At 70.0% G+C, this 114,370-nt stretch carries 101 protein-coding genes, 1 other RNA gene and 8 pseudogenes (1 of these 110 cut by a window edge); 60 read left to right on the plus strand and 50 right to left on the minus strand.

Annotated features, from left to right (window positions below):
* Positions 1-827 (minus strand): aldo/keto reductase (locus tag AC5JOC_RS09975; RefSeq protein WP_494246372.1); only part of this gene is annotated, 827 nt, incomplete at its 3' end.
* 86 nt (positions 828-913) lie between these two features.
* Between AC5JOC_RS09975 and AC5JOC_RS09980 the strand changes: the two genes are divergently transcribed.
* Positions 914-1,789: a helix-turn-helix transcriptional regulator gene (locus tag AC5JOC_RS09980; protein WP_494246373.1), complete on the plus strand. Its 876-nt coding sequence runs from the start codon at positions 914-916 to the stop codon at positions 1,787-1,789.
* 52 nt (positions 1,790-1,841) lie between these two features.
* Here the strand turns inward: AC5JOC_RS09980 and AC5JOC_RS09985 are convergent, their stop codons facing one another.
* On the minus strand, positions 1,842-2,075 hold the full coding sequence (locus AC5JOC_RS09985) for a hypothetical protein (protein ID WP_494246374.1): 234 nt from the start codon (positions 2,073-2,075) through the stop codon (positions 1,842-1,844).
* Between the two features lie 34 nt (positions 2,076-2,109).
* Positions 2,110-3,582 (minus strand): PHP domain-containing protein, encoded by a 1,473-nt coding sequence (locus AC5JOC_RS09990; RefSeq protein WP_494246375.1) that lies wholly within the window; start codon positions 3,580-3,582, stop codon positions 2,110-2,112.
* A gap of 178 nt (positions 3,583-3,760) precedes the next feature.
* Between AC5JOC_RS09990 and AC5JOC_RS09995 the strand changes: the two genes are divergently transcribed.
* Positions 3,761-4,492 carry a hypothetical protein gene (locus AC5JOC_RS09995; RefSeq protein ID WP_494246376.1) on the plus strand — a complete coding sequence of 244 codons (732 nt, stop codon included), beginning with the start codon at positions 3,761-3,763 and terminating at the stop codon, positions 4,490-4,492.
* Positions 4,493-4,528: 36 nt separating this feature from the next.
* Here the strand turns inward: AC5JOC_RS09995 and AC5JOC_RS10000 are convergent, their stop codons facing one another.
* The 5 genes from AC5JOC_RS10000 to AC5JOC_RS10020 form a co-directional block, all read right to left on the minus strand.
* Positions 4,529-6,430: an ABC transporter ATP-binding protein gene (locus AC5JOC_RS10000; protein WP_494246377.1), complete on the minus strand. Its 1,902-nt coding sequence runs from the start codon at positions 6,428-6,430 to the stop codon at positions 4,529-4,531.
* Positions 6,431-6,559: 129 nt separating this feature from the next.
* Complete coding sequence (locus AC5JOC_RS10005; RefSeq protein WP_079705792.1) at positions 6,560-6,784, minus strand: hypothetical protein; 225 nt, start codon at positions 6,782-6,784, stop codon at positions 6,560-6,562.
* 109 nt (positions 6,785-6,893) lie between these two features.
* Positions 6,894-7,946: a FecCD family ABC transporter permease gene (locus tag AC5JOC_RS10010; RefSeq protein WP_426736821.1), complete on the minus strand. Its 1,053-nt coding sequence runs from the start codon at positions 7,944-7,946 to the stop codon at positions 6,894-6,896.
* On the minus strand, positions 7,943-8,950 hold the full coding sequence (locus AC5JOC_RS10015; protein ID WP_494246378.1) for an iron chelate uptake ABC transporter family permease subunit: 1,008 nt from the start codon (positions 8,948-8,950) through the stop codon (positions 7,943-7,945). Before AC5JOC_RS10015 ends, AC5JOC_RS10010 begins: the two co-directional genes overlap by 4 nt.
* Positions 8,951-8,957: 7 nt before the next feature.
* The gene (locus tag AC5JOC_RS10020) at positions 8,958-10,025 is read right to left on the minus strand and encodes an ABC transporter substrate-binding protein (RefSeq protein ID WP_274499838.1); all 1,068 of its coding nucleotides are present in this window, start codon (positions 10,023-10,025) and stop codon (positions 8,958-8,960) included.
* 111 nt (positions 10,026-10,136) lie between these two features.
* On the opposite strand from AC5JOC_RS10020, the gene AC5JOC_RS10025 reads away from it, so the two are divergent.
* Together AC5JOC_RS10025 and AC5JOC_RS10030 are read left to right on the plus strand one after the other, a co-directional pair.
* On the plus strand, positions 10,137-10,955 hold the full coding sequence (locus tag AC5JOC_RS10025) for a helix-turn-helix domain-containing protein (protein ID WP_494246379.1): 819 nt from the start codon (positions 10,137-10,139) through the stop codon (positions 10,953-10,955).
* 92 nt (positions 10,956-11,047) lie between these two features.
* Positions 11,048-11,374: a hypothetical protein gene (locus AC5JOC_RS10030; protein ID WP_124769234.1), complete on the plus strand. Its 327-nt coding sequence runs from the start codon at positions 11,048-11,050 to the stop codon at positions 11,372-11,374.
* Between the two features lie 94 nt (positions 11,375-11,468).
* On the opposite strand, the gene AC5JOC_RS10035 is transcribed toward AC5JOC_RS10030, so the two are convergent.
* Together AC5JOC_RS10035 and AC5JOC_RS10040 are read right to left on the minus strand one after the other, a co-directional pair.
* On the minus strand, positions 11,469-13,544 hold the full coding sequence (locus AC5JOC_RS10035) for a bifunctional copper resistance protein CopD/cytochrome c oxidase assembly protein (RefSeq protein WP_494246380.1): 2,076 nt from the start codon (positions 13,542-13,544) through the stop codon (positions 11,469-11,471).
* Positions 13,545-13,789: 245 nt separating this feature from the next.
* Positions 13,790-14,407 carry a hypothetical protein gene (locus AC5JOC_RS10040; RefSeq protein ID WP_124769236.1) on the minus strand — a complete coding sequence of 206 codons (618 nt, stop codon included), beginning with the start codon at positions 14,405-14,407 and terminating at the stop codon, positions 13,790-13,792.
* A 193-nt stretch (positions 14,408-14,600) separates the two neighbouring features.
* On the opposite strand from AC5JOC_RS10040, the gene AC5JOC_RS10045 reads away from it, so the two are divergent.
* From AC5JOC_RS10045 to AC5JOC_RS10075, 7 genes and pseudogenes are all read left to right on the plus strand, one after another.
* Positions 14,601-14,951 carry a WcbI family polysaccharide biosynthesis putative acetyltransferase gene (locus AC5JOC_RS10045; protein ID WP_494246381.1) on the plus strand — a complete coding sequence of 117 codons (351 nt, stop codon included), beginning with the start codon at positions 14,601-14,603 and terminating at the stop codon, positions 14,949-14,951.
* An 11-nt stretch (positions 14,952-14,962) separates the two neighbouring features.
* Positions 14,963-15,721, plus strand: a pseudogene (locus tag AC5JOC_RS10050) (WcbI family polysaccharide biosynthesis putative acetyltransferase); the annotation flags it as partial.
* Positions 15,722-15,818: 97 nt separating this feature from the next.
* Complete coding sequence (locus AC5JOC_RS10055; RefSeq protein WP_494246382.1) at positions 15,819-16,496, plus strand: glycosyltransferase family 2 protein; 678 nt, start codon at positions 15,819-15,821, stop codon at positions 16,494-16,496.
* 82 nt (positions 16,497-16,578) lie between these two features.
* Positions 16,579-16,842 (plus strand): hypothetical protein, encoded by a 264-nt coding sequence (locus tag AC5JOC_RS10060; RefSeq protein WP_494246383.1) that lies wholly within the window; start codon positions 16,579-16,581, stop codon positions 16,840-16,842.
* 136 nt (positions 16,843-16,978) lie between these two features.
* Positions 16,979-17,878 carry an SDR family oxidoreductase gene (locus AC5JOC_RS10065; protein ID WP_079706295.1) on the plus strand — a complete coding sequence of 300 codons (900 nt, stop codon included), beginning with the start codon at positions 16,979-16,981 and terminating at the stop codon, positions 17,876-17,878.
* Entirely contained in the window at positions 17,875-19,275 is a 1,401-nt protein-coding gene (locus tag AC5JOC_RS10070; protein ID WP_494246384.1) for an alpha/beta hydrolase, read from the plus strand. Before AC5JOC_RS10065 ends, AC5JOC_RS10070 begins: the two co-directional genes overlap by 4 nt.
* Complete coding sequence (locus AC5JOC_RS10075) at positions 19,272-20,819, plus strand: GMC family oxidoreductase (protein WP_494246385.1); 1,548 nt, start codon at positions 19,272-19,274, stop codon at positions 20,817-20,819. Before AC5JOC_RS10070 ends, AC5JOC_RS10075 begins: the two co-directional genes overlap by 4 nt.
* 40 nt (positions 20,820-20,859) lie before the next feature.
* On the opposite strand, the gene AC5JOC_RS10080 is transcribed toward AC5JOC_RS10075, so the two are convergent.
* Positions 20,860-21,294 (minus strand): hypothetical protein, encoded by a 435-nt coding sequence (locus AC5JOC_RS10080; RefSeq protein WP_124769241.1) that lies wholly within the window; start codon positions 21,292-21,294, stop codon positions 20,860-20,862.
* Here AC5JOC_RS10080 and AC5JOC_RS10085 point away from each other — a divergent pair.
* The gene (locus AC5JOC_RS10085; protein ID WP_494246386.1) at positions 21,293-21,673 is read left to right on the plus strand and encodes an alpha/beta fold hydrolase; all 381 of its coding nucleotides are present in this window, start codon (positions 21,293-21,295) and stop codon (positions 21,671-21,673) included. The genes AC5JOC_RS10080 and AC5JOC_RS10085 overlap by 2 nt on opposite strands.
* Positions 21,674-21,753: 80 nt before the next feature.
* Here the strand turns inward: AC5JOC_RS10085 and AC5JOC_RS10090 are convergent, their stop codons facing one another.
* Positions 21,754-22,638, minus strand: a complete 885-nt coding sequence (locus tag AC5JOC_RS10090) for an SDR family NAD(P)-dependent oxidoreductase (RefSeq protein ID WP_494246387.1) — start codon at positions 22,636-22,638, stop codon at positions 21,754-21,756.
* A gap of 137 nt (positions 22,639-22,775) precedes the next feature.
* Between AC5JOC_RS10090 and AC5JOC_RS10095 the strand changes: the two genes are divergently transcribed.
* Positions 22,776-23,318, plus strand: a complete 543-nt coding sequence (locus AC5JOC_RS10095) for a TetR/AcrR family transcriptional regulator (RefSeq protein ID WP_494246388.1) — start codon at positions 22,776-22,778, stop codon at positions 23,316-23,318.
* Between the two features lie 600 nt (positions 23,319-23,918).
* Complete coding sequence (locus tag AC5JOC_RS10100) at positions 23,919-24,143, plus strand: hypothetical protein (RefSeq protein ID WP_494246389.1); 225 nt, start codon at positions 23,919-23,921, stop codon at positions 24,141-24,143.
* Positions 24,144-24,209: 66 nt separating this feature from the next.
* Here AC5JOC_RS10100 and AC5JOC_RS10105 read toward each other — a convergent pair whose 3' ends face one another.
* The 3 genes and pseudogenes from AC5JOC_RS10105 to AC5JOC_RS10115 all read right to left on the minus strand — a co-directional run.
* Complete coding sequence (locus AC5JOC_RS10105) at positions 24,210-25,154, minus strand: GNAT family N-acetyltransferase (RefSeq protein ID WP_494246390.1); 945 nt, start codon at positions 25,152-25,154, stop codon at positions 24,210-24,212.
* A 104-nt stretch (positions 25,155-25,258) separates the two neighbouring features.
* On the minus strand, positions 25,259-25,588 hold the full coding sequence (locus tag AC5JOC_RS10110) for a LysR substrate-binding domain-containing protein (protein WP_494246391.1): 330 nt from the start codon (positions 25,586-25,588) through the stop codon (positions 25,259-25,261).
* 85 nt (positions 25,589-25,673) lie between these two features.
* Positions 25,674-26,165, minus strand: a pseudogene (locus AC5JOC_RS10115) (LysR family transcriptional regulator); the annotation flags it as partial.
* A gap of 149 nt (positions 26,166-26,314) precedes the next feature.
* On the opposite strand from AC5JOC_RS10115, the gene AC5JOC_RS10120 reads away from it, so the two are divergent.
* The 6 genes and pseudogenes from AC5JOC_RS10120 (at position 26,315) to AC5JOC_RS10145 (ending at position 31,949) form a co-directional block, all read left to right on the plus strand.
* Complete coding sequence (locus tag AC5JOC_RS10120; protein WP_494246392.1) at positions 26,315-27,469, plus strand: tyramine oxidase subunit B; 1,155 nt, start codon at positions 26,315-26,317, stop codon at positions 27,467-27,469.
* Positions 27,470-27,562: 93 nt separating this feature from the next.
* Complete coding sequence (locus tag AC5JOC_RS10125; protein ID WP_124769246.1) at positions 27,563-28,822, plus strand: ammonium transporter; 1,260 nt, start codon at positions 27,563-27,565, stop codon at positions 28,820-28,822.
* Positions 28,819-29,037: pseudogene (locus AC5JOC_RS10130) on the plus strand (FAD-dependent oxidoreductase); the annotation flags it as partial. The gene AC5JOC_RS10125 and the pseudogene AC5JOC_RS10130, both read left to right, overlap by 4 nt.
* Before the next feature lie 49 nt (positions 29,038-29,086).
* Positions 29,087-29,974, plus strand: coding sequence for an FAD-dependent oxidoreductase (locus AC5JOC_RS10135; protein WP_494246393.1), 888 nt, complete (start codon positions 29,087-29,089; stop codon positions 29,972-29,974).
* A complete protein-coding gene (locus AC5JOC_RS10140; RefSeq protein WP_494246394.1) occupies positions 29,971-31,203 on the plus strand; it encodes an allantoate amidohydrolase in 1,233 nt (410 codons plus the stop codon). The genes AC5JOC_RS10135 and AC5JOC_RS10140 overlap by 4 nt, the downstream gene beginning before the upstream one ends.
* A gap of 32 nt (positions 31,204-31,235) precedes the next feature.
* Positions 31,236-31,949 carry an HAD family hydrolase gene (locus tag AC5JOC_RS10145; protein ID WP_494246395.1) on the plus strand — a complete coding sequence of 238 codons (714 nt, stop codon included), beginning with the start codon at positions 31,236-31,238 and terminating at the stop codon, positions 31,947-31,949.
* A gap of 78 nt (positions 31,950-32,027) precedes the next feature.
* On the opposite strand, the gene AC5JOC_RS10150 is transcribed toward AC5JOC_RS10145, so the two are convergent.
* From AC5JOC_RS10150 to AC5JOC_RS10160, 3 genes are all read right to left on the minus strand, one after another.
* Positions 32,028-32,516, minus strand: coding sequence for a DUF4396 domain-containing protein (locus AC5JOC_RS10150; RefSeq protein ID WP_494246396.1), 489 nt, complete (start codon positions 32,514-32,516; stop codon positions 32,028-32,030).
* Between the two features lie 93 nt (positions 32,517-32,609).
* Positions 32,610-33,506, minus strand: a complete 897-nt coding sequence (locus AC5JOC_RS10155; RefSeq protein WP_494246397.1) for an esterase/lipase family protein — start codon at positions 33,504-33,506, stop codon at positions 32,610-32,612.
* 26 nt (positions 33,507-33,532) lie between these two features.
* Positions 33,533-34,738, minus strand: coding sequence for an ROK family protein (locus AC5JOC_RS10160; protein WP_426736799.1), 1,206 nt, complete (start codon positions 34,736-34,738; stop codon positions 33,533-33,535).
* A 225-nt stretch (positions 34,739-34,963) separates the two neighbouring features.
* Here AC5JOC_RS10160 and AC5JOC_RS10165 point away from each other — a divergent pair, with 225 nt between their 5' ends.
* The 4 genes and pseudogenes from AC5JOC_RS10165 to AC5JOC_RS10180 all read left to right on the plus strand — a co-directional run bounded on the left by AC5JOC_RS10165 (position 34,964) and on the right by AC5JOC_RS10180 (position 39,832).
* Entirely contained in the window at positions 34,964-36,262 is a 1,299-nt protein-coding gene (locus AC5JOC_RS10165; RefSeq protein WP_192018012.1) for an extracellular solute-binding protein, read from the plus strand.
* Positions 36,259-37,170, plus strand: a complete 912-nt coding sequence (locus AC5JOC_RS10170) for a carbohydrate ABC transporter permease (RefSeq protein WP_079002413.1) — start codon at positions 36,259-36,261, stop codon at positions 37,168-37,170. Before AC5JOC_RS10165 ends, AC5JOC_RS10170 begins: the two co-directional genes overlap by 4 nt.
* Positions 37,170-38,063 carry a carbohydrate ABC transporter permease gene (locus AC5JOC_RS10175; RefSeq protein WP_085510777.1) on the plus strand — a complete coding sequence of 298 codons (894 nt, stop codon included), beginning with the start codon at positions 37,170-37,172 and terminating at the stop codon, positions 38,061-38,063. Before AC5JOC_RS10170 ends, AC5JOC_RS10175 begins: the two co-directional genes overlap by 1 nt.
* A gap of 67 nt (positions 38,064-38,130) precedes the next feature.
* A pseudogene (locus tag AC5JOC_RS10180) lies at positions 38,131-39,832 on the plus strand (glycoside hydrolase family 13 protein).
* A gap of 31 nt (positions 39,833-39,863) precedes the next feature.
* Here AC5JOC_RS10180 and AC5JOC_RS10185 read toward each other — a convergent pair.
* The 8 genes from AC5JOC_RS10185 to AC5JOC_RS10220 all read right to left on the minus strand — a co-directional run bounded on the left by AC5JOC_RS10185 (position 39,864) and on the right by AC5JOC_RS10220 (position 49,597).
* Positions 39,864-42,563 carry a siderophore-interacting protein gene (locus AC5JOC_RS10185; RefSeq protein ID WP_494246398.1) on the minus strand — a complete coding sequence of 900 codons (2,700 nt, stop codon included), beginning with the start codon at positions 42,561-42,563 and terminating at the stop codon, positions 39,864-39,866.
* A complete protein-coding gene (locus tag AC5JOC_RS10190; protein WP_494246399.1) occupies positions 42,556-44,208 on the minus strand; it encodes an ABC transporter transmembrane domain-containing protein in 1,653 nt (550 codons plus the stop codon). The genes AC5JOC_RS10185 and AC5JOC_RS10190 overlap by 8 nt, the downstream gene beginning before the upstream one ends.
* Complete coding sequence (locus tag AC5JOC_RS10195) at positions 44,205-44,993, minus strand: ABC transporter ATP-binding protein (RefSeq protein WP_085510797.1); 789 nt, start codon at positions 44,991-44,993, stop codon at positions 44,205-44,207. Before AC5JOC_RS10195 ends, AC5JOC_RS10190 begins: the two co-directional genes overlap by 4 nt.
* Before the next feature lie 11 nt (positions 44,994-45,004).
* Positions 45,005-46,051 carry a FecCD family ABC transporter permease gene (locus AC5JOC_RS10200; protein WP_494246400.1) on the minus strand — a complete coding sequence of 349 codons (1,047 nt, stop codon included), beginning with the start codon at positions 46,049-46,051 and terminating at the stop codon, positions 45,005-45,007.
* On the minus strand, positions 46,048-47,085 hold the full coding sequence (locus AC5JOC_RS10205; protein ID WP_494246484.1) for a FecCD family ABC transporter permease: 1,038 nt from the start codon (positions 47,083-47,085) through the stop codon (positions 46,048-46,050). The genes AC5JOC_RS10200 and AC5JOC_RS10205 overlap by 4 nt, the downstream gene beginning before the upstream one ends.
* 68 nt (positions 47,086-47,153) lie before the next feature.
* A complete protein-coding gene (locus tag AC5JOC_RS10210) occupies positions 47,154-48,215 on the minus strand; it encodes an ABC transporter substrate-binding protein (RefSeq protein WP_086473372.1) in 1,062 nt (353 codons plus the stop codon).
* A gap of 162 nt (positions 48,216-48,377) precedes the next feature.
* Entirely contained in the window at positions 48,378-49,220 is an 843-nt protein-coding gene (locus AC5JOC_RS10215; protein ID WP_159878645.1) for a helix-turn-helix transcriptional regulator, read from the minus strand.
* Positions 49,217-49,597: a hypothetical protein gene (locus AC5JOC_RS10220; RefSeq protein WP_494246401.1), complete on the minus strand. Its 381-nt coding sequence runs from the start codon at positions 49,595-49,597 to the stop codon at positions 49,217-49,219. The genes AC5JOC_RS10215 and AC5JOC_RS10220 overlap by 4 nt, the downstream gene beginning before the upstream one ends.
* A gap of 143 nt (positions 49,598-49,740) precedes the next feature.
* On the opposite strand from AC5JOC_RS10220, the gene AC5JOC_RS10225 reads away from it, so the two are divergent.
* Together AC5JOC_RS10225 and trxA are read left to right on the plus strand one after the other, a co-directional pair.
* A complete protein-coding gene (locus AC5JOC_RS10225) occupies positions 49,741-50,571 on the plus strand; it encodes a DUF2510 domain-containing protein (protein ID WP_494246402.1) in 831 nt (276 codons plus the stop codon).
* A gap of 159 nt (positions 50,572-50,730) precedes the next feature.
* Positions 50,731-51,108, plus strand: coding sequence for a thioredoxin (gene trxA / locus AC5JOC_RS10230; protein ID WP_056006082.1), 378 nt, complete (start codon positions 50,731-50,733; stop codon positions 51,106-51,108).
* Between the two features lie 20 nt (positions 51,109-51,128).
* Here the strand turns inward: trxA and AC5JOC_RS10235 are convergent, their stop codons facing one another.
* The 7 genes and pseudogenes from AC5JOC_RS10235 to AC5JOC_RS10265 all read right to left on the minus strand — a co-directional run bounded on the left by AC5JOC_RS10235 (position 51,129) and on the right by AC5JOC_RS10265 (position 59,650).
* The gene (locus tag AC5JOC_RS10235) at positions 51,129-52,760 is read right to left on the minus strand and encodes a glycosyl hydrolase family 95 catalytic domain-containing protein (protein ID WP_494246403.1); all 1,632 of its coding nucleotides are present in this window, start codon (positions 52,758-52,760) and stop codon (positions 51,129-51,131) included.
* A complete protein-coding gene (locus tag AC5JOC_RS10240) occupies positions 52,714-53,301 on the minus strand; it encodes a glycoside hydrolase N-terminal domain-containing protein (protein ID WP_494246485.1) in 588 nt (195 codons plus the stop codon). The genes AC5JOC_RS10235 and AC5JOC_RS10240 overlap by 47 nt, the downstream gene beginning before the upstream one ends.
* 55 nt (positions 53,302-53,356) lie before the next feature.
* Positions 53,357-53,521: pseudogene (locus AC5JOC_RS10245) on the minus strand (glycoside hydrolase N-terminal domain-containing protein); the annotation flags it as partial.
* Positions 53,521-54,819, minus strand: coding sequence for a glycoside hydrolase family 27 protein (locus AC5JOC_RS10250; protein ID WP_236555439.1), 1,299 nt, complete (start codon positions 54,817-54,819; stop codon positions 53,521-53,523). The pseudogene AC5JOC_RS10245 and the gene AC5JOC_RS10250, both read right to left, overlap by 1 nt.
* Positions 54,816-56,351: an alpha-N-arabinofuranosidase gene (locus AC5JOC_RS10255; protein WP_124769270.1), complete on the minus strand. Its 1,536-nt coding sequence runs from the start codon at positions 56,349-56,351 to the stop codon at positions 54,816-54,818. Before AC5JOC_RS10255 ends, AC5JOC_RS10250 begins: the two co-directional genes overlap by 4 nt.
* Positions 56,352-56,388: 37 nt before the next feature.
* Positions 56,389-58,599, minus strand: a complete 2,211-nt coding sequence (locus tag AC5JOC_RS10260; RefSeq protein WP_494246404.1) for an alpha-galactosidase — start codon at positions 58,597-58,599, stop codon at positions 56,389-56,391.
* Positions 58,600-58,651: 52 nt separating this feature from the next.
* Positions 58,652-59,650: a LacI family DNA-binding transcriptional regulator gene (locus tag AC5JOC_RS10265; protein ID WP_192004965.1), complete on the minus strand. Its 999-nt coding sequence runs from the start codon at positions 59,648-59,650 to the stop codon at positions 58,652-58,654.
* Positions 59,651-59,908: 258 nt separating this feature from the next.
* Here AC5JOC_RS10265 and AC5JOC_RS10270 point away from each other — a divergent pair, with 258 nt between their 5' ends.
* The 8 genes from AC5JOC_RS10270 (at position 59,909) to AC5JOC_RS10305 (ending at position 69,511) form a co-directional block, all read left to right on the plus strand.
* Positions 59,909-61,168, plus strand: coding sequence for an ABC transporter substrate-binding protein (locus tag AC5JOC_RS10270; RefSeq protein ID WP_159453329.1), 1,260 nt, complete (start codon positions 59,909-59,911; stop codon positions 61,166-61,168).
* An 82-nt stretch (positions 61,169-61,250) separates the two neighbouring features.
* A complete protein-coding gene (locus AC5JOC_RS10275) occupies positions 61,251-62,210 on the plus strand; it encodes a carbohydrate ABC transporter permease (RefSeq protein WP_079705845.1) in 960 nt (319 codons plus the stop codon).
* Positions 62,210-63,103: a carbohydrate ABC transporter permease gene (locus AC5JOC_RS10280; protein ID WP_079002436.1), complete on the plus strand. Its 894-nt coding sequence runs from the start codon at positions 62,210-62,212 to the stop codon at positions 63,101-63,103. Before AC5JOC_RS10275 ends, AC5JOC_RS10280 begins: the two co-directional genes overlap by 1 nt.
* The gene (locus AC5JOC_RS10285; RefSeq protein ID WP_494246405.1) at positions 63,100-65,460 is read left to right on the plus strand and encodes a beta-glucosidase family protein; all 2,361 of its coding nucleotides are present in this window, start codon (positions 63,100-63,102) and stop codon (positions 65,458-65,460) included. The genes AC5JOC_RS10280 and AC5JOC_RS10285 overlap by 4 nt, the downstream gene beginning before the upstream one ends.
* 2 nt (positions 65,461-65,462) lie before the next feature.
* Positions 65,463-67,715, plus strand: a complete 2,253-nt coding sequence (locus AC5JOC_RS10290; RefSeq protein WP_494246406.1) for a beta-L-arabinofuranosidase domain-containing protein — start codon at positions 65,463-65,465, stop codon at positions 67,713-67,715.
* A 49-nt stretch (positions 67,716-67,764) separates the two neighbouring features.
* Positions 67,765-68,775 (plus strand): LacI family DNA-binding transcriptional regulator, encoded by a 1,011-nt coding sequence (locus tag AC5JOC_RS10295; protein WP_192017997.1) that lies wholly within the window; start codon positions 67,765-67,767, stop codon positions 68,773-68,775.
* Between the two features lie 30 nt (positions 68,776-68,805).
* Positions 68,806-69,057, plus strand: a complete 252-nt coding sequence (locus tag AC5JOC_RS10300) for a cyclodeaminase/cyclohydrolase family protein (protein ID WP_494246407.1) — start codon at positions 68,806-68,808, stop codon at positions 69,055-69,057.
* A gap of 13 nt (positions 69,058-69,070) precedes the next feature.
* Positions 69,071-69,511 carry a cyclodeaminase/cyclohydrolase family protein gene (locus AC5JOC_RS10305; protein WP_494246486.1) on the plus strand — a complete coding sequence of 147 codons (441 nt, stop codon included), beginning with the start codon at positions 69,071-69,073 and terminating at the stop codon, positions 69,509-69,511.
* Positions 69,512-69,518: 7 nt separating this feature from the next.
* Here the strand turns inward: AC5JOC_RS10305 and AC5JOC_RS10310 are convergent, their stop codons facing one another.
* Positions 69,519-70,526: a diacylglycerol/lipid kinase family protein gene (locus tag AC5JOC_RS10310; protein ID WP_494246408.1), complete on the minus strand. Its 1,008-nt coding sequence runs from the start codon at positions 70,524-70,526 to the stop codon at positions 69,519-69,521.
* A 79-nt stretch (positions 70,527-70,605) separates the two neighbouring features.
* Between AC5JOC_RS10310 and arfB the strand changes: the two genes are divergently transcribed.
* Both arfB and AC5JOC_RS10320 read left to right on the plus strand, forming a co-directional pair.
* Complete coding sequence (gene arfB / locus AC5JOC_RS10315) at positions 70,606-71,028, plus strand: alternative ribosome rescue aminoacyl-tRNA hydrolase ArfB (protein WP_086473357.1); 423 nt, start codon at positions 70,606-70,608, stop codon at positions 71,026-71,028.
* A 111-nt stretch (positions 71,029-71,139) separates the two neighbouring features.
* Positions 71,140-72,126: an NAD-dependent epimerase/dehydratase family protein gene (locus AC5JOC_RS10320; protein WP_494246409.1), complete on the plus strand. Its 987-nt coding sequence runs from the start codon at positions 71,140-71,142 to the stop codon at positions 72,124-72,126.
* A 12-nt stretch (positions 72,127-72,138) separates the two neighbouring features.
* Here the strand turns inward: AC5JOC_RS10320 and AC5JOC_RS10325 are convergent, their stop codons facing one another.
* Both AC5JOC_RS10325 and AC5JOC_RS10330 read right to left on the minus strand, forming a co-directional pair.
* A complete protein-coding gene (locus AC5JOC_RS10325) occupies positions 72,139-73,470 on the minus strand; it encodes an LLM class flavin-dependent oxidoreductase (protein ID WP_494246410.1) in 1,332 nt (443 codons plus the stop codon).
* Positions 73,467-74,822: an O-acetylhomoserine aminocarboxypropyltransferase/cysteine synthase family protein gene (locus AC5JOC_RS10330; RefSeq protein ID WP_494246411.1), complete on the minus strand. Its 1,356-nt coding sequence runs from the start codon at positions 74,820-74,822 to the stop codon at positions 73,467-73,469. Before AC5JOC_RS10330 ends, AC5JOC_RS10325 begins: the two co-directional genes overlap by 4 nt.
* A 470-nt stretch (positions 74,823-75,292) precedes the next feature.
* Here AC5JOC_RS10330 and AC5JOC_RS10335 point away from each other — a divergent pair, with 470 nt between their 5' ends.
* From AC5JOC_RS10335 to AC5JOC_RS10355, 5 genes and pseudogenes are all read left to right on the plus strand, one after another.
* Complete coding sequence (locus tag AC5JOC_RS10335; RefSeq protein ID WP_494246412.1) at positions 75,293-75,694, plus strand: ThuA domain-containing protein; 402 nt, start codon at positions 75,293-75,295, stop codon at positions 75,692-75,694.
* 178 nt (positions 75,695-75,872) lie between these two features.
* Complete coding sequence (locus AC5JOC_RS10340; RefSeq protein WP_079705855.1) at positions 75,873-76,223, plus strand: hypothetical protein; 351 nt, start codon at positions 75,873-75,875, stop codon at positions 76,221-76,223.
* 50 nt (positions 76,224-76,273) lie between these two features.
* A complete protein-coding gene (locus tag AC5JOC_RS10345; RefSeq protein WP_494246413.1) occupies positions 76,274-77,317 on the plus strand; it encodes an LLM class flavin-dependent oxidoreductase in 1,044 nt (347 codons plus the stop codon).
* A 45-nt stretch (positions 77,318-77,362) separates the two neighbouring features.
* Positions 77,363-77,740, plus strand: a pseudogene (locus AC5JOC_RS10350) (SGNH/GDSL hydrolase family protein); the annotation flags it as partial.
* Positions 77,741-77,879: 139 nt separating this feature from the next.
* On the plus strand, positions 77,880-78,140 hold the full coding sequence (locus AC5JOC_RS10355) for a hypothetical protein (protein WP_494246491.1): 261 nt from the start codon (positions 77,880-77,882) through the stop codon (positions 78,138-78,140).
* A gap of 25 nt (positions 78,141-78,165) precedes the next feature.
* Here the strand turns inward: AC5JOC_RS10355 and AC5JOC_RS10360 are convergent, their stop codons facing one another.
* Complete coding sequence (locus tag AC5JOC_RS10360) at positions 78,166-79,737, minus strand: molybdopterin-dependent oxidoreductase (protein ID WP_494246414.1); 1,572 nt, start codon at positions 79,735-79,737, stop codon at positions 78,166-78,168.
* A 90-nt stretch (positions 79,738-79,827) separates the two neighbouring features.
* On the minus strand, positions 79,828-80,472 hold the full coding sequence (locus AC5JOC_RS10365; RefSeq protein WP_494246415.1) for an FMN-dependent NADH-azoreductase: 645 nt from the start codon (positions 80,470-80,472) through the stop codon (positions 79,828-79,830).
* Positions 80,473-80,523: 51 nt separating this feature from the next.
* On the opposite strand from AC5JOC_RS10365, the pseudogene AC5JOC_RS10370 reads away from it, so the two are divergent.
* The 3 genes and pseudogenes from AC5JOC_RS10370 to AC5JOC_RS10380 all read left to right on the plus strand — a co-directional run bounded on the left by AC5JOC_RS10370 (position 80,524) and on the right by AC5JOC_RS10380 (position 83,154).
* A pseudogene (locus tag AC5JOC_RS10370) lies at positions 80,524-81,844 on the plus strand (kynureninase).
* 10 nt (positions 81,845-81,854) lie between these two features.
* Positions 81,855-82,781: an aldose 1-epimerase family protein gene (locus AC5JOC_RS10375; RefSeq protein WP_494246416.1), complete on the plus strand. Its 927-nt coding sequence runs from the start codon at positions 81,855-81,857 to the stop codon at positions 82,779-82,781.
* 133 nt (positions 82,782-82,914) lie between these two features.
* Positions 82,915-83,154, plus strand: a complete 240-nt coding sequence (locus tag AC5JOC_RS10380) for a hypothetical protein (RefSeq protein ID WP_124769288.1) — start codon at positions 82,915-82,917, stop codon at positions 83,152-83,154.
* 14 nt (positions 83,155-83,168) lie between these two features.
* Here the strand turns inward: AC5JOC_RS10380 and AC5JOC_RS10385 are convergent, their stop codons facing one another.
* The 3 genes from AC5JOC_RS10385 to AC5JOC_RS10395 all read right to left on the minus strand — a co-directional run bounded on the left by AC5JOC_RS10385 (position 83,169) and on the right by AC5JOC_RS10395 (position 84,796).
* A complete protein-coding gene (locus tag AC5JOC_RS10385) occupies positions 83,169-83,333 on the minus strand; it encodes a hypothetical protein (protein WP_165766994.1) in 165 nt (54 codons plus the stop codon).
* Positions 83,334-83,413: 80 nt separating this feature from the next.
* Positions 83,414-83,833, minus strand: coding sequence for an organic hydroperoxide resistance protein (locus AC5JOC_RS10390; RefSeq protein WP_064293757.1), 420 nt, complete (start codon positions 83,831-83,833; stop codon positions 83,414-83,416).
* Between the two features lie 63 nt (positions 83,834-83,896).
* A complete protein-coding gene (locus AC5JOC_RS10395) occupies positions 83,897-84,796 on the minus strand; it encodes a LysR family transcriptional regulator ArgP (RefSeq protein ID WP_494246417.1) in 900 nt (299 codons plus the stop codon).
* 68 nt (positions 84,797-84,864) lie between these two features.
* Here AC5JOC_RS10395 and AC5JOC_RS10400 point away from each other — a divergent pair, with 68 nt between their 5' ends.
* From AC5JOC_RS10400 to rnpB, 4 genes are all read left to right on the plus strand, one after another.
* Positions 84,865-85,482, plus strand: coding sequence for a LysE/ArgO family amino acid transporter (locus tag AC5JOC_RS10400; RefSeq protein ID WP_079705864.1), 618 nt, complete (start codon positions 84,865-84,867; stop codon positions 85,480-85,482).
* A gap of 36 nt (positions 85,483-85,518) precedes the next feature.
* Complete coding sequence (locus AC5JOC_RS10405; protein ID WP_124769292.1) at positions 85,519-86,334, plus strand: Nif3-like dinuclear metal center hexameric protein; 816 nt, start codon at positions 85,519-85,521, stop codon at positions 86,332-86,334.
* Between the two features lie 44 nt (positions 86,335-86,378).
* On the plus strand, positions 86,379-87,116 hold the full coding sequence (locus AC5JOC_RS10410) for a zinc ribbon domain-containing protein (RefSeq protein WP_064293761.1): 738 nt from the start codon (positions 86,379-86,381) through the stop codon (positions 87,114-87,116).
* Positions 87,117-87,187: 71 nt separating this feature from the next.
* Positions 87,188-87,554: RNase P RNA component class A (gene rnpB, locus AC5JOC_RS10415), an RNA gene on the plus strand.
* A 67-nt stretch (positions 87,555-87,621) separates the two neighbouring features.
* On the opposite strand, the gene ppgK is transcribed toward rnpB, so the two are convergent.
* Both ppgK and map read right to left on the minus strand, forming a co-directional pair.
* Complete coding sequence (gene ppgK / locus AC5JOC_RS10420) at positions 87,622-88,398, minus strand: polyphosphate--glucose phosphotransferase (protein ID WP_085510829.1); 777 nt, start codon at positions 88,396-88,398, stop codon at positions 87,622-87,624.
* A 9-nt stretch (positions 88,399-88,407) separates the two neighbouring features.
* Complete coding sequence (gene map / locus AC5JOC_RS10425; protein WP_463528688.1) at positions 88,408-89,310, minus strand: type I methionyl aminopeptidase; 903 nt, start codon at positions 89,308-89,310, stop codon at positions 88,408-88,410.
* Between the two features lie 34 nt (positions 89,311-89,344).
* Between map and AC5JOC_RS10430 the strand changes: the two genes are divergently transcribed.
* From AC5JOC_RS10430 to AC5JOC_RS10445, 4 genes and pseudogenes are all read left to right on the plus strand, one after another.
* The gene (locus tag AC5JOC_RS10430) at positions 89,345-89,530 is read left to right on the plus strand and encodes a hypothetical protein (protein ID WP_064293764.1); all 186 of its coding nucleotides are present in this window, start codon (positions 89,345-89,347) and stop codon (positions 89,528-89,530) included.
* Positions 89,531-89,815: 285 nt separating this feature from the next.
* Complete coding sequence (locus AC5JOC_RS10435) at positions 89,816-91,603, plus strand: hypothetical protein (RefSeq protein WP_494246418.1); 1,788 nt, start codon at positions 89,816-89,818, stop codon at positions 91,601-91,603.
* Between the two features lie 97 nt (positions 91,604-91,700).
* Positions 91,701-93,056 carry a glutamine synthetase family protein gene (locus AC5JOC_RS10440; RefSeq protein ID WP_079705870.1) on the plus strand — a complete coding sequence of 452 codons (1,356 nt, stop codon included), beginning with the start codon at positions 91,701-91,703 and terminating at the stop codon, positions 93,054-93,056.
* Positions 93,057-93,077: 21 nt separating this feature from the next.
* A pseudogene (locus AC5JOC_RS10445) lies at positions 93,078-96,072 on the plus strand (bifunctional [glutamine synthetase] adenylyltransferase/[glutamine synthetase]-adenylyl-L-tyrosine phosphorylase).
* A gap of 75 nt (positions 96,073-96,147) precedes the next feature.
* Here AC5JOC_RS10445 and glnA read toward each other — a convergent pair.
* On the minus strand, positions 96,148-97,572 hold the full coding sequence (gene glnA / locus AC5JOC_RS10450) for a type I glutamate--ammonia ligase (protein WP_056005986.1): 1,425 nt from the start codon (positions 97,570-97,572) through the stop codon (positions 96,148-96,150).
* A 139-nt stretch (positions 97,573-97,711) separates the two neighbouring features.
* On the opposite strand from glnA, the gene AC5JOC_RS10455 reads away from it, so the two are divergent.
* Positions 97,712-98,143, plus strand: coding sequence for an RDD family protein (locus AC5JOC_RS10455; protein ID WP_079705872.1), 432 nt, complete (start codon positions 97,712-97,714; stop codon positions 98,141-98,143).
* Between the two features lie 88 nt (positions 98,144-98,231).
* Here the strand turns inward: AC5JOC_RS10455 and AC5JOC_RS10460 are convergent, their stop codons facing one another.
* A complete protein-coding gene (locus AC5JOC_RS10460) occupies positions 98,232-98,936 on the minus strand; it encodes a DUF4191 domain-containing protein (RefSeq protein ID WP_071260054.1) in 705 nt (234 codons plus the stop codon).
* 411 nt (positions 98,937-99,347) lie between these two features.
* On the opposite strand from AC5JOC_RS10460, the gene AC5JOC_RS10465 reads away from it, so the two are divergent.
* The gene (locus tag AC5JOC_RS10465; RefSeq protein ID WP_494246419.1) at positions 99,348-100,586 is read left to right on the plus strand and encodes a serine/threonine-protein kinase; all 1,239 of its coding nucleotides are present in this window, start codon (positions 99,348-99,350) and stop codon (positions 100,584-100,586) included.
* A gap of 30 nt (positions 100,587-100,616) precedes the next feature.
* On the opposite strand, the gene AC5JOC_RS10470 is transcribed toward AC5JOC_RS10465, so the two are convergent.
* The 3 genes from AC5JOC_RS10470 to AC5JOC_RS10480 form a co-directional block, all read right to left on the minus strand.
* Positions 100,617-102,089, minus strand: a complete 1,473-nt coding sequence (locus AC5JOC_RS10470) for a 2-oxo acid dehydrogenase subunit E2 (protein ID WP_411558337.1) — start codon at positions 102,087-102,089, stop codon at positions 100,617-100,619.
* A gap of 61 nt (positions 102,090-102,150) precedes the next feature.
* The gene (gene lpdA / locus AC5JOC_RS10475; protein WP_064293772.1) at positions 102,151-103,524 is read right to left on the minus strand and encodes a dihydrolipoyl dehydrogenase; all 1,374 of its coding nucleotides are present in this window, start codon (positions 103,522-103,524) and stop codon (positions 102,151-102,153) included.
* A 95-nt stretch (positions 103,525-103,619) separates the two neighbouring features.
* A complete protein-coding gene (locus AC5JOC_RS10480) occupies positions 103,620-105,122 on the minus strand; it encodes a leucyl aminopeptidase (RefSeq protein ID WP_494246420.1) in 1,503 nt (500 codons plus the stop codon).
* A gap of 120 nt (positions 105,123-105,242) precedes the next feature.
* On the opposite strand from AC5JOC_RS10480, the gene AC5JOC_RS10485 reads away from it, so the two are divergent.
* The 5 genes from AC5JOC_RS10485 (at position 105,243) to AC5JOC_RS10505 (ending at position 111,005) form a co-directional block, all read left to right on the plus strand.
* Positions 105,243-106,166: a proteasome assembly chaperone family protein gene (locus AC5JOC_RS10485; RefSeq protein ID WP_079705876.1), complete on the plus strand. Its 924-nt coding sequence runs from the start codon at positions 105,243-105,245 to the stop codon at positions 106,164-106,166.
* A gap of 9 nt (positions 106,167-106,175) precedes the next feature.
* Positions 106,176-107,483, plus strand: a complete 1,308-nt coding sequence (locus tag AC5JOC_RS10490) for an MFS transporter (protein ID WP_124769301.1) — start codon at positions 106,176-106,178, stop codon at positions 107,481-107,483.
* A gap of 186 nt (positions 107,484-107,669) precedes the next feature.
* Positions 107,670-108,992 (plus strand): RNA polymerase sigma factor, encoded by a 1,323-nt coding sequence (locus AC5JOC_RS10495; RefSeq protein ID WP_079706303.1) that lies wholly within the window; start codon positions 107,670-107,672, stop codon positions 108,990-108,992.
* Positions 108,993-108,996: 4 nt separating this feature from the next.
* Entirely contained in the window at positions 108,997-110,259 is a 1,263-nt protein-coding gene (locus tag AC5JOC_RS10500; protein ID WP_494246421.1) for a MurT ligase domain-containing protein, read from the plus strand.
* Positions 110,256-111,005: a hypothetical protein gene (locus tag AC5JOC_RS10505; protein ID WP_494246422.1), complete on the plus strand. Its 750-nt coding sequence runs from the start codon at positions 110,256-110,258 to the stop codon at positions 111,003-111,005. The genes AC5JOC_RS10500 and AC5JOC_RS10505 overlap by 4 nt, the downstream gene beginning before the upstream one ends.
* 107 nt (positions 111,006-111,112) lie before the next feature.
* Here the strand turns inward: AC5JOC_RS10505 and AC5JOC_RS10510 are convergent, their stop codons facing one another.
* Positions 111,113-111,343: a DUF7455 domain-containing protein gene (locus tag AC5JOC_RS10510; protein ID WP_079705880.1), complete on the minus strand. Its 231-nt coding sequence runs from the start codon at positions 111,341-111,343 to the stop codon at positions 111,113-111,115.
* Positions 111,344-111,575: 232 nt separating this feature from the next.
* Between AC5JOC_RS10510 and AC5JOC_RS10515 the strand changes: the two genes are divergently transcribed.
* A complete protein-coding gene (locus AC5JOC_RS10515; protein WP_240773631.1) occupies positions 111,576-113,654 on the plus strand; it encodes a DNA gyrase/topoisomerase IV subunit B in 2,079 nt (692 codons plus the stop codon).
* A gap of 92 nt (positions 113,655-113,746) precedes the next feature.
* On the opposite strand, the gene AC5JOC_RS10520 is transcribed toward AC5JOC_RS10515, so the two are convergent.
* Positions 113,747-114,370, minus strand: the end of a protein-coding gene (locus AC5JOC_RS10520) for a DNA gyrase/topoisomerase IV subunit A (protein ID WP_192004939.1). 1,884 nt of this gene lie beyond the right edge of the window; the window shows 624 of its 2,508 coding nt (coding positions 1,885-2,508); its start codon lies off the right edge, out of view; it ends in the stop codon at positions 113,747-113,749.

The following is a 114,370-nucleotide window of genomic DNA, read 5'->3' on the forward strand; positions in this document are numbered from 1 at the left end:
GGCTCGGGGCCGCCGCGGACGCCGGTCTCGAGGGCGTCGATCTGCGCGAGCTCGTCATCGGTGAGGGCGAAGTCGAACACGTCGAGGTTCTCCGCGATGCGCTCGGGCTTGGTGGACTTCGGGATGACCTGGCGGCCCTGCTGGATGTGCCAGCGGAGCATCACCTGAGCGGCCGACTTGCCGTACCGCTCACCGATGCCGAGGATGACGGGTTCGTCGAAGCTCCGTCGCGCAGCGTCGCGGTAGGACGTGATGCCGCCGATCGGTGACCACGCCTGGGTGAGGATGCCGTGCTCAGTACCGAACGCCTGGACCTCGCGCTGCTGGAAGTACGGGTGGACCTCGATCTGGTTGACCGCGGGCACGACGCTCGTCGCGTCGAGGAGGCGGGTCAGGTGATCGACCATGAAGTTGCTCACGCCGATCGCCCGGACCTTGCCGTCGGCGAGGAGCTGTTCGAGGGCCCGGTACGCACCGATGGTCTGCTCGAACTCGCTCGGGAGAGCCTGGTGGAGGATGAGCAGGTCGAGCTGTTCGACACCCAACTTGCCGGCGCTCTTGGTGAAGGAGTGCAACGTCTCGTCGTAGCCGTAGTCGCTGATCCAGATCTTCGTCTCGATGAAGACCTCGGAACGGTCGAGGCCGGATGAGGCGATCGCGTCACCGACCCCGCGCTCGTTCGCGTAGGCGGCCGCGGTGTCGATGTGGCGGTAGCCGGCTTGCAGGGCGGCGGTGACCGCGGCGGTGGTCTCATCCGGCGGGGTCTGGAAGACGCCGAGCCCGAGAGCGGGGATGACGACGCCGTTGTTCAGAGTGAAAGTGTCCATACGTCGACGCTACGAGCACGGCCCAGCGGGGTGGGAGTTAAGGACGGTACCTCCCACGAGCGATCGCGGCGACGTACCGTTACAGGGTGGACATCACAGCGCAGGTGCAGCAGTTCCTGACCAGTCGACGTGCGAAACTCACGCCGCACGACGCTGGGCTCCCGGACCTGGGCGGCCAGCGGCGCGTCGCGGGGCTTCGCCGCGAGGAGGTCGCGATGCTCTCCGGTGTCAGCGTCGACTACTACGTCCGGCTCGAACGCGGCAACCTCGCCGGCGTCTCCGAGAGCGTCCTCGAAGCGCTGTCACGCGCCCTGCAACTCGACGAGGCCGAGCACGCCCACCTGCTCGATCTTGCTCACGCCGCGAACGCCTCCCCGGTCGCACGCCGAAGAACACCTGCGAACCGGGTCCGCCCGACGATCCAACGACTCCTCGACAGCATGGGTGCCCCCGCCGTCATCAGGAACGGACGATCCGACATGCTCGCCACCAACACGCTCGGACGGGCACTGTACGCACCGATGTTCATCGACCCGGCCGGGACGCCGAACTCCGCGCGGTTCACGTTCCTCGACCCTCGCTCGAAGGACTTCTACCCCGACTGGGACCGCCTTGCTTCCGACCTCGTCGCCTCACTTCGCGGTGAAGCCGGCCGACGGCCCTATGACAAACGGCTCACCGATCTGATCGGCGAACTGTCCACCCGGAGCGAAGACTTCCGGGTCCGCTGGGCCGCGCACGACGTCCACGCCCACCGCGCCGGTAAGAAACGCATCCACCACCCCGTCATCGGCGACATCGAACTCACCTTCGAAGCCATGGACCTCACCGCCGACGATGGCCTCTCACTCGTCGCTTACGGCGCGGAACCGGACTCATCCTCGGAACAGGCGCTCGCACTGCTCGCGAGCTGGGCGGCCACCCAAACGAACTCCAGACGTACTGATGCGAGGACAACCTGACGACATGTGTGGACGGATCCGGGTCGCTGGCACGGACCGGGCCCGACCCGGCTCAGCTCACGCTGATGAAGATCGGATTCGTGTACAGCCAGGTGTCGGCCCAGGGGTCGGCTGGGGAGACCGGGTACGGCTGGGGTGCCCGCGGGTCGACCTCGGCGCCGAGCGGACCGACCCCGTGCACCTGGCCATCGCTGCCGCGAAGGCGGACGTAGCCGTCCTCAGTGGCCGGCGCGAGCGGCACCACGACACGGAACGGGGAGTCGCTGCGGTCGGCGACGTCGAGCATCTCGACGACTCGGGTGCCTGGTGCGCGCTGTTCGTCACGGTCGGCGACGAGCCCGGTGACGCGCCCGCGGATCAGGTCGAGGTGCGCGAGTCTCGGCGTCGTGCCCCGCGAGGTCGGCGTCGTCGTGGGCGTGACGTCGACCACGAGCTCGAGGGCTGTGCCGCTTTCGACGGTGAGGGTCCCACCCAAGGTGACGCCGGTCTCCGGCTGGTCGGTGGCACGGAGCACGACGGAGAGCCCGGCGACGAGGTGCCCGTGGTCGACCCAGACACGGCCGGCGCGGATCGCGTCGAGCAGGGAGACGGACGACCGGTCGACGGCCCCGACGTGCGTCCGACTGAACTCGCCCGGCCAGAAGTCGGCGCCGTTCTGGGGCGTGGCCGTGGCGATCGGGTCGGGCCGACGGCCGGCGCGGTTGAAGTTCGCGAGCGTCGCCCCGGACTTCCCAGCCCGGCCCCGTCGGGAAGTCGCCGACGCGTGTCGCGTCGGACTCCTTGAGGTGCAGATCGCTGTTCGTGGTGATCCACCAGCGCCTTCCCTCGCTCAGGAGCGAGTCCCATACGCCGCCGACGACGGCCGTGGTCCAGTCGAAGCCGCCGTGCGTCAGATAGGCCTCCGCGGGGTAGCCGGGGAAGGAGAACTCGCTGGGGGTGTTCTCGTACTCGCCACGCCGTGAGCGTTCGGTCGCGTTCGCTGCGATCGCTCCGGCCTGGGCGCCGGGAGCGCCCTCCATGCCGACGAACACCTCGGGGTCGGCGTCCTGCCAGGCACGGAGCTCGCCGGGCGAGTCGATGCCGAGGCGGCTCGGGTGGTTCGCCAGGACGATCACGTCGTCGATGACGCCTGCACGCTTCTGGGCGCCGAGCCAGGCGATCCCGTCGGTCGCGTGCACGAGCCACTCGGCGGCGTCTTCGGTGCCGGGGCGCGGTTTCTCCCATCCGTTGAGCTTGCCGTCGTGGTCGAGCTCGAAGCGGCGCAACACGAGGGTCGTCTGGGGCCCGGGCGCGATCAGCACGGTCGCGTGCTCGGCTCCCGGGATGTACCACTCGAGCCCCTGGAGCACGAGCATGTCGGGGCGAGCCGCCCGCGCGGTGTCGATCTCGCGTGCCGCGTTGAACACCCCGCCGACGTTGGCATGCCCCTTGTTGCTGTGCTCGGTGAAGGCGATCGCGTCGACCGCGAAACGTTGCGCCTGGTCGAGGATCGTCGTCATCGGGTACTTGGCGTCGTGCGAGTAGACCGAGTGCACGTGGTGGTCGAACACCAGCCAGGAGAGCGCGTCCGGGTCGACGACTGCCGACGCGGACGGCAGCGGCGCGGCCTGGGCAGAAGCCGCGCTCCCGAGCCCCTGGGCGGTCGCTCCCACTGCGACCGTCGCAGCGACGGAAGCCCCCAGGAAGGACCGGCGGGAGAGGCCGGGCCGGGCCGATGCGCCCCGCTTCACCTCGGGCACGGAGGATGAGCCACCGGTTGGCGCGGGCTGCTCGAGGCGGGGATCGAAGGGCATGGCATCACTTTCATCGGACGGACGCGCCGATCGTAGGCAGCGGAGGTGAACCTCGGCCCAACGGCCGGTGCCATGAGTGACGCCCCGCGTTCACGACCCATTCACCTGCGTGGGCGATAGTCCTGGCGTCACCGGGTATCCCCGTCCCGGAGGCCCACCGCACCCACCAAAGGTCCCGATGTCTTCCACCGTTCGCGTCATCCACCGTTCTCCGCTCCGTGCCGCAGGGCGCACCCTGCTCGTCACGGCAGCGCTCAGCGCCAGCGCGGTGCTCTGCCTCGCCGGCGCTGGTGCTGCCGTCGCCGCCTCGGCGCCGGCACCGCTCACGCTGCGCGACACCGCCGGCGCCGCGGTCACGTCAGGTGACGCGCGCGCCGTCCCGTCGTTCGGCTCCGCGGTGCTCGCCGCGGGCTGCCCAGCCGATGCGGACGACGCCGCCCGACTCTCCGTGACGGCGGGAGGGGTCACCGTCGTCACGTCTCCGACCGTCACGGTGGCCGCCGGGCAGCCGGTCGAGGTGCCGATGGCCATCTCGTTCCAGGAGGTCGTGGACGGCGGCGTCGAACAGGGAGATGCGACCCTCGCGCTCGAGTGCCTCGTTCTCGAGTCAGGCATCCCGTCGTCGGTGGTCACGGCGGCGACCCTGCCCGTCACGTTCGCCGCGGGAACCTGGTCCGTTCCCGGCGCTCAAGTCGAGCCGGTCCCTCCGACGGCCACTCCGACCGCTGGCCCGCCCTCGGGAGGTCCTGGAGCAGGGGCGATCGCGTCGCCGAGCCCGTCGGCCGCAGCACGACCCTCCGCTGACGGAGACCTGGCGCTGACGGGCTGGCAGCTCGGCGGGGCCGGCGTCGTCGCCGCCGGCCTGCTCGCGGGCGGAGCCGCCCTGCTCCTGCGCAGGCGTCTCCGGTAACCCATCGGCCCGGAGGCTGCGAGGGGGCGACCGCGGTCAGGTCCCGCTCGGTGTCTCCTCATCCGCTGCCAGGTTCTTCTGGACGGCGAACTGCGTCCGGTGCAACTCTTCGTACCGCCCGCCGGAAGCCAGCAGCTCGTCGTGCGTGCCCCGCTCCACGATCGAGCCGTCCTCGACCACGAGGATCAGATCCGCGCTGCGGATGGTCGAGAGCCGGTGCGCGATGACCATCGCCGTCCGGCCCTCGAGGGCCTCGCTGAGCGCCGCCTGCACCGCCGCCTCCGAGGTCGAGTCCAGTGCCGCTGTCGCCTCATCGAGGATGACGACGCGCGGCTGGGCGAGGAGCAGCCGCGCGATGGTCATCCGTTGGCGCTCACCACCGGAGAGTCGGTAGCCACGCTCGCCCACCATGGTGTCCAGCTGGTCCGGCAGGGACCGGATGAGCGGTTCGAGCCGCGCGCGGCGGACGGCGTCCCACACCTCGTCCTCGGACGCCTCCGGACGTGCGAGACGCAGATTGGAGCGGATGGTCTCATGGAACAGGTGACCGTCCTGCGTCACCATGCCCAGGGTGTGCCGCATGGAGGCGAAGGCGACATCGCGGACGTCCGTCCCCGCGAGACGCACGGCGCCCTCGTCGACGTCATACAGCCGCGACAGCAGCTGCGCGATCGTGGACTTACCCGCTCCTGACGAGCCGACGAGGGCGACGGTCTGCCCCGGTTCGATCCGGAAGGAGACGCCGTGCAGCACCTCCTCGCCGCCTCGGGTGTCCAGCGTCGAGACCTCTTCCAGCGAGGCGAGGGACACCTTGTCCGCCGACGGGTAGGCGAAGTGGACGTCGTCGAACTCGACGGACACCGGACCCTCGGGGACGGTGACGGCGTCGGGCTTCTCCCGGATGAGCGGTTCGAGGTCGAGCACCTCGAACACGCGCTCGAAGCTGACCACCGCGCTCATGATCTCCACCCGGGCGTTCGCGAGGCCGGTCAGCGGCGCGTAGAGGCGGGTGAGCAGGAGCGCCAGGGTGACCACCTCACCGGTGTCCAGTTGCCCGGCGAGTGCGAGGAAGCCGCCGAGGCCGTACACGAGGGCGAGCGCGAGGGCGGAGACGAGCATCAGCGCGGTGAAGAAGACGAACTGCAGCATCGCCGTCCGGACGCCGATGTCGCGGACGCGGGCGGCACGGACGCGGAACTCCTCAGCCTCCTGATCCGGTCGACCGAACAGCTTGACGAGCGTGGCACCGGGCGCTGAGAACCGTTCGGTCATCTGCGTGCTCATGGCCGAGTTGTGGTCGGCGGCTTCGCGACGCAGCGCGGCGAGACGGCTACCCATGCGGCGCGCGGGTACCAGGAAGATGGGGAGCATCACCACGGCGAGGACCGTCACGAGCCAGGACGTGCTGAGCATGACGATCAGCGTGAGGATCAGGGCCACGAGGTTCGTGATCACGCCGGACAGCGTGCCGCTGAAGGCCTGCTGCGCGCCGATCACGTCGTTGTTGAGGCGGCTCACGAGCGCGCCCGTCCTGGTGCGGGTGAAGAACGCGATCGGCATCTGCTGCACATGGTTGAAGACGGCCGTGCGGAGGTCCAGGATCACGCCTTCGCCGATTCGCGCCGAATACCATCGCGTCACGAGCGACACGGCGGCGTCCGCCACGGCCACGAGGGCGATGACGACGGCGAGCCGGACGATCGTGGCCACCTCGCCCCGGGCGACGATGACGTCGACCACCTGGCCGGCGAGCACCGGCGTCGCGACTGCGAGGAACGCTCCCGCGACGGAGAGGGCGATGAAGACCAGCAACTTGGACCGGTAGGGCACCGCGAACGTCATGATGCGCCGCACGGACTCACGGGAGATGCCGTGCTTGCCGTCCTTGGCGGTCGAGATCTTGTACAGCGAGCTCCAGGCCGCGCTCTCCATGCTCATTGCGACTCCTCACGCCCCGCTGCGCATGAGCACGTCCCCGACCCCGGTCACGACCCGGGTGGCGACGCGAACGCAGACCTGCGAGAGCGTATCAGCCTCGCCGTTCCCGACCTGAACGCTCTGGCGTCGTCAGCGTTCGGCGCGCAGGGCCGTCCACATCACGACGAAGGCGGCGGCGATGCCGAGCACGCTTCCGGCGAGCCCGACGATCATGGCGGGATGGCCGGTGTCGGCGAGGCCGATCGAGCAGGCGACCACACCGACGCCGGACGCCATCAGCGCGACGAAGCTGAAGGCGGCGAGGATGAAGCGCTTCGTGGTCCGGGTGGGATCGGGGGCGGGAGGGAGCGACATCGTGTCTCGTTTCCGCCGTCGCGTGGGCTGCGTCGGCTCTTCGGCATCAGGCTAGAGGGCCGCCGATCGATGCGGTGAGGGGGTATCCCCGGTCCTCACGACAGAACGGTCACGAGCGTCTCCGGATCTCGTGGACGAGGAGCCAGACGAGGTAACCGCCACCCACGATCACGGTGACGACCCCCACCGGCAGTGACGTCGGCAGCAGGTGCTGCGCGACGATGTCGGATGCCAGCAGCACGAGCGCCCCGAGCAGAGCCGACGGCACCAGTGCGATGCCGGCGGTGCGGGTGATCCGCTGCGCGATCTGCGGGGCGGCGAGGGCGACGAACGCGATGGGTCCGGCCGCGCCCGTGACGACAGCCGTGAGCGCGACGGCGCACGCCACGAGACCGAGCCGCGAACGTTCGACCCGCGATCCGAGGGCCTTCGCCGCGTCGTCGCCGAGCTCGAGCTGTCGGAGTGATCCGCCGAGCGGACCGAGGGCGATGGCGATGGCGATGATCACGACAGCGGCGGGGACGAGCTGCGCCCAACCGACGCTGTTCAGCGAGCCAGCACCCCACACGGTGGCGAGCATCGCGACTTCGAGCTTCGCCCGCAGTACGAGGTAGGAGCTGAGCGCTTCGAGCATGGCCGAGACACCGATGCCCACGACGATGAGACGGAAGCCCTGGACGCCTCGACGGTAGCTGAGGAGGTAGACCAGCGCTGTGGCGATCAGCCCGCCACCGATGGCGCCGCCCGCGACGGCTGCCGACCCGGCGCCCGCGCCGATCACGATGATCACGATGAGACCGCCCGCGTACGACCCAGCGGTCAACCCGATGATGTCGGGGCTCGCGAGCGGGTTCCGGGTGAGGGACTGGAAGATCGCACCGGAGAGCCCGAGGGCTCCTCCGAACAGGAGGGCGGCGAGGACCCGTGGGAGGCGCCATTCGAGCACCACCGTCTGCACCAGGGTGCTCGGTCCGCCGAGGAACGCCGACGCCACCTCGTCGACCGACAGCGGCAGATCGCCGAGACACAGCGCGAGCAACGCCAGGGCCAAGAGGACCACGCAGAACACCCCGCACACGACGATCGTGCGCAGCCGGACACGGAGGGAGAGCGAGCGCCGCCGCCACACGACCGCGCGCGGTCCCGTCTCGACCCCGGTCACAGTGCGCTCGCCTTCGCGCGCCGCACGAGGTGGATCAGCACGGGCGCACCGATGAACGCGGTGACGATCCCGACCGGGACGTCACTCGGCCAGAGGATCACGCGACCGATCACGTCGGAGGTGAGCAGCACGGCCGGCGCGATCAGGATCGAGTACGCCACGATCCACCGCTGGTCGGGGCCGACGATCCAGCGCGCGATGTGGGGCACCATGAGGCCCACGAAGCCGACCGGTCCGGCGATCGCGGTCGCCGCACCCGCCAGCAGGGTGATCGCCACGACGGCGAGCACGCGCGTGCGCACGAGGCGCGTGCCGAGTGAGGAGGCGAGATCCTCGCCCAGCGCCAGGGCGTTCAGCGACCTCGCACTGAACAGCGCGATGACGACGCCCGCGAGGACGAAGGGGAGTGCGGGCAGGATGACGTCGAAGCCGCGTTCAACGAAGGACCCGGCGTTCCAGCCGCGGAGCTGCCTGAAGGTGACCGGATCGAGGAGCATCATCGCGGTCGTGACGCCGCTGAGCACAGCGGCAAGGGCGACGCCGGCGAGGGTCAGCCGGACAGGATCCGCGCCACCACGTCCCGCCGAGCCGATCAGGTAGACCAGGGCGGTCACGATCAGGGCTCCCAGGAACGCGAACGGGAGGTACTGCACAGGTGTGCGAGCGCCGAGCAGGACACCGATCGCGACGAAGAGCGCCGCGCCCGCGTCGACGCCGAGGATGCCCGGATCGCCGAGGGGATTGCGGGTGAGGCCCTGGATGAGAGCGCCCGAGACGCCGAGCCCCACACCGACGACGAGTCCGGCCACGGTGCGGGGGATCCGCAGATCGAGGACGACCAGATCGGTGACGGAGCCGTCGGGCCTCGTGAGTGCCTGCCAGACGTCCGTCGGGCCCACGGGGTGGGACCCCACGAGGACGCTGAGCAGGATCGCGGTCGCGAGTGCCGCGACCGCGATCCCGAGCCCCAGCGAACGGCGCCCGCGAGGGGTGCGGGAGGTCACCGACGGGTCAGCCGTCGACGCTCTGTGGAGCTGTGCCGGCGACGGCGTCCACCAGGCGCGGCACCAACTGCTCGAGGACGTACTTCTGGCTGAGTGGGGTGAGGAAGTAGATCGCGCCAGCGAGCTCGCCGTCGGTGAAGACCGCGTGCCCGCCGGTCACGGCGTCGAGGCTCGAGGTGGTGCCGAATCCCAGCACCTCCTGGACGGCATCCGCTGACTCCGTGGCGAAGACGATCACGTCAGCATCGATGACGCCGACGTTCTCCGCGGCGATCTGCGCCTGTCCGCCCTCGCTCGGGACGTACTGCTGCAACCCGGGCGTGATCGTGAACCCGAGATCCGTCAGGAAGTCGGTGTTGAGGCCGTCGGGGTAGACCCACAGGTTGCCGTCCCACGGCCCACCCTGCGAGAAGGTCGCCGTGAGGCCCGCGAACTCCGGGTGCGCTGCTGCGGCCGCCGCGTAGGCCTCGTCGACGCCGGTGATGAGCGCCTCGCCTTCCGCCGACCGACCCACGGCCTGGGCGACCATCCTGGTCTGGTCCCGCCAGTCCGCGAAGTAGAGCCCCGCGCCCTCCTCATTGGTCACGGTCGGCGCGATCTCCGCGAGCTTCCCGTAGTTCTCCTCGGTCATGCCGGCGTTCGTCCCGATGATCAGGTCCGGCCGCAGTGACGCGATCTTCTCGTACTCGAACCCGTCGGTCGTGGTGAGGACGGTCGGCTCGGCATCGCCCAGGAGGTCCGTCGCCCACGGCCACACCGCATACGGCTGCTCGCCGTACCATTCCGTCGTCGCGATCGGTGTGACACCGAGTTCGAGGAGGATGTCCTGCTCGGTCAGGCCGACCACGACGATCCGCTGCGGTTCCGACGGGATGACCGTCTCGCCGTACTCGTGCTCGATCGTCACCGGGAACGAGTCGCTCGGCTCGGTCGTGTAGTTCGGGTTCTCGGCGGTCGTCGAGGCGGCGCTCGAGCAGGCGGAGAGTGCGACTCCGACGAGGGCGAGCGCGCTCATCGCGGCAAGGAGGCGAGCGGCCCTCGCGCTCGGGGCGCGGTGGAGCTTCGGAACGATCATGGGGTCCTTCATCGGTTCGGCTGGCGGGATGACGACAGTCAGGTTAGCCTTGCCTAATCGCTTCGCGCTATCGCGCTGAGTGGACAGGACTTGTCGAATGGAGACAGCTGGATGTCTGGTCGCGATCACTCGGACGGCGGAATCAAGCTTGTCGGCCCGCTGGATGCCGCCGAGAGGACATCGGGGGAATTCCGGGTTTCCCGCTCGCGGGTCGACGCGACGACACGGTTCGACGAGCACTCCCATCGCGAAGACCAACTCGCGTGGATGAGCTCCGGCTCGATGGAGGTGTCGGTCCTCGGCGATCGACGGCGACTGCGGCGAGAGCACCTCGCTTGGATCCCCGCGGGGATGGTGCACGAGATGAGCTTCAGCGAACCCGGAGAGCTCATCAGCGTCTACGCCGACCCGGAACTGCGCCCACAGGGCGGCCGTTGGAACGGTGCACGGACCGTCCGGGTCGACGACCTCTCGGGAGCGCTGCTGGCGCACCTGCTCGACGCCGACCCGACCGAGCGCCGTCGATGGCGGTGCTGGACGCTCCTGATCGACCTGCTCTCGGCTGCGGCTCGCGACGATGAGGCGTTGGCCATGCCCCGTGAACCGCGTGCGCGTGCCATCGCGTCGGCCCTGATGGCGGACCCCGCCGACCCGCGCGGACTCGACGATTGGGCGTCGGCGGCGGGCGTCAGCTCGAAGACGATCGGACGGGCGTTCGTGGACGGCACGGGATGCACCTTCCGCGAGTGGCGGGTCCGCGTGCGCCTGCATGCTGCCGCGGGCATGCTCGGACGGGGTGCCGCAGTGCAGGACGTCGCACCCGCGGTCGGCTACGAGTCGGTGAGCAGCTTCATCGGGGCGTTCCGGACCCGGTTCTCCGTGACCCCCGCCGTCTACGCCGCGAGGAGCCGCTCGGCGGAGGTCAACTGATGCGATGACGGATGCGGATTCAGGCGACCTGGGGAGAGCGACCGTCTCCGTTGGTCTGGCCGACGCCTCGGCTTCCGCTCTAGGGTGGCCGTATGGCCCACCCGCACGCACGGCGGGCGACCACTCGGACACGTCTCGTCCTCCGGGTGATCGCCGGTGTCGTCGCCGCCGCGGCCGCGATCGTGTTCCTGCTGGCGATCTGGATGGTGGTGTCGAGCCGGTTCGGCTGGGACGACCGCGACCTCCACGGGTACAGCCTGCTCTTCGGCACCCCGATCGCACTCTTCGCCGGTCTGGTCGTGGCGGTCTCGCTGCCGCTGGCTGTGCCGCCGGAGCACCGGAGCCGTACGCGGGCCGTGACCCTGGGAGTGCTTGCGGCGACCGTCGTGCTGCTCGTCATCGCGGTCGTCACCGCCTGATTCCGCCCAGCGCGACCCCTCCCGACGGCGTCTCAGCGTTCAACCGGCTCCGGGGGTGGGCCGTCGGCGTCGCGTCGGGTCGGTGCGTGTGTGGTCACGGGTGGTCCTTTCGTGAGGCCTGGTCGTGGTCGTTGATGCGTGCGAGGCGGGCGTTGTAGTCGGTGAGTTCTGCGTCCCCGTCGCGTTCTGCTCGGCGGTCGTAGCGTTTCGCGGCACGTTCGTCACTCCGCACCCACTGGGAGACGACGATGAGGGCGACGAGGACGGCGGGGATCTCGCCGACGCTCCACGCGATACCGCCGCCGACCGCTTGATCGGCGAGGAGCGCTGCGGTGTCCGTGTAGCCGAGCGCGGTCCACCACCCTTCCGCGAGCACGGTGGCGCTGGACATGATCGCGAGTCCGAAGAAGGCGTGGAAGGCGAGTGTCGCGAGCAGCAGGATGATCCGGAACGGATAGGCCGGGCGGTTCGGGCCCGGGTCGATGCCGATGAGGACCCAGAAGAACAGGTACCCGGTGGCGAGGAAGTGCACCGTCATCAGGATGTGACCCTGGTGGGCGAGCATCGCCCATTCGAACCAACCGGTGTAGTAGAACACCACCAGACTCCCGGCGAAGAGCACTCCTGCGACGGCCGGTTTCGACAGCAGCCGCAGGTACCGCGAGTGCACGACGGCGAGGATCCACTCCCGGAGGCCTCGGCCTCCGTCGGTGCGACTGGGCAGGGTTCGCAGTGCGAGGAGGATCGGGCCGCCCAGGACGAGCAGCGGCGGCACGATCATCATGAGCGCCATGTGCTGCAGCATGTGCGTGCTGAAGTGGATCTGCCCGTACACGGCGAGGCCACCGCTGGTCGCGTACAACAGCGCCGCGCAGCCGGCCAGCCAAGCGATCAGGCGGACCACGGGCCAGGCGTCGCCGCGGCGCCGGAGCGTACGGAACGCCCACAGGTACCAGGCCGCACCGACCACGGCGAGGCCGGCCCACATCCAGTCGACGTGCCACTCGGTGAACATCCGCAGCGGGGTCACCTCCGGCGGGTAGGCGAACCCGAGGAGCCGACGGCGGACGTCGTCGGCGACCGGCTCCTGCGACACCGGCGGTTGGCTGCGCGACAACGCGACCGAGACGCCCATCGTGACCGCCATGACGACGACCTCGACGACCGCGAGCCGGATGAACGTCGACCGCTTCCCGGGTTCGGCCTGCAGCCGGGGGATGAGCCGGAGCCGGTGCCACACGCCGGCGAGTCCGAGCAGCACGAGCGCGACGGTCTTCGCGACCAGGAGCAGCCCATACGGGGTGAGGAGGTCCATCGGGCCCGCGAGGCGCAGCGAGGCGTTCACGACGCCCGAGAAGGCGACCGCACCGAACGCCCAACCGGCGAGCACCGAGTAGCGTGCGACGACCGCGCCGATCTGATCGCCGACCTTCCGACGGAGCAGGATCACGGCCACGAGACCGCCGACCCAGGCGGTGACGCCGATGAGGTGGATCGCGAGCGAGTTGACCGCGTTGCCGTGCTCGTCGGAGCCTGCAGCATGACCCGACAGGGACAGCGGAAGTAGCGCGAAGACGGCGATCGCGTTCGCGGCCGCGATCCACGCCAGACGTCGGGCGAGGAGCACGATGCAGAACACCACCAGCACGCACGCGAGCGAGAACACCAGGGTCTGCCCGAGCTCCAACTCCGTCGCGTAGAACAGGAAGGTCTTCGCGAACGTCGGCGAGGACACCGGCACGCCGATGGAGTTCGCCGCGGTGAACACCAGCACCGCGATCCCCGCCGCGAGCCAGACGGAGGCCGCCCAGGCCGCCCAGCGGATCGCCTTCGACTGCGAGAACGAGACGACACCCGGGAGGATCCGCTGCCCTGGCAGCAGGAAGGTCGCCGCGATGAGCAGGCCGATCGTGACCGACGCGGCGGCATCGTGGACGACCCTCGCGACCGGCAGACCGCGAGTGACGATCACCCCCGGATCCGACAGCAGCGTGCCGGTCGTGAACGCACCGGTGAACTGCAGCGCGGAGAGCGCCACGACGACCGCCACCGGCAACGCGGCCAGCATGACGGCTTCAGGTGCACGGATCGGCACGAGGACGGGCGACTGGCCTCGCTGACCGCTCGGATCGGCTTCGGGCGCATTCGACGGAATGGTTGTTTCTGCCACAGGAGGTGGCTCCTTCCCCGCGGGCTCGAGTGGACGAACCCAGCGGCACAGCTCACCCGGTGAGCCCGCGATCGCACCCGAACGGGCGCCGGGGCAGGACCGAGCGGCGGAAATGGTGGCACTCCGCCGGTGCACGGCGCATCGGGACGACGCTGGTTCGAGCGTCGTCGTCGAGGAAGCGTCCTATGCGCACGCAGCGGTGACCGTCGACCGAGCGTGCAGCTCGGCGAGGTCGTGCCGTGATCTCAGAGGAAGGACAGCGCCGGAGGCCCGCGCAAGGCGGTCGTCTCCGGATACACGCCGAGTGGGCGCAGGATCGGCACGTCACGCTGCGGCAGCACCCGGGCGGGCAGCACTGGCGACGCCAGAGCTGCGAGGACCGCGGGCACCAGTCGTGCGAGGACGAACTCCGTGATGGCTGCGGCCGTCGACAGCAGCGTCTCGGCTCGGTGGAGCGCGGCGATGGTCACGAGGCCGGCGACGAGGTGGGCGAACCACATGCCGGCACCGCCGTGCCCGTCGTGCATCATCGGCATCGACGACGTGTCGAGGATCACCGGTGATCCGTGGGAGAGGTGTCCGCTCGGCGTCGCCGTCGAGGTGGTGCCCTGGGCGGTGCCGAGGACGAAGAGCGTGTGGAACAGGACCTGACTCACCGCGACGGAGACTGACAGACGGACGATCGACAGCCGCCTGCCCGCGAGCAGGACGCAGACGAGGGTCGAGAACACGAGTGGCACGACGAGGCCGAGGGCGCCGGGCATGGACCCGCCGCCGGCGACGTGCGACAGGAGCGCGACGAAGATCGAGAACGCCGCTGCGACCACACCACGAAGGGCGCGGGTCGAGCGGGCGGACGACATCTGCCCATTCTTGCAGACCGTCACCGCCGTCATGAGTCTGCTCGCGTTCCGTGCCGCCAGGCGTGCCGCGCCAGCCCCGATTGAGTGCGATGCTGACGCGCATGTCCGGCGCTGATGGCAGACCGCCGGCGTCCCGGCGCAACCCCGATGCGGCAGGACCACGCCACGCACGGCGACGGTATACCGTCGACGCATGAGCCACACCCTGGAACCGGGCACGACCGCTGCGCCCGCCGGGTCGCCGGTGGAGGCACGCCGCAGGCACTACGCGGAGTTCTACGGCCTCGCACCGTTGCCGACGGACTTCGGGGTGGTGCTCGGCAACTGCCAGGCTGAATCCCTGCGCACCGTGATGGATGCACCGGACCGCAGGTTCGTGCGGGTGCCTGCCGTGCATGAGATGACCCCCGAGGACGCGGAGCGGCTGCACGAAGTGGTGCGGCGCCGCGCACACCGTGGTGTCGCAACCCGTTCGGGACGATTACCACGATCTGCCGCTCGGCACGCGTCAGGTGGCAGCCTCCACGCAGCGGCCGCGTGCTGACGGTGACTCCGGTGCGGTTCGGGGGCTTGCATCCGTTCCAGGCCGCCGTCCGGGTCCCCGGCGTCGAGGAGAACCCGCCGATCGTGGCGTACCACGACGTCCGGACGCTCGCGGCCGCTGCAGGTCTGCCCGTCGCGTCCGCGCTCCAGCCGGACGCCGTGCGCGCGATCGGCCGAGCCTCCGTCGAGGAACTGCGGCGACGCGAGGCCGCGACCGACGTGCCGGTGTCCGACCTCTTCGACTCGGTCACCGCCGACCACGCACGCACCGTCAACCACCCGGGGAACGCGATCTGGCTGCCGCTCGGCGCCCGCGTCCTCGAGACCCTGGGGGCCCCTGGTGGCGTCACCGACCCCGGACGCCCCCTGCTCAACGCGGTGCGCGCGCCCATCGCACCCGAGGTCGTCGACGCCTGGTCGTTGACGGACGAGCCCCGCGACCACTGGATCCTCGAGGGCGTCGAGGTCGACGATGCGGAGGTGCGCGCCGCCCACACCGATTGGTATGCGTCCCACCCCGAGTTCGTCGTCGCTGCCGTCGACCGGCTCGCGGCCCTCTCTGACCGTCTGGCGCGACGCGTGACCGGGAGTGTGCAGCCGTGGGTCGTCGGCAACCGGTGGGACACGCTCGACGACGTCCATCCTGATCCGCTGCCACGCGTCTCGGTGATCGTCGCGCACTACGACCAGCCCGGTGAGCTGCTCCGGACCCTGCACGCCCTCGCCGCGCAGGACTACCCGCGTCACCTCCTGGAGGTGATCGTCGCCGACGACGGATCCCCGGGTGACGTGTCGGTGCCGGACGAACGTGATCCTCGTCCGGCAGGAGGACCAGGGGTTCCGGCTTGCCGCCGTCCGCAACCTGGGCGTGCGGGCGAGCAGTGGCGAGGTGTTGTGCTTCCTCGATGCCGACACGGTCCCCGAGCCGGGGTACGTGCGCGCGCTCACGCGGCTGCCCGCCCTGCTGCCCGAGGCGGTCACGGTGGGGCGGCGTCGCCACGCCGACTTCAGCGGGGTCGCCCCGGAGACACCGGTCGCCGAGGCGGCCGCCGGCCGTGAGCTCGCCGAACCGGCGTGGCTCGCCGAGGAGTACGCGCGCAGTCGGGATCTGCGCGACGCGGACGACCGTTCCTATCGATTCATGATCGGCGCGGTCATCGCCTGCTCGCGGAGCCTGTTCGACGAGGTCGGCGGATTCGACGAGTCCTTCACCTCGTACGGCGGTGAGGACTGGGAGTGGGCGCACCGCATGTGGCAGGCGGGAGCGGTCCTCGCCCATGTCCCGAACGCGGTGGCCTGGCACGACGGCCCCGAGTGGGGGGAGCGTGACGGTTCAGGCCTGGACCGCGCGAACGCCCAGACCATGCGGCTCCTCTCGTCGATCCCCGTGTCGGGGTCCGCGCCGCGGGCGCTGTGGTCGGACGCGGTCGATCTCGTCGTGCGGCTGCGGGGCGCCCACACGGCGGCCGCTCGGTTCGTCGCGGCGGACTCGCTGTTCACCGCCTTCCCGCAGGCTCGGTTCGTCCTCGACGGACGGGGGAGCTGAGGAGCTCGGGGGAGACCCGCGCGTCCTCGACGAAGCAGCCGGAGTCGACGCCCGAGTGACGTGGGAGCTCGACCGTCCGATCGTGATCCTCGACCCGACGTGGATCGTCGATCTCGTCGACCGCCTCGGCACCGGAGACGTGGGCACCGTCGAGCTCGTCGACACGGACGGCGCGTCGCTCGGCCGCCTGCGATCCCGGCGGGCCACGCGGCGTGAGGAACGCTGGGGCAGTCCCGATGCCTTCGAGACGCAGCAGCTCGTCGCCGACGGCGTCCACCAGCTCCGGCCTGATCCCCGGGTGGCGGCCTGGGTCGGCGGCTGGGGCGGACCCTCGTCGTTCTGCTGACCCGATCGGCGACGACGCGCTCCACGCATGGATCACGCGGCCCGAACGCCGCGCCCTCCATCGGACGTCTGCACCACCGGACGCGCTGAGTGCAACCCCACCGGTTCCGGCCTGTGTCTCGTTTAGCGTGGTCGTCATGTCTCCGCGCGACCAGTACGACCTGACCAACCCCGTGACCCAGTACGACCGGGTCGAGCCCCCGCTGCAGCACCAGCCGGAGCCGGGCGTGCAGGCCAGGATGACCCCCGTTCCCGACCTCGGTGAAGCGAGCTACCGGGGCAGCGGACGGCTGACCGGTCGGAAGGCGCTCATCACGGGCGGCGACTCCGGGATCGGTGCGGCCACGGCGATCGCGTTCGCCCGCGAAGGCGCGGACGTGGTCATCGCCCACCTCCCGGGTGAGGAGGAGGACGCCGAGCACGTGCTGTCGCTCATCGCCGACGCAGGACGCCGGGGCAAGGCGATCGTCGCCGACATCTCGCACGCCGACCAGTGCCGTCGGCTCGTCGCGGAGGCCGCGGACTTCCTCGGAGGCCTGGACGTCCTCGTCAACAACGCGGGCAAGCAGATCGCGGTCGACCGGGTGGAAGACCTCAGCGACGAGCAGTTCGAGGAGACCTTCCGGACGAACGTGTTCGCGAACTTCTGGATCACCAAGGCGGCGCTCGAGCACCTGGGCGAGGGCGCGAGCATCGTGAACACGGCGTCGCTCGAGGCGTACAAGCCGTCACCCGACCGGCTCGACTACGCGGCGACGAAGGCCGCGATCAACAACCTCTCGAAGGGGCTCGCGCTGCAGCTCGCCTCGCGCGGGATCCGCGTGAACGTGGTTGCTCCCGGCCCCGTGTGGACAGCGTTGCAGGTCTCCGACGGCGTCTCCGACGAGCAGATGCAGGCCTTCGACGACGAGAACACGTACCAGCGTGCCGGACAGCCGGCTGAGCTCGCGCCGGCGTACGTCTACCTCGCCTCAGCGGAGTCCGGTTACGTCTCCGGGGCGACGCTGAACGTCAACGGCGGCATGGTCACCCCGTGACCGCGGCTGCGTGCACGGTCTTCTTCCTCCCAGGGCTCGGGCTCGACGCCGCCGCGGTCGCACCCGTGGCTCGCGAACTCGACGCTCGGTTCCGGGTGATCGCCGTCGAGCTGCCCGGCCAAGGTGACACGGCCGACGCGCCGGACGGCTCCGTCGAGTCGCAGGTCGACGCTGCCCTCGCCGTGATCGCGGAGCAGGCCGACGGCGGACCCTGGATGCTGTGCGCCCACAGCATGGGCGGCAAGGTCGCCGCCGGGATCGCCGCCCGGGTCCGCGACGGCGACGTCCCCGTGTTCGGGCTCCTCGGCGTCGTGCTCCTGGCACCGTCACCGCCCACGCCCGAGCCGATGCCTGACGCCAAGCGCCACCAGATGCTCAGCTGGATCGAGGACGGGCCCATCGCCGAGCCGGACGCGCAGACCTTCGTCGACGACAACGTGGGTGCATCCCTTCCGGCCGAGCTACAGGCCGCCGCCGTGGCGTCCGTGCAGGCCATGTCGCCCGTCGCGTGGCGCCGCTGGCTCGAGCAGGGCAGCGAGGAGGACATCGCGTCCTCCGTCGGCAAGCTCGACCTCCCGTGCATCGTGCTCGCCGGAGATCAGGACGAGGCGCTCGGAGCCGCAGTGCAGCCCGAGCTGCTCTCGGACGTCTACCCCCGTGCACGATTCGTGTCGCTCGCAGGAGCCGGACATCTGCTCTCGTACGAGCGTCCGGTCACGGTCGCGCGCGCGCTCACCGAGTTCTGGGACGAGATCGTCGCACACAGCGCCATCGTCCCAGCCGAGTGGGGGCTCGTCATCGCGTCCCTGCGGACCACGCCGCGGGTGCGCAGCGCGCTGGCACGACGCGCCTTGCCGGACGACCCCCGGTATCGGCCCCGCGTGCTGAGCGCGGAACAGCTGGACCTGCTCCGAGCTATCGCCGATCGCCTGGTTCCGCAACCGGCGGGTGGGCGGATCGACCTCGCCGCGCGGGTCGACGCCGACCTCGCAGCCGGTGGTGGCGACGGATGGCGGCCGGTCGGAGGACTCACGGACGACGAGGCCTACCGCGCCGGGCTGGATGACCTCCGAACCGCTTGGACGGACTCGGCCGATGACCAGGATGCGTTGATCAGCGCCGTGATCGAGGGCCGGGGCGTTCCAGGGGGCGCCATCGACGCGGACGATCTGCGGCGCTGGTTCGAGGACTTGCGCGTGGACGTCACGCGGGAGTGGCTCATCCACCCCGCATCGTTGGCCCGGGTCGGGTACGACGGGTTCGCGACCGGCGCAGAAGACGTCGACTTCGCCGGTTACCGCGAGCTCGGTGCCGACACCCGAGATGGCTGGGAGCCCTCCGACCTCGGCGCCGCGCCCGCCCCCACAGCCGCACAGCAGCAGGAGGACGCAGCGTGAACCTGGACGCGATGAAGACCTACGACCTCGACGACAGCGTCGACGTCGTGGTGGTCGGTACCGGTGCGGGTGGCGCACCACTGCTCGCGCGACTCGCTGAGGCGGGGCTGCGCGTCGTCGCGCTCGAGGCCGGGCCGAATCACGACCCCGCGGAGTCCACGCCGGACGAGGTCGACGCGACGACGATCAACTGGATGTCCAGCCGGTTCAGCGGCGGGGACGCTCCGACGGCGTTCGGTCCGAACAACAGCGGCTTCGGCGTCGGCGGTGGCACCGTCCACTGGGGCGCGTTCACGCCCCGACCGGACGCCCGTGACCTGCGTCTGCGCAGCGAGACCGGCCTCGGCCGTGACTGGCCCGTCGATCATGCGGAGTTCACCCGCTACGTCGAAGAGGTCGAGGCGACCATCGGTGTCTCCGGGCCGACGCCGTATCCGTGGGACCCGGCGCGCACGTACCTGTACGCGCCGCCGAAGCGCAACGCCCCGGCGGACCTCATGGCGAAGGGCGCTGAGTCGCTCGGCATCCGAGCGACCGACGCACCCGCCGCGATCATCACCCGCGACCGCGATCAGCCGCACCACGGCCTGCGACGCGCCACGACCAACGTCGGCTCGATCCACCAGGGCGAGCGCCACGGTGCGAAGGCGACGACCGCCATCACGTACCTGCCTGCTGCGGTCGCGGCGGGAGCGGAGATCAGGCCGGACGCCGTCGTGCACACCATCGAGCGTGATGCCCGCGGTCGGGTGACGGGCGTCGTCTATCGCCAGGACGGCGTCGACAAGCGGCAGCGCTGCGAGGTGCTCGTGTTGGCCGGCGGCGGGGTGGAGACCCCTCGGCTCCTGCTGCACAACGACCTCGCGAACGCCAGCGGTCAGGTCGGCCGGAACTTCCTCGCCCATGGTGCGGTGCAGGTGTGGGGACGGTTCGACGAGCAGATCCGCGGCTACCGCGGCTACCCGTCGGCGCTCATCACCGAGGACTTCGTCCGCCCTGACGGTGCTGACTTCGCCGGAGGGTATCTGCTCCAGAGCCTCGGCGTCATGCCGTTCAACTATGCGACCACCCTCGTGCGCGGCGGCGGTCTCTGGGGCACCGAGCTCGTCGACGAGCTCGACGCGTCACGGTACAACGCCGGCATCGGGATGAACGCCGAGTGTCTGCCCGCCGACGGCAATCGGCTCGAACTCTCGTCGGAGGAGGACGAGTGGGGTCTGCCGCGTGCGACCATCTCGTTCTCGCCCGGCGACAACGAGCGGGCCATCGACCGCCACGCCATCCGCACGATGACGGACATCCTCACGGCGGCCGGTGCGCGGAGTACCAGGGTGCTGGCGCGCACGGCACACACGCTCGGCACGTGCCGGATGAGCGACGATCCGAGTGACGGCGTGGTCGACGGAGAGGGTCGATCGCACGACATCGACAACCTGTGGATCTGCGACAACTCCACGTTCCCGAGCGCGCTCTCCGCGAACCCGGGCCTCGCGCAGATGGCGTTGTCGCTGCGCACGGCCGACCGGATGCTCGCGGCCTGGTGACGGCGGCGCCGCCGGCCGTCGAGCAAGGATGGGTCAGGAGTCAGCCGTTCGCCTTCACGACGACGATGGCTGAGCCGCTCGGTCTCACCTCCAGCACGGTGTAACCGGCAGCCCTCGCATCGGCGGCGCTCGGGAACGACAACCGGGCCTGATAGATCGGATCGGGGAACCCGTAGCGACGCAGCTTCTCGACGCGGACGTCCTCGGCGAGCGGAATGTGCATCGTGGTGCGCACCTGCTCCCGCAGCTCCTGCTGGCAGACCGAATCCACGCCTGCGTAGCCGCAGACGGACACGTCACCTTCGAGGAACGAGCTGTAGCTGCCTTGAAACGACCCCAGTAGCGCGACGACGAGGACGACGAAGCCGGCCATACAGCCGATGGCTACCCCGAGCGTTCCCAGCACCTGACGCACGGTCCGTGGTTTACGAGACCATCCGTCGTCTGATTCCGCGAGAAGATCGTCGATCGTCATGCGCCCACACCGGGACGTCCCGTTCGCAAATCGATCGGAAGCGGCGGCGGAGCTCGGTGACGGGCCGCTCGAACGTGCCTGGGTCGAGGATCTGGAGGAGACAGTCGACGGTTTGGTCCCACGTTTCGACGCGGACGTCATGCAGACGACGATCGAGGCGGTCCGGGAGCCTCGCTGGCGCGAGTGGGAGAGCATCGAGGTGCCCACCCTCATGGTCTACGCAGACGGAGGAATGTTCACCGAGGAACAGAAGTCGGCATTCGTAGGCCGAGGCAGGCGCGTCCGGCGCGTCGATCTCAGCGGCGCATCGCACGATGCGCATCTCGATGCGCATGAGCAGTGGGTCGAGGCGCTCCGTACCTTCATCGATGCGCAGTGAGATGACACGCACCGCATCAGGTCGGGCTCATCTCTCCGAACGTGCCGGCTCGACGAGGCGGGCACCGGGCTCGCCTCGCGTCAGGCTCCGACGTCGATGGGTACGCCAGCGAGGTCCTCGACCTGCCGCCAGAGGGACGACGCCGCGTCGCCCGCCGGCGTGGCAGTCCTGGCCGGTGGAACGATGGCGACGGGAGCGCCCCGAAGTCGGCCGACCGGCGAGAAGTACTCGCCGCCCCGGACTTCGGGATCCGTGAGCGCCCTGACCGCGGACCAAGCGGCGGTGTCCTTCCCTTGTGCCCAAGGCGTGTAGGGATTCCGCTGATATGGAGTCGTGTCGTCGCGGACGCCAGGTCGCTCCGGAGTCTTCGCGTCGACGCCGACACCGGGCCGGGTCACGACCGATGCGGCGGGCAGTCCGGCCGCTCGGAGCCTGCGGTCGAGCTCGAAGGCGAACACCTCCGTCGCGGTCTTGGCCTTGGTGTAGGCCACGACCCCGATCGCGGGCACCTGGCGGAGGTCGTCAACGCCGACACGCAGCAGTTGGACGAACCCGGTCGAGGTGTGGACGATCCGAGCCACCGTGCCATGATCCACGGCCGTGGCGACCAATGTCGGGAGCAACCTGGCCAGCAGTCGGGCATTGGCGGCCACATGGGTGCCGAGCAGGAGGGGCAATCCATCCGCAGTCAGCTCGCGTCGGTTCATGCTCATCGCACCGCCGTTGAGCAGGACGGCGTCGAGACGGGGAAGCAGGGCGAGTTCGGCAGCTGCCTCGTCGACGGCGGTGAGCGAGCCGAGCTCGAGTGCCACGTGGCGGACCCGGGCCTGCGGGACTCGGCTCCGAATGGAGGTGGCGGCCCGTCGCAGCTTGTCATGCGATCGGGAGGCGAGCACGACGTCCGCGCCAGCGGCAGCGAGCTGCTCTGCGGCGAAGTACCCGATTCCGGCGGTGGAACCGGTCACGACGATGGTTCGTCCGGTCTGGTCTGGCAAGCGGGTGGGGTCCCAGGTCATACTGTCCTCACTTCTTAAGCGGATGATCTATCCGTTTGGACCATAGCACAAGCGGATAGGCCATCCGTTTGGCGTAGAGTGGTCCTATGGCCGCTCTCCGTTCCGACGCAGCACGTAGCCGGGCGAACATCCTCGATGTCGCCCGGACCCACGACCGCGCGACGCTTCGACTCAACGACGTCGCCCGCGAGGCCGGGGTCGGGGTCGGAACCGTCTACCGGCACTTCCCGACGGTCCACGCACTCATCGAAGCGCTGTCAGCCGACGCGCTCGACGCGATGCTCGAGACCTCTCGGCGTGCCGCAGCCGAGCCGGATCCGGGCGATGGGCTGGCGCTCTACCTCGGTTCGGCACTCAGGCTGCAGCTCGAGGACGGCGGTCTGCAGACGGTGCTCCTCTCGCCGGAGGACGAGGCCGACTCCGTGCGGAACGTCAAACGCGAGATCTTCGAATCCTTCACGACCGTCCTCGAGGCGGCCCGCGCCGCGGGTGCCGTCCGCGCCGATCTCACGGTCGATCGCCTGTCGCACCTCGTGTGCGGAATCGAGCACGCGGTGCGGCTCGGTACTCCCGAAGACCTGCCCCTCCTCCTGCAGGTGATGCTCGACGGGCTGAAGCCTCGACCGTGATCACCGGCTCAGCCCCGATGGACCCGACTTCGGCGAACTCGGCCGCGCCGTGCGGACGGTTCTGGGCGGCCCTGTCGCCTTCCCCCGGCACGCGGTCGGCGTAAGGTCGGCACATGCACCCCGAGCGAACCCGCCAGCCGGCCCTGCGGCGAGCACCATCGAGGCCGCCGGCCGCGTCATCCACGGCGGCAGCCTGGAACGCCTTCCTGCTTCGAGCCGAGGCGAGAGCGTGGATCAGTGCCATCGGAACAAGGACGAGCGACAGCCCGAAGTCTCCGACGTCGCACTGGAGGTCCTGCTCCGGGAGTACCGAGCGACCTGCGCGCTTGCTCGCTCGGGCTCGCCGCCGTCCGTGACGTTCGTCGTTTCCGCCACCCTGTCCGTGGCGACCGTGACGGTCCTTGAATTCGTACTCGGCGGAGGCAGAGCGGCTGGCAGCTCTGCGGCATCGTGGTTTTCATCGGAGTGCGTCGGTCGTGTTGCCGAGCGCCATCATCTTGCTCCTGCTGCAGGTCTCCGGGTACCGGATGACCCGTTCCATCGCGGCGTGGTCCGGTGCGACACCGCAGACCGCCGGCAAGCCGGAGGCCCCCACCAGACGTGGCGGACACCGTCGACCGTCGGGAAGCGGTGGCGTCGCGCGCGCTCTTCCTGACGGTCTCGGCGGTCGGGATCGCCGGCACGGTCGGTGAAGCCTTCTGGCTGTCCTCCGCCGAAAGCGGGTCGTTCGTGCTGCCGCTCCTCGTCGCTGCGGTCTTGCAGCTGATCATCTGGCTCGCGGTCTGCTCCGGGGTCGTCCGCGTGCTGCGGTCGTCGCGGGTCTGACGAGCGCGGCGGTCGACCGTGTCGCGGTGCTCAGCTGACACGGTCGGAACCGAGCCCGGGGCGAACCTACTGCTCGTGCACGATCCGAACGCGCGTGACCGAGAAACCGGCTCGTTCGAACGCGCCACGCATCGGCGTGTTCGCGGCATCCGTGGTGCCGACGATCCGGTCCTGTCCCGACCCGTGGTGCACGTGGACCATCTCCGCCAGGAGGTCGTGCACGTAACCGTGTCCGCGATGCTCGGGGAGCACGCCCAGGTAACTGATGCTCGCGTCGTACGCCGTCCTCGTCGGGATGATGAATCCCACGATCGTCCCGTCGAGGAGCTCAGCGACCCGCCAGGCGTCGCGTTCGCCGGGGAGCGATCGGTAGAACGCCAGGTCGTCGTCCGCGAGCGCCTCGAGCCCTTCGCGCGCGACCATGTCCTGCGTGTGCGCATCGAGGGTGCCGGTCGCGACCAGGGCGAACAGCTCATGGAACGCGTCGTCCGGGGCGGCGACGAAACGGAGGCGCTGCGATCGTGCCGGCACCGGATCGGAGCTGGACCTCGCGAAACTGACCCGCTCGGTCGTGCGCGAGAACCCGCCCGCGCGTGCAGCCTCGTGGCGCCACCGCACCGCCTCCACGCTCGCAGCGTCATCCGCCCAGGCAGGGGAGACGTCGACGTTGAACTCCAGTGCGGGACCTGCGCCGAAGGCGTCCAGTCCAGCGCGGATGAGCGCAGCGCCGACACGTTCGGGCTCCGCGACTTCGACCGTGGTGGTGAGGCAGTCGAGTGTGGCGGGCCGGTTCGCGTCCGCCTGGCCCCACCAGAGTGCTCGTGCCACCGGGCGACCGTCCTGCTCGGCGATCCACGACCATTCCGGCCGATAGTTCCGACTCGCGAGTTCGGCGGTCAGCCGCTCCGGATCGACCCAGGCGACGGGTTCGTCGCAGCTCCACGCTTGCAGGAGGGGGACGTCGTCCGGGGTGGCTCGGCGGATGGTGAAGTCGTCGCGGGTGTCGGTCATCGGTTCCAGCTTGGACAGGCGCGACTCGTTTGTCCAGGCCGGGCAGGAACACCTGGGCTACGCCGCCGAGACGGGAGGCGGACGCGCGGTGTTCGAGTGGGCGTTCACCCGAGCTGTGCGGCCGCGTCGCGGAGACAGGCGATGAACGCGTCGTGGACCGGGCTCTCGTCCGTCCGTTCCTGACGAGCGGCCAGCAGGCGTGTCGTCGGCGACCCGGCGAGCGGCACGACGACGATCGACGGCGGCACCAGCTGCCGCACCGACTCGGGCAGGATCGTCGTACCGACGCCGGCCGCGACGAACCCGAGGGCGGTCTCCTGATGGACGACCTCCTCGACCACCTGGGTCCGACTCGACGTGCCGAGGACCTCCGCGACGCGGTCCACGAATCCCGGCATGAGCGCCCGCGGGTAGGAGATCATCGGGACGTCCATGAGCTCCTCCGCGGTGACCTCGGGTCGGCCCTGCCAACGGGTGACCGACCGGGAGGCACGCCACGAGACGCTCCTCGAAGACGACCTCGGTCGTGAGCGCGGGGGAGCTGTCGGACGGCGTCTGCGGGACCTCGTCACGGACGATCCCGACGTCGAGCGTGCCGTCGCGGAGCCGGTCGAACTGCTCTCCTGAGGTCAACGGCACCAGACGCAGCGTCACCCCGGGGCGGCTCGCCCGGAACAGCTGCACGACACCTGGGAGGACCGTGTAGTTGGCCGAACTCACGAACCCCGCGGTGAGCTCCCCGGCGAGACCGTCGACGAAGTCGCGCATCTCACCCCGGACCGTGTCGAGCTCCTCGACGATGTGTCGTGCCCGCGCCTGGAGATGTCGTCCAGCGGGGGTCAGCGCCACCCGCCTCGTCGAACGGTCGAACAGCGCGGTGCCGACCTCCTGCTCGAGTCGTGCGACCTGGACGCTCAGCGGTGGCTGCGACATGTGCAGCCGTCGGGCGGCGCGACCGAAATGGAGCTCCTCGGCGACGGCGAGGAAGTAGCGCAGCTGGCGGAGCTCCATCCCATCGACGATACGACCCTCGTATTACCGCGCTGTTTCGTCCAGATTGCGAGCGGAACGCTCTCAATCGAGGTTCGAATCGGTATTTGACCAGGACGATCGCGACCGTGTTCGCTGAGGACCACACACCCCGACCTGGAGGACCACCCGTGACCGCAGACGCTTCCCCGAACACCCGGATCGACATGCTCTACCTGAGCGAACCGGAGGTCATCGCCGCCGGCATGAAGGACATGGCCCACTGCATGGAGGTCATGGAGGAGGTGTTGGTGCTCGTCGCGAAGGGTGACTACCGGATGGCCGGCCCGACCGCCAACTCGCACGGAGCACCGATCGGGTTCCCCGCCACCTCACCGTTCCCCGGCATGCCGCTGGACGCCGCCGACCGTCGGTTCATGGCGATGCCCGCCTACCTCGGCGGGCGCTTCGACACCGCCGGTGTCAAGTGGTACGGGTCGAACGTCGACAACCGCGAGCGAGGCCTCCCGCGCTCCATCCACCTCATCGTGCTCAACGACAAGGACACCGGCGCGCCCTACGCGATCATGTCCGGCAACCTCGAGAGCGCCTACCGCACCGCTGCCGTGCCGGGAGCCGCCGCGAAGCTCCTGGCACCGGTGGACGCGAAGTCGCTCGGCATCATCGGGCCCGGCGCCATGAACAAGAGCGCCCTGCACGCCATGACCACCGCCCGTCCCTCGCTCGACACCATCCGCATCCACGGGCGCCGACGGTCGACCTCCGAGGCGTTCGCCGACTACGTCCGCGCGCACTACCCGCAGTTCACGACGATCGAGATCGCCGAGACGGTCGAGGCCGCCGTGCGTGACTCGGACATCGTCTCCGAGGCCGTCACCGGCCTGGTCGGCTCGGAGAACTACCCGTTCATCGACGGCGACTGGATCAAGCCGGGCGCCTTCCTCAGCCTGCCCGCCAACCTGCGCATGGACAAGGAGTACACGCTCTCCGGCAAGGCGCGCCTCATCGCGGACGCGAAGAAGATCTACGAGGCGTGGGCCGAGGAGTACCCGGCGCCGTCGCACGAGACCGCGTTCGGCATGATCGGCCTCTACTGGCAGGACCTCATCGGGACCGGCGATCTCGACGAGTCCCGCGTGGTGAACATCGGAGACGTCTTCGACGGGAACGCCGTCGGTCGCGAGTTCCCCGAGCAGCCGGTGCTCTTCAGCGTCGGTGGGATGGGCGTCGAGGACGTCGCGTGGGCGAAGACGATCTACGAGAACGCCGTCGAGCAGGGGATCGGCACGAAGCTCAACCTCTGGGACGCCCCCGACCTGGCCTGAACGCCGACCGGCATCGAGCACCGACACCTGTTCCACCCGAACCCGACGCCGTGGCCGCCCGGCCGCTGTGCACCTCGAACGATGGAGTGATTTGTGGACGCTGGAAACGTCGCCTGGATCCTGACGAGCTCGGCGCTCGTCGCCCTCATGATCCCGGCCCTGGCTCTGTTCTACGGCGGGATGGTCTCGTCCCGCCGCATCCTCAACATGATGATCATGTGCTTCGGCGGGGCCAGCCTCGTCGCGCTGCTCTGGGTGGCCTTCGGGTACTCGCTCGTCTTCGGTGACTCCGTCGGCGGGCTCGGACTCATCGGGAACCCGTTCGAGTTCGCGGGGCTCGACCAGGCACTCGTCGACGACCCCGATGCCGGCATCCCGCTCGCGCTCTTCGCGGCGTTCCAACTGCTGTTCGCGGGGGTGACGACGGCACTCGTCGCGGGTGCCGCCGCCGGTCGCATGAAGTACGGCGCGTGGTTGTTGTTCGCCGGGCTCTGGGCGACGTTCGTGTACTTCCCGATCGCGCACTGGGTGTTCGCCTTCTCGAACGACACGGCGACCGGTGGATGGATCGCGAACACCCTCGGTGCCGTCGACTTCGCCGGCGGGACGGCCGTGCACATGAACGCCGGCATCGCGGCGCTCGCACTGGCCCTGGTGCTCGGCAAGAGCAAGGACTGGGGCGGTAAGCTCCGCCCGCACAACCGCCCGCTCGTCCTCGTCGGCGCCGGGTTGCTCTGGATCGGTTGGTACGGCTTCAACGCCGGCTCGGCGCTGGCAGCCGGCAATGCGGCGAGCGTCGTGTTCCTCAACACCACCGTCGCCGCCTGTGCCGGCCTCATCGGCTGGTCCATCGTCGATCGACTCCGACACGGAGCGGTCACGAGCCTCGGCAGTGCATCGGGGATCATCGCCGCCCTCGTGGCGATCACCCCCGCCTGCGGCGCCGTCTCGCCCATCGGTGCGATCATCATCGGGGCCATCGCGGGCGTCGTCTGCTGCCTCGCCATCGAGTGGAAGTTCCGGCTCGGGTTCGATGACTCCCTCGACGTCGTCGGGGTCCACCTCGTCGGAGGCATCATCGGGACGCTCCTCATCGGGGTGTTCGCGACGGATGCGGCTCCGAACGGACGCTCCGGTCTGCTCTACGGCGGCGGATTCGAACTCCTCGGCGTGCAGACGATCGCGACCGTCGCGGTCCTCGCCTATTCGTTCATCGTCACCTGGGTGATCGCGAAGGTGATCCAGATCACCATCGGTCTGCGGATCCCCGAGGAGCACGAGGTCGCCGGGATCGACGAGCACGCCCACGCCGAGCGCGCCTATGAGGACGAAGACCAGGAAGCACGCGCATGACGAGCGTCATCGTCATCGGAGCCGGGCTCGCCGGTGCTGCGGCGGCCTGGCGCCTGGCCCAGGCCGGGCACGACGTCACCGTCCTCGAGCGGAGTCGCCCGGCCAACGAGTGGGGATCGTCCCACGGATCGGCCCGGATCTTCCGCTACGCCTACCCGGAGGCGTCCTACACCCGTCTCGTCCTCGCGGCGGCGTCTGGGTGGGACGAGCTCGGCCTGGAGCACGGGCGTCCGCTGATCACGCAGACGGGTGCGCTCGACTTCGGTGACGACCCGTCGCCCGGAGCACCTCGCGTCGGTGCTGGCCGAGCACGGCATCGATCACGAGCTGCTTTCCCGGGACGAAGCCAGAGCCCGCTGGGACATCGGCTTCGACACGCCCACCCTGTGGCATCCGGGAGCCGGCGTGATCGACGCGGAGCAGGCGGTGATGGCGATGCTCGAATCCGCCGTCCGCGCCGGGGCCACGGTCCTGAACGATCAGCCGGTCGAGCGGGTCGAGCGGACTGCCACCGGGTACCGGGTGCTCGGATCTCGGGGCAGGGCGTTCGATGCGGAGCAGGTGGTCGTCGCAGCCGGCGGCTGGCTTCCGGACCTCCTCGGCGACCTCGCGCTGCCGGGCGGGTTCCTCGACGCGTTCCCGGCCCTCGAGGTCAGTCAGGAGCAGGCGTACCACTTCCCGTATCGGGACCGGATCGGCGTCGACGCGGAAGATCCGGCGCGATCCGGTTCAGTGTGGCCCACCTTCATCCACAAGTCCGAGCGGATGCAGGTCTACGGGCTCCCCGGTGGGCGCGACGCCGAGTGGCGTGGTCAGAAGGTCGCCGAGTACAACGGCGGCAGGCGCATCCCCTCGGCCGCCGATCATGACGGCCTCGTCGACGACGCGAACCGCCGACGGGTCGTCGCCTACGTCCGAGAGTTCCTCCCGAGCCTCGTTCCGGAACCGTATGCCGAGACGACCTGCCTGTTCACGAACACCCCGACGGAGGACTTCGTCATCGACCGTGTCGACGGGATCACGGTCCTGGCGCCCTGCTCCGGCCACGGTGCCAAGTTCGCCCCGCTCATCGGCGAATACGCCCTTGCGCTGGTCGAGGGCCGAGACGATGTGCCGGCGATGTTCCGGCCGAGCCTGGCAGCCGTCCGGTGACGCACGACACCGTTGTCTCCCTCCTGGACGAGGTCGCGGGGATCGGTCGGGATCAGCGTCGGGGAGGCTACTCGAGGCCCGTCTACTCCTCCGCCGAACTCGAGCTGCGGGAGTGGTTCGTCGGTCAGGCCGAGCGCCGTGGCCTCGACGTGGACATCGACGGCAACGGGGTCATCCGCGCCTGGTGGCATGTGCCGTCACGTTCGACGGCGGGTGCGGTGGTCACCGGGAGCCATCTCGACTCGGTCCCGGGCGGTGGCGCCTACGACGGACCACTCGGGGTCGCATCGGCGCTGATCGCGATCGACCACCTGCGCTCGCGAGGCGTCGAGCCGACCAAGCCGATCGTCGTCGCCGTCTTCCCGGAGGAGGAAGGCTCGCGCTTCGGCGTCGCGTGCCTCGGCTCGCGTCTCCTCACCGGTGCGATCAGTCCGGAGCGGGCGCTGGCCCTGCGCGACGTGGAGGGCGACACGTTCGCCGAGGTCCTCGCACGCAATGGTGTCGATCCGCAGGGTGTGGGGCCCGATCCGGCCGGGCTCGGAGCGATCGACGCGTTCGTCGAGCTCCACGTCGAGCAGGGGCGGGCACTGGTCGACCTCGATCGCCCGGTCGCGATCGGCTCGAGCATCCTCGGGCATGGACGGTGGCGGGTGTCGATCCGCGGCGAAGGGAACCATGCGGGGACGACGCTCATGCAGGATCGACGGGACCCGCTCGTCGCGGCTGCGCGGATGATCACCGAGATCCGCACGATCGGACGGGCCACGCCGGACGCTCGGGCGACCGTCGGCCGGGTGCTCCCGTTGCCGGGAGGCACGAACGTGATCGCGTCGAGCGTGGACTTCTGGATCGACGTCCGTCATCCCGACGACGTCGTGACCGCCGCGATCGTGGCAGGGATCACCGAACGCCTGTCGCTCGTCGCAGCGGAGGAGGGATGCGAGGCCGCGATCACCGAGGAGTCGTTCAGCGCCACGACCGACTTCGACCCGTTCCTCCGCGGGCGCCTCGAACGGATGCTGCCGGAGGCGCCCGTGCTCGGTACCGGAGCGGGGCACGACGCCGGAGTGCTCGCGTCGCACGTGCCGACCGCGATGCTCTTCGTCCGGAACCCGACCGGCGTCTCCCATTCGCCGGAAGAGCACGCCGAGGACGCCGACGCCGAGGCCGGTGCCGTGGCACTCGCGGATGTCCTGGAGGGACTGGCGGTCGGCGTCGGCACCACCTGAGCAGGAGCCACCGGCCTCGACGGATCCGGCCGATGTCAGCCGACCGTGTGAGACTCGACCTCGTGCACGAGAACGGATCCACGACCATCGACGCGGTGTGCTGGGACTGGAACGGCACGCTCCTCGACGACGTCGAGGTGGCGCTTGCCGCGATGAACACCGTTCTCCGGCAGCGCGGTCTTGCCGAGATATCCGACCAGGAGGCGTATCGGGCGGTGTTCGGCTTCCCCATCCGGGCCTTCTACGCCCGGCTCGGTGTCGATGCAGCCGACTTCCTGGAGGCGGCCGACGAATACCTCGCGCTGTTCGCGGCCGGTGTGGGATCGGCGTCGCTCCAACCGCAGGCCCGCGCGACCCTTGCGGCGATCGACGTGCTCGGCGTCGAGCAGGTCCTCATCTCGGCGACCCCGGAGGTCACCCTCGAGCGTCAGCTGGCTCCCCACTCGCTGCACGGTCATTTCGCACACGTCCACGGCATCACCGATGTCTATGCGGCGTCGAAGGAGCATGTCGTGACCGCGTGGTTGGAGGACTCGGGCCATGATCCCCGGCGCGTGTTGATGGTCGGCGACACCAATCATGACGAGGAGATCGCCGAAGCGCTCCAGGTGCGGTTCCTGCGATTCGACGGTGGTCACCAGGACGCGCCTTCGCATCGACGTCACCCGGTCATCAGCAGCCTCGGCGAGATCGTCGGCAGTCTCACCCCGTCGCCGGAGGCACTGCGAGACCTCCGCCGACGATGAAGCAGGCAGGCCCCGTCGACGACAACGCGCCGTCCGAATGACAGTCGCAGACCGCGAGGTCGGAGGCCCATCATGGCCTCAGTGGTGGAGTCCGTGGACGACGGCGTGCCCCTTGCCGCGGCCGATCAGCCAACGGTTGACCGGTGTGGTGACGATGAAGGCCAGGGCGAGAGCGGCGACCAGGGAGCCCCAGAAGAGGCCGCTGGTGAGGCCGGCGTCCATCGCTCCGGGGATGGCGAGCATCGCGGTGTTGTCGATGATCTCCATGACCGCGATCGACACGGTGTCCGCCGCCAGGGCGACACCGAGGGCGGCGCGCCAGGACAGTCCCGCGCGGCGCACGCCGCGCATCGTGAGCGCGTAGCCGAAGACGAAGGCCAGTGCGATCGAGAGCACCACGGTCCCGAGATTGTGCAGTCCGAGGCCGGTGCCGATCACCATGCCCAGCACTTCGCCGATGGCACATCCGGTGAGGCAGTGGAGGGTGGCGGTGGCGGCCATCCGCCAGGAGGTCGCATTGTCGGCTGCTGGGCCGTGGTGGTGGTGGTGGTGGGTCTGGTCGCTCATGAGCACTCCTCCGGTTCGTCCAAGAGGTCGAACGATACCCCTCGGGGGTATATTCCGGAGTGCTGGTCCGCTCACACGGGCATCGACGCCGACTCAGGACGTGAGCGCCTCGTCGACCACGGCGAAGACCTCGGGATCCCAGGTGAGAGCGCGCTCCCACGGGAGGTCGAAGGCGTCGGCGAAGAAGATGCTGTGGACGTCGTCTTCGAAGGAACGGCGGACCACGCGGGGGAGCACGTCGACCGGGACGTCATCGGCTCGGGCGCTTCGCAGGGCCACCAGACCGTCGTGTGGCCACAGCTGTCGCGGCTCGGCTGCCGTGTGGAAGTGACCCGCCCCGACTGCGGTGACGGCGACGCCATCGAGGAAGCCGGCCTGTGTCGTGTTCCACTCGCGCAGGAACCGGCGTGAGACCTCGTCGGCAGCGCCCTGAGAGTTCTCGGCGGCATAGCCGCTCGACCGCTCGAGGATCGTCGCGGTCCCCTCATCGCCGTGGGCGTCGTGGACCGAGACCTCGCCGGTGAGCACGTCGCCGAGGAGCGATCCCTCCCATGGGGTGCCGAGGGTGACGAGCCGGCCGATCGATGGGCCGGAGCCGCGCAGTTCGCGGATCGCGGCACGAGAGAAGAGACCGCCCATGGAGTGTGCGACGAGGTCGACGCTCGCGAAGCCGTGTTCGTCGGACAACCACCGCAGGAACGCGGCCAGGCTCGTCCCGCCGGCGTCGATCCCACCGACGGCGTTGACGGTCACCTCGGCGGGCAGCACGATCGGGACGTCGGCGAACCCCTGCCAACCCGTGTCCTCGTGCACCTCCCCGGCACCGATGCGTGCCGGTGCGGTGAAGACCGGAACCTCCCGCCCGAGCAGGTGCGCTCTCAGTGCGGTGAGGGTGTTCCCGGCGGCGAGGCCGGAGCCTGCGGCATGGTCCGGACCCGTGAACGGGGTCACGGCGGCACCCCCTGACACGAGGACGATCGCATCGGCCATGGTGCTCCTTCCGGCTGGCTACGACGTCAGCGTACTGGTCGGGCGAGGTCGATCCGCAGTGCGTTGCGACGCACGTCGTCGATCGCGGTCGCGACAGCACCCTGCGCCACCATGTCGGCACCGAGCTCCGACGCGACGAGCAAGGGAGGTTCCGCGCTCATGTAGCCGGGGATGCGCTCCGACGCGACCTCGAGCAGCTGCGACATCGACGGAGCGATCCCGCCGGCGAACACGATGCGCTCGACGTCGAGCAACCCGCCCAGGACGGCGCTCATCCGCGCGATGCGATCACCCATCCGGCGCACCAGGTCGAGCGCGACCGTGTCGCCCTGATCTGCTGCAGCGAGGACGGACTGCGCGTCCACCTGCGCGACCGGTATGCGGCTGAGCGGGCTGCTCTCCGGGAGCCCGCCGCTCTCGCGGTACTCGCGACCCCAGTCGCGCAGGAGCGCGGCGATGCCTCGCGACGAACCGACGCCGTCGACGAGGTCGAGGAGGTGCAGCTCGCCCGCCCGGCCGCGACCGCGGACGAGACGACCGTCGACGACGTATCCGGCTCCGAGCCGCTCACCGGTGACCACCGTGATGTAGGAGTCGACACCGACGCCGGCGCCGATCGCGCCCTCGGCGACGGCGGCGAGGTTCGCGTCGTTGTCGGTGACGACCGCGCAGCCGTGGTCGCGGATGCGCTCACCGAGCCGAGGGTTCATCCGATCCCAGAAGACGTTGCCCTCGGGTGATCGCCCGAGCGCGTCGATGGGGGCCGGGACGCCGAGCACGATGCAGAGCGGCGGCTTCGGTCCGCACTGTCGCAGGACCTCGTCGATCGCCGCGTCGACGGCGTCGACCCGCGCCTCAGCGGTGGCCGCCGGATCGACGGTGTGGTGCGACCTCGCGAGTTCCCGACCGCGCAGGTCTGCAGCGATGGCGGTGATGGAGTGGGCTCCGGCGTCGACACCGACGACGATCCCGGCGTCGATGCGCAGCTCGTAGCGTCGGGCGGGGCGACCTTTCCGATAGGCGGCACCAGCCTGACGTGCGTCATCGAGCTCCGTCAGCCAACCCAGTCCGATGAGTTCGTCGGAGAGCGTGATCGCCGTCGATCGTGACAACCCGGTGGCGGTGATGACGTCGGCCGCGGTGAACGCGGACGTCGCCCAGGCGTGATCGAGGACGGCGGTGATGCTGGAGGAGCGCGGCTCCGATGCCCGCTCCGTCGTCGTCGCTTCCATGACCGACAACGATATCCACGATCCGAGGGCCCGCGTGGACACCGTGCCGCGGAGGCACTGCACCGTGCGCAGAACCGTGAACGATCACGGTGTCCTACCCGTGGATGTCGTGATGGAACCGGTGCTTGACCAGACGTCGAACGGATGGCAGAGTTTCCGTCATCAGTTGATTTACTCTCTGTATTTAGTCAGCGGATCCATCGAGGGCTCCGCGGAAGGACAATGATGTCGAACCCACTGAAACGCGCGATACGCGCCACGGCCGGAGTGGCGGGTGTGGCGCTCCTGGCCAGCGTCCTCGTCGGTTGCTCGAGTGATGGCCGGGAGACCATCCACTTCACGTTCAGCAAGCGTGAGGCGTTCACCTTCATGAACCAGGCCGTCGCGGACTACAACGCCTCGCAGCAGCAGTACGAGGTCGTCATGGACACCTCGGGGCCCGATCCGCTCGCGGCGAGCTTCGTCCGTGGCAACCCGCCGGACCTCATGCTCTCGAACTACAACCACGAGGTGTCGCGTTTCGTCGAACGGTGCGCGCTCTCCGACCTGTCCGACACGACAGCGGCGGCGTCCATCCGCGACGACCTCCAGCCGTTGCTCGACCAGTACGGCGTGTGCGAGGGACGCACGAGTGCATTGCCCTACTCGGTGATGGCCGCTTCGGTCATCTACAACAAGACGATCTTCGCCGAGTACGGCCTCGAGGTGCCGACGACGTGGAGTGAACTGATCGCCGTCTCCGACACGCTGAAGGCGGCCGGCGTGGCGCCGTTCTACGCGACGTTCGCCGATGCCTGGACCGCCAACCAGGGCTGGTTCGACTACTCGGTCGGTGGCGCCGTCGACATCCCGGACTTCTACGACCGGCTCGCGGAGGAAGGCACCGAGGTGGGACCGGATGCTCCGGTCTCCTTCGAGAAGGACTTCCTGGAGCCCGTCGAGAAGATGCAGCTGCTCGCCAAGGAGTACACGCAGGCCGATGCGCCGAGTCGCACCTACGACGCCGGCAACGTCGCCTTCGCCGAGGGTGAGGGCGCCATGTACCTGCAGGGCCCGTGGGCGTTCAGCCAGATCGCACTCACCGCACCCGATCTCGACCTCGGGACGTTCCCGCTGCCGATGACCGAAGACCCGAAGGACCTCAAGGTCCGGGTGAACCTCGACCTCGTCACCATCATCCCCGAGGAGGCGAAGAACCCCGAGGGTGCCCGCGACTTCCTCGAGTACCTCTTCCAGCCGGAGGTCATCCAGGCCTACAACGAATCGCAGCTCGGGTTCGTCCCGACCGACGACGGCAAGGCTCCCGACGACCCGCGCGTCGCGGGCATGATCCCGTACTACGACGCCGGCGCGTTCTACCAGGGCCCGGGCGTGCTCAACCCCCGCGCCATCCCGACCGAGAACTACGCGCAGTCGCTGGTCCTCGGCACCGACGCGGCGTCGATGCTCCGCACCATGGACGCGGACTGGGCACGACTCGCGTTCCGACAGCCGCCCGTCACGAGCAAGGAGGGTTCCGAATGAGCGCCACCACATCGATCGTGACCGGGGGCAACCCGAAGGTCCGACGCAGCACCAAACGGGTCGAACCGATCTACTACTTCTTCCTGTTCCCAGCCGTCATCCTGTTCACACTCGCGATCACGCTCCCCGGCGTCGTCGGCATCTTCTTCAGCTTCACCGACTCCATCGGGATCGGCGACTGGGAGTTCATCGGCTTCACGAACTACATCGCCGCGTTCAGCGACCCGGCCATCCTCACGAGCTTCCTCTTCACCTTCGGGTTCTCGCTCGTGACGGTCATCGCGGTGAACGTCATCGCGTTCCTGCTCGCGGTCGGCCTGACCGCGAAGATCCGCTTCAAGATGGGGCTCCGCGGGATCTTCGTCATCCCGATGGTCATCTCGGGCATCATCATCGCCTACGTGTTCCAGTTCCTCTTCATGAACTCGGTGCCGGCCGCCGGCTCGGCGCTCGGGATCCCGTTCCTCGAGACGAGCATCCTCTCCAACCCGGACCTGGCCTGGCTCGGCATCGTGATCGTGACGGCCTGGCAGTCGATCCCCGGCACGCTGCTCATCTACATCGCTGGTCTCCTCGCGGTCCCCGGCGACGTCTACGAGGCAGCGTCGCTCGACGGCGCGAACAAGCGCCAGCAGCTGCTGCGGATCACCCTGCCGCTGGTGATGGGATACGTCGTGATCAACGTGATCCTCGGCTTCAAGAACTACCTGAACGCCTACGACATCATCGTCGGCCTGACCAACGGTGGCCCGGGAACCTCCACGCGGAGCATCTCGATGACGATCATCCGCGGGTTCCAGACGGGTGACTACGCCTACCAGATGGCCACGGCCACCCTGTTCTTCATCATCACGATCATCATCGCCCTCGTGCAACTCTCGGCGACGCGCGGAAGGAACGCACTCTGATGGCCACGCCAACCGTGCTCAGCACCCAGTCCATCACCACGGCGAACGCCACCCCGAAGCAGCGGACCAGGGGAGAGCGGGTGAGCTGGTCGACGACGATCATCCTGCTGCTCTGCGCCGTGACCGTCCTCCTGCCGCTCTACGTGACGATCTCGATGGCGTTCAAGACCGACACCCAGTCGGTCGACGGCAACGCCTTCTCGCTCCCGGCACCGTTCAGCATCGACGGCTTCGTCCAGGCGTGGACGCTCACGAAGTTCCCGGTCGGCTTCGCGATGTCGCTCCTCGTCACCGCAGGGACCGTGGTCGCGACCATCATCCTCGCCTCCTTCGCTGCGTACGCCATCGTGCGCAACTGGGATCGCCGACTGTTCCGCTTCTCGTTCTTCTACCTGCTCGCCGCGATGTTCATCCCGTTCCCGGTCGTCGCCCTGCCGCAGATCCAGCTGACCGGTCGTGTCGGACTCGACAACCCGTTCGGGGTGATCATCCTCGCCACGATGTTCCAGCTGAGCTTCAGCGTGCTGCTGTTCACGGCGTTCCTGCGATCGATCCCGATCGAACTCGAGGAGAGCGCACGCATCGACGGTGCGAGCACCTGGCAGACGTTCTGGAGACTGATCTTCCCGCTCCTGGCTCCCATGAGCGCCACGGTCGGCATCTTCGCGTTCCTCTACGCCTGGAACGACTTCATGATGCCGTCGCTGATCATCTCGGACGCGGGACTCCAGACCCTCCCGGTGCGGCAGAACCTCTTCCAGACCCAGTTCAGCAGCAACTACAACGTCGCCTTCGCCTCGTACCTGATGGCGATGGCCCCCGCGATCATCGCCTACCTCTTCGCGCAGCGTTGGGTGATGTCGGGCGTCACCCAGGGTGCCGTCAAGGGGTGACCGGCCAGGCCGGGCGACCGACACCATCCCCTCCATCACCACCTGAGCATTCGAGGACCACACGTTCATGACCGAGGCACTACTCGTCGACACCGACACCGACTCGACCGACTCCCAGCAGACGGCCGCCGCCAGCTGGTGGCGTCAGGCCGCCGTGTACCAGATCTACCCGCGGAGCTTCGCCGACGCGGACGGGGACGGTCTCGGCGACCTGCCGGGCATCCGCTCCCGGGTCGACTATCTCGCCGAGCTCGGGATCGACGCGATCTGGCTCAGTCCGTTCTACCCCTCGGCGCTGGCCGACGGCGGGTACGACGTCGCGGACTACCGCGACGTCGACCCGCGGCTCGGCACGTTGGAGGACTTCGATGAATTGATCGCCGCCCTGCACGAGCGCGGGATCCGGGTCATCGTGGACATCGTGCCGAACCACACCTCGGATCTGCACGAGTGGTTCCAGGAGGCGCTCGCCGCCGGCCGCGGGTCGGCGGCTCGCGACCGGTACGTCTTCCGCGAGGGGAAGGGCGCATCGGGGGAGGAACCGCCCACCGATTGGGAGTCGGTCTTCGGTGGCCCCGCCTGGGAGCGGGTCGAGGACGGCCAGTGGTACTTCCACAACTTCGCCACCGAACAGCCGGACCTCAACTGGGACCACCCCGAGGTCCGCGCCGACTTCCTGAAGACGTTGCGGTTCTGGTCGGATCGGGGCGTGGACGGCTTCCGGATCGACGTCGCGCACATGCTCACGAAGGACCTCACCGAGCCGCTGCCGAGTCGTGCTGAACTGGAACTGATGCCGCAGGACGGCAACCATCCGCTCCTGGACCGCGACGACGTGCACGAGGTCTACGCCGAGTGGCGGCGGGTGTTCGAGGAGTACGACCCGCCGCGCACCGCGGTCGCCGAAGCGTGGGTGAGTTCACCTGAGCGCCGGGCGAAGTACGCATCGGCCGAGGGACTCGGCCAGGCCTTCAACTTCGACCTGCTCGAGGCGGACTTCGATGCCGACGAGTTCCGCACGGTCATCACCGACAACCTGGCACAGGCGGCGGAGACGGGGTCGTCGACGACGTGGGTGCTGTCCAACCACGATGTGACCCGTCACGCCACGCGGTACGGACTCCCACCCCTGGCCGGGCGCCCGGTGAAGCAGGGCACCGAGTGGGTCGCGGCGGGCGGACCTGAGGCCGACATCGATCGCGACCAGGGGCTCAGACGCGCGCAGAGCGGCGACGCTCCTGCTCCTCGGACTTCCCGGCAGCACCTACCTCTACCAGGGGGAGGAGCTCGGCCTGCAGGAGGTCGCCGCGATCACGGCGGAGCAGCGTCAGGACCCCGCGTTCTTCCGCGGCGGCGAGTACGACGGGCTGGGCCGCGACGGTTGCCGCGTGCCGCTGCCGTGGTCGGCGGACGGACCGGCCTTCGGCTTCGGAGGTGCGGTCGCGCACCTGCCGCAACCAGCCTGGTTCGCCGAGTACGCGGTCGACGTGGAGGCAGCGGATCCGACCTCGACGCTCTCGCTCTACCGCGAGGCACTCCGGCTGCGACGACTGCTGCAGACCGAGGAGCGCCTCGAGTGGATCGAGACGGGGCGGCCGGACGTCGTCCGATTCGTGCGGCCGAACGGTTGGCAGGTCGTGACGAACTTCGGCACCGCGCCGTTCCCGCTCGAGGCGGAGCACGATGCCGTCGTCCTGGGCGCACTCCAAGCCGGCGCGGTTCCGGGGGAGTCCACCGTGTGGATCGCACCGGTCGGCCTCCTGGGGTGATGGTGGCGCGTGGGCACACGCCCCACCGCGGTCAGAGGCCGAGGCGGTCGAGCTGCTCCTCGAACCGGATCTGCACATCCTCCGGCTCAGCGTCCTCCTCGGTCGTCCAGATCGCGTCGAGCTCCTGTTGGACGGACGCCGGGAGGGCGGCGAACTTCTCGTCCCACGCGGTGATCGGCGTCCAGTACCCGACGACCTTGAAGCGGGTGGCGGGTAGCCCGAGCTCCTTGCGCAGATACTTGCGCACGTCGCGGAGGGCCACCGTCTCACCCGCCACCCAGATGTAGCCCTGATCGAGCGGGAGGCGCTCGTCCACGACACTCCGGACGAGTCGGCCCAGCGCACTCGGGCCGTGTCCGTTGCCGCCCACCACCCAGGTGACCGTCACGTCGTCGTTCGTTTCGACCGCGATCCGATCCTGCTCGCTCGGCACCTCGAGCACCACGCGGGTCCGCAGTCCGGGCGGACTCTGTGCGACGATGCGCGTGACTGCGGGAAGACCGGTGAGGTCAGCGACGAGGACCTGCCAACCGAGGTCGGCGGGCGGCGCGTACAGGCCGGTGGGCGAGTTCAGGCCGAGCACGTGCCCGGGCTCGGCGCGGGCCGCCCACGGCCCCGCGACCCCGGCCTCGTGCACGACGAAGTCGATGTCGATCTCGACGGGGTCCTGCCGCACGGCGCTGATCGTGTAGGTCCGCATCGGTGCCTGTGGTGAGCCCTCCGGCGTCTCCCACCAGTCACCTGACGGTACCGGGAGCGAGACGTCCGTCGGGTCGGCGCCGTGGGGGAAGAAGACGCGGACGTACTCATCACCCGTGCCGGTGCTGACGAAGTCCTCGACGCCCGGACCGCCGAGGGTGATGCGGATCAGGTTCGGACTCAGGGGTGTCGCTGCGGTCACGATGCCGCGGTGGATCTTCATGGCGTCTCGGCCTCTCGGGTCGGTTCGGTGTGCTGGGTCGGATGCGGGCTGTGCGCGAGCCAGGACTCGCGGTAGGGGCCGGGGGAGGCGAGGAGGTCCGCGTGCGTGCCGTGCTGGACGATCCGACCGTCCGCGAAGACCGCGATCCGGTCGGCGGTGGCGGCCTGCTCCAACCGGTGCGCGATGAGCAGCGCGGTCCGGTCCGTCCGGAGGACGGCGATCGCCGCTTCGACGGCGTCGCGATGGTGCAAGCCCGACGTCGGCCGTCGCCTCATCGAGGATCACGATCGCCGGGTCCGCAAGGAACGCCCGAGCGACCGCGAGTTGCTGGATCCGTCCCTCGTCGAGCGGCACGGGCGACGGCCTCGACCCGGTCGGGTCCGCCGCCGGGTCGTCCTGCAACGCGGTGACCGCCCACTCGGCCCCGACGGCACGGAGCGCCGAGACCATCTCGTCCCGGCTGGCGTCCGGAGCCCCGAGTCGGAGGTTGTCGGCGATCGAGCCACGGAAGTGGTGGAGCTCCTGCGACAGGTAGTACGGGGTGTGGCCGACGAGCACCCGCCCCGACGTCGCGGGATGGTGTCCGGCGACGACCCGCGCCAGGGTGCTCTTGCCCGAGCCGGACGTGCCGACGAGCGCTGTGGTCGTACCGGGCGGTACGTCGATGGTGACCTCCGCGATCCCACGGTCCGTGGTCGGATACCGGAACGTCAGGTCGCGCACTCGGATCGCCGGCGGTGCGGTGACACCGTCTGCGGCACCGCCGACGGGTGAGGGCGACTCCGGCATCGCGGACGACGCTGCTGCGAGGTCGATGACCCCGACGAGCCGAGCCAGCCCGACCGTGGCCCGCTGGATGTCGTCGAGCCCGAAGATGAGCCGGCCGACCGGATCGAACAGCCGGTGGAACAGGAGCGCGGCGGTGGTCACGAGCCCGACGGTGATCGTTCCCTGCAGGTTCAGGAGGAAGCCGGTCGCCAGGATCGCGGACAGTCCGATGAGCTCACCCGAGTTGATCCATCGGAACAAGCGGTTCGCGACCCGCACGCCCTCGATCTGCGCGTCGATGGAGGCGGCCGCGCGTTCCCGGACACGTTCGAGCGCGTGGTCCGTGCCCACGAACGCGGCGAGGGTCTCCGCGCCGTCGACCGCGTCCAGCACGGCCTGACTGCGCGACGCTTCGCGGATCCGGACCGTGCGGAACACCACTCGGGATCGCCGGAGGAACGCACGGGTCCCGAGGACGTAGCACGGCGCCGAGGCGAGACCGGCGAGCGCGAGCCACGGGTCGACGGCTGCCAGGGCGACGGCCGACACCCCGATCGCGAACCCGGCGGAGAGCAGTGTCGGGGCGACGTTCCCGCCGGCCTCCGCGACCGCGTCGACGTCGCCGGTGACCCGGGACAGGAGATCGGCACGCTCGCCGTCGTCGACGGTGCTCACCGGGAGCCGCATGGCCGAGGCGAACACGTCCTCGCGCAGTTCGGCGAGCAGGTCCTGCACCAGCCCCGTGAGCACCCGAGTCGCCCACAGCGTCACCGCGACGGCCCCGACAGCGCCGACGGCGGCTGCGGCCACCCAGCCTGAGACGACGCTCAGCCCGGCATCGGAAGCGACGGCGTCCACGATCCGCCCGAGACACGCGGGCATCACGACACCCAGTGCGGCGGCTGCGAGGAAGAGGACCACCACGGCGGCGGTCCGTCCGCGGTGTCGTCGGAGGAGGGCACCGACGACGGTTCGGACGCGGGAGCCCTCGGCGACGGGGAGCATCTCGGCGGTGGTGGGCTCCGTGGCGGGATCAATCATGGCGGGTCTCCGAACCGGGAGTGAGCTCGACGACCCTGTCGCAGGCGTTCAACAGGACCGGCGAGGTGGTGATGACGACGACGGTGCCGTCGTGCGCCGCGAGTGCTCGGGCGATGCGGGTCTCCGTGAGGACGTCGACGGCCGACGTCGGTTCGTCGAGGACGAGCACGTCCGCACCGGCATGGAGCGCCCTGGCGATGCCGACGCGCTGGCGCTGCCCGCCGGAGAGCCGTCTGCCCGCCTCACCGACCGGTGACGACCAGCCGCCGAGCTGCACGACCGCGTCGTCGAGCGCCGCCATGCCGACGAACACCGCATCCGGGTCGCCGGTCACGTCATGACCGCGGACCGCCTCCGCCAGGGTGCCGCTCATGATGCGCTGGCCGTGCGGTGGCGCGACCACACGACGGCGGTACGCCACCGGGTCGAGGTCCAGCTGGTCGACGAGTCTGCCGTCGACGGCGAGCGAGACGCTGCCGCGCTCGGCGGGGGTCCGCATGCCGAGCAGACGGGAGAGGGCGCGCGCCGTGTCGCTGTCGGGCGGCCGGACGCCGAGCAGTTCACCAGCACGGACGTCCACCGGTCGGTCCTGGTGTTCGGGGCGGAAGGACAGCACGACGTCGGTCGCAGGGCCGGAGTCGGACAGCTCGTCCGGCCGACCGCCCACTTCGAGCAGGTCGTCGGCGTCGACGACCGCGGCCAAGCGCTTGGCGGAGGCGAGCTTGTGGATCCAGTTGGACGGGAATGATCCCGCCTGTGCGAGGTATCCGCTGATGAACTGCGCGAGGCCGAGCACCGTCACGAGCTCGCCGATGCTGATCCGCCCCTCCGCGGCGAACCAGGCGGACAGGCCGACGAGTGCGGCCATGACGAACGCCGCCAGCGTGCCGCTCACGGCGTCGAAGAGGGCGAGGGACCGCCCGGCGGCCGTCGCTGCGCGTCGTGAGACGTCACTGGCGGCGTCATATCGCCGGACGGCTTCAGCACGCCCGCCGATGCCCACGAGCACTCGGAACCCGCTCATGAAGTCGGCGGCCACCGCTCCGGCCTCGGTCGCCGCCCGTTGCTCGGCGAAGCCGCGGCGTTCCAACGGGCGTGACACGACGCGCATGACGAGCATCATCCCGATGGTCGACACGAACACCACGATCGTCGCCACGGGCGAGATCACCGACATCGCCAGCGCGGCTCCGATGATGGCCGCGATGGTCGCCGACTGCTGCGCGACCGACCAGGCGACCCCGGCCACCCGGTAGGTGTCGGACGTGACGACCGTCAGGGCCTCACCCGCCGAAAGGTTCTGTCGTGAGAGCTGCGGCCGAAGCATCCGGGAGAGTGTGAGGTGCCGGAGCGCCTGTTCGCCGTGCCCGTAGATCGACACCATGAGGCGCGACGCCGACTGGTAGCTCACCGTCAGGACGAGGAAGGTCCCGACCAGGACCCCGATCCAGACCCCGAGGGCGACCGGATCGGACGGCACCACCGCGCGGTCGATGGTCGCCCCGATGATGACGGGGATCGCCGCCTCCGACAGGGCGTGCACGATGAGGAGGCCGGTCGCGGCGATGAGCATGGCGCCGCGACCGTCCGCTCCCAGCGCGATGCCGAAGAGGCGCCGCGGCGTACTCGTCGTCGTCCCGCTCACCGGCTCCGCCGTCCGAGCGGGAGCACCAGCGGGGTACCGGAGACGGGGTCGGTGATCACCTGGCACGGCAGGTCGTACACGGCCTCCACGAGGTCGGCGGTGATGATCTCCTGCGGATCGCCCTGGGCGACGATCGCGCCGTCGCGCATCGCGACGAGATGGGTCGCATAGCGGGCGGCGTGGTTGAGGTCGTGGAGGACCGCGACGAGGGTCGTGCCGCTGCGGTGCAGATCCGTGAACAGCTCCATCAGCTCGATCTGGTGCGCGATGTCGAGGAAGGTCGTCGGCTCGTCGAGCAGCAGGTGCTTCGTCTGCTGGGCGAGTGCCATCGCGACCCAGACGCGTTGCCGTTGGCCGCCCGAGAGCTCGTCGACCAGCCGGCGGGACAGCTCCGTGACCCCGGTCGCGGCCATCGCCTCCGAGACGGCCGCTTCGTCGGCGCTGCTCCACGTCCGCATCGCGCTCTGATGCGGGAACCGCCCACGCCCGACGAGGTCGGCGACGGTGATCCCGTCGGGGGCGATGGCGGATTGGGGGAGGAGCCCGAGTCGGCGAGCGGTGTCCTTCGGCTTCGACGCGCGGATGTCCGCCCCGTCGAGGAGGACGGCACCGGCGGTCGGGCGCAGGAGCCGTGCGAGTCCGCGGAGCAGGGTCGACTTGCCGCAGGCGTTCGGTCCGATGATGATCGTGAACGAGTCGTCCGGCACCTCGAGCGACAGCTCGGAGACGATCGGAGCATCGCCGTAGCCCAGGGTGAGGTCGCGGGCGAGGAGCGACGTGGTCATGGGAGTTCCTTTCACGTGCGGCGCACGAACTGGGCGGCCAGCAGGCAGGTCAGATAGATGCCACCGACCGAGAGCGTCACCACGCCGACCGGGACCGCGAGCAGCTGGGCGACGGCGTCGGAGACGACGACCAGGGCGGCTCCGGTGAGCATCACCGGCGCGAGGCCCATCGGGGTGTTCGAGCGGGTGAGCCGTTGAGCGATCTGCGGGGCGGCCAAGGCGATGAACGAGATCGGGCCGGCGGCGGCGGTGACGAGCGCCACGAGGGCCACACCGACGACCATGGCGATCAGCCGGGTGCGTCCAGGGCGCACTCCGAGGGCCATGGCGGCGTCGTCGCCCATCTCGAGCACGGGCAGCGAGCGTCGGAGTGGCCGCGCCAGCAGGGCGAACACGACGAAGGCCGTGGCGGCGGGGAGTAGCTGGTCGAAGCCGAGCGAGGCGAGGGATCCGGCACCCCAGGTGGCCGCCATCATCGCCTGCTCGACGCTGACGGAGATGAGGATCCAGGAGGTGAGGGAGCCGAGCCCTGCCGAGACGCCGATGCCGACGATGATCAGCCGGAAGGACGACATGGTGTGGCGGTTCGCGAGGACGGCGACGAGCAGGGCGGTCAGCAGGCCGCCGACGAGTGCCCCGGCGGCTTTGAACAGGTAGGTGTTGAGCCCGAGGACGAGCATCGTCAGCGTGACGCCGAACTGCGCGCCGACACCGAACCCGATGATGTCCGGTGAGCCGAGCGGGTTGCGGGTGAGCGACTGGAAGATGCCTCCGGCGAGCGCGAGTGCCGCTCCGCAGAGCACCGCGAACAGCACCCGCGGCAGTCGCCACTCGGTCACGACCTGGCGGACGTCCGGGTCGGACGCGGGGTCGACGATCGCCCGGATGACCGCGTCGAAGCCGATCTCGTACGCTCCGATCGTCGTCGCGAACAGCCCTGCTCCGATGATCACCACGACGAGTCCGAGGCACACGAGGACGGACCGCACGGGTACGAGCGTCGCGATGTGCGCGGTCTCCACGCGGATCAGCCGTCGTCCATGGTCGATGACGCTCACAGTCCGCTCACCCGCTTCCGACGCACCAGCATGATCAGGATGGGAGCGCCGAGGAGCGCCGTGACGATCCCCACCCGGAGCTCTCCGGACGGCAACACGATCCGGCCGAGGACGTCTGCGAGCAGCAGGAACGCGGGGCCGATCACCATCGAGTACGTCAGCACCCAGCGCTGGTCGGGGCCCGTGAACCACCGCACGACATGGGGGATCATGAGTCCCACGAAGGCGATGGGACCGGCGGCCGCGACGCCCGTACCCGCCAGGAGGGTGACGGCCACGACGACCCACACCCGGGTGCTGCGCACTCGCGCACCGAGCGCCTGGGCGAGCTCGTCTCCCAGGGTCAGGGCGTTCAGCGACCGGGCGCAGAGCAGACCGATCACGAGGCCCGCGACGATCAGCGGAGCAGCCCACGTGAGCTGGTCGAGGGTGCGGCCTCCGATGGATCCCACGCTCCAGAAGCGCATGACCTGGAGGGTTCCTTCGTCCCGCAGCACGATCGCGGTGGTGAAACCGGTGCAGGCGGCACCGAGGGCGACCCCCGCGAGGGTCAGTTTCATCGGGGTCGCACCCGAGGCCCCGACGGATCCGAGCGCGTAGACGATCACCGTGAGGATGAACGCACCCGCCAGGGCGAACGGGACGTAGGTGCCGGGAGTCGTCAGTCCCAGGACACCGACCGCGAAGGTCACGGCGAACGACGCGCCGGCGTTCACCCCGAGGATGCCCGGGTCGGCGAGCGGGTTGCGGGTGAAGGCCTGGATGAGCCCGCCGCAGACGGCGAGCGCCGCACCGACCAGGATGCCGAGCAGCGTCCGTGGGACGCGCAGCTCCATGACCATGAGGTGCAGGGGGTTCGCGTCGTCGTAGGCGGCGAGCGCGCGGACGACGGTCAGGGGATCGATGGCCCGATTGCCGATGGCGAGTGAGGCGACGGCTGCGGCGATCAGCACCACCGTGGCGACGAGGAGCCCGACGGCGAGGGTCCCGGTGCGGTGGGGCGAGACGTCTGCGCGTCCGGCCCCACCGGGCATCGGGACGTCCGCCGCCCCGCCCGCAGCAGGCGCTGCTGACGGGGCGGCGGTCCGGGAGATCTCCGACGTCACTTGCCGTCGATGGTCGGCTCGCCCTGCAGTGCCGCTGCGAGGTCGTCGACGTAGCCGGGCAGGACGTACTGCAGGGACAGGACGGTCGGCGCGCTGATCGCCGAGGCCTTGGCGGCGTCGGCGTAGATCACGTAGGACCCGGCGGCGATCGGCGACCAGCGCGACACCACGGCGTTCTCGACCGTGTACGTCCCTTCCTCGGCACTTCCGCCCCATGCGGCGAACAGGTCGGCGTCCACGTCGTAGAGCTGTTCGAGGCTGACGCCGGTGTACCAGTTGTCGCCCTCGGCGCTCGCGAGGAAGCTGTCCATCGCCGAGGTCGAGGTGAAGCCGAGCGCTTCGGTGATGCGGACCCGCGGGTCGTACTCGAGGTAGACGCCGAGGTCCGTCCCGCCCTCGTTCAGGGTGAGGCCCCAGACGAAGCTCTTGTCGTCGAACTCGGGGTGTGCGTCGGCGAGGGAGGTGATGAGGTCCTCGGTCTCGCCGATGAGCTCCTCGGCCTTGGCCTCCTCCGACATCGCCTTCCCGACGGTGCGGGTCATGCCCTCCCAGGTGCCCGGGTTCCAGGGTCCCTCGATGTAGGGGACGGTCGGGGCGATCTCGGTGAGCCGCTCGTATTCGATGTCGGTGACACCGGAGTAGAGGCTGAGGATCAGGTCGGGCTTCAGGGACTTGATCGCCTCGTAGTTCGGGCCGTCGTCCGTGAAGGGGATGATCTCGGGCATCTCGCCGTACGCCTCGGAGACGTAGTCCTCGAACCAGGGCTGGTAGCCGCTCTCACCGGCACCCCAGACCTCTTCGATGCCGACGGGGTTGGTGCCGAGGGCGGCGACGATGTCAGGCGTCATCCACCCGAGAGCCACGATCCGTTCCGGCTTCTCCGGGATGACGGTCTCACCGTGGGCGTGTTCGATGACGACGCCGTCGGTCGATGCCGTCGTCGATCCGGTGTCGCCGGTGGCGGCCGAACATCCGGCGAGGGCGAGAGCGGTGGCGATGACGGCGGCGAGGAGGGTGGATCCTCGGCGGACGTTCGGGCGCGCGAAAGCGTGCGGCATGGGGCTCCTTTGAAGAGGGGGGAGTGGGATCACCGCTGGCGATCCAGAAGTTAGGTAAGCATGTCCTAACAGAACGATCGTAGGGCGCTTCCGCGCGCGACAGCGTCGAGGAACCGACGAGTTCTGTCGCGGATCCGACACGGTGGTGCGTGCCCGGGTGGATCAGCGCCAGTAGAGCTGGTGGGCGGGGTCCGCCTGCACCCGTGCCACGTACTCCCGAGGGGTCATGCCGAACCGGGCTCGGAAGCTCGCGGAGAAGGCGCTCGAGGACGCGTACCCGCACCGGTGCGCGGCCGCCCCGATCGGCATGCCGTCGATGATCAGCCGCGCCGCCAGCGTCATCCGGACGCCCGTCCGCCACCGGGCGAAACTCATCCCGGTGTCGTGCTGGAAGATCCGCAGCACGGTGCGCTCGTGGAGGCCGTGCACGTCGAACAGCTCGCGCGCGCCCCGGAGGTCACCCGGATCGGCGAGGATCGCACGGACGAGCGGACGGACACGATCGTCGGACGGCATCGGGATCTCGCCCCAGCCGTCCGCCGTCTCCGGCGCGGGCTGCTGCAGCATCTCGATGAGGACCGCCTGCGCACGGACCCGGAGGTCGGTCGGCATGTCGTTGATCCCGAGGTGGAGCAACATCTCCTGCACCGCACGCGGGACCAGGACCTGGGTGACGGTCTCGACGGGCGCGATCAGCGAGGTGGCGGGGAGGTAGGTGTAGCACCCGGTGGAGTCGCGCTCGTGGTGCGCGGTGTGCGGCGTGTGTGCTGGGATCCAGACGCCCTGACCCGGTGCGAGGCGCCACATCGCGTTCGGGAGATGCACCCACACGGTGCCGCGGTAGCACCAGGCGAGCATGGCGTCCGGATGACGGTGCGGTGGCGAGAGCGGGCGACTCCCGGTGTCCTCGTCGGTGACGACACCGGTGCCCATCAGATACGGTTCGGCGACCGACGAAGGATGCTCGGGGCTCGCGTCCCAGTCGACCTGGCTGTACGGGCTCAACGAGCGCTCGTGCCGGCGTCGCCGATCAGCGGGAGGCCGTCGTCGTCGAAGCGGACGCCTTTCGCGGCCAGCCGGCGTTCCGCCTCGTGGTGGACGACGCCGCGCTTGCGCGGATCGGCTTCGAGGAGGCGGAGCAGGAGCTCGTCGGTCGCGTTCGGGTGCAGCGCGATCTCGATGCGCGCACCCCAGAAGCGGTCCTCGAGGAAGAGCTCCAACGCCGCTGGGTCGGCTGCCGGGTTGTGCGCCGCAGCGGCGCGGATCGCCTGATTGGGGTCGTTCGCGAGGACGGAGAACTCCTCGAACGTGCTCGCCGATCGCGCGAGCTCGTAGCGACGTTCCTCGTCGGCGATCTGCTCCGGCGTCTTGCGTCTGGCCACGGTGGTCCCTTCGTCGCGTCGCCGTCAACCTACCTGGCTCGCACGATGTTCGACAACGGCGGCTTGCCGCGATGACTCGCAGACGGGACACTGGGGGCGCTGCATGGACGTCATGAGCGTGATCTTCGGGGGAAGGAGCAGCGATGACCGCTGCACCGGGATGGTACGAGGCGGGGACGCCGGGCAAGCTGCGCTGGTGGGATGGAACGCAGTGGACTGCTCAGGAGGCCGACGCCGCGCCACCGGTGCAGCAGCAGGTGCCGGTCGCACTGCGGGCGCCGACTCCCATGGCGTCGCCGTCGCAGCTGCCGTCCGGACCGCAGCTGGGCTGGTATCCGACGGGGCCGGATCAGCTCCGATGGTGGGACGGCTCGCACTGGACGGGGCTCAGGGTCAAGAACGGGAAGCCCGGGACCGATTGGGCGACCACCGAGCAGCCGAGCTTGGCCTGGGTGTTCGGCTCGGTCTTCCTCGTGCTGGCGATCGCGCAGTTCAGCCTCGGCGCGCTGTCCAGCCACCTGTCGTTCAACGGATTCCCGATGCTCCTCCTGACGCTGCTCTGGTTCGGTATCGCCGCCCAGACGACGGCCGTGCGGCGGATCCCGCAGCCGGTCGGCGCCCCGGTGGTCATCGACGTGGTCCGTCCATTGCCGGGTGAGCAGGACGGTCCCGGTGCCGGTTGGTACTCCGTGTCGACCGCGCGGCGACGAGGTGGTGGACCGGCTCACGCTGGGCCCAGTACGTCGGAACCCAGTACGGCATCCGGCCGACGTTCCATGGAGCGCGCGCGTTCCCGCACCTATCTCGTCATGTCCTGGGTCCGTCCTCGGGATCGGTGTGCTCGCCTTGGCCGTCGGCGTGGTCATCCTCGTCAACAGCAGCGGCGACGGCTACGGCTTCCTCGGAGGGGTCATCGGCGGCATCGTCGTCGGTGGCGGCGTCCTGTTCGCCGGTCCTCGGCGGGGTGCTCCTGATCATGTCGCGGATGACAGCGCCGGCTCCTGCTCCTCCCGGATCGCACGCCGCCCGGGCGACTGACCGCGGCGCGGCACAAGGGGAGGACGGCCCGTCGTCCGCGGGTAGGCTCGTCAGTCGGATGCGACGCGTCCGACCACCGATCCGAAGGGCACACGATGACCACGCAGGAACTGACCATCTCGAACTTCGAGGACACCGTGTCGGCCGAAGGCATCGTCCTGGTCGACTTCTGGGCCGAGTGGTGCGGCCCGTGCAAGGCTTTCGGCCCCGTCTTCGAGCAGTCGAGCGAGCAGCACCAGGACGTCGTGTTCACCAAGGTCGACACTGAGGCGAACCAGGAGCTCGCGAGCGGGATGCAGATCACGTCGATCCCCACGCTCATGGCGTTCCGCGACGGCGTGCTCGTCTTCTCGCAGGCCGGTGCCCTCCCCGCGCCGGCACTCGAGGACCTCATCTCGCAGGTGCGCGGTCTCGACATGTCCGAGGTGCACGCCGCCATCGCAGCGGCGAAGGCCGAGGCACAGGCCGAGTAGCCGACGTCCGGAGGAGGCGGTCAGTCCTCCGGATCGCCGGGCGGACGCGCGAACCCGAGCCGGTGGACACCGGGCTCGTCGAGCCTGATCCGCCGCCGCCCGGCCGGCGCGCCGTCCTCCAGCCGGGTCGGCAGTGCGCCGCCAGGGCCCGTGATGGCGATCATCGAGCCGTCGTCCGGCAGCTCGACGAGCACGCCGCCGGCCGTGAGACGCAGGGTCGCCGCGACGGGGCGATGACGGCTCCACTCGACATCCACGACGTGTCCACCCCGGACCCGGAACCCTCGGAACCGTCCCGCCGACCACTCGGCCGGGAGGGTCGGCAGCAGCGACAGGACACCGCCGTGCCCCTGGACGAGCAGCTCGACGACACCGGCCGTCCCACCCAGGTTGCCGTCGATCTGGAACACGTCGTCGAGGTCGCCCATCGGGTGCAGGTCGAGCAGCGAGGCCGATGACAGCGGACCGAGCAGCGTGTCGAGCGCCTCGGACGCGAGCCCCGGATCACGGAGTCGTGCGGCCAGGCAGAGGACCCAGGCCATGCTCCACCCGGTTCCGCCACCGCCGTTCGCGAGTCTCCGTCGCAGTGCGCGTCGGGCTGCCTCGAAGTGCTCGGGCGTGGCCGATTCGGTGATCCGGGTCCCCGGGTACAGGCCGTACAGGTGGGAGAGGTGTCGGTGGCCGGGCTCGGTCGGCTCCCGCTCCTCGGCCCACTCCAGGAGTGTTCCGTCGCGGCCGACCTGCGGCAGTCGGAGGGTGGCCACGGTGTCGCGTGCTCGAGCCAGGAGCCCGACGTCCGCGATGCCGTCGCCGACCCGCTCCGCGAGGGCGAGGTACTCGCGGAGGCACTCGTGCGCCAGCTCCTGGTCCATCGCCGCGCCGGCCGTCACCGCCGCCGTGTGATCCGCGTCGACCACGAACCGGTTCTCCGGTGAGGTCGACGGACTCACGACCAGCGATCCGGCGGCATCCGTGACGACCATTCCCAGGACGAACGAGACCACCGGCTCGACGGTCTGCAGGACGGCGACGCGTGCGGCGTGATCAGCACCGCCGTCGTCCAGACGGCGGTGGAGGTGCGCGACGAGCCAGGGGAGCGCGCTCGGCCAGTTCGCCCAGTGCGCGTCGAGCGGCACGGCGTCCGTGTGCCGCCAGAGGTCGCTGTTGTGGTGGGCTGCCGCCCCGTCGAGGCCGTAGGACTCGCCGGCGGTGCGCTGCCCGGCGTCCACCAGTTCGCCGATGAACCGGGTGAGTGGCTCGACCAGGTCACCCAGGCCGGTGCTCTCCGCCGGCCAGTAGTTCATCTGGAGGTTGATGTTGGTGGTGAAGTTCGCGCTCCAGGGTGGCCTGACCTGATCGTTCCAGACCCCCTGGAGGTTCGCCGGTTCGGTCCCCGGTCGGGAGCTGCCGATGAGGAGCGCCCGTCCGAGGTCGAAGTACCGCTCCGCGAGGTCGGCCGACGCGGACGCCGATGCCGAGAGGTCCAGGTCGACGCGGTCGAAGAGCGACCGATGGTCGGCGACGTGCCGATGGAGCAACGCTTCGCCGGATCGCTGCAACGCACGCGAGACCGTCCCCTGGGTGTGCTCCAGCAGCGTCGACGGGTCACCCAGACGGTCGATCTCGCCACCCGCGGTGTCCGGAACGTGCACCGGCGACGAGGCGGAACCCGCCCGGGATCGGCTGCACCGCGATCGCCAGCGCCCAGGCCATGCCTGCGTCGACGAGACCGTCGGCGTCCGGGACGTCGGTCGGGTACCGGATGGCCTCGTCATCGTCACCGCCGAGATACGAGGGTCGCACGCTCGCCGGCGCACGGCCGGTCGCCGACCACCACCGGGTGTCGCCGACCGTGCGCTCCTCCGTCCTCGACGGGTGCGGCGTCGCGAACCCGACCAGCGGTTCACGGACACCGTCACCCAGCAGCTCGACGACCAGCACGTCGTCCACCGCCGACACGAACGCGTGGAGCGTGACCGCCTCGCCACCGCTCGTGGACGTCGTCTCGACGACGCCGCGCGCGAGATCGGAGGTCCGTGTCGAGCGCGAACCGTCGTCGGGCGACGCGTAATCGATCGTGAGGCGGCCGAGCGGCTGGAAGGACTCGGTGAACGTGCTCCCGCGCAGTGCAGCCGCGCGGGCATCGGCCGCCATGGAATCGCCGTCGGCGATCGCCCGGCGCACGGACTCCAGCGTGACTGGGAAGCGAGCGGCCCGCCAGCCCGCCGCCCGGGCGTCGCGGACCTCCCGACCACAACGTGTCCAGGGAGAGGTCCATGCCCTCCCGTCCGGGCACGCCGTCGAGCGCCGCGCCCAACGTCCCGTTCCCGATGAGGAACCGATCGACGAACCGGGTGGCCGGTCCGTCGAGTTCGATTCGATGACGCTCGACGCGCTGCTGTCGGTGATCCATCAGTGGTCGAGTCGGAGCAGCACGGCACCATGCGCGGGCAGGGCCGTGTCGACGGCACCGTCGACGACCGGCAACGGCCGACCACTCCACAGCTCGGTGACGGACGATCGATCGGCGCAACCGAGATCGGCCAGGTGGACCCGCAGCTCGGTGTCCGCATCGCCGAGCCAGAACACCGCGCGCCACCGGGTCTCGCCGAGCTCAGCCGCCCAGACGACGAGGTCGCCGTCGCGGATGATCTCCCGGCTCCCGTCGCTGCCGAGCAGTGCGAGCACGTCCGGGTTCGTCAGGAGCGCGAGCGTGTGCGCCGGGGTGTCCGGGAGGTGGCCGCCGAAGAAGAGCGGCGACCGGCCGATGCACCAGAGGGTCATGAGCGTCCGTTGTTCGGCCAGGGTGAGGCGGCTCAGCCGGTCCGAACCGACGTGGGCCCGGATGCCGATCCGCCCGAGCGGGAGCATGTCCGCATCGGCCCACGCCCCCGGACGCTGGAGGGGCGCCCAGCGGGCCAGGCGCTGGAACTGTTCGCGTACCGCCGACCAGTCGTCCCAGAGGTCGTCCGAGATCCGCCACAGCTGCGCCGTCGATCGAAGGGTGTCGAGGTGCTCGGTCGAAAGTCGCTTCCCCGGGGACAGGCTGAGCACCATCGGTCGACCGGTCGCGTCGATCGCGCGCGAGATGGCCTCGATCTCGGCGGTCTGGATCGGTGGGTAGAGCACGTCGTCGAGCTTGACGAGGTCGACACCCCACTCGGCGAGCTGCGCCATGACCGAGTCGTAGTAGGCCTGGGCGCCGGGGGCGGTCAGGTCGACGCCGACGTTGTCGGGATTCCACGGGCAGACGTTCGTCGGATCCGCGATCTCCCCGCAATGGGCGGTCGAGCCGAGGATCGGCAGCTCGAGGTCGACAGCCCGCCGCGGCACGCCTCGCATGAGGTGCACCCCGAAACGGAGCCCGAGCGCGTGCACGCGGTCGGCGAGCGCGCGGAAGCCGCCCGACGCCGCAGACGGGAACCGGTTCGGCGCGGGTTGCGGTCGGCCCCAGGCGTCGAGCGTCGGCTGGGAGATGCGCTCGTAGTCGCCGACGCCGGGCGCCGGTTCGTACCACTGGATGTCGACGACCACCGTGTCCCACCCGACGGGCAGCAGGTGCTCGGCCAGGAACGCGGCGTTGGCAAGTACCTCGGCCTCCGTGACGGACCCTCCGAAGCAGTCCCAGCTGTTCCAGCCCATCGGCGGGCGGTCCGCCCGCGCCCGACGTGCTGCACGCACCTCGGTGACCGCGATCTCCACCTCGCTCATGGAGCGACGACCTGAGCCGTGATCGTGGCGAACGAGTGCGGTGGGAGCGTGACGCGAAGACCCGTCGGTGTGACGTCGAGACCCGTGAGCGGTCGCGGTGACACGGCGTCGGTCTCACCGGGACGGTTGTGGGCGTCGGGCCGCGCAGCGGTGAGCAGCCGGCCGTGCGGCTCGACCACGGACCCGCCACGGACGTCGACCTCGATGACGAGTGGCGCGTCGAGGTCGACGTTCGTCAGCGAGCAATGGAGGACGCCGTCCTTGACGCTCGCCGAGGCGGAGACGGTCGGGATGCCACCCGCGTGTGCGGCGTCGGCGTCGCGGACCGGCCCGACCACGTGCGTCGGGAGGGACGTGGCGTCCTGGTGCGGGCTGTTCATCTCGAAGACGTGGAAGGTGGGCGTCCGGACCATCTCGCCGCCGTCGGGATCGGTCAGGAGCATCGCCTGCAGGACGTTGACCGTCTGCGCGATGTTGGCCATGCGCAGCCGGCCCGCGAAGCGGTGGAACACGTCGAAGTGCCAGGCCGCGACCATGGCGTCGCGGATGGTGTTCTGCTGGAACAGATGCCCGGGGTGCGTGCCCGGCTCGACGTCCCACCAGGTGCCCCACTCGTCGAGCACCATGCCGAACCGTTCCTCCGGGTCGTACACGTCCATGACGGCGGCGTGCGACGACAGCAGCTGCTCGACGCCCTGTGCTGCGGTGATCGTGCTCCAGTACTCCGCGGCGTCGAACCCGGTCGCGCTGCCCTTCGCCTTCCAGCTGCCGCCGATCGTGTAGTAGTGCACCGAGACGGCTTCCCAGGGGGTCGCCGAGAACGGGTGGGTGGCCACGTCGGCGACGACCTCCATCAGCGTCTTGGTCCAGGCCACGTCGAACCCGTCGGCGCCGGCGGCGACCCGGTAGAGCGGGACCTTCCCGCCGCTCTCGCAGAAGGTACCGAACTGGCGTGCCAGGTCCGCGTACGCGCCGGCGCGCAGGTTGCCACCGCACCCCCAGGGCTCGTTTCCCAAGCCCCAGAACGGGACGTCCCAGGGCTCCTCCCTGCCGTTCGCCCGACGCAACTCGGCCATCGGGGTCTCCCCGGCACCGGTCAGGTACTCGATCCAGTCGGCCATCTCCTGCACGGTGCCCGAGCCGAGGTTGCCCGAGACGTAGGCGTCGGCACCGAGGAGCTCGCACAGCTCCATGAACTCGTGGGTGCCGAACGCGTTGGTCTCGCTCGTCCCGCCCCATTGCGTGTTGACGAGCTTCGGGCGGTCCTCGCGAGGTCCGATGCCGCTCGTCCAGTGATAGCGGTCCGCGAAGCAGCCGCCCGGCCAGCGGAGGTTCGGGATGCGCAGTTCGCGGAGCGCCTCCACGACGTCGAGCCGGATGCCGCCGACGTTCGGGACGGGCGAGTCCTCGCCCACCCAGAAGCCGTCGTAGATGCCGCGCCCGAGGTGTTCCGCGAAGTGGCCGTAGACGTGTCGGCTGATCGTGGGTCCTGGCCGGTCGAGGTCGACGGTGACGGTCGCAGTGGAGTCCATGGGTGATGTGGTCCTGTTCTGTGCAGCGGGTCGTGGGTCAGACGGCGGTCACGAGGATCGTGATCGCGCGGTCGGGCTGGAAGGTGGGGAGGTCGAGGCCGATCACGGCGAGCTGGCCACCGCTCAGCACGGGCGCCGCCGCGAGCGTGGCCGGGTCGGCGTCGAGTGGCGGCGCATCCCGGAGCCACTGGGGGATCACCCAGCGCGGGCCGAGGGAGTCGTCCTGCGCGACGGCGAGGCGGTAGTGACCGTCCGGGCGGAGTCCGGGAAGGCGGACCCGACGACGGGAGTCGGCCGACCGCGGGGGAGTCACGAGGGTGTACAGCGCGGTGGTGCCGTCCTCCGCGACGACCCCGCGCAGGGTCGGAGCGTCGTCGTCCCACTCGCCGTCGCCGACGACGCGGCCGGTGGCGATGAGTCCGCGATGACGCGTGAACACGGTGATCCACCTGGCGAGGGTCGTCCGATCCGCATCGTCGAGCTCGCGCAGATCCCACTCCACGCCGAAGTGCCCGAGGAGCGCGATCGCGCACCGGGTGTGGAGCGTGTGCGTGCGTCCGGTCGTGGCCGATCTGGCCGAGGCCACGTGCGACCCGAGCATCTCGGGCGGGACGAGGAGCCCCGTCCACCGGAGCATGCGGGCCCGCTCGATCGGGTCGTGGTTGTCGGAGGTGTGGACGCGATCGGACCGCTCGAGGATGCCGAGGTCGACGCGGCCTCCGCCCGACGCGCAGCTCTCGATCTCGAGGTGCGGGTGCCGCGATCGGAGCTCGTCGAGCAGCCGGTAGAGGGCTTCGGTCTGGTCGTGCACGGCCGCCCGCCCGGTCGACGGATGGCCGGCATCGACGAGGTCGCGGTTGTGGTCCCACTTCAGGTACGCGATCCCGAGCTCGACGACCAGCGTGTCGATCGCCTGCAGGATGTGGTCGAAGGCCGCCGGATTGCCGAGATCGAGCACCTGCTGGTGCCGGACGGGCGACGGGAGCTCGTCCCTCGCCCGCAGGATCCAGTCCGGGTGCTCGCGTGCGAGGTCGGAGTCCTCGTTGATCATCTCCGGTTCGAACCACAGCCCGAACTCCATGCCGAGTGATCGCACCCGGTCGGCGAGCGGCGCGAGACCGTCCGGCCAACGCTCGGGGTCCGGTGTCCAGTCGCCGAGGCCGCGGGTGTCGTCGTGACGTCCGCGGAACCATCCGTCGTCGAGCACGTAGCGCTCGACGCCGATGGCCGCGGCCCGGGTCGCCAACTCGGAGAGGACGTCGAGGTCGTGATCGAACAGGACCGCCTCCCAGACGTTCAGGGTGACGGGGCGCGGACGCCGAGCCGCCCGCGAGGTCGAGCGCAGCCAACGGTGGTACCGCGACGAGGCGGCATCGAGGCCGACGCCGTAGGCCCCGTACACCCATGGAGTCCGGTGGTCCTCACCAGGGCCGAGTCGGACCTCGCCGGGCAGGAGCAGCTCGCCGCCACGGAACGCGAGGTGTCCGTCGGTGCGTTCGACGCCGATCGTGTGGTTGCCGCTCCAACCGACGTGGCACAGCCAGACGTCACCGGTCCGGCTGTCGAACCCCGGTGTTCCGATCGCGGTGACCCCGGTGGCGTCGAGACCGGGGCGACCGTGCCGCGACTCGCGGAGGTGTGTCCCGGTCGTGACCGGAAGCCGCTGCGGCAGCTTCTCGTTGCCCCACCGACCGGCGAAGTCGAGGATCTCCCGAGCCGACGTCGGGATCGGGAGGGCCGGCACGACACCCTCGACCTCCAGGAGGTCGTCGCCCCGGTTCGTGACCGTCACGCGCGTGCGCAGCAGGCCACTCGGTGTCAGTTCGATCGCCACGAGGAGAGCGATGCCGGTCTGGTCGTCGACCGCGGTCACCTCGACCAGCGCGGCGCCGCACTGCCGCACCTCGCCGGCCGGGAGGGCCGCTCCGTCGACCTCGACCGAGGCCACGTCGAAGCGCGACGACCAGGCCGTCCCGGCGCGATGCGCCCGGAGGCCGGGGAGACCCGACCAACCCGACGCGTGCTCGGGCAACAGGCTCGGCTCGTACGGCGCGTCAGATCCGTCGACGAGGTCGCCGCGCACGGTGGCTGTGGACGCGGCAAGCCACTCGAGGTCGTCGGCATCGACGGCGGCTCCCCAGTGCGCGATCGTCGGGAGGCGGGTCCCGTGCTGGACGAGCACGACGGAGACGCCGTCGCACTGCAGATGGACGACGCGGTGTTCGGGCGTCGCTGAGAGGTCGGACATGGTTCCTCCGATGCGGTCGGTGAGGCGGGTGTGACGGCCGGTGGGCCGAAGGTCAGGCGGAGTCCCGGACGACGAGCGTGGTGTCGAGCCAGCGCGGTGCGGTCGTCCGGCCGGCGATGAGCTCCATGACGAGTTCCGCGGCGACCCTGCCCATCTGCTCCAACGGCTGACGGACCGAGGTCAGCGGTGGCTCCGCGGTTGCCGCGACGACCGTGTCGTCGAATCCGACGAGCGCGATGTCGTCCGGGACCGTCCGGCCACTGGCCTCGAGGACGCGCATCGCGCCGACCGCCATGAGGTCGGAGCCCGCGAAGACGGCGTCGAGGTCCGGGTACCGGGAGAGCAACCGTGCCATGGCCGACGACCCGCTCGGCATGGTGAAGTCGCCTCGGGCGACCGCACGGGTGTCGAGGCCGCGTTCGGTGAGGACGTCCCGCCAGCCTCGGACACGGTCGCTGGACGCGGCCATGTCGGCGGGGCCCGAGATGACGCCGATCCGCGTGCGGCCGAGCGCGATCAGGTGTTCCGCCGCGAGCCGACCGCCGGCGTAGTTGTCGGAGTCGACGAAGGTGACGTCCTCCGTGTGCTCACCCATCGGGCGGCCGACGAAGACGATCGGGAGGTCCACCGAGGCGAGCGCCTGGGTGATGGTGCTGATCTCGTGCTGCAGGATCACCACCGCCCCGTCCACGTAGTGCGCCGCCAGGTAGGCGACGAGCGCGTCGAGTTGGCGCGGGTCGGCGAGGAAGAGCGCGGGCTGCTGGGCTGCCGACAGGAGCGCGGCGGTGGCGCCCTTGAGCGGTGCCGCGACGAACGATCCGGAGAACGGTTCGAGCTCGCCCGCCGCGAGGACGATCGCGACGGCGCCCGTCCTGCCTCCGGCGAGCGACCGGGCTGCGACATTCGTGCGGTAGGCCAGTCTCACGGCCGCTTCGCGCACCGCGACGACCATCGAGGCGTCGACCGTCGAGGCACCGGCGAGGACCCGCGACGCGGTCGCTCGGGAGACGCCGGCCTCTCGGGCGACGTCGACCAGGGTCGGTTTGCGCATCCTCGCTCCTTTGCGATCGTCCACCTGCCGGTGGTCTGGCAACGAGCATCGCAGAATCCGAGAGAGCGGTCTCCGAGTTGCGCAATATTGCCCTGGTGCCCCGGAACCCCGCTGCCTATGGTGATCACCACGCCCGAACGGTCCGGATGCTCCCCGATCCAGTCGACATCGGCGCGAGCCGGAGAGCGATCTCCGGCCGGTGACCGCAACGTAGCGCGACACCGCGGAACACGATCCCGCATAGGAGGGGGATTTCCAGTGAAATTCCGTCTTGCAGCAGCAGCAACCGTCGCCGTCATGGTCGGCGCCCTGGTCACCGGTTGTTCCGGGTCCGGCGGCGGCGATGACAAGACCTTCCAGTTCTGGTCCTTCACGGGCATCAACCAGAAGGCCGATGTCGAGAAGTACAAGGAAGCGCACCCCGACATCACCGTCAAACTCACCGAGGTCGGCAGCACGCAGGAGACCGCCCAGGCGCTCACCGCGGCGTTGGCCGGCGGTAAGGTCCCCGACCTGGTGCTCATCCAGGGGGACGACATGCCCAACTTCGTCGCGAACCCCGACAACTTCGTCGACCTGAGCACGATGGGCGCCGACGACATCTCCGGGGACTACCTGCCGTGGGTCTGGGACCAGGCGGTGGCCCAGAACGACGCCGTCATCGGGGTGCCGACCGACGTGGGCGGGATGTCGATGGCGTACCGCGCGGACCTCTTCGAGGCCGCCGGCCTGCCGTCGGAACCGGACGCGGTCGCTGCGCTCTGGCCCACCTGGGACGACTTCATCTCCGTCGGCCAGCAGTACGTCGCCGCCACCGGGAAGCCGTTCCTCGACAACGCCGGCACCTCGGTCTTCTTCCAGACCGTGAACCAGGTCGACGAGAAGTACTACACGCCCGAGGGCGAGCTCGTGTACGACACGAATCCGCAGGTGAAGGAGGCGTTCGACATCTCGATCAAGGCGATCGAGGCCGGCATCACCGCGAACGTCCCCGCCTTCTCCACCGGCTGGAGCACGGGCAAGACCAACGGCGCCTTCGCCGCGATGGCAGCTCCGTCCTGGATGCTGAAGAGCATCAAGACGGACGCGCCCGACACCTCGGGCCAGTGGCGCGTGACGACGGTGCCCAAGGTCGCCGGCAACTGGGGCGGCAGCTACCTCGCCATCCCGAAGCGCGCGGCGAACCCGGAGGCGGCGTGGGCCTACATCAAGGAGATGCAGTCACCCGAGTCGCAGCTGAAGAACTTCACCGACACCGGCGCCCTGCCCAGCACGGTCTCCGCGTACGAGTCCACCGCGATCGCCGACTACACCGACCCGTTCTTCGGCGACTCGAAGATCGGTGCCGTGCTCGGCAAGTCCTTGCAGGAGTTCAAGCCGTTCTTCAACGGTCCGGAGACGGCGACGATCGGTTCCGCGATGATCAACACCGTGACGGACGTCGAAGCCGGCAACACCCCACCGGACAAGGCCTGGGACGTCGCGATGAAGGCCGTGAAGGACGCCCTCGGCGGCTGACCCGACGGCCCCGTCCACCCGTCCGCTCCGACCCGGGGCGTTCCGGCCGAGCAACACGCCGGAACGCCCCTGAAGGATCATCGTGACCACACACATCGCCCCACCTCGGCTGCTGCCGAAACAGTCGCCACCCGGTATCGGGACGCGGATCCGCAACACCCTGCCGGAACGCTTCGCCCCCTACGTCTACATCGCCCCGTTCTTCCTGATCTTCGCCGTCTTCGGCCTGATCCCGCTCCTGTTCACCTTCGTGGTGTCCCTCTTCGACTGGAACCCGATCGGTCAGCAGACCTTCATCGGCTTCGACAACTTCACCAGGCTCGCGGCCGACCCACGGTTCTGGAACGCGATGCTCAACACCTTCGCGATCTTCATCATCTCCACGGTGCCGCAGCTGGTCATCGCCCTGGGCCTCGCCCACCTGCTGAACCACGTCCGCCTGCGCTTCGCCACCGGGTTCCGGATGGCGATGCTCGTGCCGTACATCACCTCGGTCGCCGCGACCACGATCGTGTTCGCCCAGCTGTTCGACCGTGACTACGGGCTCTTCAACTACCTCATCAGCTTCTTCGGCGGTGATCACGTCGACTTCCTCAACGACAAGGTCGGCTCGTGGTTCCTCGTCGCGCTCATGGTCGTCTGGCGGTGGACGGGCTACACGACGCTGCTGTACCTGGCGGCATTGCAGGCCATCCCTCGCGACGTGTACGAGGCGGCCGCCGTCGACGGCGCCGGCGGCTGGAAGCAGTTCGTCTACATCACCATCCCGTCGTTGCGTCCCATCATCGTGTTCACGATCGTCACCTCGACGATCGGCGGGCTCCAGGTGTTCACCGAACCACTGCTGGTGAACCCGGCCACCGGCCTCACCTGCGGTGCGGCACGACAGTGCCAGACGCTCACGCTGTTCCTCTACGAGCAGGGCTTCGGCCAGTTCGAGTTCGGATACGGCTCGGCGATCGGCGTCGCGCTGTTCGTGATCGTCGTGCTCGTCGCCCTGCTGAACTTCTTCCTGTCCACCCGCACCCGAGGAGGACGCTGATGTCCGAGACGCTCAACTCCACCCAGCTGATGGCGAGCGCGACCTCCGCCGGCCGGAAACGGAACGGCGGCCGGATCGGCCGCATCCCCTGGTACACCTACGTCCTCCTCGTATGCGCCGTCGTCGTGAGCATGTTCCCGCTGTACTTCATGTTCGTCGTCGCGACCACGGACTCGGCGACGGCGACCACCCTGCCACCGCGGCTGTACCCGGGCGACAACCTGTTCCACCTCGTGGGGCTCGTGCTCGAGACCGTGCCGTTCATCCAATCGATGATCAACAGCCTCATCGTCGCGCTGTCGATCGGCGTCGGATCGGCCCTGCTCTGCGCCCTGGCCGGGTTCGCCTTCGCGAAACTGGAGTTCCGCGGCCGCAACGCGCTGTTCATCCTCGTGGTCCTCACCATGACCGTGCCGACGCAGCTGAGCGTGATCCCGCAGTACCTGATCATCTCCGCGCTCGACTGGGTGGACACCCTGCAGGCACTCATCGTCCCCGGCCTCGCGAGCGCGTTCGGCATCTTCTGGATGCGTCAGCACATCTCGAGTTCCGTGAGCGACGAGCTGCTCCAGGCGGCGAGACTCGATGGTGCCAACACCTGGCAGATCTTCTGGCGGATCGTCTTCCCGGTCATCAGACCGGCGGCGTTCGTCCTGGGACTGCTCGGCTTCGTCGGATCGTGGAACGACTTCCTCTGGCCGTTCATCGTCCTGAAGTCGCCCGAGATGTACACGGTCCAGATCGCGATCAAGGCCCTGCAGTCGCAGCGGTCGATCGACCTCGGCCTGGCGATGGCCGGGTCGTTCCTGGCCACCATCCCGCTGCTCATCGCGTTCATCTTCGTCGGCAAGCGCATGGTGACGGGGATCATGGACGGAGCGTTCAAGGGATGACCCTGCAACACGACGGCGTCACGCCGACCACGTCGGGCATCGTCCGCGGCGTCTGGAACGACCGACGGGCGTCACCCGTCGAGCGGGCGCGAGCACTCCTCGATGAGATGACCCTCGAGGAGAAGGTCGGTCAGCTCGGTTCGGTCTGGTTCACCGAAACGGCGGGCGACTTCGCGCCGAGCGTGGACGGCTCCGACGACCCGGCTGCGCCGACATCGGCGCCCACCGGCGACTTCACGGGTGGCCTCGGGCAGTTGACGCGCATCTTCGGGACCGAACCGGTGACGGTGGCCGAGGGCGTCGATCGCCTGCGGGAACGGCAACGGCAGGTCGTGGCCGGCAACCGGTTCGGCATCCCCGCGATCGCACACGAGGAGTGTCTGACAGGGTTCGCCGCGTACGGTGCGACCGCCTTCCCGACGCCGCTCGCCTGGGCCGCCTCGTTCGACGAGGAGCTCGTGGAGCGGATGGCTGAGGCGATCGGAGACGACCTCCGTTCGGTCGGTGTCCATCAGGGACTCGCGCCGGTCCTCGACGTCGTCCGGGACTACCGCTGGGGCCGGGTCGAGGAGACGCTGGGAGAGGACCCCTACCTCGTCGGCCAGCTCGGCGCCGCGTACGTGCGTGGTCTCGAGCGGTCCGGGGTCGTGGCGACGCTCAAGCACTTCGCCGGCTACGCCGCCTCCCGAGGCGCGAAGAACCACGCCCCGGTGAGCATGGGGCGCCGCGAGCTCGCCGATGTCGTGCTTCCGCCGTTCGAGACGGCGATCCGGCTCGGGGGAGCGCGAAGCGTGATGAACGCCTACACCGATCTCGACGGCGTCCCCGCGGGCGCCAGTGTCGAGTTGCTCACCGGCATCCTGCGCGACGACTGGGGTTTCGACGGCACCGTCGTCGCCGACTACTGGGCGATCCCGTTCCTGGCGACCATGCACCATGTCGCGAGCGACGCGGCGGAAGCCGGCGCGCTCGCCCTCACCGCCGGGATCGACGTCGAGCTCCCGGAGACCGCCGGCTACGGCGCCGGCCTCGTCGGGCTCGTCCAGGACGGGGCGCTCGACGAGCGGCTGGTCGACCGGGCCGTGCTCCGGCACCTGCGGCAGAAGATCGAGCTCGGCCTGCTCGACGGGGGTCCGCTCGTGCCGGAGCACGCCGCATCGACCGATCTCGACGGCCCCCGCAACCGCGCCATCGCGACGCGTCTGGCCGAGGAGTCGGTCGTCCTCCTCCGGAACCGCGCCGTCCTCCCGCTCCAGACCACCGCGCGCATCGCCGTGATCGGGCCGGCGGCCGACCAGTTCCGCAGTCTCGTGGGCTGCTACGCGTTCCCCAACCACGTGCTGTCGAAGCACCCCGGGCACGATCTCGGCATCACCATCCCGACGATCCTGGACGCGGTGCGTACCGAGTTCCCCGCGGCGGACATCGTCGTCGAACCGGGATGCAGCATCACCGAGACCGGTCGGGAGGACGTTCCGGCCGCCGTCGAGGCCGCCCGTTCAGCCGACGTCGTCGTGCTGGCCGTGGGCGACATCGCGGGCCTGTTCGGCGATGGTACTTCGGGAGAAGGCTGTGACGCCGAGGACCTGCGCCTCCCCGGGGGCCAGCACGACCTCGTGCTCGCCGTCCTCGCGACCGGGACGCCCGTCGTCCTGACCGTGCTGTCCGGGCGACCCTACGCGCTGGGGGACTACGACCGGGCCGACGCACTGGTCCAGGCGTTCTTCCCCGGGCAGGAGGGCGCGGCGGCCGTCGCGGGGCTGCTGTCCGGCCGCGTGCAGCCGAGCGGACGGCTCCCGGTGCAGATCCCTCGTTCACCGGCCATGCCGGGCACCTACCTGCAGCCGCCGCTCGGTCTGGCGTCCCGCGGGATCAGCGTGCTCGACCCCACGCCGCTCTTCCCGTTCGGTCACGGCCTCACCGCCGGGGACGTCCGCTACCGATCGCTCACGAGTGCAGCGGAGCTCGCCGTCGACGGTGAGGTCCTCGTCGACGTCACCGTCGAGAACATGGGCGTCGAGGACGCCGTCGAGGTGATCCAGCTCTACGGTACGGATCCGGTCGCCTCCGTCGTGCGTCCCTCGGTCGAACTGCTCGCATTCGCACGCCTCACGGTCGCTGCCGGGACGTCGGCCACGGTGCGTTTCTCGGTGTCGGCCGACCGCTTGTCCTTCACCGGAGTCGACGGCCGTCGGGTGATCGAACCGGGGACGTACGTCCTGTCCGCCGGGCCGTCGGCACTCGAGCGTCCGCTCACCCACACGATCGAGGTGACCGGCAGCAGGCGGGAGCTGGTCGGGCCGCGCGAGCTCCGCGTGGACTGGCGGCGTGTCGACGCGGTCGCGAGGAAGGCCTGACCATGCCGTTCGTCCCGATCTCCCAGGTCACCCTCACGGGTGGGCCCCTGTTCCAGGCGCAGGAGGCCGACCGCGCCTACCTGCGAGCCCTCGAACCCGATCGCCTGCTCGCCCCGTTCCTCCGTGAGGCGGGCCTGGAGCCCCGGGCGGCGTCCTACGACGACTGGGAGGTGCGCGGACTCGACGGCCACACCGCCGGGCACTACCTCTCGGCCTGCTCCCTGATGGTCGCCTCCACCGGGGACGACGTCCTGCGCTCCCGACTGGAGTACACGGTCGCCGAACTGGCCCGCGCACAGGACCACCTGGGTACCGGGTACGTCGGTGGAGTCCCTCGGAGTGCCGAGCTCTGGGCCGAGGTCGCAGCGGGGATCACCGAATCGACGTTCCGCGCCGGCCGCTGGGTGCCCTGGTACAACCTGCACAAGCTGTACGCCGGTCTCATCGACGCGGCCCGATTGACCGGGAACCACATGGCACGCGACGTCGTCCTGCGCCTCGCCGCGTGGTGGGAGGAGCTCGCCGCCGGGATCGACGACGAGCACTTCCAGCTCATGCTCGAGACCGAGATCGGCGGGATGAACGAGGCGTACGTCGACCTCTTCGACCTCACGGGCGATCCCCGCCATCTCACGATGGCAGCCCGCTTCACGTCGACCGCCCTCAGCGAACCGCTGTCGCGCCGGTCCGACGAACTGACCGGCCTGCACGCCAACACCCGCATCCCGCAGTTCGTCGGGTTCGCCGCCCTCGCCGCTCGGAGTGCTGATCCGGCCCTCGCCCGCGCGGCCCGGTTCGCCTGGGAGACGATCCTGACGCGGCGCACGGTCGCGATCGGCGGCAACAGTGTCCGCGAGCACTTCCACGCCATCGACGACTTCACCCCGATGACCGAGGACCGGGAGGGCCCGGAGACCTGCAACAGCTACAACCTGATCAAGCTGGGCCGACGGCTCAGTGCCGACGAGTCCGACCCGGCGATCACCGACGCGCTCGAACGGATCCTCTTCAACCACCTCCTGTCATCGCAGCACCCCGAGCACGGCGGGCTCGTCTACTTCACCTCGATGCGACCCGACCACTACCGCGTCTACTCCTCGCCGGAGCACAGTTTCTGGTGCTGCGTCGGGACCGGTCTGGAGAGCCACGCGAAACACGGTGAGTCGCTGTACCGGTTCGACGACGACGCGGTGTCGGTCGAACTCTTCGCGCCCTCGGTCGTGCGGATCCCGGAACTCGGTCTCGAGCTGGAGCAACGGACGGCCTTCCCGTCCGACGGCGTGGTCGGACTCACCCTCGGGCTCACCGGTCCGCGGCGGTTCCGGCTCCGCGTCCGGGTCCCCGGGTGGAGTGATCCGACACCCGAGGTGTTCCTCAACGGCGCTCCGGTGACCGCCGGACTCGAACGCGGCCACCTCGTCGTGGATCGTGAGTGGAGCGACGGCGACACCGTGTCGTTCGAGCTCCCCATGGGCGGTCGTGCGGAACCGTACCCGGACGGCTCGGACTGGACCTCGCTCCTCTGGGGTCCGTCCGTCCTGGCCGCCCGTGGCGAGTCGCTGCCGACCGACGTGGTGCTGGCCGGCCGCGCCCACGCCCCGCACACCGCCGTCGGCCCGCTCACCCCGCTCGCCTCGGCACCGATCGTCCCGCGGTCGGCTGTGCCCTACCGGGACGCCGACGGGCGACTCCGGATCGACTCCGACCGAGGACCGATCCCGTTGGAACCGTTCGCAGGTCTGCACGACGCGCGGTACACCGTCACGTTCCCCGTGGCGTCGACGGCGGACGAGGACGCCGTCGCTCGGCGCCGCACCGCCTTGGTCGAACGGGACCGACGCGCCGCGAGCATCGACGGACGGACGGTCGACCGGGTCGCGCTGGGCGAGCAGCAGCCGGAGGCGGATCACGGATTCGAGGGGGTGGCCAGCGCCAGCGGCGCGGTGGGTGGTGTCCGCTGGCGGAGCACGGCCGAGCGTCTGTCCGTGACGCTCGTCGACCCGCATCTCCTCGGCCGGGTCGTCAGAGTGACCTGGCTGCACGACCCGGCGGGCCACGGTCTCACCCTGGAGATCGACGGCACGCCGGTCGCTCCGCAGGAGGGCGGGCGAGACGACGACCTGGAGTGGGCGGAGTACCCGCTGACGCCCACCAGCGCCGGGTGGGGTGTCCGGCGGTTCGCGCTCGTCGCGCAGCCGGATCGCGAGACCCCGCGGTGCACCGAGCTCCGAGTGCTGACCGCCGAGGGAGCCTGACCACCGGGGTGGGCACGCGCAGCACCCCGGGATGCGGGACCATGGAGCCATGACGACGACGCCGGAGCAGGACGACCTCAGCGTGACGCTCGCGGACGTCGCCGCGAGGTCCGGGTGCTCGGTGTCGCTCGTCTCCCGGGTGCTCGCCGGGAAGCGCCATGCATCCCCGGACACCCGGGACCGCATCCTCGCTGCAGCGCACGACCTCGGCTACGACCGCGCAGCACAACGTCGCGGCCGACCTCGCTCGGTCCCGCGCCTGCTCGACCTGGCGATGAGTCAGTGGGACGACCCCTGGGCGAACACGGTCGTGACGAGTGTGCGGCGGGCGGCCGCTGCGGCGAACTACGACCTGGTGCTCACGCCGGAGAGCGAGTCGATGGTCGACGACTGGCCCAGTCGGGCACGTGCGCGGGGATCGGCCGGTGTCGTCGTGTGCCTCATCCGTCCGAACGTCTCCCAGCTCGACATCCTCGCCTCGGCCAACATCCCCGTCGCGCTCCTCGATCCGCGTGCGGAGCCGGCGCGGAGTCTGCCGAGCGTCGGGTCCACCGACTGGCAGGGCGGCTTCGACGCGGGTCGGCATCTCGCCCGGCGGGGGACACGTCGGTTCCTCATCATCACCGGCCGGCCGAAGTACCGGTTCGGCCGTGCGAGGGAGGCCGGTTTCCGAGCGGCGGTCGAACGGCACGCCGACGGGGCGACGGTCGAGGAGATCTCGTCGCCCTGGTCCTCGGAGAGCGCCTTCGTCTCCGTGCGCAAGCTCCTCAGGCAGGGCGGGCTCCCGATCGGCGTCTTCAGCTGCAACGACGAGATGGCCTACGGCGTCTACCGCGCCGCTGAAGAGCTGCAGCTCCGCATCCCCGACGACATCCGGGTCGTCGGCTTCGACGACCTCCCGCAGTCCAGGTTGATGCCGCCGCCGATGACGACCGTGCGACAGCCGATGCGCGCGATGGCCGCGCGTGCGGTCCAGCTCGTCCTCGAGGCGGAGCCCGGGACGGACCCGGGGGACCGCGCGGAGTTCCCGACCGAACTCATCGTCCGCGCCTCGAGCTGACGCGGACGCGGACGCGGGAGAATGGTCGCCATGACGGGATCAGCGGACACCGACGAGGTGTCGACGGAGCACTCGAGCGTGTCGACGTGGATGCAGGCGCTCGGCACGGCGACCGGGAACCCCGGCGGCGGGGCCGCATCCGGACTCATGCTGGCGATCGCCGCCGGCCTCACCGCGATGGTCGCCGGCTACACCCGAGCCACGCACGCCACCGAGGACGCGAGCGGGCGGGACGTCGGCCGAGGCCGAGGCGACGATCGCCGCACTCCGCGCTCGCGCTGAGGCACGCTCCGAGCTGGCGCTGCGTCTGGCCGACGAGGACGCCCACGCCTCGCGAGCGTTCGGCAGTGCCTTCCGTCTACCGGCCGGCGTCGAACGCGACGAGGCGATCCGTGCTGCGTCCATCGAGGCGGCCGCGGCCTCCGCGCGGCTGGGCGAGCATGCCGTCGACGCGATCGACGATCTCGCCTGGCTGACCGAGCACGGCAACCCGGCGCTGATCGCCGACGTGGCGGTGGCGATCGGTGCACTCCGCGCCGCGATCACGGGAGCGCGGACCAACGTCAGCTTCGATCTCGGTTCGGTCCGCAGCGCACACGGCTCCCTCGAGGAGGTCCGCGCCGACGAGCCGCGCCTGTGGGAACTGGTCCCCGTGTTCGACCGCGCCCTCGAGCGGATCGACCGGCTCGCGGCGTCGATCGACTCCGAGGCCGCTCCCACCGACGCGGCGTCGTAGCCGGTGGTCAGCGCCCGCCGGGGCGCGCAGCCGGGCCGCTCGGAACCCGGACGATCAGGGCGTGGTGCAGGTTCGTCAGCGAGACCGAGATCACCGAACCGTGCGAGTCGCCGTCCAGTTGGATCTCCTGCGGCTCCTCGAGTCGGAGGTGCATCGTCCGCGCCTGTGCGTAGCTGATCGCGCGTGCCTTCGGCGAGAATCGACCGACCAGCCGGCCGAACCGCGTGCGGTGCAGCATCCGGTTGAACGTCAGGCGGTAGCCGATGTTCCCCCAACCCGGACCCTTGCCAGGGCGCAGCATGACGGCATCGAGCAGGCCGTCGTCCACGACCGCCTCGGGGAGCAGCAGGACACCACCGGTGAGCGTGCCGGAGTTCCCGACGATGATCGTGTGCGCTCGGGCAGCCGCCTCCGGACGGTCGTCGAGTCGATAGTGCAGGTCGAACTGCCGGTTGCCGATGATGCTCCGCGCGATCGGATCGGAGTAGGCGAGCCAGCCGATCCGTCGCTTCAGCCGCTCATTGGTGTGGCCGGCCATGTGCGCGTCGAGGCCGATGCCGGCCATGACGAGGAAGACCTCGTCCCGGTTCGTGCCGTCGCTGCGCCCGAGACTGACCTGGCCGACGTCGACCACCTGGTCACGCCCTGAACAGGCGATGTCGACCGACCGCTTGAGGTCGCCCAACGGCAGGCCGAGCGCCCGGGCGAAGAGGTTCCCCGTTCCGGCCGGGACCAGCCCGAGGGGGATGCCGGTGGAGGCGATGGCCTCGGCGGCGACCCGCAGCGTCCCGTCGCCTCCCGCGACCAGGATGACCGAGGGTGCCGAGGCGATCGCGGCCGCGGACGCACCCCGGCCGTCGTCGTCGGCGCTCGTCTCGTGCCAGGTGGAGGGTGCCAGTCCGTGCGTCGATTCAGCGGCTGCGACCACCGAGCGGAGGACCGTGATGTCGACCTTGGAGGGATTGACGACGACGGCTGCGCGTCGACGTCCGCGTTCGGCTGGTGCATCGTTCACAGCGTCAAGGATAGGAGGCACCGGCTCGGAACCAGCGGTGGACGCGAGCCGTGCCGCGGGTTCGTGAGACGCTTGCCCCATGGACCTCGAGGTGTCGCCCGGACTGACGATCCCAGCAGCCGAGCTGCAGTGGCGTTTCTCCCGGTCGTCCGGCCCGGGCGGACAGCACGTCAACACCTCCGACAGCCGTGTCCAATTGACGTGGAGTGTGGCCGAGTCGGCCGTCCTCACCGACGAGCAGCGCGACCGACTGCTCGAGCGGCTCGGCGCCCGGCTGGTCGGCGGAGCCATCACCGTGACCGTCTCCCGCGAGCGATCGCAGCTCCGGAACCGCGAACTCGCACTCGAAGCGCTGGCGACACGCATCAGGTCGGCTCTCGCGCCGCCGGCGCCGACGCGCCGGCCCACGCGTCCGACCCGCGGATCGGCGCGACGCCACCTCGCCGCGAAACAGCAGCGGAGCGCCACCAAACAGCAACGACGACGTCCCTCCGACGACTAGCGGGTCACACCGTCGCCTCCCGCAAGGGCGTGCGTCGGACGGTCCGGTCCATTAGCGTTCCCGGAGAGCGCACCCGTCGACGCCGTCGTCGTGCGCGAACGGAGGAACACCATGCGCATCGTCGTCATCGGCGGGACCGGCCACATCGGCACCTTCCTCGTCCCGCGACTCGTCCGGGCCGGCCACGAGGTCGTGAGCGTGAGCCGCGGCGATCGTTCGCCGTACACGGACGCTCCCGAGTGGGACCAGGTCGAGCGGATCCGGGCCGATCGGGAGGCCGAGGACCGGGACGGTGTCTTCGCGCGACGCATCGCGGACCTCGGCCCGGACGTCGTCATCGATCTGGTCTGCTTCACGGTCGCCTCGGCGACGGCGCTCGTCGAGGGACTGCGCGGCAACACGGGTCAGCTGCTCCACTGCGGATCGATCTGGCGCTACGGTCCCAGCGCGTCCGTCCCCATCGTCGAGGGCTCCGGGACGGCGCCGTTCGGCGACTACGGCGTCCAGAAGGACCAGATCGCCCGGCTGCTCCAGCAGGAGACCGCCGACGGAGGACTGGTGACGACCTCCCTGCATCCCGGACACATCGTCGGACCCGGGTGGGCGCCCATCAACCCGTTGGGCAACCTCGACCCCGGGGTCTGGCGGACCCTCGCACTCGGTTCACCGCTGCGCATCCCCGGACTCGGTGCCGAGCTGCTGCACCACGTGCACGCCGACGACGTCGCGCAGGCGTTCGAGCTCGCCGTCGCGAACCGGGATCGTGTCGCCGGCGAGGACCTCAACGTGACCTCAGCCGCCGCGGTGACCGTCCGCGGCTACGCCGACGTCGTCGCCGGCTGGTTCGGACGCTCGGCCGAGCTCGAGTCGGTGACCTGGGAGCGTTTCCGAGCAGAGACACCGACGGAGCACGCCGACACCACCTGGGAGCACCTGGTACGGAGCCACTGCGCGTCGATCGACAAGGCACGGTCGCTGCTCGGATACGAACCCGCCTACACCTCGACGGAGGCGGTCCTCGAGTCCGTCCGTTCGCTCGTCGCCCGCGGGGAGTTGGACCTGCCCGAACCACGAGCAGCCCTGAACACGAGCCGCTGACGACGCGATCCTTCAGGGGGCCTGCAACGAGCTCCGGAGTCCGTGCGGTGCGTCGACCTTCGGACGCTGAAGGATCCCGCGGCGTCGGAGGATCGGCACGAGTTCGTCGAGCATGCGGTGCACCGTCACCGGATGGAGGTCGCCCGAGAAGATGAACCCGTCGTTGTCCGCCTCACTGCCGGCGCGTTCGATGTGGTCGGCCACCTCAGCCGCCGTGCCGACGACACCGCTGCCGTCGGTGATCCGCCCGAGGCGTGCCTTGGGCACGAGCAGCTCCCGGAGCGTCGCCGCCGCGAAGGACTCGTACGGTCCGCGCAACGCGTCGAGGCTGCCGCGCGACACGTGGTCGCCGAAGACGGCCGGGTCCACCGGTCGGTCGAGGTCGAGCGCGGTGAGGTCCGTCTCGAGGTCGCTCGACCACGCGAGTGCGACGGAGCGCAGCGTCTCGTCGTCCGGCTGTTCCGAGGCGGCGACGAGACGGTCGGCCTCGGCGCTGCTCGCCACGATGACGGGCTTGAACACGAACAGGATCGCGGGAGGGGTGTCCCGACCGACGGCAGCCGAGGCGTCGAGGACCCGCCTCCGGTACGCACGGAGGCTTGCGATGTCGAGCGGTGCGAGGGCCAGCTGGACGTCCGACTGTCGCCCGGTGAAGGCGAGCCCTCGCGGCGAGGAGCCCGGCGACACGATGACGGGCTCGCCACCGGAGTCATCGTCGAAGGGGAGGGCGTTGAGCGGCCCGTCGAAGTCGTAGTGTGCGCCGCGATGCTCGACGCGGTCGAGGTGGCGGCCGTCGGCGAAGCGTCCGGAGGCGGTGTCGCCCACGTACGCGCCGGGTCGCCAGCTCCGCCAGAGCGCGCGCACGCCGTCGAGCCACTCCTCCGCCCGCTCGTAGGCGACGTCGTGCGGCACGACCGGCTCACCGAAGTGACGGCTGCTGCCGACGTCGGTGACCACGTTCACCCCGAACCGTCCGCGACTGAGGTGCTGCAGGGTCGCGAACTGCCGTGCCGCCTGGTACGGCGGCAGTTGCAACGGGTTCACGGTCGGGATGATGCCGATGCGCTCCGTCACCGCGAAGAGGAACGGGGCGAGGCTCAGCGGGTCGTGCTTCGGCCCGCCGTAGGCGCCGCGGATGCGGAGGTCGAGCGTCTCGGGGTTCCCCAGCGAGAGGGCGTCCTCGATGATCAGGAGGTCCAGGCCCGCCTGCTCGAGCTCGCGCGCGGCCTGCTGGTAGAGGGCGGGTTCCTGCCAGCGGTAGTCCCAGTCGAGGTACGGATGCCCCCAACCATGCGGACCGAACCCACGTGACAGGAACCAGCCGAAGCGTTGCCGGGCGCTCATGCGGCGACCGCCACATCCGCCGTGACGCTGGCGCCGGTGCTCGTCGACGGTTCCCGGGCGGGGAGCGCGTCGAACGCCGAGGCGAGGTCAGCGATGAGGTCGGCGACGTCTTCGATGCCGACGGAGATCCGCACGAGTCCTTGGCCGATGCCGCTCGCCGCGAGCTGCTCGGCCGAACGCTGGGCGTGCGTGGTCGAGGCCGGGTGGAGGATCAGTGACCGGACGTCGCCGAGGTTCGTCATCCGCGTGAACAGGCCGACGTGGTCGATGACCGTCCGCGCTGCGTCCCGTCCGCCGTGCAGGGTGAACGAGAACACCGATCCCTGTCCATCCGGCAGATACCGGTCCGCCAGGCCGCGGAACGGACTGTCGCTGAGTCCCGAGTAGTCGACCGAGGCCACTTCCGTCCGTCCCGCCAGCCACGTCGCGAGGGCGAGGGCGTTCTCGCTCTGCCGTTGGACGCGGAGTGACAGCGTCTCGATGCCCTGTGCGATGAGGAACGCGTTGAACGGCGAGGGCGTCGGGCCGAGACGCAGTGCGATCGATGCCCGTGCGTAGGCGGCCAGCGCTGCACGCCCGCCCGCCTCGACGTGGCTGAGCCCGCCGAGCGCGGCGAGCGGCGAGGTGAGGTGTCGATAGCGGTCTGCGCGAGCTGCCCAGTCGAACGTGCCGCCGTCGACGACGACCCCGCCCAGCACGGTGCCGTGGCCCGCCAGGAACTTGCTGGCCGAATGGACGACGATGTCGGCGCCGTGCTCGATGGGACGCAGGAGGTAGGGCGTGGCGAAGGTGTTGTCGACGACGAGCGGGACCCCGTGCGCATGGGCCACGTCGGCGACGAGACGGAGATCCGTGAGGTCGTTGCGGGGGTTCGGAATGGACTCGACGAAGATCGCGCGTGTCTCGGGTCGGATGGCACGCGCCCAGGCGTCGGCGTCGAGCGGATCGGCGACCTCGCTCGTGGTGATCCCCAGCCGACCGAAGTTCTCCGTGAAGAGGCTGCGCGAGCCCTCGTACAGACTCGGCGCGGTGAGCAGGTGGTCGCCGGCCTCGAGCAGGGAGAGCAGGGCGACGCCGACGGCCGCCTGTCCGGAGCCGAGGAGCAGCGCGTCCACACCACCCTCCAACGCGGCGAGACGGCGCTCGACGGCGTCGATCGTCGGATTGCCGACCCGGCTGTAGCTGTATCCACCAGGGTCCGGTCCGAACCGCCGCTCCGCCTCGTCGAAGTCCGTGAACACGAACCCGGCACTCGCGTAGATCGGCAGAGCCCGCGGCTGGAGCGGCGCATCGGGTGCACCACCGGCGTGCAGCTGTCGGGTGCTGAAGCCCCCTCGGTCCCGCTCGTGCATCGCCTCGTCCTCTCCGTCAGCTCGGCCGTCGTCGACGCCCCGGCGTCGGTGACAGGCACTCTACGGTCGGCACCGGGGCGGGCGCAGGTGACGACGACATGCGCGGACACAATCGGCCGGCGACGCAGCCGTCGGGGGAGGCCCCGTACCCTGGAGAGGCGTCGGCCGCGGACACGGTGACCGGCGCCGACGGATCGGACGAGGGGGAACCGTGAAAGCACTCATCGCATCGGGGAGCGGTCGGTATGCGGATCCGTGGCACCCGTACGCGCGCACGAGCCCGCTCATCGCGGAGGTCCTGGAGACGGCCGGCTTCGCGGTCGAGATCGACGAGGACGTCGATCGTGCGATGACGCGACTCGAGGGCGTGGAGCTCCTGGTGGTCAACGCCGGCGACCCGTGGCGGTCCGAGGACCAGGGCCGAACGCCTGCCGCCGCGATCGACGGCTTCGCGGAGGCGCTCGGTCGGGGTGATCGGTGTCCTCGCGATGCACGCGGCGCTCGCCTCGCTCCGCGACTACCCGGACTGGGCGCCGACGATCGGGGCGCTCTGGCTGCCCGGTGTGTCCTGGCATCCGCCGATGGGCCCGACCGTCGTCCGCGGCCTGGCGTCCCCCGACGGCGGACCGCTCGGCGACATCCCGGTGGACGACGAACAGTACCTGCGGCTGCAACCGGTCGGTCGGAGCACCACCGTCGCCGAGCACGACGTCGACGGCGAGCGGTTCCCCGCGGTGTGGGTCCGCGAGGTGGGGCCCTCCCGCGTCGCCGTCGACGCACTCGGACACGACGAGCGGTCCTACGCCTCGGCGGAGCACCGTGCCCTGCTCGCGACGCTGGCACGGTGGGCGGCCCGGGCACCGTCTGCGTGATCCGTCACGGATCCTCGACCGGCCTCGTCTGTGTCGCGACCCCCGTCGGCGCAAGCCCCCGTCGAACGGGAGTCGGGCGTCCTCGAGCGGGTCTATGCTCCTGTTCGGGGCTGCGAGCGACCATGATCGCCGGCCGCGGCCCGCGTCAGGAATCGGAACCTCGAGAAAGCCGCACCACGTGTCACAGGACCTCATGTCACCTGAGAACAACGTCCAGCGCATCATGCGCACCGGAACCGTCTGGTTCGGCGTCGCGGTCGGGAGCACCGCGATCGTCCTCGGACTCCTCCTCAGCTCTGGCTGGCGGCCGGCCGTCCTCGCCGAGGGACTCCGCGTGGTGTGGTGGTGCTGCTCGGTCATCGTGGGTCTGAGCATCGGCCTGCTGGGCTGGTCCGGGTGTCCGATCCTCGAGGTGGACGTCCCGACGGCGTCACGGAACAAGTCGCTGACCATGCAGCTCGGAACGATGCTGTTCATCCTCGGAAGCCTCGGCGCCATGTTCACCGTGCTGGCCGGGTCGCCGAGCTGACACCCGCGGCGCGGGCACGTCCGGCTCCGGCGGCGTCGTAGAGTCGATGCATGGCCCGATCCTCAGCACCGCTCCGCAGACTCGGCTTCCTCACGATGGGCCTGTTCGACCCCGAGGAGCCGGCGGCCGGGCACGAGGCGACCCTGCAGCTCATCGAGCTCGGTGAACGCCTGGGGTTCGACAGTGCCTGGCTGCGGCACCGGCACCTGCAGTTCGGCATCTCCTCACCGGTCGCCGTCCTCGCCGCCGCGACGCAGCGCACGAAGCGCATCGCGCTCGGCACCGCGGTCACACCGCTCGGCGCGGAGAACCCCTTCCGGCTCGCGGAGGATCTGGGCACGGTCGACGTCCTCTCGGGAGGCAGACTGCTTCCCGGCTTCAGCACCGGGGAGCCGATGCGGTTCGACGCGTTCAAGCACGCGATCTATCCGTCGACGCTCGACCAGGAGGACCTCGGCTACGACCGCGTCCTGCGCCTCCGCTCCTTCATCCGCGGTGACGTCGTCAGTGACAGCGCCGGTCGTGAGGGCCAGGAGGACTACTCCTCACGGGTCGAGCCGCATGCCGACGGTCTGGCGGAGCGGCTCTGGTACGGAGCCGGCAGCCTGCGGTCGGCGGGTTGGGCCGGTGAGCAGTCCTTCAACCTGCTCACGAGCAGCGTCATCGCCGCCGAGGACGGCACGACGGACTTCGCCGCGAACCAGGCCGCCCAGGTGCGTCGGTTCCGAGAACTCCACCCGGCGGGTGAGCGGGCCCGCGTGTCGCAGGGGCTCGTGGTCATCCCGACGGACTCCGCGACCGCGTCCCAACGCGCCCGGTACCACGAGTACGTCGAGTCGAGACGGCACCGCGTCGGCGTCGCCCATGGACCGCGGCGGATGCTCTTCGCGGAGGACCTCGTCGGCAGCAGTGCGGAGATCGCGGAGCGGCTGCACGAGCACGCCGGATTCCAGGAGGTCGACGAGGTCGCCTTCGCCCTCCCGTTCACGCTCGAACCGGACGACTACACGCAGCTGCTCACCGACATCGCCGGCGCACTCGGGCCCGCCCTCGGCTGGCGACCGGCCGCGGACGGGGAGTCCCGTCCGGCCTGAGCGGACCGGTCGGAGACGGCTTCCGGTCGCGCGTACAGTGCAGGTATGACGCAGCACGGGTTCAGACGGTACGTGGCCATCGGCGACAGCTTCAGTGAGGGCTACGGGGATCTCCGGGAGGACGGCACCCTTCGCGGGTGGGCCGACTTCGTGGCCCTCGGCCTCGCCCGGGCGTCCACGGAGACCGTCAGCTACGCGAACCTCGCCATCCGCGGGCGGAAGCTCCTGCCGATCCTCGACGAACAACTCGACCGAGCGATCGCGATGGGTCCGGACCTCGTCAGCTTCAACGGCGGCGGCAACGACATCATGCGCCCGCGGGTGTCGATCGACGGCGTCGCCGACCGCTTGGACGGTGCGGTCGATCGTCTGCGTGCCGGGGGAGCCCACGTGCTGCTGCTGAGCGGGGCGAACCCTTCGGCCCACATCCCGATGGGTTCGCTCCTCGCCCGCCGCGGCGAGCAGCTGGCCCAGGCCGTGCGGGTGCGGTATCCGCGCGACGGGGGTCACCTTCGTCGACAACTGGGCCGATCGGACGCTCGCCGACCTCCGGTACTGGTCGGTGGACCGCCTGCACCTCAACGCCCTCGGCCACGCCCGGGTGGCGAGCAACGTGCTGACGGCGCTCGACGTGCCGGTCCCGGAGGAGTGGGGGATCGACGACGTCGCTGCGGCGCCGCCCGGTCCGCGTCAACGTCGCACCGCGGCCTACTACCGCGAGCACGTGCTGCCCTGGATCGGGCGCCGCCTGACCGGACGTTCCTCCGGCGACGGCCGCGAACCGAAGATCGCCCAGCTGCAGCCGGTCGACACCCGCGGCTGACCGGCACCGGTCAGCCGCGGATCGGTCAGCCGACGCGGACGAGCGTGCGCTGCCAACCGGAGGATCCGTTGGGAGCGATCGGCGCCTGCTCCTCGATCTGGAGGTTCCCGGCCTTGTCGGTCGCGCGGACGGCGACGTAGTGCGTGCCGGCGGTCGCCTCCCAGTCCATCCACCACTGCACCCAGGTGTCGTCGTTGATGGCGGTCGTGAGGTTGACGCTCTGCCAGTCGCCGTTGTCGATGCTGACCTCGACCTTGGCGATCCCGACGGTCTGCGCCCAGGCGACGCCCGCGATCTTCGCCGGACCCGCCGGCACCTGCTTGTCGATCCGGGGCGTGTCGATCCGCGAGGAGAGTTTGATGGGCGCCTTCGCGTCGTAGCCGCGCGGGGTCCAGTAGGCCTCGTCCTTCTCGAAGGTCGTGACCGTCAGCTTCGTCAGCCACTTCGTCGCCGACACGTAGCCGTAGAGGCCCGGGACGACCATGCGCACGGGGAAGCCGTGCTCGAGCGGCAGCGGCTCGCCGTTCATCGCCACGGCGAGGATCGCGTCGAGGTTCGGGTCGGTGAGCGACTCGATCGGCGTGCTCGCCGTGAACCCGTCGACGCTCGTGGACAGGACCATGTCGGCCTTCGAGTCGGGCATCGCCCGCTTGAGGACGTCGCGCACGGGGATACCGAGCCACTTCGCGTTGCCCAGGAGGTTGCCGCCCACCTCGTTCGAGACGCAGGTCATGGTGATGACGTATTCGTCGAGACCCATGGCGAGGAGCTCCTCGAAGGTGATCTGCACCTGCTCGCCGACCATGCCGTCGATCGTGAGCGTCCAGGTGGCCGGGTCGACCGTCGGCACGGTCAGCGCGGTGTCGACGCGGTAGAACTTGTCGTTCGGCGTGAAGAGCGGGCTGAGGCCGTCGACGTCCGCCTCGGCTCCGTCGGGGATCGTGACGGTCGACTTCGGCGCCGGGAGCTTGAGGGCGTCGCGGACGGCCGTGATCGACGAGGTGGTGACGTTCACGAGGCGTGCGCCCACGCCGACGACGACGGCACCGGCCGCCGCGATGCCGGCCACGCGGAAGAAGCCTCGGCGGTCGAACGCCGCGCGCTCGTCGTCCGAGCCGTTCGCGGCCCGCTTCGGCAGGCGACGACTCAGGAGGATGAGGATCACGACACCGGCCGCCAGACCGAGGATCACGGGGACGACGGCGAGCGGGGTGGCACCGGCACGGGTGACGGTCGTCGCACCGGCGAAGACGCCGGCCGCGATGAGGACCACGACACCGAGCGGTGGACGGATCTGCTGCAGGACCCCGGCGATCGCCGCGGCGATCACGACGGCGACCCCGAGGCTCACGAGGAGGAAGATCTTGTCGTTGCCACCGAAGGTCTCGATCGCGAACTCCTTCGCCCACCGCGGGACGATGTCGATGACGAACGATCCGACGGTGAGGAGAGGACTGCTGCCTCGGGCGAACAACAGCGCCGCCAGCTCGGCGATCGCGAGGAACACCGCTGCTGCGACGATGCCGGACAGTGCTGCCGCGAACCAGACGAGACGTCGTCCGCTCCGTGTGGTGCCGGTCTGGTGCTTCGATGGCATGTGCTTCTCCCTGATCGTGGCTCGACAGGAGTTCGGAGCACTGCCCGGATCAGACGGGTCGGATCCGTCGTCCGCCCGTCGTCTCGGCGTTCAGGCCGTCGAGACGGCCAGCCGCAGTCCCGTCTCGGACGCCAGCCGGAGGGCCTCGGCGAACTCCTGCTCGCTCCGTTCGAGCTGCGCTGCGAGCGCCGGATCACGGTCGGCGAGGGTCAGACTCGTCGTGATGACGTGGACGTCCATGCCGAGCGCTCCGCCGAACAACGTCCGCAGCGCCGGCACCTCGTGATCCCAACCCTCGGTCGGGCTGCCCGCGTCGTAGGCGATCCCGCGGCTGGTGGCGATGACGACCGGCCGGCCGGTGAGCGCTCCCGTGTCCGCGGAGGTGACACCCGGCACGTGGATGTGGTCGATCCACGCCTTGAGCGACGATGGGATCGAGAAGTTGTAGAGCGGCGCGCCGATCACGACGATGTCGGCGCCGAGCAGCTCGTCGAGCAGGACGCGCTGGAGCGTCTCGGCCTCGGCGGGCGGGTTCGTACCGGGGCGGCGGTCGGCCGGCGCCCAGTGGAGACTCGCGTCGGCGAGGTGGGGGAGCGGATCCAGGTGCAGGTCGCGACGGACGACGATGCCGGTGGGGTCGGCGGTCGACCAGGCGTCCACGACGGCCTGCGAGAGCCGGCGGGACCGGGAGGTGTCGAGATCGGCGGAGGAGTCGAGGTGCAGGAGGGTGGGCATGCGGCAACGCTAGCAAGCCGGGTCCCGTCCGCTTCCTTGCGGCGCGCACCGGTGGCGGTTACCGTCGCAGGATGGTCGACGCCCCAGCCCCCACCACGTCCGCCCGCCCGGACGCACAGCGTCCTCGACGAGGCCGACCCGCTCGCGGAACACCGCGCGGCGTTCGTCCCGGCCGAGGGCGTCGTCGCCTACCTCGACGGGAACTCCCTGGGGCGGCCGTTGCGGGCCACGGCGGAGCGGCTGCAGTCGTTCATCGCGGAGGAGTGGGGGACGAGGCTCATCCGGTCGTGGGACGACCGCTGGTTCGAGCTGCCGCTGACGCTCGGCGACCGCCTGGGATCGGTCGTGCTCGGTGCAGCACCCGGCCAGACGGTCGTCGCCGATTCGACGACCGTGCTGCTGTACAAGCTGATCCGCGCGGCGGTCGACGCGACGTCGCTCCGCCGGAGGGGCCGCTGGGCGCGACGAGCTCGTGATCGATGCGGGGAACTTCCCGACGGACCGCTTCGTGATCGAGGGGATCGCCGCTGAACGCGGTCTGCGCGTCCGTTGGATCGACGCCGACCCGGTCCACGGTGTCGCCGCGCACCAGCTGCGCGAGGTGGTCCACGAGCAGACCGCACTCGTCGTGCTCAGCCAGGTCGACTACCGGTCCGGAGCCCTGCTCGACGTCGAGGAGCTGACCGCGATCGCCCATCAGGCGGGAGCACTCGTCCTCTGGGACCTGTGCCACTCCGCCGGTGCGGTCCCGATCGAGCTCGACGAGTGGGGCGTGGACCTCGCGGTGGGCTGCTCCTACAAGTACCTCGGCGGCGGGCCCGGTGCTCCGGCGTTCGCCTACGTCGCGGCGCGCCATCAGGACCGGCTCCTCCAGCCCATCCAGGGGTGGATGGGCGCCGCCGACGTCTTCGCCATGGCCGACGCCTATCAGCCGGCCGTCGGGATGCGCCGGTTCCTCAGCGGGACACCACCGATCGTCGGCATGCTGCCGCTCGAGGACTCGCTGACGCTCATCGAGTCCGCCGGTGTCGCCGCCATCCGGGCGAAGTCCGTGGCGCTCACCACGTTCGCGATCTCCTGGGCCGATGAGCACCTCGCGGGCTCCGGTGTCAGGGTGATGACCCCTCGTGACGCGGCGCGTCGCGGTGGACATGTGACGCTCGGTCACCCGTCGTTCCGCGAGATCACCCCGCTGCTCTGGAATGCGGGCGTGATCCCCGACTTCCGGCACCCGGACGGTCTCCGCATCGGGGTCGCACCCTTGAGCTCCGGCTTCGCCGAGCTCGAACTCGGGCTGATCCGGATCGCCGAGGCCGTCCACCGGTGGACGGCTTCACACGGCTCCACCCCGCCTGGCGGACGTCCGTCGTAGGCTTGGCGGCATGCCCGCTGCTTCTGGAACCCAGTACCGTCTCCACCACGCCGGTCCGCGGGGCGAGGTCCGAGCGACGGTCACCGAACTCGCCGCCGGACTGCGCGAACTGACGGTCGGCGGACGCACCCTCGTGCAGTCCTTCGGTGAGGACGTCGTCGCCCCGATGGGGTGCGGGATGGTGCTCGTGCCGTGGCCCAACCGCGTCCGGGATGCCCGGTGGACGCTCGACGGTGAACCGCAGCAGCTCGACGTCACCGAGGCGGCGACCGGGAACGCCTCCCATGGTCTCCTGCGCAACACGGGATACCGGGCGGGGGATCACACCGATCACGCGGTGACCCTGCTCGCCTCGGTGTTCCCGCAGCACGGCTACCCGTTCCGCCTGGACACCTCGGTCGCCTACACGTTGGACGACGACGGCCTGCGGGTGACCCACACCATCGTGAACCGGTCGAGTCGCCCCGCGCCGGTCGCCGTCGGCGCTCACCCCTACCTGGCGCTCGGCGACGTGCCGACCGCCGACCTCACCGTGACGGTGGCCGCCGACACCTGGTTCGAGACGGACGAGCAGCGCATCCCGGTCGCCTCCCGTCCCGTCGACGGGACCCCGTACGACCTGCGCTCGGGTGCTCGCGTGGGCGACCTCTCGATCGACGTCGGCCTGGGTTCGGTCCGGCAGGTCGACGGTGCCGTCCGACACCGGCTCACCGCACCGGACGGCGACACCGTCGAACTCTGGGCGGACGACGACTTCCGATTCGTCCAGGTCTACACGCCGAAGAACTTCCCGGCGGCAGACGGACCGACGCAGGCCATCGCCATCGAGCCCATGACGGCCCCCGCCGATGCGCTGAACAGCGGGACCGGACTCCGGTGGTTGGAGCCCGACGAGCGGTGGTCGCTGTCCTGGGGGATCCGACTCACGCAGGTGTGACCGGCACGCCGTTCGGCGGACGGTCGACCGTCCCACGGGCGGAGGAGGATCAGCTCAGAGGATGACGCCACGGGGGCGATGATCGCCCCGGCGTCCGATGTGCCGCCCCCGGGTGTCGACGGACACTGGTGGCATGACCACGCACCTGGACACCAGCCCGAATCTCTTCACCCTGTCCACGCCCCGGGTCGCGCAGACCGAGCGGCTTCAGGTGGCGCGGTCGACGGCTCGACCCCGCGGACGGTTCGGGGCCTTCGTGGGCGTCCTCCTGGGGAACATCGTCCTCTGGAGCACGCTCTTCATCACGATCGGCATCGTGCTCGCGCTGCAACTCGGCATCGTCGGCGTCATCGCCGCGTCGATGTTGCGCTGAGCGCGATCTCCGCGTCAGGTCCCTGAGCCGGCGAGACCCGTACCGGATTCGTCTGCTGCGTCCTCGGCGGGCGCGTCGTCATCCAGCGCCTCGTCCTCGACCACGGCATCCGGGAGCCCCGGCAGCATGGCTGCCGCGCCCTCGTCACGGATGCCTTCGACCGCCCCGAAATCAGACATGATGCTTCCTCTCGATCGTCGTGCCCGCCAGCGTAACCGGCGGACACGACGATCGACAGCCCTTGCGGGCGGGAGCTTCGTCAGTCGACGATCGACACCGTCACGTCGATGTTGCCGCGTGTGGCGTTCGAGTAGGGGCACACCTGGTGCGCCTGGTCGGCCAGCTGCTGGGCTTCATCGTGCGTCACGTTCGGCACGTAGACGTCGAGCTCGACGGCCAGGCCGAAACCGCCCTCACCGTTCGATCCGATGCCGACGCTCGCCGACACCTCGGCGTCCTTCGTGTCGAGCTTCGCGGTGCGCCCGACGGCGTGGAGGGCGCTGAGGAAGCACGCGGCGAAGCCGGCGGCGAACAACTGCTCGGGGTTGGTGCCCTCGCCGCTGCCGCCGAGTTCCTTCGGGGGACGGGTGTCGAAGTCGAGGAGGTCGTCCTCACTGCGGACGTGTCCGTCTCGTCCGCCTCCGGTGGCATGGGCAACTGCTGTGTACGCGATATCCATTGCTCCATCCTTGCACCGTCGTGCGTGCCCGGTGCACCTTCTCCGGGACCTCTCGGCAGTCGTTCAGTGCAGCGTGGATCGGGCCGCGTCGACCACCGCCGTCGTGACGAGCTCGAGCAGCCGGGAGTGGAGTCGCCACTGCTGCCAGAACAGCGGGACGTCGACGCCGCCCGTGTCGTCGAGCACGACGAGCTCGCCCCGGCGCAGCGGCGCGTCGGACTGCGCGTCCGGGAGCATGCCCCAGCCGAGACCGAGGCCGACGGCGGTCGCGAAGTCCGCCGAGGCCGGAACATGGTGTCGCGGCGGGTCGGCGGGGTCGACACCACGTCGTCGGAGGTAGGCGTCCTGGAGATCGTCCTTCCGGTCGAACACGACGACGGGCGCTGCGGTGAGCGCCTGAGCGGTCGCACCGTCCTCGAACCAGCGCGCCGCGAACGCGGGTGACGCCATCGGTCGGTATCGCATCCGGCCGAGAGGCCGCACCGTACAGCCCTGGACCGGCTCGGCGTTCGACGTGACCGCGGCCATGACGCTGCCCGCACGGAGGAGGTCGGTCGAATGGTCCTGGTCCTCGCGAGCGAGGTCGAAGACGATCGACTCCCGTGCTGCGACGTCCGCCAGCACGGGCAGCAGCCAGGTGGCGAGGGAGTCGGCGTTCACGACGATCGGGATCACCGCCGGGGTGGCCGGCGTGAGCGGGTCGTCGGCGTGCAACTCGAGCGCCGCGTCGTGACCGAGCAGGTGCACCGCGCGGCCGAGGCGGAGCACGATCTCACCTGACGCCGTGATGGTGATCGGTTTGGTCCGGAGCAGGAGGACCCGTCCGACGCTCTGCTCGAGGGCCTTGATGCGTTGACTGATCGCCGACGGCGTGACCATCAGCTCCCGGGCGGCCGACTCGAAGGTGCCGTGGTCGACGGCGGCGACGAAGGCCCGCAGTTGCTCGAAGTGGAAATCCATCATAAGAGGATCTTACGATTCATCAGAATATTGAACTGGATTCATCATGCTGCGCCTCCTACGGTCGGAGCATGACCTCCGCACTGCAGGCCGCGATCGCGGGCCTCGGCCTCGGCCTCTCACTCATCGTGGCCATCGGCGCCCAGAACGCCTTCGTCCTCCGGCAGGGCATCCGGCGCGAGCACGTCCTGCCGGTCGTCCTCGTGTGCGCACTCTCCGACGCGGTGCTCATCATCGCCGGTGTCAGCGGCATCGGCTTCGTCGTGGAGCGGTTCCCCGTGGTCCTCGTCGTCCTCCGTTGGGCCGGCGCGGCCTTCCTGCTCGGCTACGGTCTGCTGGCCGCACGCCGTGCGCTCGCCCCGTCCGGTCTCGCCGCCGACCGCGGTGGCAACGGCCTCTCACTCAGGGCGGCGGTGCTCACCGTGGTCGGCCTCACCTGGCTGAACCCCCACGTGTACCTCGACACCGTCCTCCTCCTCGGCTCGATCGCGAACACGCACGGGGAGGTGGGGCGGTGGTGGTTCGCCGCCGGCGCGGTCCTCGGGAGCATCCTGTGGTTCACCGCTCTGGGGTACGGCGCTCGGTTGCTCCGCGGGGTCTTCGCGAAGCCCGTGGCCTGGCGCATCCTCGACGTCGCGATCGCGGTCGTCATGATCGCCCTCGCGATCATGCTCGTCCTGCGCCCCTGAGCGTGCTCGAGGGTGCCTGGTTAGGATTGCCGGGTGATGAGAACCCTGCGTGAGGTCAACACGGTCGTCGAGCGCCTCTGGCCACTGTCCGGAGCCGAGGACTGGGACGCCCCGGGGCTCCTCGTCGGCGACCCGGACCAGCCGGTCGGGCATGTGCTCCTGGCGGTCGACGCGGTCGGCGTGACCGTCGACGAGGTGCTCGAGCGCCCCGACGGTCTGCTGCTGGTCCACCACCCGCTGCTGATGCGCGGTGTCACGACCGTGGCGGGTGACCGGTACAAGGGGTCGCTCATCACGCGCCTGATCCGTGGCGGCGCCGGACTCATCGCCGCACACACCAACGCCGACGTCGTCGTCGACGGGACCTCGGACGTCCTCGCGCAGCGGCTCGGCCTGCACGACCCGGCTCCGATCGTCCCTGCCGCCGACGGCCTGACCGGGCTGGGTCGGGTCGGCGACCTCCCGGAGGAGACGACGCTCGGCGCGATCGCACGTGCCCTCGCCGAGATCCTGCCGGCGACCGCCACCGGGGTCCGTGCCTCCGGCGACTACGACCAGGCCGTCCGGAGGATCGCGCTCTGCGGGGGAGCGGGGGACTCGCTCCTGTCCCACCCCGCGGTCCGCGCGGCCGACGTGTACATCACGGCCGACCTCCGCCACCACCCGGCGTCCGAGGCCCGGGAACAGGCACTCCTCGGCGGCGGGCCGGCCCTCGTCGACGTCTCCCACTGGGCGAGCGAGTGGCTGTGGCTGGAGGGGGCCGCCGACGCGCTCCGACGAGAGCTCCCTGGACTCGACGTCCGGGTCAGCGAGCTGCGTACCGACCCGTGGGACTTCGTCGTCACCCAGTAGTCGGCGCGGCCGGTAGGGTGATGAGTCGAGAGTTTGGAACAGACGTGAAAGCCAGCCCAGCAGACCAGAAGACGTTGCTCACCCTGCAGAGCATCGACACCGGCGTGCAGCGCACCGCCCACCGCGCGGCGAACCTCCCCGAGGCCGCGCGCATCGCGCAGCTCCAGGCCGAGATCGAGACCGTCCGCCTCCGTCGCCTGGAGCGGGTCGGCGTCCGCGACGACGCACAGACCGAGCTCGGGCGCATCGAGTCCGACGTCGCCGTCGTCGCGGCCCGCATGAAGCGCGACGCCGACCGCCTCCAGTCGTCGACCTCCGTCAAGGACGTCGAAGCGCTGCAGAGCGAGATCGCCTCGTTGCAGAACCGGCAGAACAACCTCGAGGAGATCCAGCTGAACGTCATGGAGCGGGTGGAGGCCGCGGAGGACGCCGTCGCCCAGGTCGACGCCGAGCGCGCCGGACTCCAGGAACTCCTCGACGAGGTCGTCGCCAAGCGCGACGCCGAACTCGTCGAACTCGAGGCCGAACGGGCACGACTCACCGCCGACCGCGAGTCACTCGCACCCGGCATCCCCGCCGACCTCCTGGCCCTCTACGACCAGCGCCGCGCCCGCGGCGGTATCGGTGCAGCACTGTTCCGCGCCGGCACCTGCGGAGCATGCAAGATGTCGCTCACCGGCAACGACCTCCAGGCCGTCCGCGCCGCACCGTCCGAAGAGGTCGTGCAGTGCCCGGAGTGCGCCGCGATCGTCGTCCGGACGGACGAGTCCGGCCTCATCTGAGCCGGACGCTGGCTCTACGACACCGGCGGTCCGCGGCCGCTGTCACGGGCCGGTAGACTCGTCTCCGTGAACGGGCCGGCTAGACGGTCGCGTCACCGAGACCTCCGGGTGTCGGTGCCGAGGAACGTCCGGGCTCCACAGAGCAGGGCGGTGGGTAACACCCACCCGGGGTGACCCGCGAGACAGTGCCACAGAGAACAGACCGCCGTGGGCGACCACGGTCAGGGTGAAACGGTGGGGTAAGAGCCCACCAGCGACCGGGGTGACCCGGTCGGCTCGGTAAACCTCGTCCGGAGCAAGGTCAACAGGGAACGCTGAGGCTGCTCGCCAAGTTCCCGGGTAGACCGCTAGAGGGCGGCGGCAACGTCGTCCCGAGAGAGATGGCCGTCCAAACGCGAGAGCGTGGGACAGAACCCGGCGTACCGGTCGACCCGTTCACACCCCACGCCGCACGCTCGCGTAGCGCTGCGACGGACACCGCACGCAGCGCGCCCGGCGCAGCGACTCAGGCGATGCGTTCGGCGGGGCCGGCGGCGAGAGCGGCTGCGCCGAGGATGCCCGCGTTGTTGCGGTGCACGGCGGGGATGATCGGGGTGTCGAGCTTCAGGAGCGGCAGGAAGTGGTCCGCGTGCTTGGACACGCCGCCGCCCACCACGAACTGATCGGGCGAGAAGAGGAACTCGAGGCGCTCGTAGTACTTCTGGAGGCGCTTGGCCCACTTCTCCCAGCTCAGGTCCTCGCGCTCCTTGACCGCGTAGGACGCCCGCGTCTCGGCGTCCTTGCCGTCGATCTCCAGGTGCCCGAGTTCGGCGTTCGGGATCAACGTGCGGTTGTAGATGAGCGCCGTGCCGATGCCGGTGCCGAGGGTCGTCAGGATCGTGAGACCGCTGGCGCCCTTGGCCGCGCCGAACTCGGTCTCGGCGTAACCGGCCGCGTCGGCGTCGTTCACGAAGGTGATCTCACGCCCGAGGCCCTGCTCGAACAGCTGCTCGGCTTCGAGGCCGATCCAGGCGTCGGAGACGTTCGCCGCGGACATCGTCCGGCCGTTGCGGACGATCGCGGGGAAGCAGACGCCGAGCGGGAGTCCGTCGGAGGCCGGGGACAGCTGCTCGAGCACCTCCCGCACCGTCACGACGATGTCCTTCGGCTCGCCACCCTTCGGCGTGGGGATCTTCACCCGATCGGTGAGGAGGGCACCCGTCGTGAGATCGACGACCGCACCTTTGATGCCGGTCCCTCCGATATCGATGCCGACGGCGGACCGGGGAGCTGCGTTCGTCATGCGTCCAGCCTAGAGCGCCGCGGGCGCTGCGGCGGTGTCGATCGTGCTCGGAAGGGTCAAGACCTCGGCCCCGCGTTCGGTGACGACGAGCGTGTGCTCGAACTGCGCGGTCAACGACCGGTCGCGGGTCGTGACCGTCCAGTCGTCGTCCCACTGCTCCCAGTCCTGGGAGCCGATCGTGAGCATCGGCTCGATCGTGAACACCATGCCCGGCTCCATCACCGTGTCGTACAGCGGCGCGGCGTCGTAGTGGGGGACGATCAGCCCCGAGTGGAAGGACCGGCCGACGCCGTGGCCCGTGAAGTCGCGGACGACGCCGTACCCGAACCGCTTCGCGTAGGACTCGATCGCACGACCGATGACGTTGATCTGCCGGCCGGGGGCGACGGCCTTGATACCGCGGTTGAGGGCTTCCCGGGTGCGCTCGACGAGGAGACGGGTGTCGTCGGCGACGTCGCCGACGAGGAAGGTCACGTTGCTGTCGCCGTGCACGCCGTCGAGGTAGGCGGTGATGTCGATGTTCACGAGGTCGCCCTCGCGCAAAGCGGTGTCGTCGGGGATGCCGTGGCAGACGACCTCGTTGACCGAACTGCAGATCGACTTGGGGTAGCCGCGGTACCCGAGCGTCGACGGATAGGCGCCCTCACCGATGACGAACGCGTGTCCGATGGCGTCCAGTTCATCGGTGGTCACCCCGGGGCGGACCGCCGCGCCGACGGCCTGGATCGCATCGGCGGCGATGGTCCCGGCGATCCGGATGCGTTCGATCTCCTCAGCCGAATACAGGTCGCCCCGGGTGTCGGTGGCCGGTGCGGCGCGGCCGACGTACTCGGGGCGGACGATCGTCTCCGGCACCGATCGGGGGCGGCCGACGCGACCGGGGATCAGGTGACCTGCGGTGTCGAAAGGCATAGGATCAAGCCTAACCGAGCAGGGGAGACGCGCCGTGGCGAAGGAACCATCCGAGCAGTACTGGTACAACACGAAGACCGGTCAGGTCGAGTTCGGCTTCGAGTCGAGTGTCGTCGACCGCGTCGGTCCCTTCGAGACGGCTGCGGAGGCCTCGCACGCACTCGAGCGACTGCGTGCCAACAGCGCGAAGTGGGACGCCGACGAGGCTGCCGAGGACTGAGCCACCCGGGTCGCAACGCGAGCGGATTGCGGGTAAGCCCTCTTCCGCAGGCGTGGTGTGATCCGCCAGGATGGGCCGAGCGATGAAGCTCGAGCGGGGGGAACATGCACAGGATCGACCGTCCGCGGAGGCGACCGATCGCCGTCGGACGAGGTGCCGTCGCGGCCCTCACCCTCGGACTCCTCCTCATGCCGACGTCGCCAGCCGGTGCAGCGCCGACGGTCGCCGCCGAGGTCAGCTACCGCCGAGTGCGTCACCGCGGTGCCCGGTGGTTCCCGCTGCGGCGTGTTGACGGTGCCCCTGTCGCGCGCGGTGCCGGACTCGGCGGAGGCGACCCTGCCGTACGTGCTCGTACCGGCCGCCCTCGAGACCGGGCGACCGCCGCTCGTCTACCTCGCCGGCGGGTCGGCGCTCTCGACGCTCGACATCCAGCAGCTCGCGGTCGAGGGCGGGCTTGCCGCCGACCGCGACGTGGTGTTCGTCGAACGCCGGGGCGGTCGCGACGCCACGCCGTCGCTCGACTGTGCGCCGGCGACCGCCGCCATCCGCGCGTCGCTCGGCGCTGACGGGGACCGCGCAGCGCGCGTCGCCGCGGTCGGCACGGCCTTCGCCTCCTGCGCCGCGGCCTGGCAGGAGGACGGCATCGTGCCGAGCGACTTCGGCGTCGCGCCTGCGGCGGCGGACCTCCGCGACCTCCGGCAGCAGCTGGGCTACGCGCGATGGACCATCCTGGCCGTGGGCTCGTCGGCCGGCGTGGCCCTCGCGGCGTCCGACGCCGATCCGGGTGGTGTCGACGGTGTCGTCCTCGACGGCCCCGACCTGGGTGCACCCGGGATCGTCTCCGCGGGCGGTGTGGCGGCCTCCCTGGCCGTCGTCCGTGCGCGCGGCGTCGAGCCGCAGGGTCCCGTTCCGTCCCCGCCGGCGGCACCACAGGCCGCCGCCGCCGAGGAACCGGAGTCCGCGACCCCGGACACCGCGCCGACCGAGGTCTCACGTTCGGCCGGGATCCTCACCGCCGCCACCGATGAGCTCATCGCCGAACCGCACCGCACCTCCGGACCGCGGCCGATCACCCTCGGTGGCGACGCGCTCCTGGCGATCGCCTCACACGCCTTGTCCGATCCCACCGCCCAGGCGGCACTCCCGGTGCTCCTGAGCTCGGTCGCGGACGGCGACAGCACGGTGCTGGATCCCGTGGCGAACGATGCGATCGCCCAGCTGACCGACCCCGAAGGCATCCTCGACCGCGTGCTCGGGTGTTCGACGACCGGCTGGCCTGGGGCGATCGAACGCTCGGACGCGGAGGTCACCACGCCGACGTTGCTGGAGGACGTCGCGGCCGCCGCCTGCTCCTCGTTCGCCGTGGGTGCGACGCCGCCGCCGGGAGCGATCGGGACGTCGGTCTTCGTGCTCGGCGCCCCGGAACAGGCCGCCGCCCTCGCCGTCCCCGTCGCCGACGGCACGGCGGACGCCCTCGTGGCGGTCTTCCCCGGGTCGGGAGCCGTCCCATCGGTCAGCAGTGCGTGCGCGCGGGTCGCGGTGCGCGCGTGGCTCAGCGATCCGGCGAGCTATCGGGCGGCGCTCTGCGACGCCGACGACGCGGCCGTCGCCGTCGTCGATCGAGCCGATGTCGCGGCGAGCCCGCGATGGGCCCAGCAGACCTCGTCGGACGCCGGTGGCAGGTGGTTGCTGCTGGTGCTGCCCATCCTGTTCGGGCTCGTGGCCATCGGATGGTCCGTGGCGTGGGGCTACCGGTTGATCACCCAGGCGCTTCGGCGCCAGCCGGTCCAGGACGGTCTCCTGCTGGGGATCGCTCCGGTGTTCGGAGCGACGTGGGCGATCGGCGGAGCCGTCGTGCTCGTCCGTGCGGCTGCCTCGAGTCCGGCGATCGCTCTCGTCGGGGTGCCCGCCGCCTTGCCGTGGCTCTCCATCGCCCTCCTCGTGAGTTGCCTCGGGCTGGTGCCCGTCTGGCAAGGGGCCCACCGTGGATCGCGGCTGCGGATCGCCGCCCTCTCGCTGCTGTGGGCGGCGACGGCCGGCTGGACCGCACTCTTCGTCCTCGCCTGGTGGTGAGCCGTGGATCGCCCACGCCCGGCGCGCGCTGATGAGCGGGAACCGGGACGGAGCCAGTAGCCTAGACACGGGCCGCCGGCCGAAGGAAGAGGGGCAGATGGATAAGCAGCGCGACTTCGTTCTCCGCACGATCGAGGAGCGGGGCGTCAAGTTCGTCCGGCTGTGGTTCACCGATGTCGTCGGGACGCTCAAGTCCGTCGCGATCGCCCCGGCCGAAGTGGAAGGCGCGTTCTCCGAGGGCCTCGGCTTCGACGGATCGGCGATCGAGGGGCTCAGCCGCTCCTACGAGTCGGACCTCCTGGCCCACCCCGATCCGACGACCTTCCAGATCCTGCCGTGGCGCGGCGAGATCGACCCGACGGCGCGCATGTTCTGCGACATCACGACGCCTGACGGCCAGCCCGCCGTCGCCGACCCGCGGAACGTCTTGAAGCGCACCCTGGCGAAGGCCGCCGACATGGGGTTCACGTTCTACACGCACCCCGAGATCGAGTTCTACCTGCTGAAGTCCTCGCAGTACGGCGTCGACGGACCGGAGCCGGTCGACTCCGCGGGCTACTTCGACAACGTCCCCGGTGGCACCGCGCACGACTTCCGTCGACGTTCCGTCCGGATGCTCGAAGACCTCGGGATCTCCGTCGAGTTCAGCCACCATGAGGCGGGACCCGGCCAGAACGAGATCGACCTGCGGTACGCCGACGCCCTGACGACGGCCGACAACATCATGACCTTCCGCACCGTCGTGAAGGAGGTGGCGATCGAGCAGGGCGTCTACGCGACGTTCATGCCGAAGCCGCTCGTCCACCAGCCCGGCAGCGGCATGCACACGCACATGTCGTTGTTCGAGGGCGACTCGAACGCCTTCTACGAGGCGGGTGCGCAGTACCAGCTCTCGAAGACGGGCCGGCAGTTCATCGCCGGACTCCTGACGCACGCTCCGGAGATCACCGCGGTGACGAACCAGTTCGTGAACTCCTACAAGCGACTCTGGGGTGGCGTCGGACCGAACAAGCTGTCCGAGGCCCCGAGCTTCGTCTGCTGGGGCCACAACAACCGCTCCGCACTCGTGCGCGTGCCGCTGTACAAGCCCAACAAGGGCCAGAGCGCTCGGGTCGAGTACCGCGCCATCGACTCCGCCGCCAACCCGTACCTCGCCTTCTCGCTCATGCTCGCCGCTGGGCTGAAGGGCATCGAGGAGGGCTACGAGCTCCCGCCGGAGGCCGAGGACAACGTCTGGACCCTCTCCGACACCGAGCGTCGGGCACTGGGATACAACGCCCTGCCCGCCAGCCTCGATCGCGCGGTCAGCCTGATGGAGGGTTCCGAACTCGTGGCGGAGACGCTCGGCGAGCAGGTGTTCAACTACGTCCTGCTGAACAAGCGACAGGAATGGCACGAGTACCGGGCCCAGGTGACCCCCTTCGAGTTGGCCAGCAACCTGGAGATGCTCTAGACGAGGGGACCGGTCGGTCGCATGGTCCGCGAGAACATCTCTCTGAGCACGCTCGCCCGACTCGGGTTCACCGGTCTGGGTGAGGCCCGGGACCGGCTGGACGAGCTCGCCGAGCTCGTCCAGCTCGACCCGGCGTCGCTGTCGCCCTCCTTCGCCGTCGCGGCCGACCCCGACGCCGCGCTGGTCGGTGTGCTGATGGTCGGTCGGAAGTCACCCGACGAGCTGTCGGCGCTCCTGGCGGACCAGGCCTCGGCCGAGCGACTGTTCCGACTGTTCGGCGCCTCGCAGGGGTTCATCGACTTCTTCCTCCGCCACCCCGACCAGCTGTCGGTGTTCGAGTTGCCGGTCACCCGCGTCCCGACGCTGCAGGAGGCGCGCGACGAACTGCTCGCGAGCGTCGGTGCCGAGGACGGCTTCGCCGCGATCGTCGAGGAGCCGGCCTGGGACGCGATCCGCGTGGTCTACCGCCGACTGCTCGCCGAGGTCGCCCTCTTCGACCTCTGCGCCCCGGACCCGATCGTCGTGCTCGACCGGGTCGCCAGTGCCCTCTCCGACCTCGCAGCGGGTGCGTTGGAGGCCTCCATCGCCGTCGCACGCACGCAGACGAGCGGCCCGAGGGGGCCCGGCGTGTACCCGCGCGAGGAGGTCGCGGCCACCCGCTTCGCCATCATCGGCATGGGCAAGGCGGGCGCACGGGAACTGAACTACGTCTCCGACGTCGACGTCATCTTCGTCGGTGAGGGTTCGGGCGACGACGAGGACGGGCTCGACAACGGGCGTGCCGTCGAGATCGCCACCCGGCTCGCGGTCCTCACCATGCGCGGTCTCGGACAGGCTGGTCTCGAGCCGAGCCTGTGGGAGGTCGATCCGAACCTCCGCCCGGAGGGGAAGGCCGGCGCCCTCGTCCGCACGCTCGAGTCGCATCTCGTCTACTACGACCGCTGGGCGAAGAGCTGGGAGTTCCAGGCGCTCCTCAAGGCACGGGCCCTCGCCGGCGATCCCGAGCTCGGTGCCCGCTACATCGAGGCGGTGCAGCCGAAGGTGTGGGGGAGTGCGTCCCGCGAGGGCTTCGTCGAATCCGTGCAGCGCATGCGCGAACGGGTCACCGAACACATCCCGGCGGAGGACGTCCACTACCAACTGAAGCTCGGCCCGGGCGGGCTCCGCGACATCGAGTTCACGGTCCAACTGCTGCAGCTCGTCCACGGACAGCTCGACGACTCCGTGCATCAACGCGGAACCCTCGCCGCCCTCGACGGCCTCGCGACCGCCGGATACATCGGTCGAGCCGAGGCGCAGGAGTTCGCGCACGACTACCGCCTGCTCCGTGTGCTCGAACACCGCCTGCAGCTGACGCGCCTGCAGCGCACGCACATGATGCCGCGCGACGAGCCGTCCCTCCGATCCCTGGCCCGATCGAGCACGCTCGCGACGACCGCACAGGCCCTCGTCACGCGATGGGAGAGCCACGAAGCACGGTGTCCGGCAGCTGCACGAGCGGTTGTTCTACCGGCCGCTGCTCTCGGCGGTCGCGGCCTTGCCCGAGAGCGGTCTGAGTCTGACGAGCGGTCAGGCGGAGGCGCGACTCGCGGCGATCGGCTTCGTCGACCCCCGCGGCGCGCTCGCCCACATCGGGGCGCTCACCGCCGGCGTGTCTCGGCGCGCCAACATCCAGCGGCATCTGCTCCCCGTCATGCTCGGCTGGTTCGCGGACGGCGCCGATCCCGACTACGGATTGCTCGCGTTCCGGCGGCTCAGCGAGTCCCTCGGCGAGTCGCACTGGTTCCTGCGGATGCTCCGCGACTCCTCAGGCGCGGCCGAGCGGCTCACGCGGGTCCTCTCGGGGTCCCGGTTCATCGGCGAGCTCATGGACCGCATCCCCGAGTCGGCCGCTTGGCTCGCGGGGGACGAGGACCTCCTCCCACGATCGTCGTCCGCGCTCGGCGAGGAGATCGCCGCCATCCTCAGACGACACGACTCACCGGACACCGCAGCCGCCGCCATCCGCGCGGTGCGGCGACGCGAAGTCCTCCGGCTGGCGATGTCGTCGACCGTCGGCATGCTGGACGTGCAGGGCCTCGCCGCCGGGCTGACGGACGTGTCGACGGCCACGCTCGCAGGGCTCCTCGGCGCCGTCAGACGCATCGGCGGCCTCGGCGCGGACATCGAGTTCGCCATCATCGCCATGGGCCGCTACGGCGGCGCAGAGCTCGGACTCGGTTCGGACCTCGACGTCCTCTACGTGTTCCGGCCGAAGGACGGGGTCGACACCCAGGACGCACAGCGGCAGGCCGGAGCGATCGCCGCAGAACTCAAGCGTCTGAGCGAGGACGCCCGGCTCCCGCTCGACCTCGACCTCGACCTCCGTCCCGAGGGGAAGAACGGTCCGCTCGTGCGCTCCCTCGACTCCTACCGGAACTACTACGCGCGCTGGTCCCTCACCTGGGAGGCGCAGGCGCTGCTCCGCGCCGCCGGAGTCGTGGGCGACACCGAGCTCATCGAGGCGTTCACCGAGGTGGCGGACACGGTCCGCTATCCAGCCGCGATCAGTGAGCAGTCCGTCCGCGAGGTCAAGCGGATCAAGGCACGTGTCGAGAACGAGCGGCTGCCGCAGGGCGCCGACCCGACGAGACACCTGAAGCTCGGGCGCGGCTCGCTCAGCGACGTCGAGTGGTTCGTGCAGCTCCTCCAGCTCGAGCACGGGGCGGCGGTGCCGTCGTTGCGAACCACCTCGACGCTCCGAGCGCTCGACGCGGCGGTGGAGGCGGATCTCGTCGACCGGGAGTCCGCCGAACGACTCCGTGAGGCCTGGATCCTGGCGTCGCGGATCCGCTCGGCCATGACGCTGTGGTTGAACAAGACGCAGGACGTGCTGCCGAGCGACCGACAACAGCTCGAAGGTGTGGCGCGGCTCCTGGAGTACCCGACCGGGTCGGCGAGTCTCCTGGAACAGGACTACCTCGCGGCCACCCGGCGCGCCCGGACGGTCTTCGAGCACGGCTTCTACGGCATCTGAGCCGATCGCCTCGACCACACGGAACCGCCCGCCATCCGAGAGGATGACGGGCGGTTCGCGGTGCAGCAGGTGTCGTCAGACGCCGTAGTACAGCTCGAACTCGAACGGGTGCGGGCGCTGGGCCAGCGGCTTGATCTCGTTCTCGCGCTTGTACTGGATCCAGGTCTCGATGAGCTCCGGCGTGAAGACGTTGCCGGCGAGGAGGAACTCGTGGTCCGCCTCGAGTGCCTCGAGCGCAGCGCCGAGCGATGCGGGCACCTGCGGGATGTTCTTGGCCTCCTCGGGGGGAAGCTCGTAGAGGTCCTTGTCGACGGGCTCGTGCGGCTCGATGCGGTTCTTGATGCCGTCGAGGCCGGCCATCAGCTGAGCGGCGAACGCGAGGTACGGGTTGCCGGAGGCGTCGGGCGCGCGGAACTCGATGCGCTTGGCCTTCGGGTTCGTGCCCGTGATCGGGATACGGATCGACGCCGAGCGGTTACCGGCCGAGTAGACCAGGTTGACGGGAGCCTCGAAGCCGGGGACCAGGCGGTGGTACGAGTTCACCGTCGGGTTCGTGAACGCCAGGACGGCGGGGGCGTGCTTCAGCAGGCCACCGATGTACCAGCGGGCGAGGTCGGAGAGGCCGCCGTAGCCGTTCTCGTCGTAGAAGAGCGGCTTGCCGTCGCTCCACAGCGACTGGTGCGTGTGCATGCCCGAGCCGTTGTCGCCGAAGAGCGGCTTCGGCATGAAGGTCGCGGTCTTGCCCCACAGCTCGGCCGTGTTCTTCACGATGTACTTGAACTTGAGGATGTCGTCCGCCGCGGCGACCATGGTGTCGAAGCGGTAGTTGATCTCGGCCTGGCCGCCGGTGCCCACCTCGTGGTGCGCGCGCTCGAGGATGAGGCCGGCGTCGATCAGCTTGAGGCTGATGTCGTCGCGGAGGTCGGCCTGCTTGTCGACGGGGCTGACGGGGAAGTAGCCACCCTTGTACGGCGTCTTGTTGCCGAGGTTGCCGCCCTCTTCGGCGCGGCCGGTGTTCCAGGCTCCCTCTTCGGAGTCCACCGAGTAGAAGCTCGAGTGCTGGTTCACCTCGTACCGGACGTCGTCGAAGATGTAGAACTCGGCCTCGGGGGCGAAGAACGCGGTGTCGGCGATGCCGGTCGAGGCGAGGTACTTCTCAGCCTTCTTGGCGACCTGACGCGGGTCCTTGGAGTAGATCTCGCCGTTGCGGGGGTTGTAGATGTCGAACACCATGATGAGCGTGCGCTCGGCACGGAAGGCGTCGATGTAAGCGGTGGAGACATCCGGGATGAGCTGCATGTCCGACTCGTGGATGTTGGCGAAGCCACGGATGGACGAACCATCGAAGAGCTGGCCGACGGTGAAGAACTCCTCGTCGACGGTGCTGGCCGGGATGTTGAAGTGCTGCTGCACGCCGGGAAGGTCCGTGAAGCGGATGTCGAGGAACTTGACATCGGTGTCCTTGATGAACTTGAGCACTTCGGAAGAATCACTGAACATGTGAATGGCTCCAAATGGGGTTGGTACAGGGAGGCTGCACAGCGCAGCCATCTGTGAGACTACGGGGAGGGGGTTACCCCGCCATGACACCCATGTTTCGTGGATGTTACGAGAATCCCCGCCCGAATAGAATGGCACAGTGCCCCACACCCCGCAGAATCCACGGACCTTCGGAGAGCTTCCTCCCAGCGCCTTCCCCGGTGAACGCCTCGGACTCCCGGAGAGCGGCGTCCGATCGGTCGCGCGGGTCGGTCGGCGGATCACCGCGCTCGTCATCGACTGGGCCCTGGCGGTCGTCCTCTCCGTCGCGTTCTTCGCCTACGACGCAACCGCGACGCTCGTGATCTTCGCCATCATGCAGTTCGTGTTCATCCCGACCATCGGCGGCAGTCTCGGTCATCGCCTGTGCGGCATGCGCCTCATGCCGCTGACCGGCGGTTGGGTCGGACTCTGGCGGCCGGCCGTGCGTACCGTGCTCCTCTGCGTGCTCGTCCCGGCGCTCGTCTGGGATTCGGACCAGCGCGGCTTCCACGACAAGGTCGCCGGCACGGTGCTCCTGCGGGTGCGCTGAACGCAGCCGGAAACGCGAACGGCCGCCCTCCATCAGGAGGGCGGCCGTTCTTTCCGTACCGCGAGGTGTTCCGAGCGGTGTCGGTGGGTCAGCGCGCGCGCTGCGGGCGGACCCGCATCGGGTCGACGCCCTTCGGGATGGGGAGCTGCGTACCGAACGAGGACAGACGGTTGCTGACAGCGAGCACCTCGGGGTTGGTCAAGGACTTCTTGACCTTCCGGAGGGCGCCGGAGAGCTGACGGAGCTGCACCGAGTCGGCGTCGGGGCCGACGTGGAAGACCGTGATCGGCACGTTCGGGAGGATGCGGGTGACCTTGCGCTTCTCGTCCTCGAGCAGACGCGAGGTCCGCGATCGGGGTCCTTCGGCGATCAGTGCGACGCCACCACGGCCCACGGCCCGGTAGATCGCGTCCTGGGTCTTCGGGTTCACGGCGACGGGCATCTCGCTGGTCTGCCACGAGCGCGGAGCAGCACGGAGCACCTGGCCCACCGCGCCCGGCCGACCCTCGATCTGCGTGTAGACGACCTTGTCCGCGCGCCGGGTGAGGATGAACAGGGCCGCGAGGATACCGGCGAGCACACCCGCGATGATCCACATGACGAGCGCGAAGATGTTGCCCGCCGAGAACAGCAGCGCGACCGCGACACCGATGAGCACCGGCAGGATGAAGCCGCCGAGCATCAACCACTGCGCCGCCTTGTCGTGGCGACGGGTGAGCTGGAACACCTGCCAGAGCTGCTTGATCCGCCCTGGTTCCTTCTGCGCCGCCGGGGGCGCGTCCTTCTGAGCCATGCTCCCAGGATAGCCGGTGACGGAGGCTCCTGATGCTGCGTTCTGCTCCACAGGCCGCCGCCGCGGGGACCTTGTCCACAGCCGCGTGCGCCGACGCCGCCGGACGGGGTTCCGTGTCGGAGGATCGAGCTATGGAAACACTGCCAGACCCGTCCGCCACCACAACCCGGGTTGCCGGCCGTCGTCTCGTCCGGCGCTTGGGTGAGGGCCGGGAGTGGACGGCCTACTCGACGGTGCTCGCCCACGCCGGATCCGCGCGTGGAGGACGTACCGACCAGGCCGCCCCGGCGGGCGACGCCGTGCTGCTCCGAGCGAGGGCGGACGCCGCCGAACGCGACCTCTGGCGTCGCGCGGCCATCCTGTCCCGACTCGACCACCCGCACATCGTGAGACTCGTCGACGTCGCCGAGGATGCCGACCGGCCTCCCGTGTCTGCTGGTCGAGCGGCTCGCCGGCGGCACGTTGGGAGAACTGCTGCGCCGCCGGGAGTCGATCGCTCCCGGTGAGGCCGTCACGATCCTGGCGCCACTGGTCGACGCCATCCGCGCGGCGCACCTCTCCGGGATCAGCCACGGGTCGATCAGCGCTTCAGCCGTGCGCTTCGCCGACGACGGCCGACCGGTCCTCTCCGGCTGGTCGGGCGCAGCTCCCGTCGACCACCAGACGATCGATGGTGGGCTCGGCCGCACCGCTCCGGCGTTCGCTGCCGATTGGACGGCGTTCGCGGGGCTCATGGACGGTGTCCTGCAGGCGACCGACCCCGACGAGGCCCCCTCGACCGTGGCCTGGGCCGACGTCGTGCCTGAACTCGCCGACCACGAGATCGCCAACCGACTGCAACAGCGGATCCACGCCCTGGCACGACCGCTCCCGGTCCTGCTCGACCGCGTCGACCCGCCGTCCGCATCACCTGCCGATGCCATCCGTGCTTCCGCCGATCGCGCGCAGCGGACCGCTCCGCTCCCGCCGACCCGACGAGCCGCAGTCGAATCGAGGCGTCGGTCACGACATCCCGCGTCGTCGCTGCGTCGTCGTCTGGCCTGGCGACCCGGTCGAGGCACACGGGTCACGGCCGCGGCCCGCTCGACGCCGTCCGTCGAATCCAGCCCGAGACGTCGTCGACTCGTGATCGGAGCGGCGGGCGCGGCAGCGGCACTGGTGTCGGCTGCGATGGTGTTCCTGCCGTCCGAAGACCCGAGCACCGCGATCGCGCCGACGCCGGCCGGTTCGGTCGGCCCGGCGCCCGAACCGGTCACGGGTACTGCGCCGCCGGTGGAGACGCCGACGTCACCGGCGGACGAAGCTGACGCCGTCGACGTGGTCACCGGCGACGATCCGGCGGCCGCGGCCCGCGAGCTCGTCCGCCGACGGGATCAGTGCCGCACGACGGGGGAGGAGGGGTGCGTGTGGGACTCCGTCGAACGCGGGTCCCCGTTCGACGACGACGAGCACCTCGGTGTCGGGATCGGATCGATCGATGCGGCGAGTCTGGACCTCGTCGACCGTCAGGGCGACGCGGCGGTCCTCCGCGGCACGGCCGAGCCGTCCGAGACGGACGAAGCCGCCGCAGGACGACGACAGCCCGTCACGCTCCTCGTGGTGAGGGGCGAGACGGGCTGGCGTCTGCGGGAGGTGTTCACCGCCGGATGAGGCGGTGGACACGGCGCGGTCGGTTCGGGATCAGATCCCGAGCGAGCCGCGGAAGTCGCCTGCTTCGAGGCGGTTCTTCACCTGGACGAGGAAGCGTGCAGCGTCCGCGCCGTCGATGATGCGGTGGTCGTAGCTCAGCGCGAGGTAGACCGTCGAACGGATCGCGATGGCGTCTGCACCGTCGACCGTGACGACGACCGGCTTCTTCGTGACGATACCCGTACCGAGGATCGCCGACTGCGGCAGGAACACGATCGGGGTGTCGAACAGGGCGCCGCGCGAACCGGTGTTGGTCAGCGTGAACGTGCCGCCCGACAGCTCGTCCGGCTGCAGCTTGTTGTCGCGAGTCCGCTGCGCGAGATCGGCGATCTCGGCGCCGAGCTCGGCGATCGACTTGGAGCCCGAGTTGCGGATGACCGGCGTCAGCAGGCCACGCTCGGTGTCCACGGCGATCGCGAGGTTCTCCGTCTCCGGGTACACGATCTGGTCGCCGTCGACGGTGGCGTTGATGATCGGGTAGGTCTGGAGCGCCTCGCTGGCAGCAAGGGCGAAGAACGGCAGGAACGACAGCTTGTTGCCGGTCTTGGCGAGGAACTCGTCCTTGACGGCCGTGCGGAGTGCCGCGACCTTCGTGACATCGACCTCGACGACGCTCGTCAGCTGGGCGGTGCCCTGCATCGAAGCGACGGCGCGCTCGGCGACGACCTTGCGCAGACGCGACATGGCCTTGCTCGTGCCACGCAGCTCGGAGACCTGGACCGTCGGAGCAGCGGGCGACTCCGTGGCGCCACCGGCGCTCTGAGCCTGCAGGACGTCTTCCTTGCGGATACGTCCGCCGACACCGGTGCCGGTGACCGTGCTGAGGTCGACGCCGTGCTGGTTGGCGAGACGACGCACCAGCGGGGTGACGTAACCGGAGTTGACGACCCCGCCGGCGGCAGGCGTCGAAGCGGCGGCCGGAGCCGCAGCAGCGGGAGCCGGAGCAGCAGGCGCAGCAGCGGGTGCCGGAGCAGCAGCGGGTGCCGGAGCAGCAGCAGGTGCCGGAGCAGCAGCGGGTGCCGGAGCAGCAGCAGGTGCCGGAGCAGCAGCAGGCGCCGGAGCAGCAGCAGGCGCCGGAGCAGCAGCAGGTGCCGGAGCAGCAGCGGGAGCCGGCGCGGCAGCAGGTGCCGGCTCGGGCTCGGCCGCGGGAGCGGGCTCAGCCGGAGCGGGCTCGGCAGCAGCCGGTTCCGCGGCGGGCGCGGGCTCCTCGGCAGCAGCCGCACCCGAACCATCACCGATGGTCACGAGAGCGGTGCCGACCTCGACGGTCTCGTCCTCCTGGACGAGGATCGCTTCGATGACACCCGCGACGGGCGAAGGGATCTCGGTGTCGACCTTGTCGGTCGACACTTCGAGCAGCGGCTCGTCGACCTCCACGGTGTCGCCGACATTCTTCAGCCAGCGGGTGACCGTACCCTCGGTGACACTCTCGCCGAGTGCCGGGAGGCTGACGGATTCGCTCATGACCTTGTCTCCTTTGAAACCTGTTGTGTGTTCACTAGCTTATTGGGGTGTTCGGAATGCGTCACAGCGCGTGCAGGGGCTTGCCTGCGAGCGCGAGGAATGCTTCGCCGAGCGCCTCGTTCTGCGTGGGGTGCGCGTGGATCAGCGGCGCGATGTCCTCGGGGTAGGCCTCCCAGTTGACGGCGAGCTGACCTTCGGCGATGAGCTCACCGACGCGGGCGCCGATCATGTGCACACCGATGACGGGGCCGTCGTTGACGCGGATGACCTTGACGTTGCCGCTCGTGCCGATGATCTCGCTCTTGCCGTTGCCGGCCAGGTTGAAGTCGTAGCTCGTGATGTTGTCGGCACCGTACTGCTCGGCCGCCTTGGCCTCGCTGAGACCGACGGACGCGATCTCGGGGTCGCTGTAGGTGACCTTCGGGATGTTGACGTCCTCGATGATGACCGGCTTGAGACCGGCGATCTCCTCGGCCACGAAGATGCCCTGCTGGAAGCCGCGGTGCGCGAGCTGCAGGCCGGGGACGATGTCGCCCACGGCGTAGAGGCCGGGGATGTTCGTCTCGAGACGGTCGTTGGTGATGACGAAGCCGCGGTCGATGGTGACACCGACCTCCTCGAAGCCGAGTCCGGCGGTCGACGGGCCACGGCCGACGGCGACGAGCAGCAGCTCGGCGTCGATCGTCTTGCCGTCCTCGAGCGTGATGTGCACGCCCGAGTCGTCCTGGGTGACGCCCTGGAACCGCACGCCGAGCGAGTACTCGATGCCGCGCTTGCGGAACGCGCGCTCGAGCGCCTTGCTGATCGACTCGTCCTCGTTGGGGACGAGGTGGGGGAGTGCCTCGATGATCGTGACCTCGGTCCCGAACGACTTCCAGACGCTCGCGAACTCGACGCCGATCACGCCGCCGCCGAGGACGGCGACCTTCTTCGGCACGAAGTCGAGCTGCAGCGCCTGCTCGCTCGTGATGACGCGGCCACCGATCTCGAGACCGGGGAGCGAGCGGCTGTACGAGCCCGTCGCGAGGATCACGTTCTTGCCGGTGATGAGGTCGTCGCCGACCTGCACGCTCGTCGGGGAGACCAGACGGCCCTCGCCCTCGATGGTGGTGATGCCGCGGGCCTTCACGAGGCCCTGGAGTCCCTTGTACTTCTTCGCGACGATGCCCTCGCGGTACTTCGTGACGCCCTCGATGTCGATGCCTTCGAAGGTGGACTTGACGCCGTACTTCTCCGACTCGCGCGATGCGTCCGCGACCTCGGCGGAGTGCAGCAGCGCCTTCGTCGGGATGCAACCGCGGTGGAGGCAGGTGCCGCCGACCTTGTCCTTCTCGATCATGCCGACGGTGAGGCCGAGCTGCGAAGCGCGCAACGCCGCAGCGTATCCGCCGCTTCCGCCTCCCAGGACTACCAGGTCAAAATTCTGCTCGGACACTCCGTTGCTCCTTGTGTGTGCTTCGTGGTCGATCGGAAACCGTCGTGGTGTGTTCGGCGGCGTCGAGGCGGGTCGAACCGCCCCCACCGACCTTACTACGGGTGGCTAATCTCCTCGGCCATTGCGAGGAGGGTGCGGACCGCGACGCCGGTCGGGCCCTTGGCGGTGAAGCCGTAGGGGGCGTCGCCGTTCATCGCGCTCCCGGCGATGTCCAGGTGGGCCCACGGGATGCGGGTGGTGACGCCCTCCTCGTCGGTGCGGTCGGCGATGAACTCCTGCAGGAACGTGCCTGCGACGAGCATGCCGCCCGCGGTGGTCCCGGGCTTCGCGTTGGCGAGGTCGGCGACGTCGGAGTCGAGGACCTTGCGCAGCTCCGCGGGGAACGGCATCGGCCAGAACAGTTCGTCCGCACCGGAACCGGTCGCGATGAGGTCGGTGACGAACGAAGCGTCGCCCATGACGCCCGTGTAGCGGTTGCCGAGCGCGACCACGGCGGCTCCCGTGAGGGTCGCCACGTCGATGATGGCGTCCGGGCCCTCCTCGCCTGCGGCGACGAGTCCGTCGGCGAGGACCAGCCGGCCCTCGGCGTCGGTGTTGGTGACCTCGACCGTGCGTCCGCCCCGGATGGTGAGGACGTCGTTCGGCCGGATCGCCGTGCCCGACGGGAGGTTCTCGGCGAGGCAGAGCCATGCGGTCAGCCTGGTGGGCACCCCGAGACGCGCGGCCGCGGCCAGGACGGCGAGCACGGTCGCCGCGCCGGTCATGTCGTACTTCATGCCGACCATCGAGACCGGCGGCTTCAGGGAGAGGCCGCCGCTGTCGAAGGTGATGCCCTTCCCGACGAGGGCCAGGTGGCTCCTGGCGGCCTCCGGGTGGTAGCTCAGCTTGACGAGTCGCGGAGGCCGCGAGGAACCCTGCCCGACGCCGAGGATGCCGCCGAAGCCGTCCTCGGCCAAGCGGGTCTCGTCCCATTCCTCGACCTCGACGTCGAGGCCGTCGACCGCTGCGCGGGCCGCGTCGGCGAAGGTCGCCGGGTAGAGCTCGTTCGGCGGCGTGTTGACCAGGTCCTTCACGAGCGCGATGGCCTCGGCGACCGCGGTGGCGTGCTCAGCGAGCCCGGCATCCGGTGCGTCCACGGTCGACGGGACGACGACGGTGATCTGCCCGAGCGGTCTCGGTGCCGGCGCGGATCCGACACCGCGCGACGCGGTGTAGCGGTAGGCGCCGATGGCCGCCCCCTCGAGGACGGCTTCGGCGGCAGCGGCCGTCTCTTCCGTCAACGCGAACGCGATCGAGGCCTGGCCGTCGATCGTCCGGGTCACTGCGCCCGCGGCTCGTCGGAAGGCCGCGTCGTCCGCATCCGGACCGAGGCCGACCAGCACGAGACCGGAGGCCGCGCCGAACCGGTCCGGGAGGCGTCGCACCTGGTCTTCCGACCCCGTGACCCCGGAGGCGCGCAGCTCGTCCGCGAGCGGCGCGTAGACCTCTGGCGCCAAGAGCTCCGGTCCGTCGTCGCCCTTCTTCACCGCGAGGACGAGCAGCTCGGCCTCGACTCCCTCGGCGGCGGCGGACAACACGGAGAGCACGGGGATCGTCATGCCTCCATCGTAGGCACGTACCGTTCCGGACCGAGGCGGGGCCGCCGGTGTTCGCTCTCGGCGGTACCGCCGACGCTCGGAGGGGAAGGTCGCTGCGACACCCCCGTTTAGAGTTGAACCATGCCTACGCCTGACGACCTCTACGAGGTGCACCCGGAGATCGACATCCCCGCCGGCCTCCACCTCGTCGCGGGCCTCACCGGGTTCTCCGACGCCGGCGGCGCGGTCGGGCAGCTGAACGCCTACCTCGACGACGTCCTCGACACGACGGTCATCGCCGAGTTCGACGCCGACGTCCTGCTCGACTACCGGGCCCGCCGGCCGATCATCTCGTTCGACCAGGACCACTTGACGGAGTACCGGCCACCTCGGCTGACCCTGTCGCTCGCCCACGACGAGCTCGGGTCGCCGTTCCTCCTGCTCACCGGTTTCGAGCCCGACTTCCTCTGGGACCGCTTCGTCGCAGCCGTGCTCGAGCTCGTCGACCGCTTCCGGGTCAGCGACACCACGTGGGTGCACGCCATCCCGATGCCGGTCCCGCACACCAGGCCGATCGGCGTCACCGTCAGCGGCAACCGGTTCGACCTCATCGAGTCGCTCTCGGTCTGGCGCCCCCGCACCCAGGTACCGTCCAACGTGCTCCACCTCCTCGAGTACCGCCTCTACGAGCGCGGCGACAGCATCGCGGCCTTCGTGCTCCTCGTTCCGCATTACCTCGCCGACACGGAGTTCCCGGCCGCGGCGATCACGGCGATCGAGAGCCTCAGCGCGGCGACCGGGCTCATCTTCCCCACGGACCGCCTCCGCGAGGACAGCCGCGACTTCCTCGTCAAGATCGACGAGCAGGTCGGGACCAACCACGAGCTCGGCCAGCTGGTCACGACGCTCGAGGAGCGGTACGACGCCTACATGGCCGACAACTCGCCGAAATCGCCGCTCACCGACATCGACGGGGCGCTCCCGACGGCCGACGAGATCGCCGCGGAGCTCGAGAAGTTCCTCGCGAGCCGGCGCCACGGCGACGAGGACCGCTCGACCACCTAAGCTGGATCGGTGGGATCTCGACGCGTCTGGTGGGTGTTCGGCGTCGGCGTGTTCGCCTACCTCATCACCGTCATGCAGCGGTCGACGCTCGGCGTGGCAGCGGTGGACGCCACTGAGCGGTTCCAGATCGACGCCGCCGCGCTGTCGACCCTCGCCGTCGCGCAGCTCATCGTGTACGCCGCGATGCAGGTCCCGGTCGGGGTGCTCATCGACCGCCTCGGACCTCGCGTCCTGATCATCGCGGGGCTGACGGTCGTCATGGCGGGCCAGGTCTGGCTGGGGCTCACGACCGAACTCGGCGGCGCGATCGTCGGCCGGATGCTGGTCGGCCTCGGCGACGCCGCGGTGTTCACCTCCGTGTTGCGGCTCGTGAACTCCTGGTTCCCCACCCGTCGGGTGCCGATCGTCTCGCAGTGGGTCGGCAACATCGGGCAGATCGGACAGATCCTCTCGGCGGTGCCGTTCTCCTTCGTCCTGCACGCCTTCGGCTGGTCGCCGGCGTTCCTCAGTGCGGCCGGACTCGTCCTCCTGGCGCTCGTCGGGGTGTTGATCGTCGTCCGCGACCGGCCGTCCGGTTCCGACGAGGCGCCGCGCCCCGAGACCTGGGGCCACGTCGTCCGCGAGGTCGTCATCAGTCTGCGTCGGCCAGGGACGCGTCTCGGGTTCTGGTCGCACTTCGTCACCCAGTCCTCCGGTACCGTCCTCACGCTCCTCTGGGGCTTCCCGTTCATGGTCTACGCCCTCGGCTACCCGCAGCCCCTCGCCGCATCGTTGCTCATCGTGATCGTGGTCTCCGGCATGATCGCCGGACCCATCCTCGGGGTGCTCACCGCCCGGTTCCCCTACCGGCGGAGCAACCTCGTGCTCGGGATCGTCACGGTCATGGGCGTCGCCTGGGCCGCACTCCTCCTCTGGCCGGGCGTCCCACCGATGTGGCTCGTGATCGTCCTGTTCGTCGTGGTCGGGGTCGGTGGCCCCGGTTCACTCATCGGGTTCGACTTCGCCCGCACCTTCAACCCCATCCGCGCGCTCGGCGGGGCGAACGGCATCGTGAACGTCGGTGGGTTCCTCGCGAGCTTCGTCATGATGTTCCTCATCGGTCTCATCATCGACGCGGTCAGCGGGGGATCCCGTGCCGACTACTCCATGGACAGCTTCCGGATCGCCTTCTCCGTGCAGTACCTGGTGGTCGGGTTCGGGGTCGCGATGCTGCTCGTCGCCCGGTCCCGCACGCGGAGGCGCTTCGCCGAGGACGAGGGCATCGCCGTCGGTCCGCTGTGGATCGCGGTCCGAGCCAGGCTCGGGCGCCGTCGCTGAGCGTTCGCTTCGTCCACCTGATCCCACCCTTGACAAACGGCCTGTGGCTCTGAGGTCTTCCGGCGCGCGCTATAATGGAACACGGACCCGTTCACCTCTCGGAATGTCGGCGGCCCTTTTCGGGTTGCACTGCACCAAGACTTGACATGGGTCCTCGTAATGTCCGAAATCACGGACGATCCGGCGATGACTGTCCATGCCGGGTCCGAACAGGAAGGTGCAGCTATGGCCACCAAGACGGCTCGCGCAGACGAAGCAGCGCCAGCAGACGAGGCCACGGAGGCTCCCGCAGCGAAGGCTCGGACCACCAAGGCCACCACGACCCGAGCGAAGGCTGCTCCCAAGAAGGCCACCCGCGCCAAGGCGGGCACGAAGTCGAGCACGGAGCCCGATGAGGGCACGGACGACGAGGACGTCGTCGTCGAGGTCGTCGCCGACGACGCCGTGGTCGACGCGCCCGCAGGCGACGCCACCGAGGCGGTCGAGGAGGAGGACGACAAGTCCGTGCCGGAGATCACCCTCCCCACCGACGCACTCGTGCTCTCCAACAGCGACGACGACGAGATCCCGGTGTACTCGGCCGCGATCACCGGCGCCACCGCCGACCCGGTCAAGGACTACCTCAAGCAGATCGGTAAGGTCGCGCTCCTCAACGCGGCCGAAGAGGTCGAACTCGCGATGCGCATCGAGGCGGGCCTCTTCGCCGAGGACAAACTCGCCCAGCTCTCCGACCTCGAGAAGCGCTCGCGGGTCGGCCGTGAGCTCCAGTGGGTCGCGAAGGACGGCGCCCGCGCCAAGAGCCACCTCCTCGGGGCGAACCTCCGACTCGTCGTGAGCCTCGCCAAGCGGTACACGGGCCGCGGCATGCAGTTCCTCGACCTCATCCAGGAGGGCAACCTGGGCCTCATCCGTGCGGTCGAGAAGTTCGACTACACCAAGGGCTTCAAGTTCTCCACCTACGCGACCTGGTGGATCCGTCAGGCCATCACGCGCGCCATGGCCGACCAGGCACGCACCATCCGCATCCCGGTGCACATGGTCGAGGTCATCAACAAGCTCGCCCGCGTCCAGCGGCAGATGCTGCAGGACCTGGGCCGCGAGCCCACGCCCGAGGAGCTCAGCCGCGAACTCGACATGACGCCTGAGAAGGTCATCGAGGTCCAGAAGTACGGCCGCGAGCCCATCTCGCTGCACACGCCCCTCGGCGAGGACGGCGACAGCGAGTTCGGCGACCTCATCGAGGACACCGAGGCGGTCGTGCCGGCCGACGCCGTCAGCTTCACCATGCTGCAGAAGCAGCTGGAGTCGCTCCTCGACTCGCTCTCCGAGCGGGAAGCGGGCGTCATCCGGATGCGCTTCGGCCTCGGCGACGGCATGCCCAAGACGCTCGACCAGATCGGCGACACCTTCGGGGTCACCCGTGAGCGGATCCGGCAGATCGAGTCGAAGACCATGGCGAAACTGCGTCACCCGAGCCGATCCCAGTCGCTCCGCGACTACCTCGAGTAGGAGCATGCGCTACGCCCCGGCCATCCTCGCCGGTCGTGCCGTCCGATTCCTCGCCAGGCTGCGCAAGCCGGGCGGGGGATCGGCCGTTCCCGGCCTCGTGGTCAACCGCATCGCGCCCGGGTTCCTCCCCGACACGTTGAACGCCTTCCCGCGTGGTCTCGTGATCGTGAGCGGCTCGAGCGGGAAGTCCACGACGACCAAGATGCTCGTCGGCATCCTGCGTGCCCACGGCGTGTCGGTCTTCACGAACCCGTCCACGGCGAACATCTCCCAAGGCCTCACCTCGGCTCTCCTCGAACGAGCCGACCTCCGCGGCCGGATCGACGCCGAGCTCGGGGTGCTCGAGATGGACGAAGGACACGGCGCGCTCATCGCGCCGCGGCTCGCGCCCGCCCACGTCATCCTGACCAACGTGTCCGTCGACCAGATCGACCGCTTCCACGACGCTGCCATGGTGGCGCGCATGCTCGACGCGATCGCTGCCCGATCGAGCACGTCGCTCGTCCTGAACGGCGATGACGCGCTCGTCGACGCCGTCGCGCCAGGCAGCGACGCGACGCGATGGCGGTACGGCGTCTCGACGGCCGTGCTCGGCGCCAGCGCACGCGGCCTCGGGTACAGCACGACCTCGTCCGATCGGGTCGATCCCGGTTCCGGAACCGTCGTCGAAGCCCTCGACGGCGACCTGGTGTCCATCACCCACCGCGGCGAGACCGTCCGGTTCCGTCTGCCGGCTCGTGGCGTGCACTACGCCGTGGATGCGGCCGCAGCCCTCTCCGGCGCCGCCGCGATCCTCGGCCCCGAGTTCCAGCTCACCATCGCGGCTGAGTCGTTCCGTGCGCTCACGCCGGTGTTCGGCCGCGGTGAGGTGACGACCGTCCGCGGTGTCGAGGTCGAGTTCGTCCTCGTCCAGAACCCCGCGAGCTATCAGCTCAACGTCGACAGCCTCGCGGCCGACACCGAGCAGATCCTGGTGGCCGTCGGGAGCGACGTCCGCGATCCCTCGTACCTCTGGCCGGTCGACACGTCCAGGCTCGGTCGTGTGGCGATCGTGTCGGGGTCCAAGGCCTGGGAGGCCGCGCTGCAGCTGGGCTACGACGGCGTCGAGATCGACCGGATCGAACCGGACCTCGGCACGGCGTTGGACGCGTTCCTCGCTCTCCCTGCGCCCGCGCACGGTCGGAAGACCGTGATCTTCACCGCCGACTCGATGCGTCGTACCCGCGCGCACCTCGGCCTCGCTTCGAACGATCAGGACGACGCATGACGACCGAGCCGACGATCACCATCGCCGTCCTCCTGCCATCGAGCTGCAATGTGAACGGCGACGCCGAGAACGGCGCGGTCCTCGCTCGCCGGGCCCGCGCGCGTGGCCTCGCCGTCGAGCTCGTCCCGGTCGAGTCGGTCGCCGAGCTCCCGAGCACGGTCCACGCGGTCGTCCTCGGGTCGTGCGACGACCCGTCGGCGCCACAGGTGCTCGAGACGCTCCGGCCGTTCCGCGACGCGTTCATCGCCTGGGTGGAGGCCGGCGTGCCCGTCCTCGCGGTCGCCAACGGATGGAAGCTCCTCACTCGCCGGCTCGAGCTGGTACCGGGGAGCTGGGTCGAGGGCCTCGCCATCATCGAGGGCGACGCCCCGTTGCGGCGCACGCGGGCGAGTGACGACCTCGTCGTCGTGCCGAGCGGCGGCCTCGAGCTCGACGCCCCGGTACTCGTCGGGTACGAGAACCACGGGCGGGACTTCCGAGCCGGGACGGGCGTCGAGTCGATCGGCACCGTGCAGCACGGACGAGGCAACGGCGACGGCACGGAGGGTGCGCTGGTCGGACCCTTCGTCGGAACCCACCTGCACGGTCCCGTCCTCGCCAAGAACCCGGAACTGGCCGATCGGCTGCTCCGTCTGGCGATCACGGTCGCCGGGGGCACCTCGATGCTCGACGAATCGCCAGAGCTTCACGCCCTCGACGAGATCGCCGCCAACGCCAGAGCGCAGATCGTCTCGGCGCTCGCCTGAGTCCGCGCGCGATCGAGCCCGCGCTGGTCTGAGACCGCGCTTCCTCGAGGACATGACGAAGGGCCCCGGATCTCGGATCCGGGGCCCTTCGTCGTGATGCCGGTGGACTAGGCGCGCTGCTCGTTGAAGAGTCGCGCGGACTCGTCGTGCCAGTCGGTCGCGACCTGCGTCAGCTTCTCCTGGTACTTCTTGCCGTGGTGCGCGCAGAACAGCAGCTCACCGCTGTTCATCTGCACGCGGATGTAGGCCTGTGCTCCGCACAGATCGCAACGATCGGCGGCAGTCAGTTGCTGGGCGTCGAGGTCACTCGGCGTGCTCTCGGTAGCAGTCTGTGACATGTGCTCCTCCTGACTCGGGCGGCTACGAAACTCGTAGTACTCATGAAAGCACGCGATTGTCACAACGGGGTCCCATTCCGTGTTCTTTTCGCTGTGCGCGTAGATGATTCGGATCAACCGCTGCAGCCGGATGGGTCGACGGCCCGCGACAACGCGCCGTCGCGCGGGTCCGGACGATCGCGCGCCGAGTGTCTCCCTCGGCGTGTCGGCGCCGACGACTACGCTGGGAAGCGTGAGCAGCGACTACTCCGCCAGGCATCTCTCCGTCCTCGAAGGCCTCGAGGCGGTGCGCAAGCGACCGGGCATGTACATCGGTTCCACCGACTCGCGTGGCCTCATGCACTGCCTCTGGGAGATCATCGACAACTCCGTCGACGAGGCCCTCGGCGGGTACGGCGATCAGATCGAGATCGTCCTCCACGCCGATCAGAGCGTCGAGGTGCGCGACCACGCGCGTGGTATCCCGGTGGACATCGAGCCGAAGACCGGCCTCTCCGGTGTCGAGGTCGTCTTCACCAAGCTCCACGCCGGCGGGAAGTTCGGCGGCGGTTCGTACGCCGCGTCCGGCGGGCTGCACGGCGTCGGCGCATCCGTCGTCAACGCCCTGTCCGAGCGACTCGACGTCGAGGTGGATCGCGGCGGCAAGACCTACGCCATGTCGTTCCACCGCGGTGAGCCGGGGATCTTCGCCGACACGGGGGAGCCGACCCCGGACGCACCGTTCACGCCGTTCGAGAAGCAGAGCGAGCTCCGCGTCATCGGCAAGACGAAGCGCGGCGTGACCGGCACCCGGATCCGCTACTGGGCCGACCGCCAGATCTTCACGAAGGGCGCCCAGTTCCAGGCCGAGGAGCTCCTCGGCCGCGCGCGCCAGACCGCCTTCCTCATCAAGGGGCTCGGCATCCACATCCGCGACGAGACCGTCGAGGAGCCGACCGAGGCGATGTTCCGCTACGAGGGCGGCATCTCCGAGTTCGTCGACTACCTCGCGGGCGACACCGCACTCACCGACACCTGGCGCCTCACCGGCAGCGGCACGTTCACCGAGACCGTCCCGGTGCTGTCGCCGTCGGGCACCATGGTCGCCACCGAGGTGGAGCGCGAGGCAGAGGTCGACATCGCGCTGCGTTGGGGGACCGGGTACGAGACGGTCATGCGCAGCTTCGTCAACATCATCGCCACGCCGAAGGGCGGCACGCACCAACTCGGATTCGATCAGGGCCTCCTGAAGTTCCTCCGCGCCCAGGTGGAGCAGAACGCCCGTCGACTCAAGGTCGGCTCGGACAAGCTCGAGAAGGACGACGTCCTCGCCGGCCTTACCGCGGTGCTGACGGTGCGTCTCGCGGAGCCGCAGTTCGAGGGCCAGACGAAGGAGATCCTCGGCACGCCGGCCGTCCGCGCCATCGTCGCCAACGTCGTCACGAAGGAGCTCAAGGAGCGGTTCGCCTCGACCAAGCGCGACGACAAGGCGCAGACCGCGCTCGTGCTCGAGAAGATCGTGTCCGAGATGAAGTCCCGGATCTCCGCGCGGACCCACAAGGAGACACAACGCCGCAAGAACGCGCTCGAGAACTCGTCGCTCCCGGCCAAGCTGGTCGACTGCCGCTCGGGCAACCTCGAGTCCAGCGAACTCTTCATCGTCGAGGGCGACTCGGCACTGGGCACGGCGAAGCTCGCCCGAGACAGCTCCTACCAGGCGCTGCTCCCGATCCGAGGCAAGATCCTCAACGTGCAGAAGGCCTCCGTCTCCGACATGCTGTCGAACGCGGAGTGCGCGTCCATCATCCAGGTCATCGGCGCGGGCTCCGGACGATCGTTCGATCTCGACGCCGCCCGCTACGGCAAGATCATCCTCATGAGCGACGCCGACGTCGACGGCGCCCACATCCGGACGCTCCTGCTCACCCTCTTCTTCCGGTACATGCGGCCGCTGATCGAAGCGGGTCGCGTGTTCGCCGCGGTACCGCCGCTCCACCGCGTCATCGTCATCAACCCCGGCTCCAAGCCGAACGAGACGATCTACACCTACTCCGAAGCCGAACTGCACGCGGTGCTGAGCGACCTCAAGCGCACCGGCAAGAAGCACCAGGAACCGATCCAGCGCTACAAGGGCCTGGGCGAGATGGACGCCGACCAGCTGGCCACGACCACCATGGACCGCCGTCACCGGACGCTGCGCCGTGTCCGGGTCGAGGATGCGGAATCGGCCGGACGGATCTTCGAACTCCTCATGGGCAACGACGTCGCCCCGCGCAAGGAGTTCATCGTCGACAGCTCCGACCGGCTGTCGCGGGAGAGCATCGACGTCTGATCGTCGGTCGTCCACCGAGAAGCAGGACCGACGACGAAGGCCCGGATCGAGCAGTGCGCTCAGTCCGGGCCTTCGTCAGTGCGGAGCTCCGATCAGGACGATTCGTCGCTCGCTACCGCGTCGTCCGTCGCCGGTGCTGCCGGTGCGGTGATCGCGCCGCCGATGAACCCGACGGGGGCGTCGAGCGGCACCCCTGAGGCATCCCGCTTCGCGCCGACCTCCGGGAGCGTCCGCGGTGTCCCGTCCGTCCCGACGGCGTGCGCCGGAGCGGCGCCGACCCACGCGACGGCCAGCTGGTCCTCGCCCTTCAGGAAGCGCTGCGACCGGACACCGCCGGTCGCACGACCCTTGGCGGGGAACTCGGAGAACTCCGACACCTTCGCGCTCCCGGTGTCCGTTCCGGCGAGCGTCAGCGAATTGGTCGCGACGGTCACGACGACGACGTCGTCGGTGGGCAGGACCGCCGTGAACGAGATGACCTTCGCACCGGCCGCCAGGTTGATGCCGGCCATGCCACCCGCGGCCCGCCCCTGCGGACGGACGGACGTCGCGGCGAAACGGAGCAGTTGTGCATCGGAGGCGACGAAGACGAGTTCCGCGTCGTCGCCGACCTGCGTGGCCCCGACGACGTGGTCGCGCGGCTTGAGCGTGATGACCTCGAAGTCCGGCTTGTTCGGCAGATCCCCGGGGATGACCCGCTTGACGACGCCGGTCTC

Source organism: Plantibacter sp., from assembly GCF_059073635.1.

Bases quoted from the DNA above. Each gene is read 5' to 3' on its own strand.
- AC5JOC_RS09985 (WP_494246374.1), bottom strand. From the start codon at position 2,075: ATGCTCGACGTCGCCGACCGCAGCGACTCCCCGTTCCGTGTCGTGGTG.
- AC5JOC_RS09990 (WP_494246375.1), bottom strand. From the start codon at position 3,582: ATGCCCTTCGATCCCCGCCTCGAGCAGCCCGCGCCAACCGGTGGCTCA.
- AC5JOC_RS09995 (WP_494246376.1), top strand. From the start codon at position 3,761: ATGTCTTCCACCGTTCGCGTCATCCACCGTTCTCCGCTCCGTGCCGCA.
- AC5JOC_RS10000 (WP_494246377.1), bottom strand. From the start codon at position 6,430: ATGAGCATGGAGAGCGCGGCCTGGAGCTCGCTGTACAAGATCTCGACC.
- AC5JOC_RS10005 (WP_079705792.1), bottom strand. From the start codon at position 6,784: ATGTCGCTCCCTCCCGCCCCCGATCCCACCCGGACCACGAAGCGCTTC.
- AC5JOC_RS10020 (WP_274499838.1), bottom strand. From the start codon at position 10,025: ATGATCGTTCCGAAGCTCCACCGCGCCCCGAGCGCGAGGGCCGCTCGC.
- AC5JOC_RS10025 (WP_494246379.1), top strand. From the start codon at position 10,137: ATGTCTGGTCGCGATCACTCGGACGGCGGAATCAAGCTTGTCGGCCCG.
- AC5JOC_RS10030 (WP_124769234.1), top strand. From the start codon at position 11,048: ATGGCCCACCCGCACGCACGGCGGGCGACCACTCGGACACGTCTCGTC.
- AC5JOC_RS10040 (WP_124769236.1), bottom strand. From the start codon at position 14,407: ATGTCGTCCGCCCGCTCGACCCGCGCCCTTCGTGGTGTGGTCGCAGCG.
- AC5JOC_RS10045 (WP_494246381.1), top strand. From the start codon at position 14,601: ATGAGCCACACCCTGGAACCGGGCACGACCGCTGCGCCCGCCGGGTCG.
- AC5JOC_RS10065 (WP_079706295.1), top strand. From the start codon at position 16,979: ATGTCTCCGCGCGACCAGTACGACCTGACCAACCCCGTGACCCAGTAC.
- AC5JOC_RS10085 (WP_494246386.1), top strand. From the start codon at position 21,293: ATGCGCCCACACCGGGACGTCCCGTTCGCAAATCGATCGGAAGCGGCG.
- AC5JOC_RS10080 (WP_124769241.1), bottom strand. From the start codon at position 21,294: ATGACGATCGACGATCTTCTCGCGGAATCAGACGACGGATGGTCTCGT.
- AC5JOC_RS10095 (WP_494246388.1), top strand. From the start codon at position 22,776: ATGGCCGCTCTCCGTTCCGACGCAGCACGTAGCCGGGCGAACATCCTC.
- AC5JOC_RS10105 (WP_494246390.1), bottom strand. From the start codon at position 25,154: ATGACCGACACCCGCGACGACTTCACCATCCGCCGAGCCACCCCGGAC.
- AC5JOC_RS10110 (WP_494246391.1), bottom strand. From the start codon at position 25,588: ATGGACGTCCCGATGATCTCCTACCCGCGGGCGCTCATGCCGGGATTC.
- AC5JOC_RS10145 (WP_494246395.1), top strand. From the start codon at position 31,236: ATGTCAGCCGACCGTGTGAGACTCGACCTCGTGCACGAGAACGGATCC.
- AC5JOC_RS10150 (WP_494246396.1), bottom strand. From the start codon at position 32,516: ATGAGCGACCAGACCCACCACCACCACCACCACGGCCCAGCAGCCGAC.
- AC5JOC_RS10155 (WP_494246397.1), bottom strand. From the start codon at position 33,506: ATGGCCGATGCGATCGTCCTCGTGTCAGGGGGTGCCGCCGTGACCCCG.
- AC5JOC_RS10160 (WP_426736799.1), bottom strand. From the start codon at position 34,738: ATGGAAGCGACGACGACGGAGCGGGCATCGGAGCCGCGCTCCTCCAGC.
- AC5JOC_RS10165 (WP_192018012.1), top strand. From the start codon at position 34,964: ATGTCGAACCCACTGAAACGCGCGATACGCGCCACGGCCGGAGTGGCG.
- AC5JOC_RS10170 (WP_079002413.1), top strand. From the start codon at position 36,259: ATGAGCGCCACCACATCGATCGTGACCGGGGGCAACCCGAAGGTCCGA.
- AC5JOC_RS10175 (WP_085510777.1), top strand. From the start codon at position 37,170: ATGGCCACGCCAACCGTGCTCAGCACCCAGTCCATCACCACGGCGAAC.
- AC5JOC_RS10185 (WP_494246398.1), bottom strand. From the start codon at position 42,563: ATGATTGATCCCGCCACGGAGCCCACCACCGCCGAGATGCTCCCCGTC.
- AC5JOC_RS10195 (WP_085510797.1), bottom strand. From the start codon at position 44,993: ATGACCACGTCGCTCCTCGCCCGCGACCTCACCCTGGGCTACGGCGAT.
- AC5JOC_RS10205 (WP_494246484.1), bottom strand. From the start codon at position 47,085: ATGCCCGGTGGGGCCGGACGCGCAGACGTCTCGCCCCACCGCACCGGG.
- AC5JOC_RS10210 (WP_086473372.1), bottom strand. From the start codon at position 48,215: ATGCCGCACGCTTTCGCGCGCCCGAACGTCCGCCGAGGATCCACCCTC.
- AC5JOC_RS10225 (WP_494246402.1), top strand. From the start codon at position 49,741: ATGACCGCTGCACCGGGATGGTACGAGGCGGGGACGCCGGGCAAGCTG.
- trxA (WP_056006082.1), top strand. From the start codon at position 50,731: ATGACCACGCAGGAACTGACCATCTCGAACTTCGAGGACACCGTGTCG.
- AC5JOC_RS10250 (WP_236555439.1), bottom strand. From the start codon at position 54,819: ATGAGCGAGGTGGAGATCGCGGTCACCGAGGTGCGTGCAGCACGTCGG.
- AC5JOC_RS10255 (WP_124769270.1), bottom strand. From the start codon at position 56,351: ATGGACTCCACTGCGACCGTCACCGTCGACCTCGACCGGCCAGGACCC.
- AC5JOC_RS10260 (WP_494246404.1), bottom strand. From the start codon at position 58,599: ATGTCCGACCTCTCAGCGACGCCCGAACACCGCGTCGTCCATCTGCAG.
- AC5JOC_RS10265 (WP_192004965.1), bottom strand. From the start codon at position 59,650: ATGCGCAAACCGACCCTGGTCGACGTCGCCCGAGAGGCCGGCGTCTCC.
- AC5JOC_RS10280 (WP_079002436.1), top strand. From the start codon at position 62,210: ATGTCCGAGACGCTCAACTCCACCCAGCTGATGGCGAGCGCGACCTCC.
- AC5JOC_RS10285 (WP_494246405.1), top strand. From the start codon at position 63,100: ATGACCCTGCAACACGACGGCGTCACGCCGACCACGTCGGGCATCGTC.
- AC5JOC_RS10290 (WP_494246406.1), top strand. From the start codon at position 65,463: ATGCCGTTCGTCCCGATCTCCCAGGTCACCCTCACGGGTGGGCCCCTG.
- AC5JOC_RS10295 (WP_192017997.1), top strand. From the start codon at position 67,765: ATGACGACGACGCCGGAGCAGGACGACCTCAGCGTGACGCTCGCGGAC.
- AC5JOC_RS10300 (WP_494246407.1), top strand. From the start codon at position 68,806: ATGACGGGATCAGCGGACACCGACGAGGTGTCGACGGAGCACTCGAGC.
- arfB (WP_086473357.1), top strand. From the start codon at position 70,606: ATGGACCTCGAGGTGTCGCCCGGACTGACGATCCCAGCAGCCGAGCTG.
- AC5JOC_RS10320 (WP_494246409.1), top strand. From the start codon at position 71,140: ATGCGCATCGTCGTCATCGGCGGGACCGGCCACATCGGCACCTTCCTC.
- AC5JOC_RS10325 (WP_494246410.1), bottom strand. From the start codon at position 73,470: ATGAGCGCCCGGCAACGCTTCGGCTGGTTCCTGTCACGTGGGTTCGGT.
- AC5JOC_RS10330 (WP_494246411.1), bottom strand. From the start codon at position 74,822: ATGCACGAGCGGGACCGAGGGGGCTTCAGCACCCGACAGCTGCACGCC.
- AC5JOC_RS10345 (WP_494246413.1), top strand. From the start codon at position 76,274: ATGGCCCGATCCTCAGCACCGCTCCGCAGACTCGGCTTCCTCACGATG.
- AC5JOC_RS10360 (WP_494246414.1), bottom strand. From the start codon at position 79,737: ATGCCATCGAAGCACCAGACCGGCACCACACGGAGCGGACGACGTCTC.
- AC5JOC_RS10365 (WP_494246415.1), bottom strand. From the start codon at position 80,472: ATGCCCACCCTCCTGCACCTCGACTCCTCCGCCGATCTCGACACCTCC.
- AC5JOC_RS10375 (WP_494246416.1), top strand. From the start codon at position 81,855: ATGCCCGCTGCTTCTGGAACCCAGTACCGTCTCCACCACGCCGGTCCG.
- AC5JOC_RS10380 (WP_124769288.1), top strand. From the start codon at position 82,915: ATGACCACGCACCTGGACACCAGCCCGAATCTCTTCACCCTGTCCACG.
- AC5JOC_RS10385 (WP_165766994.1), bottom strand. From the start codon at position 83,333: ATGTCTGATTTCGGGGCGGTCGAAGGCATCCGTGACGAGGGCGCGGCA.
- AC5JOC_RS10390 (WP_064293757.1), bottom strand. From the start codon at position 83,833: ATGGATATCGCGTACACAGCAGTTGCCCATGCCACCGGAGGCGGACGA.
- AC5JOC_RS10395 (WP_494246417.1), bottom strand. From the start codon at position 84,796: ATGATGGATTTCCACTTCGAGCAACTGCGGGCCTTCGTCGCCGCCGTC.
- AC5JOC_RS10400 (WP_079705864.1), top strand. From the start codon at position 84,865: ATGACCTCCGCACTGCAGGCCGCGATCGCGGGCCTCGGCCTCGGCCTC.
- AC5JOC_RS10405 (WP_124769292.1), top strand. From the start codon at position 85,519: ATGAGAACCCTGCGTGAGGTCAACACGGTCGTCGAGCGCCTCTGGCCA.
- ppgK (WP_085510829.1), bottom strand. From the start codon at position 88,398: ATGACGAACGCAGCTCCCCGGTCCGCCGTCGGCATCGATATCGGAGGG.
- map (WP_463528688.1), bottom strand. From the start codon at position 89,310: ATGCCTTTCGACACCGCAGGTCACCTGATCCCCGGTCGCGTCGGCCGC.
- AC5JOC_RS10440 (WP_079705870.1), top strand. From the start codon at position 91,701: ATGGATAAGCAGCGCGACTTCGTTCTCCGCACGATCGAGGAGCGGGGC.
- glnA (WP_056005986.1), bottom strand. From the start codon at position 97,572: ATGTTCAGTGATTCTTCCGAAGTGCTCAAGTTCATCAAGGACACCGAT.
- AC5JOC_RS10460 (WP_071260054.1), bottom strand. From the start codon at position 98,936: ATGGCTCAGAAGGACGCGCCCCCGGCGGCGCAGAAGGAACCAGGGCGG.
- AC5JOC_RS10465 (WP_494246419.1), top strand. From the start codon at position 99,348: ATGCCGACCGGCCTCCCGTGTCTGCTGGTCGAGCGGCTCGCCGGCGGC.
- AC5JOC_RS10470 (WP_411558337.1), bottom strand. From the start codon at position 102,089: ATGAGCGAATCCGTCAGCCTCCCGGCACTCGGCGAGAGTGTCACCGAG.
- AC5JOC_RS10480 (WP_494246420.1), bottom strand. From the start codon at position 105,122: ATGACGATCCCCGTGCTCTCCGTGTTGTCCGCCGCCGCCGAGGGAGTC.
- AC5JOC_RS10485 (WP_079705876.1), top strand. From the start codon at position 105,243: ATGCCTACGCCTGACGACCTCTACGAGGTGCACCCGGAGATCGACATC.
- AC5JOC_RS10495 (WP_079706303.1), top strand. From the start codon at position 107,670: ATGACTGTCCATGCCGGGTCCGAACAGGAAGGTGCAGCTATGGCCACC.
- AC5JOC_RS10500 (WP_494246421.1), top strand. From the start codon at position 108,997: ATGCGCTACGCCCCGGCCATCCTCGCCGGTCGTGCCGTCCGATTCCTC.
- AC5JOC_RS10505 (WP_494246422.1), top strand. From the start codon at position 110,256: ATGACGACCGAGCCGACGATCACCATCGCCGTCCTCCTGCCATCGAGC.
- AC5JOC_RS10510 (WP_079705880.1), bottom strand. From the start codon at position 111,343: ATGTCACAGACTGCTACCGAGAGCACGCCGAGTGACCTCGACGCCCAG.